97 protein-coding genes and 2 pseudogenes (1 of these 99 running past the window's edge) are annotated in these 115,343 nt (G+C 45.4%); 60 read left to right on the forward strand and 39 right to left on the reverse strand.

Features of this window, described 5'->3' with window-relative positions; genetic code table 11:
• The first annotated feature begins 272 nt into the window (after positions 1-272).
• The 4 genes from BIW15_RS18335 to BIW15_RS18350 all read left to right on the forward strand — a co-directional run bounded on the left by BIW15_RS18335 (position 273) and on the right by BIW15_RS18350 (position 5,173).
• Positions 273-1,904 (forward strand): methyl-accepting chemotaxis protein, encoded by a 1,632-nt coding sequence (locus BIW15_RS18335; RefSeq protein ID WP_015312995.1) that lies wholly within the window; start codon positions 273-275, stop codon positions 1,902-1,904.
• A 293-nt stretch (positions 1,905-2,197) separates the two neighbouring features.
• On the forward strand, positions 2,198-3,145 hold the full coding sequence (locus tag BIW15_RS18340) for an HlyD family secretion protein (protein WP_077281413.1): 948 nt from the start codon (positions 2,198-2,200) through the stop codon (positions 3,143-3,145).
• Between the two features lie 4 nt (positions 3,146-3,149).
• Positions 3,150-4,076 carry an ABC transporter ATP-binding protein gene (locus BIW15_RS18345; protein ID WP_005487744.1) on the forward strand — a complete coding sequence of 309 codons (927 nt, stop codon included), beginning with the start codon at positions 3,150-3,152 and terminating at the stop codon, positions 4,074-4,076.
• Entirely contained in the window at positions 4,076-5,173 is a 1,098-nt protein-coding gene (locus BIW15_RS18350) for an ABC transporter permease (protein WP_005498311.1), read from the forward strand. The genes BIW15_RS18345 and BIW15_RS18350 overlap by 1 nt, the downstream gene beginning before the upstream one ends.
• A gap of 109 nt (positions 5,174-5,282) precedes the next feature.
• Here the strand turns inward: BIW15_RS18350 and BIW15_RS18355 are convergent, their stop codons facing one another.
• From BIW15_RS18355 to fdhF, 3 genes are all read right to left on the reverse strand, one after another.
• Entirely contained in the window at positions 5,283-5,654 is a 372-nt protein-coding gene (locus BIW15_RS18355) for a hypothetical protein (protein ID WP_005487881.1), read from the reverse strand.
• A 176-nt stretch (positions 5,655-5,830) separates the two neighbouring features.
• The gene (locus BIW15_RS18360) at positions 5,831-6,778 is read right to left on the reverse strand and encodes an endonuclease/exonuclease/phosphatase family protein (RefSeq protein WP_077281414.1); all 948 of its coding nucleotides are present in this window, start codon (positions 6,776-6,778) and stop codon (positions 5,831-5,833) included.
• Positions 6,779-6,850: 72 nt separating this feature from the next.
• Positions 6,851-11,119, reverse strand: a complete 4,269-nt coding sequence (gene fdhF, locus BIW15_RS18365) for a formate dehydrogenase subunit alpha (protein WP_077281415.1) — start codon at positions 11,117-11,119, stop codon at positions 6,851-6,853.
• A 242-nt stretch (positions 11,120-11,361) separates the two neighbouring features.
• Between fdhF and BIW15_RS18370 the strand changes: the two genes are divergently transcribed.
• The 5 genes from BIW15_RS18370 to BIW15_RS18395 all read left to right on the forward strand — a co-directional run bounded on the left by BIW15_RS18370 (position 11,362) and on the right by BIW15_RS18395 (position 19,023).
• Positions 11,362-11,775: a hypothetical protein gene (locus BIW15_RS18370; RefSeq protein ID WP_077281416.1), complete on the forward strand. Its 414-nt coding sequence runs from the start codon at positions 11,362-11,364 to the stop codon at positions 11,773-11,775.
• Between the two features lie 218 nt (positions 11,776-11,993).
• On the forward strand, positions 11,994-13,415 hold the full coding sequence (locus BIW15_RS18380; RefSeq protein WP_179115304.1) for a TolC family protein: 1,422 nt from the start codon (positions 11,994-11,996) through the stop codon (positions 13,413-13,415).
• 103 nt (positions 13,416-13,518) lie between these two features.
• A complete protein-coding gene (locus tag BIW15_RS18385) occupies positions 13,519-15,234 on the forward strand; it encodes an efflux RND transporter periplasmic adaptor subunit (RefSeq protein WP_031856070.1) in 1,716 nt (571 codons plus the stop codon).
• 2 nt (positions 15,235-15,236) lie between these two features.
• The gene (locus tag BIW15_RS18390) at positions 15,237-18,377 is read left to right on the forward strand and encodes an efflux RND transporter permease subunit (RefSeq protein WP_077281418.1); all 3,141 of its coding nucleotides are present in this window, start codon (positions 15,237-15,239) and stop codon (positions 18,375-18,377) included.
• 64 nt (positions 18,378-18,441) lie between these two features.
• Entirely contained in the window at positions 18,442-19,023 is a 582-nt protein-coding gene (locus BIW15_RS18395; RefSeq protein WP_023584633.1) for a cupredoxin family protein, read from the forward strand.
• Between the two features lie 119 nt (positions 19,024-19,142).
• On the opposite strand, the gene BIW15_RS18400 is transcribed toward BIW15_RS18395, so the two are convergent.
• Positions 19,143-20,492 (reverse strand): ferric reductase-like transmembrane domain-containing protein, encoded by a 1,350-nt coding sequence (locus BIW15_RS18400; RefSeq protein WP_179115305.1) that lies wholly within the window; start codon positions 20,490-20,492, stop codon positions 19,143-19,145.
• A 242-nt stretch (positions 20,493-20,734) separates the two neighbouring features.
• On the opposite strand from BIW15_RS18400, the gene BIW15_RS18405 reads away from it, so the two are divergent.
• Both BIW15_RS18405 and BIW15_RS18410 read left to right on the forward strand, forming a co-directional pair.
• A complete protein-coding gene (locus BIW15_RS18405) occupies positions 20,735-21,586 on the forward strand; it encodes a carbenicillin-hydrolyzing class A beta-lactamase CARB-18 (RefSeq protein WP_005459715.1) in 852 nt (283 codons plus the stop codon).
• Positions 21,587-21,888: 302 nt separating this feature from the next.
• Positions 21,889-22,956, forward strand: a complete 1,068-nt coding sequence (locus BIW15_RS18410; RefSeq protein ID WP_077281420.1) for a sensor domain-containing diguanylate cyclase — start codon at positions 21,889-21,891, stop codon at positions 22,954-22,956.
• A gap of 127 nt (positions 22,957-23,083) precedes the next feature.
• Here the strand turns inward: BIW15_RS18410 and BIW15_RS18415 are convergent, their stop codons facing one another.
• Complete coding sequence (locus BIW15_RS18415; RefSeq protein WP_005459713.1) at positions 23,084-23,236, reverse strand: hypothetical protein; 153 nt, start codon at positions 23,234-23,236, stop codon at positions 23,084-23,086.
• Between the two features lie 273 nt (positions 23,237-23,509).
• On the opposite strand from BIW15_RS18415, the gene speG reads away from it, so the two are divergent.
• A complete protein-coding gene (gene speG / locus BIW15_RS18420; RefSeq protein WP_005459711.1) occupies positions 23,510-24,040 on the forward strand; it encodes a spermidine N1-acetyltransferase in 531 nt (176 codons plus the stop codon).
• Between the two features lie 181 nt (positions 24,041-24,221).
• Here the strand turns inward: speG and BIW15_RS18425 are convergent, their stop codons facing one another.
• The 7 genes from BIW15_RS18425 to BIW15_RS18455 form a co-directional block, all read right to left on the reverse strand.
• Entirely contained in the window at positions 24,222-25,019 is a 798-nt protein-coding gene (locus BIW15_RS18425; RefSeq protein ID WP_005459709.1) for a hypothetical protein, read from the reverse strand.
• 176 nt (positions 25,020-25,195) lie between these two features.
• On the reverse strand, positions 25,196-26,299 hold the full coding sequence (locus BIW15_RS18430) for an OmpP1/FadL family transporter (RefSeq protein ID WP_025591626.1): 1,104 nt from the start codon (positions 26,297-26,299) through the stop codon (positions 25,196-25,198).
• 120 nt (positions 26,300-26,419) lie between these two features.
• The gene (gene vmeQ / locus BIW15_RS18435; protein ID WP_005459706.1) at positions 26,420-29,560 is read right to left on the reverse strand and encodes an efflux RND transporter permease subunit VmeQ; all 3,141 of its coding nucleotides are present in this window, start codon (positions 29,558-29,560) and stop codon (positions 26,420-26,422) included.
• 10 nt (positions 29,561-29,570) lie between these two features.
• Positions 29,571-30,713, reverse strand: a complete 1,143-nt coding sequence (gene vmeP / locus BIW15_RS18440; protein ID WP_005391278.1) for an efflux RND transporter periplasmic adaptor subunit VmeP — start codon at positions 30,711-30,713, stop codon at positions 29,571-29,573.
• A gap of 90 nt (positions 30,714-30,803) precedes the next feature.
• On the reverse strand, positions 30,804-31,595 hold the full coding sequence (locus BIW15_RS18445; RefSeq protein WP_005479226.1) for a hypothetical protein: 792 nt from the start codon (positions 31,593-31,595) through the stop codon (positions 30,804-30,806).
• A 530-nt stretch (positions 31,596-32,125) separates the two neighbouring features.
• A complete protein-coding gene (locus tag BIW15_RS18450; RefSeq protein WP_077281421.1) occupies positions 32,126-34,285 on the reverse strand; it encodes a prolyl oligopeptidase family protein in 2,160 nt (719 codons plus the stop codon).
• Between the two features lie 206 nt (positions 34,286-34,491).
• Positions 34,492-36,063: an ATP-binding cassette domain-containing protein gene (locus tag BIW15_RS18455; protein WP_077281422.1), complete on the reverse strand. Its 1,572-nt coding sequence runs from the start codon at positions 36,061-36,063 to the stop codon at positions 34,492-34,494.
• 445 nt (positions 36,064-36,508) lie between these two features.
• Between BIW15_RS18455 and BIW15_RS18460 the strand changes: the two genes are divergently transcribed.
• From BIW15_RS18460 to BIW15_RS18470, 3 genes are all read left to right on the forward strand, one after another.
• Positions 36,509-36,934: a universal stress protein gene (locus BIW15_RS18460; RefSeq protein WP_005459700.1), complete on the forward strand. Its 426-nt coding sequence runs from the start codon at positions 36,509-36,511 to the stop codon at positions 36,932-36,934.
• A gap of 235 nt (positions 36,935-37,169) precedes the next feature.
• Positions 37,170-37,787: an NAD(P)H-dependent oxidoreductase gene (locus tag BIW15_RS18465; protein WP_005459699.1), complete on the forward strand. Its 618-nt coding sequence runs from the start codon at positions 37,170-37,172 to the stop codon at positions 37,785-37,787.
• A complete protein-coding gene (locus BIW15_RS18470) occupies positions 37,784-39,742 on the forward strand; it encodes a monovalent cation:proton antiporter-2 (CPA2) family protein (protein ID WP_005479240.1) in 1,959 nt (652 codons plus the stop codon). Before BIW15_RS18465 ends, BIW15_RS18470 begins: the two co-directional genes overlap by 4 nt.
• A 108-nt stretch (positions 39,743-39,850) precedes the next feature.
• Here the strand turns inward: BIW15_RS18470 and BIW15_RS18475 are convergent, their stop codons facing one another.
• A complete protein-coding gene (locus BIW15_RS18475) occupies positions 39,851-40,144 on the reverse strand; it encodes a hypothetical protein (protein WP_005459692.1) in 294 nt (97 codons plus the stop codon).
• A 244-nt stretch (positions 40,145-40,388) separates the two neighbouring features.
• On the opposite strand from BIW15_RS18475, the gene BIW15_RS25160 reads away from it, so the two are divergent.
• Positions 40,389-40,682, forward strand: a complete 294-nt coding sequence (locus BIW15_RS25160) for a helix-turn-helix transcriptional regulator (RefSeq protein WP_005459687.1) — start codon at positions 40,389-40,391, stop codon at positions 40,680-40,682.
• Between the two features lie 68 nt (positions 40,683-40,750).
• On the opposite strand, the gene BIW15_RS18485 is transcribed toward BIW15_RS25160, so the two are convergent.
• The 3 genes from BIW15_RS18485 to BIW15_RS18495 form a co-directional block, all read right to left on the reverse strand.
• Positions 40,751-42,100 carry an alpha-amylase family protein gene (locus BIW15_RS18485; RefSeq protein ID WP_025508852.1) on the reverse strand — a complete coding sequence of 450 codons (1,350 nt, stop codon included), beginning with the start codon at positions 42,098-42,100 and terminating at the stop codon, positions 40,751-40,753.
• Between the two features lie 476 nt (positions 42,101-42,576).
• Complete coding sequence (locus tag BIW15_RS18490; RefSeq protein ID WP_005479230.1) at positions 42,577-42,807, reverse strand: PAS factor family protein; 231 nt, start codon at positions 42,805-42,807, stop codon at positions 42,577-42,579.
• Positions 42,808-43,093: 286 nt separating this feature from the next.
• Entirely contained in the window at positions 43,094-45,544 is a 2,451-nt protein-coding gene (locus tag BIW15_RS18495; RefSeq protein ID WP_077281423.1) for a M9 family metallopeptidase, read from the reverse strand.
• A gap of 533 nt (positions 45,545-46,077) precedes the next feature.
• Between BIW15_RS18495 and BIW15_RS18500 the strand changes: the two genes are divergently transcribed.
• The 5 genes from BIW15_RS18500 (at position 46,078) to katG (ending at position 52,188) form a co-directional block, all read left to right on the forward strand.
• A complete protein-coding gene (locus BIW15_RS18500; RefSeq protein ID WP_025788046.1) occupies positions 46,078-47,058 on the forward strand; it encodes a hypothetical protein in 981 nt (326 codons plus the stop codon).
• A gap of 256 nt (positions 47,059-47,314) precedes the next feature.
• Positions 47,315-48,190, forward strand: a complete 876-nt coding sequence (locus tag BIW15_RS18505) for a hypothetical protein (RefSeq protein ID WP_179115306.1) — start codon at positions 47,315-47,317, stop codon at positions 48,188-48,190.
• Positions 48,191-48,304: 114 nt separating this feature from the next.
• Entirely contained in the window at positions 48,305-49,195 is an 891-nt protein-coding gene (locus BIW15_RS18510; RefSeq protein ID WP_017447896.1) for a hydrogen peroxide-inducible genes activator, read from the forward strand.
• Positions 49,196-49,425: 230 nt separating this feature from the next.
• Positions 49,426-49,896 (forward strand): Dps family protein, encoded by a 471-nt coding sequence (locus tag BIW15_RS18520; RefSeq protein WP_069527160.1) that lies wholly within the window; start codon positions 49,426-49,428, stop codon positions 49,894-49,896.
• A 126-nt stretch (positions 49,897-50,022) separates the two neighbouring features.
• Complete coding sequence (gene katG / locus BIW15_RS18525; RefSeq protein WP_077281425.1) at positions 50,023-52,188, forward strand: catalase/peroxidase HPI; 2,166 nt, start codon at positions 50,023-50,025, stop codon at positions 52,186-52,188.
• 126 nt (positions 52,189-52,314) lie between these two features.
• Here the strand turns inward: katG and BIW15_RS18530 are convergent, their stop codons facing one another.
• Positions 52,315-52,845 (reverse strand): cytochrome b, encoded by a 531-nt coding sequence (locus tag BIW15_RS18530; RefSeq protein WP_005479211.1) that lies wholly within the window; start codon positions 52,843-52,845, stop codon positions 52,315-52,317.
• Between the two features lie 246 nt (positions 52,846-53,091).
• Here BIW15_RS18530 and ati1 point away from each other — a divergent pair, with 246 nt between their 5' ends.
• Entirely contained in the window at positions 53,092-53,541 is a 450-nt protein-coding gene (gene ati1, locus BIW15_RS18535) for an Ati1 family type III secretion system chaperone (RefSeq protein ID WP_077281426.1), read from the forward strand.
• A 40-nt stretch (positions 53,542-53,581) separates the two neighbouring features.
• The gene (locus BIW15_RS18540; protein WP_025500416.1) at positions 53,582-55,075 is read left to right on the forward strand and encodes a VPA0450 family T3SS effector inositol phosphatase; all 1,494 of its coding nucleotides are present in this window, start codon (positions 53,582-53,584) and stop codon (positions 55,073-55,075) included.
• Positions 55,076-55,166: 91 nt separating this feature from the next.
• On the opposite strand, the gene BIW15_RS18545 is transcribed toward BIW15_RS18540, so the two are convergent.
• Both BIW15_RS18545 and melR read right to left on the reverse strand, forming a co-directional pair.
• Positions 55,167-57,071: a S8 family serine peptidase gene (locus BIW15_RS18545; protein WP_077281427.1), complete on the reverse strand. Its 1,905-nt coding sequence runs from the start codon at positions 57,069-57,071 to the stop codon at positions 55,167-55,169.
• A 656-nt stretch (positions 57,072-57,727) separates the two neighbouring features.
• Positions 57,728-58,729: a transcriptional regulator MelR gene (melR, locus tag BIW15_RS18550; RefSeq protein ID WP_025503956.1), complete on the reverse strand. Its 1,002-nt coding sequence runs from the start codon at positions 58,727-58,729 to the stop codon at positions 57,728-57,730.
• A gap of 310 nt (positions 58,730-59,039) precedes the next feature.
• On the opposite strand from melR, the gene BIW15_RS18555 reads away from it, so the two are divergent.
• From BIW15_RS18555 to BIW15_RS18565, 3 genes are all read left to right on the forward strand, one after another.
• Positions 59,040-60,392: an alpha-glucosidase/alpha-galactosidase gene (locus BIW15_RS18555; RefSeq protein WP_025542823.1), complete on the forward strand. Its 1,353-nt coding sequence runs from the start codon at positions 59,040-59,042 to the stop codon at positions 60,390-60,392.
• Between the two features lie 67 nt (positions 60,393-60,459).
• A complete protein-coding gene (melB, locus tag BIW15_RS18560) occupies positions 60,460-61,887 on the forward strand; it encodes a melibiose:sodium transporter MelB (protein WP_069533485.1) in 1,428 nt (475 codons plus the stop codon).
• A gap of 168 nt (positions 61,888-62,055) precedes the next feature.
• A complete protein-coding gene (locus BIW15_RS18565; protein WP_025503959.1) occupies positions 62,056-64,158 on the forward strand; it encodes an alpha-galactosidase in 2,103 nt (700 codons plus the stop codon).
• A 180-nt stretch (positions 64,159-64,338) separates the two neighbouring features.
• On the opposite strand, the pseudogene BIW15_RS25355 reads toward BIW15_RS18565, so the two are convergent.
• Positions 64,339-64,556 (reverse strand): annotated as a pseudogene (locus tag BIW15_RS25355) (hypothetical protein); the annotation flags it as partial.
• Positions 64,557-64,866: 310 nt separating this feature from the next.
• Here BIW15_RS25355 and BIW15_RS18570 point away from each other — a divergent pair.
• A complete protein-coding gene (locus BIW15_RS18570; protein WP_025635744.1) occupies positions 64,867-65,766 on the forward strand; it encodes a cyclase family protein in 900 nt (299 codons plus the stop codon).
• A gap of 79 nt (positions 65,767-65,845) precedes the next feature.
• Here the strand turns inward: BIW15_RS18570 and BIW15_RS18575 are convergent.
• Together BIW15_RS18575 and BIW15_RS18580 are read right to left on the reverse strand one after the other, a co-directional pair.
• Positions 65,846-66,547: pseudogene (locus tag BIW15_RS18575) on the reverse strand (HAD family hydrolase).
• A 69-nt stretch (positions 66,548-66,616) separates the two neighbouring features.
• On the reverse strand, positions 66,617-67,507 hold the full coding sequence (locus tag BIW15_RS18580; protein ID WP_077281428.1) for a LysR family transcriptional regulator: 891 nt from the start codon (positions 67,505-67,507) through the stop codon (positions 66,617-66,619).
• A gap of 126 nt (positions 67,508-67,633) precedes the next feature.
• Here BIW15_RS18580 and BIW15_RS18585 point away from each other — a divergent pair, with 126 nt between their 5' ends.
• The 3 genes from BIW15_RS18585 to BIW15_RS18595 are packed head-to-tail and all read left to right on the forward strand — an operon-like array spanning position 67,634 to position 68,923.
• On the forward strand, positions 67,634-67,939 hold the full coding sequence (locus BIW15_RS18585; protein WP_077281429.1) for a monooxygenase: 306 nt from the start codon (positions 67,634-67,636) through the stop codon (positions 67,937-67,939).
• A 9-nt stretch (positions 67,940-67,948) separates the two neighbouring features.
• Positions 67,949-68,335, forward strand: a complete 387-nt coding sequence (locus tag BIW15_RS18590) for a hypothetical protein (protein WP_025635737.1) — start codon at positions 67,949-67,951, stop codon at positions 68,333-68,335.
• A 48-nt stretch (positions 68,336-68,383) separates the two neighbouring features.
• Positions 68,384-68,923, forward strand: coding sequence for a carboxymuconolactone decarboxylase family protein (locus BIW15_RS18595; protein ID WP_077281430.1), 540 nt, complete (start codon positions 68,384-68,386; stop codon positions 68,921-68,923).
• 975 nt (positions 68,924-69,898) lie between these two features.
• Here the strand turns inward: BIW15_RS18595 and BIW15_RS18600 are convergent.
• Positions 69,899-71,356, reverse strand: a complete 1,458-nt coding sequence (locus BIW15_RS18600; RefSeq protein ID WP_005498234.1) for a DUF3360 domain-containing protein — start codon at positions 71,354-71,356, stop codon at positions 69,899-69,901.
• 538 nt (positions 71,357-71,894) lie between these two features.
• The gene (ppiC, locus tag BIW15_RS18605; protein WP_005375342.1) at positions 71,895-72,173 is read right to left on the reverse strand and encodes a peptidylprolyl isomerase PpiC; all 279 of its coding nucleotides are present in this window, start codon (positions 72,171-72,173) and stop codon (positions 71,895-71,897) included.
• 265 nt (positions 72,174-72,438) lie between these two features.
• On the opposite strand from ppiC, the gene BIW15_RS18615 reads away from it, so the two are divergent.
• A complete protein-coding gene (locus tag BIW15_RS18615; RefSeq protein ID WP_005457535.1) occupies positions 72,439-73,353 on the forward strand; it encodes a chemotaxis protein in 915 nt (304 codons plus the stop codon).
• A gap of 145 nt (positions 73,354-73,498) precedes the next feature.
• Here BIW15_RS18615 and BIW15_RS18620 read toward each other — a convergent pair whose 3' ends face one another.
• From BIW15_RS18620 to hutW, 4 genes are all read right to left on the reverse strand, one after another.
• Positions 73,499-74,035, reverse strand: a complete 537-nt coding sequence (locus BIW15_RS18620) for an ATP:cob(I)alamin adenosyltransferase (RefSeq protein ID WP_005488170.1) — start codon at positions 74,033-74,035, stop codon at positions 73,499-73,501.
• Between the two features lie 75 nt (positions 74,036-74,110).
• Positions 74,111-74,641 carry a heme utilization protein HutZ gene (gene hutZ / locus BIW15_RS18625; protein ID WP_005488117.1) on the reverse strand — a complete coding sequence of 177 codons (531 nt, stop codon included), beginning with the start codon at positions 74,639-74,641 and terminating at the stop codon, positions 74,111-74,113.
• Positions 74,642-74,759: 118 nt separating this feature from the next.
• Positions 74,760-75,263 (reverse strand): heme utilization cystosolic carrier protein HutX, encoded by a 504-nt coding sequence (gene hutX, locus BIW15_RS18630; RefSeq protein ID WP_043043411.1) that lies wholly within the window; start codon positions 75,261-75,263, stop codon positions 74,760-74,762.
• A gap of 33 nt (positions 75,264-75,296) precedes the next feature.
• Positions 75,297-76,667, reverse strand: a complete 1,371-nt coding sequence (hutW, locus tag BIW15_RS18635) for a heme anaerobic degradation radical SAM methyltransferase ChuW/HutW (RefSeq protein WP_077281432.1) — start codon at positions 76,665-76,667, stop codon at positions 75,297-75,299.
• A gap of 162 nt (positions 76,668-76,829) precedes the next feature.
• Here hutW and BIW15_RS18640 point away from each other — a divergent pair, with 162 nt between their 5' ends.
• From BIW15_RS18640 to BIW15_RS18665, 6 genes are read left to right on the forward strand one after another with little or no spacing between them, the layout of a single operon-like run.
• Positions 76,830-77,573 (forward strand): energy transducer TonB, encoded by a 744-nt coding sequence (locus BIW15_RS18640; RefSeq protein ID WP_077281433.1) that lies wholly within the window; start codon positions 76,830-76,832, stop codon positions 77,571-77,573.
• Complete coding sequence (locus BIW15_RS18645) at positions 77,573-78,271, forward strand: MotA/TolQ/ExbB proton channel family protein (protein ID WP_005488176.1); 699 nt, start codon at positions 77,573-77,575, stop codon at positions 78,269-78,271. Before BIW15_RS18640 ends, BIW15_RS18645 begins: the two co-directional genes overlap by 1 nt.
• Positions 78,268-78,681 carry a biopolymer transporter ExbD gene (locus BIW15_RS18650; RefSeq protein WP_005454456.1) on the forward strand — a complete coding sequence of 138 codons (414 nt, stop codon included), beginning with the start codon at positions 78,268-78,270 and terminating at the stop codon, positions 78,679-78,681. The genes BIW15_RS18645 and BIW15_RS18650 overlap by 4 nt, the downstream gene beginning before the upstream one ends.
• Before the next feature lie 27 nt (positions 78,682-78,708).
• On the forward strand, positions 78,709-79,578 hold the full coding sequence (locus BIW15_RS18655) for a hemin ABC transporter substrate-binding protein (RefSeq protein ID WP_077281434.1): 870 nt from the start codon (positions 78,709-78,711) through the stop codon (positions 79,576-79,578).
• Positions 79,579-79,587: 9 nt separating this feature from the next.
• Positions 79,588-80,625 (forward strand): iron ABC transporter permease, encoded by a 1,038-nt coding sequence (locus BIW15_RS18660; protein WP_005488163.1) that lies wholly within the window; start codon positions 79,588-79,590, stop codon positions 80,623-80,625.
• Positions 80,625-81,404, forward strand: coding sequence for a heme ABC transporter ATP-binding protein (locus tag BIW15_RS18665; RefSeq protein WP_077281435.1), 780 nt, complete (start codon positions 80,625-80,627; stop codon positions 81,402-81,404). The genes BIW15_RS18660 and BIW15_RS18665 overlap by 1 nt, the downstream gene beginning before the upstream one ends.
• 131 nt (positions 81,405-81,535) lie before the next feature.
• Here BIW15_RS18665 and BIW15_RS18670 read toward each other — a convergent pair whose 3' ends face one another.
• Positions 81,536-81,997 (reverse strand): TetR/AcrR family transcriptional regulator, encoded by a 462-nt coding sequence (locus BIW15_RS18670; RefSeq protein ID WP_005481342.1) that lies wholly within the window; start codon positions 81,995-81,997, stop codon positions 81,536-81,538.
• A 524-nt stretch (positions 81,998-82,521) separates the two neighbouring features.
• Here BIW15_RS18670 and BIW15_RS18675 point away from each other — a divergent pair.
• Complete coding sequence (locus tag BIW15_RS18675; RefSeq protein ID WP_005488152.1) at positions 82,522-82,821, forward strand: YfcZ/YiiS family protein; 300 nt, start codon at positions 82,522-82,524, stop codon at positions 82,819-82,821.
• Positions 82,822-82,865: 44 nt separating this feature from the next.
• Here the strand turns inward: BIW15_RS18675 and BIW15_RS18680 are convergent, their stop codons facing one another.
• On the reverse strand, positions 82,866-83,138 hold the full coding sequence (locus tag BIW15_RS18680) for a YnjH family protein (RefSeq protein WP_005498191.1): 273 nt from the start codon (positions 83,136-83,138) through the stop codon (positions 82,866-82,868).
• Between the two features lie 208 nt (positions 83,139-83,346).
• On the opposite strand from BIW15_RS18680, the gene BIW15_RS18685 reads away from it, so the two are divergent.
• Entirely contained in the window at positions 83,347-83,946 is a 600-nt protein-coding gene (locus BIW15_RS18685) for a hypothetical protein (protein WP_077281436.1), read from the forward strand.
• Between the two features lie 112 nt (positions 83,947-84,058).
• Here BIW15_RS18685 and BIW15_RS18690 read toward each other — a convergent pair whose 3' ends face one another.
• On the reverse strand, positions 84,059-85,168 hold the full coding sequence (locus BIW15_RS18690; protein WP_005480805.1) for a 1-acyl-sn-glycerol-3-phosphate acyltransferase: 1,110 nt from the start codon (positions 85,166-85,168) through the stop codon (positions 84,059-84,061).
• 192 nt (positions 85,169-85,360) lie between these two features.
• On the opposite strand from BIW15_RS18690, the gene BIW15_RS18700 reads away from it, so the two are divergent.
• Positions 85,361-85,969, forward strand: a complete 609-nt coding sequence (locus BIW15_RS18700) for an AraC family transcriptional regulator (protein ID WP_005480809.1) — start codon at positions 85,361-85,363, stop codon at positions 85,967-85,969.
• A 163-nt stretch (positions 85,970-86,132) separates the two neighbouring features.
• On the opposite strand, the gene BIW15_RS18705 is transcribed toward BIW15_RS18700, so the two are convergent.
• Positions 86,133-86,615 carry a hypothetical protein gene (locus BIW15_RS18705; RefSeq protein WP_005480810.1) on the reverse strand — a complete coding sequence of 161 codons (483 nt, stop codon included), beginning with the start codon at positions 86,613-86,615 and terminating at the stop codon, positions 86,133-86,135.
• Between the two features lie 13 nt (positions 86,616-86,628).
• On the reverse strand, positions 86,629-87,162 hold the full coding sequence (locus tag BIW15_RS18710) for a nicotinate-nicotinamide nucleotide adenylyltransferase (protein WP_005480803.1): 534 nt from the start codon (positions 87,160-87,162) through the stop codon (positions 86,629-86,631).
• A gap of 222 nt (positions 87,163-87,384) precedes the next feature.
• On the opposite strand from BIW15_RS18710, the gene nadE reads away from it, so the two are divergent.
• A complete protein-coding gene (gene nadE / locus BIW15_RS18715) occupies positions 87,385-88,215 on the forward strand; it encodes an ammonia-dependent NAD(+) synthetase (RefSeq protein ID WP_030000442.1) in 831 nt (276 codons plus the stop codon).
• Positions 88,216-88,300: 85 nt separating this feature from the next.
• Here the strand turns inward: nadE and BIW15_RS18720 are convergent, their stop codons facing one another.
• Positions 88,301-90,118, reverse strand: a complete 1,818-nt coding sequence (locus BIW15_RS18720; protein WP_077281437.1) for a hybrid-cluster NAD(P)-dependent oxidoreductase — start codon at positions 90,116-90,118, stop codon at positions 88,301-88,303.
• A 266-nt stretch (positions 90,119-90,384) separates the two neighbouring features.
• On the opposite strand from BIW15_RS18720, the gene BIW15_RS18730 reads away from it, so the two are divergent.
• Positions 90,385-90,549 carry a YqaE/Pmp3 family membrane protein gene (locus BIW15_RS18730; protein WP_005480188.1) on the forward strand — a complete coding sequence of 55 codons (165 nt, stop codon included), beginning with the start codon at positions 90,385-90,387 and terminating at the stop codon, positions 90,547-90,549.
• Between the two features lie 157 nt (positions 90,550-90,706).
• A complete protein-coding gene (gene pyrC, locus BIW15_RS18740) occupies positions 90,707-91,735 on the forward strand; it encodes a dihydroorotase (protein WP_005480191.1) in 1,029 nt (342 codons plus the stop codon).
• Between the two features lie 88 nt (positions 91,736-91,823).
• Here the strand turns inward: pyrC and BIW15_RS18745 are convergent, their stop codons facing one another.
• Positions 91,824-92,729, reverse strand: coding sequence for a DUF808 domain-containing protein (locus tag BIW15_RS18745; protein ID WP_020834983.1), 906 nt, complete (start codon positions 92,727-92,729; stop codon positions 91,824-91,826).
• Positions 92,730-92,901: 172 nt separating this feature from the next.
• Between BIW15_RS18745 and BIW15_RS18750 the strand changes: the two genes are divergently transcribed.
• Positions 92,902-93,819, forward strand: a complete 918-nt coding sequence (locus BIW15_RS18750; RefSeq protein WP_065771434.1) for a M14 family metallocarboxypeptidase — start codon at positions 92,902-92,904, stop codon at positions 93,817-93,819.
• On the opposite strand, the gene BIW15_RS18755 is transcribed toward BIW15_RS18750, so the two are convergent.
• Positions 93,814-94,602, reverse strand: coding sequence for a helix-turn-helix domain-containing protein (locus BIW15_RS18755; RefSeq protein ID WP_017447919.1), 789 nt, complete (start codon positions 94,600-94,602; stop codon positions 93,814-93,816). The two genes, BIW15_RS18750 and BIW15_RS18755, sit on opposite strands and share 6 nt — an antisense overlap.
• 98 nt (positions 94,603-94,700) lie before the next feature.
• Between BIW15_RS18755 and BIW15_RS18760 the strand changes: the two genes are divergently transcribed.
• The 3 genes from BIW15_RS18760 to BIW15_RS18770 all read left to right on the forward strand — a co-directional run bounded on the left by BIW15_RS18760 (position 94,701) and on the right by BIW15_RS18770 (position 96,649).
• Positions 94,701-95,606, forward strand: a complete 906-nt coding sequence (locus tag BIW15_RS18760; RefSeq protein WP_077281439.1) for a DMT family transporter — start codon at positions 94,701-94,703, stop codon at positions 95,604-95,606.
• 146 nt (positions 95,607-95,752) lie between these two features.
• Positions 95,753-96,238: an acyl-CoA thioesterase gene (locus BIW15_RS18765; protein WP_005499665.1), complete on the forward strand. Its 486-nt coding sequence runs from the start codon at positions 95,753-95,755 to the stop codon at positions 96,236-96,238.
• Positions 96,239-96,403: 165 nt separating this feature from the next.
• Entirely contained in the window at positions 96,404-96,649 is a 246-nt protein-coding gene (locus tag BIW15_RS18770; RefSeq protein WP_017447309.1) for a hypothetical protein, read from the forward strand.
• A 419-nt stretch (positions 96,650-97,068) separates the two neighbouring features.
• Here the strand turns inward: BIW15_RS18770 and malG are convergent, their stop codons facing one another.
• From malG to malE, 3 genes are all read right to left on the reverse strand, one after another.
• Positions 97,069-97,959, reverse strand: coding sequence for a maltose ABC transporter permease MalG (gene malG, locus BIW15_RS18775; protein ID WP_005463109.1), 891 nt, complete (start codon positions 97,957-97,959; stop codon positions 97,069-97,071).
• Between the two features lie 12 nt (positions 97,960-97,971).
• Positions 97,972-99,546: a maltose ABC transporter permease MalF gene (gene malF, locus BIW15_RS18780; RefSeq protein ID WP_005499668.1), complete on the reverse strand. Its 1,575-nt coding sequence runs from the start codon at positions 99,544-99,546 to the stop codon at positions 97,972-97,974.
• A gap of 79 nt (positions 99,547-99,625) precedes the next feature.
• Positions 99,626-100,804, reverse strand: a complete 1,179-nt coding sequence (gene malE, locus BIW15_RS18785; protein ID WP_005463104.1) for a maltose/maltodextrin ABC transporter substrate-binding protein MalE — start codon at positions 100,802-100,804, stop codon at positions 99,626-99,628.
• Positions 100,805-101,478: 674 nt separating this feature from the next.
• On the opposite strand from malE, the gene malK reads away from it, so the two are divergent.
• The 13 genes from malK to yqfB form a co-directional block, all read left to right on the forward strand.
• A complete protein-coding gene (gene malK, locus BIW15_RS18795; protein ID WP_005463102.1) occupies positions 101,479-102,597 on the forward strand; it encodes a maltose/maltodextrin ABC transporter ATP-binding protein MalK in 1,119 nt (372 codons plus the stop codon).
• Positions 102,598-103,058: 461 nt separating this feature from the next.
• Positions 103,059-104,459: an undecaprenyl-phosphate glucose phosphotransferase gene (locus tag BIW15_RS18800; RefSeq protein WP_023584596.1), complete on the forward strand. Its 1,401-nt coding sequence runs from the start codon at positions 103,059-103,061 to the stop codon at positions 104,457-104,459.
• Positions 104,449-105,675, forward strand: coding sequence for an outer membrane beta-barrel protein (locus BIW15_RS18805; RefSeq protein WP_031791557.1), 1,227 nt, complete (start codon positions 104,449-104,451; stop codon positions 105,673-105,675). Before BIW15_RS18800 ends, BIW15_RS18805 begins: the two co-directional genes overlap by 11 nt.
• A gap of 12 nt (positions 105,676-105,687) precedes the next feature.
• Positions 105,688-106,221: a polysaccharide biosynthesis/export family protein gene (locus BIW15_RS18810; protein WP_005463089.1), complete on the forward strand. Its 534-nt coding sequence runs from the start codon at positions 105,688-105,690 to the stop codon at positions 106,219-106,221.
• A 14-nt stretch (positions 106,222-106,235) separates the two neighbouring features.
• Positions 106,236-108,416, forward strand: coding sequence for a polysaccharide biosynthesis tyrosine autokinase (locus BIW15_RS18815; RefSeq protein ID WP_005478105.1), 2,181 nt, complete (start codon positions 106,236-106,238; stop codon positions 108,414-108,416).
• The gene (locus BIW15_RS18820) at positions 108,394-109,206 is read left to right on the forward strand and encodes a putative capsular polysaccharide synthesis family protein (protein ID WP_031856333.1); all 813 of its coding nucleotides are present in this window, start codon (positions 108,394-108,396) and stop codon (positions 109,204-109,206) included. Before BIW15_RS18815 ends, BIW15_RS18820 begins: the two co-directional genes overlap by 23 nt.
• Entirely contained in the window at positions 109,206-110,258 is a 1,053-nt protein-coding gene (locus tag BIW15_RS18825) for a glycosyltransferase (RefSeq protein WP_179115307.1), read from the forward strand. Before BIW15_RS18820 ends, BIW15_RS18825 begins: the two co-directional genes overlap by 1 nt.
• A complete protein-coding gene (locus BIW15_RS18830) occupies positions 110,224-111,456 on the forward strand; it encodes an O-antigen ligase (RefSeq protein WP_021450110.1) in 1,233 nt (410 codons plus the stop codon). Before BIW15_RS18825 ends, BIW15_RS18830 begins: the two co-directional genes overlap by 35 nt.
• 18 nt (positions 111,457-111,474) lie before the next feature.
• A complete protein-coding gene (locus BIW15_RS18835; RefSeq protein WP_025504835.1) occupies positions 111,475-112,308 on the forward strand; it encodes a putative capsular polysaccharide synthesis family protein in 834 nt (277 codons plus the stop codon).
• Complete coding sequence (locus BIW15_RS18840) at positions 112,305-113,336, forward strand: glycosyltransferase (RefSeq protein ID WP_021484093.1); 1,032 nt, start codon at positions 112,305-112,307, stop codon at positions 113,334-113,336. Before BIW15_RS18835 ends, BIW15_RS18840 begins: the two co-directional genes overlap by 4 nt.
• 9 nt (positions 113,337-113,345) lie before the next feature.
• Entirely contained in the window at positions 113,346-114,653 is a 1,308-nt protein-coding gene (locus BIW15_RS18845) for an oligosaccharide flippase family protein (protein WP_077281444.1), read from the forward strand.
• A gap of 2 nt (positions 114,654-114,655) precedes the next feature.
• The gene (locus tag BIW15_RS18850; RefSeq protein ID WP_020838118.1) at positions 114,656-115,057 is read left to right on the forward strand and encodes a VanZ family protein; all 402 of its coding nucleotides are present in this window, start codon (positions 114,656-114,658) and stop codon (positions 115,055-115,057) included.
• Positions 115,058-115,152: 95 nt separating this feature from the next.
• On the forward strand, positions 115,153-115,343 hold the 5' portion of the coding sequence (yqfB, locus tag BIW15_RS18855; protein ID WP_005485079.1) for a N(4)-acetylcytidine aminohydrolase. The gene runs 133 nt beyond the window's last position; the window shows 191 of its 324 coding nt (coding positions 1-191); the start codon lies at positions 115,153-115,155; its stop codon lies beyond the right edge, outside the window.

Raw genomic sequence — 115,343 nt, forward strand, 5'->3', positions numbered from 1 at the left:
CTATAATAAGAAACAAAAATCGGGATAAAATAAATAATAATCATGTAACAGTTAATTTTCCTATAAACACCAAATTGAAACACATTATTAATTTCCATTTATTTATAAATTATAATTAATTTTATAAATAACAAGGATTTATTTTAATTATGAACATTTAGATTACGACTTAATTTTATTCACGATAAATTTATTTGAGACATTAATCACACTATATTTCAAATCTCAGTAATAGACTCCGAGCCTTTCAAACCCCCATTATCAGTGAGTCTATGAAACTTTCTAATTTAAGTATCAAGTATAAAATCAGTGCGCTGATTTTGATCATTTCGTTATCTGTTATCGCTCTCTCCGTTTTCTTTACATCTGAAATCAAGATGATAGAAGGAAAGCTTACCGTATTTTCTGAAACCACCGTACCTAGCGTATTGCTCGTAAAAAATACCGAAATTGAACTCGGAATTTTAAGAAAGGATGAATTCTCTTTATTAACTAATGTGAATCACCCTCAATTCATGGAATGGGTAGCCGGATTAGAAAAATCTGAACAGAAAATTGATAAATATCTAGACCAATATGAGAAAGGACTGTGGGATCAACGCGACCGAGACGCTTTCAATAAAGTAAAAAGTGCCTGGGTTAAATACAGTGCGTTTAACAATGAATACGCGAAGTTGCTATTGAATAATAAAATCGACGAAGCAAATGAAACATTGTTAAACGGATTTTCTACATTCACACAATTATCCGATGCGATTCGTGATTTAGTGGAACTAAACCAAACCTACGTACAAGAAGATATTGCTAGCGCTCATGAAGCAGTGCGCAGCGCAATCACCTACAGCATTATTGCTATCGTCGCGCTATTGGCACTGAGTTTTACGCTAGGCCTATTCCTAACCAAACAGATCTGCACACCACTAAATTACGTGGTAAACATGGCGTCGAAAATCGCGTCGGGCGACCTAACTTACCAGCTTCCACGTAACAAAATTGGTCATGATGAGCTAGGCACCTTGGCAGATGCCTGCGTTGATATGCAAGCGAAGTTGCTTACTTTGGTCGACAGTATCTCGTCAACCACAGCTCAAGTAGGCACCGCCATTGAAGAAGTGAGCGCGATTTCCGAACAAACTTCAACAGGCATGGATGAACAACAAGTTCAGCTAAACCTTATCGCAACAGCAATGAACGAGATGCAAGCGACAGTAAATGAAGTCGCCAGCAACACCGAAGCGGCGTCAGAAACGGCAAACAGTGCTTCTCACGATGCGAAAGAAGGCCGCGGCGTCGTTCAAGAATGTATTAACCAAATCCACGAAGCGTCATTGGCGATTCAATCGGTTGGCAACATGGTGACAGAACTGGAACAAGATGCGTCTAACATTAGCGTTGTGGTTGACGTTATCCAAGACATCGCGGAACAAACCAACTTGCTTGCGCTTAACGCTGCCATTGAAGCTGCGCGCGCTGGTGAACAAGGCCGTGGTTTTGCCGTCGTAGCGGATGAAGTGAGAACGCTAGCAAGCCGTACTCAAGCTTCAACCGAAGAGATCATCACGATCATCTCTAAACTGCAAAATTGTTCGAAGAGTGCCGTTTCAGCAACAAATAACAGCAGCGATTTGATTCAAGAGTGCGTTGAGCAAGCACAAAAAGCCGGTGCAACCATCGACCAAATCGAAAAAGGCGCAGATAACATTGCTGAAATGAGCATTCAAATTGCGAGTGCTTGCAGCGAGCAAAGCTCGGTAACAGAAGAGCTGCATCGCAACGTGGAACACATCAACCAGTTCTCTAGCGAAGTGGCGACAGGTTCACGCCAAACAGCAATTGCATGTCGCGATTTAAGTGAGCTGGCGGTAGGTCTACAAGAGATCGTCGGCCAATTCAAAACTGCATAGTCACTCACGTCATTCTTATCTATTCAAGCCCAGCGATGATCGCTGGGCTTTTTTAATGTCATTTGCCGATAAAAACCGGAGCTTGGTCAAGGTTCTTTAAATTGAGGCCTTCATTGCCCTCTCCCAACGCTAAGCCTCTCTATTTAAAAAGAATCGCTTGTAGATAAAATGCTAAGCTCTAAAAAGAAATCGTTATGGATGGCGGTTAGCGACGGGTTGGCAGGCTCAATCAACACGCTCCCGTTCGCAAGTTATCTATTCATGCATTACTTCTTCAAAGGAAGCACCGCACTATGAAGCGAATCATTTTTGGCACATTGATTATTGCCCTTTTAAGCGCCTGTTCAAAAGATAACACGCACCAAGCGCTTGGCACTTTAGAGCGTGACCGCGTAACATTTACTGCCACATCTAATGAGATAATTAGAGCCCTTCCTGTCAAAGAAGGCAGCTTGGTCAGTGAAGGGGAAGTGTTGGTTCAGCTCGATACCAAGAATCAACAAGCAGTTCTTGCACACGCCGTTGCCGAGCAAGCCAAAGCGGGAGCGTATTTGCTTAAATTGACCAATGGTGAACGCCCAGAAGACATTGCTGCTGCATCGGCTCGCGTAGCCCGAGCGGAAGCGCAGCTCACCGAAGCGCAGAAAAACTATCAACGCAAAGCAGAACTGGTGCGTAAAAAGCTCATCAGTCAATCCGAAAAAGATTCCGCTCTTGCGGCAAGGGACTCGGCGAGAGCCGAATTAGACTCAGCAAAAGAAGAGTTCAGTAAGCTCACCGCAGGTTCTCGCCTCGAAGACATCGAACAAGCTAAAGCCGCTTTAATGGCGGCAAAAGCAGAAGTAGCGTTGCAAGAGCAAAAACTGGCAGAACTCACCATCACGGCCACGCGTGACGGTACGCTCGATAATTTGCCTTACAATCTTGGCGAACGCGTACCAGTGAACGGTGTGGTTGCCGTGATTCAAGCCAACCGCGTGCCGTATGCGCGAGTGTATGTTCCTGCCGATTATCGAATCGGGTTTATTCCTGGGAAAACCGTGACGGTAAATGTCGATGGCCTTGAGAGTCCATTACAAGGCACCGTACGTTGGGTGGCTAGTGAGCCTTCATTCACGCCCTACTTCGCACTAACCGAAGAAGAACGTTCACGGTTGATGTATCTAGCAGAAGTTGATTTACCTGACTCTGCAAAAACGTTGCCGTCAGGTGTGCCTGCCCAAGTAGATTTGGTGGAATAAGCCAATGACCGAGTATGCAATTCAAGCTCAAAATGTGGTCAAAAAGTTCGGCGACTTTACTGCTATCAATAACATCACACTCAACGTGCCCAAAGGCAGTATTTACGGATTTTTGGGGCCAAATGGTTGTGGTAAGTCGACCACCATTCGTGTGCTCACCGGCCTTCTCAGCCCAAGCGAAGGCAGTGTGGATGTGCTTGGATTAGAAATCCCAAAACAATCCGAACAACTGCGACTCAAAATTGGTTACATGACACAAAAGTTCTCGTTGTACGATGACCTATCCGTTCAAGAAAACCTCGAATTTATTGGGCAAATTTTTGGTTTAAGCAGCAAGTCGCTGAAAGAGCGGATCGAAGAGCAGCTCACCACTTACGGGTTGGATCAATTGCGAAAACAGCGCGTAAGCGGTATGAGTGGCGGTCAAAAGCAGCGCCTTTCACTCGCCGCCGCGACCATGCACAAACCCGAACTGCTATTTTTGGATGAGCCGACATCCGCCGTTGACCCCGAAAATCGCCGCGATTTTTGGGAGCAGTTGTTCGACTTGTGCGATCAAGGTACGACGATTTTGGTCACCACGCATTACATGGACGAAGCGGAACGCTGCCACCGTCTGGCGATCATGGAATCGGGCGAAATTCGTGCCGATGGCGAACCCGAACAGTTAATGGAACAGATGGGCGTTAATATCATTGAGGTGAAAGCCGACAAACTTCGTGAACTCAAAGAAAAGCTGATTCAACGTGACGAAGTTCGCTCTGCGGCGCAGTTGGGGATTCGTTTACGCATCCTTATCCACCAGCATGTCGAGCAGCCGATTGAATGGTTAAAGCAGACGTTTCCCGAACTTCAAAACGCTGAAATGAACCACGCTCGCCCAAGCTTAGAAGATGTTTTTGTCAGCGTGACAGGGAAAGGCCGCCAATGATGAAACCTATCGCTCGCATGAAAGCCGTCATGATCAAAGAGATTCGCCAACTTTCCCGTGACCGAATCACATTTGGCATGGTGGTGATGATCCCACTTATCCAGCTTTTGCTGTTCGGTTTCGCAATCAATACGGACATTCGCAACATTCCGGTAGGTGTTGTCGACCAAAGTGGCAGTACCGCCGGGCGGATCATTACCCAGTCCGTCAAAGTCACTCAAGTGGTGGATATCAAAGAAACCTATGCCACCGCGCAAGAGGCTGAACAAGCGATTCAAGATGGTATTGTGCGCGCCGTGCTGATTTTGCCAAGCGATCTCACACAACGCATGATGCAAGGTCGAGAGCTTGGCCAATGGATTGTGGATGGGTCAGATACCATGATCAGCTCGGCAATATTGTCGTTGCAAACCATGCCATTGACCGATTTTGATTTCGAGATTCGCCCAGCGCCAAGCAAAACATTCGAAGTCGCACTCTACTACAACCCAAGTCGGCGTTCTGCGGTCAATATCGTACCCGGCTTACTCGGTGTGATTCTCACCATGACGATGATTTTGTTCACCAGTGCCGCGATTGTACGAGAACGTGAACGGGGAAATTTGGAGCTATTGATCACCACGCCCATCCACTCAATAGAGCTAATGGTGGCGAAAATCGTGCCGTATATCTTTGTCGGCTTAATTCAGGTTTTCATCATTCTAGGGTTGGGACATTGGATTTTCGGCGTACCAATTAACGGTGCAATCAGCCAAATTCTGTTTGGAACCTTGTTGTTTATCGCCGCCAGCTTAACTTTAGGATTGGTCATATCCACCATCGCCACAACACAGCTTCAAGCGATGCAAATGACGGTGTTCATTCTTCTGCCTTCGATTCTGCTGTCTGGATTTATGTTCCCTTACGAGGGCATGCCAGTCGCTGCACAGTGGATTTCAGAAGCCCTGCCCGCCACTCACTTTATGCGCATGATTCGAGGCATAGTGTTGCGAGGAGCGGATCTGATGGACTTATGGCGAGATACCCTTTGGTTGCTCGGGTTTACCGTATTTGGATTGGTCGTCGCGTCACTAAGGTTTAAGAAATCGCTCGATTAAAGTTGCCCATTTTTATCTTCCGTAGAAACAAAAATAGCCTCGACAATGAGGCTATTTTTGTTTGGAAATTTGAATGTCTAACAGGCAATGCTCAATGGCACGATTCGGTTTAGTAATATTCTCCAAAAGAACAATCGCGTAAGTCAGAAATGCTGTAGTTCTTCAACGAGTTAATTTTGAAGTTAAAAACCACTTCTTTACATACCATCCCGTCTCGGTCGGTATAGGTGATGAACCCTTCACTGTAAGCACGCTTGCCATCAGAGGATTTAACATGCGCAGCAAGCTCTAAATGCCCTTTGTGAGCTTCTACGCGGTTCATCATTTCAAACACATCCATCCACTCTTCGCGATTTGCCATTTGTATCAACATGGATTTGGCCTGTGTTTCCAACTGCTGCGGATACACGTAATAACGGTTGTAACCAAAGTATGCGCACATCAGTAATAGAACGAGTGCAAATGAGGTTGTTCTTGTCATGCAAGCTGCCTCTTGTTGTTATAAAAACTCTGCTTCGTTAATTCAGTATAGGAAGCGAGCAAAGTTTAGGTTATAGAACTTGCTCAAATAACAGAGGATCGTCAGAGACAGTCAATTCTATGACAAGCTCAGCACAGGTTTTACTTATGAAACACAACAAATTCTAAGAGCTTGAACTATGGAATATGCACACCGATCTGGGTTGTCACCATGCGGTGATCTGAGCCTTGTGGAAAAGCAGAGGATTCACGAGAGCAAATGATTCGCTGTCCTTGCTCAGATTTTAGCCACAAATGATCAATGCCTATCATCATCGGCTCTGGCACGTTGATGCCTTTGATGTTAGTTGGCCAGCTCGTCACTGGCGCGGTTTGAAAACTCGGGAACAGCGTAGAAAAACGAGGGCTAACCGAGGAGAGATTGAAATCCCCCACAACCAACACCTCTGGCTCGGGATAAAGCGCGGTCAGCGTTTCTATGGTTCGCACCAACGCATTTCTTTGATGCCAAAGCTCGCTGGTTCTTGGTGACGGTGGATGAGCCGCAAACAAAGTGATCGGTGCTTGACCTTTAGGCAGCCAAACCGCTCTGATGACTTCTTGTCCATTTGGCGCACGATAAACCGAAACTTCCGTGATGGGGTGTCGGCTAAGAATCATCAAATTTGAAGGGTACCCTACGTCACGTTGGCCACCATAATAATGCGGATAGACATCATCCAACATGTGCAAAAGGCTGCCAGCACGCGGCGTCAGCTCTTGCATCACCACCAAATCAGCAGGATGCCTCAACAGATAGTTGATGAACTGATTGATGTCTGAGTTTTCGTAAAAAAGATTGAATTGAATGACGCTCAAAGACTGCGAGCAAGACGCCACATGGCTGCGCTGCGGCGGAACAAGTAACAAGACAAACAAAATAGCGATAAAGGCAGAAAATGCACTTTGCAACCATCGGCGAACGATAAAAAACGCCGAGGCTAAAACAACGTAAGTGAACACAATGAAGGCGGGAATCGAGGTAAGATTCTCCGCCCACCAAATATGTTCAATTTGCCTGACCGCCAGCCAAATAAGAGCGGGTAGGAGCAATATGATCCACTTAAAAACGCTCGACACACGCACTGCTCGTTTCGCTATTACATATCATAAGCTTAAATGCAATTTCTCAACTCGCCAGTGCGTGAAGCGTTGATGTTAGACGTGGTGTACCGCCTCCTCGACAGGCTCTGGTTGAGCGGCCGTTTCACTGATTTCAATCTTAACCGCTGCGACTTTGAATTCAGGAATTTTCGCATGCGGGTCCGTTGCCGTAGTCGTCAAGCGGTTGACTGGCGACTCAACGAAATGGAACGGAATAAACACGACGCCTTTTTGCATTCGCTTGGTCACAAACGCATCAATTTCGATGCTGCCACGACGAGTCGACACTTTTAGGCGCTGACCATTGTGGATACCAATTGCTTCGGCATCTTCAACACTGATCATCGCTCTTGGCCCAGCAAGGTTATCCAACCCTTTCGTTTTGCGTGTCATCGTACCGGTGTGGAATTGTTCTAGCACACGCCCTGTTGTAAGCACCAAAGGATACTCTTCGTCAGGCAACTCAGCTGCATAACGGAACGGCACGCCCACCATTTGCCCTTTCCCTCGGGTAAATTGGGTTTGGTGCATAATACGAGTACCGTTTGGATTGTTCTTGTTACTTGGCCATTGAACACCGTTCGGCGTGATCGCGTCCCAACGCAACCCTGCATATTGCGGCGTTACACGCGCGATCTCGCTAGTGATTTCAGAAACACACTGGTAATGCCAATCGCTGCCCATCGCGTTTGCGATCGCTTGAATGATCCACCAATCTTCTTTCGCCTCACCCGGCGCTTTCACTGCCGCATTAACGCGCTGCACGCGTCGCTCAGTATTGGTGAAGTGACCGGATTTTTCCGCAAATGAACAAGAAGGCAATACCACATCGGCGTACTGCGCCGTCTCGGTGAGGAAGATGTCTTGCACGACCAAGAAGTCGAGTTCTTCTAACCCTTCAATCACGTGTGCTTGGTTTGGATCGCTCAGTACTGGGTTTTCGCCCATGATGTACATCCCGCGAACTTCTCGTTTGCACGCCGCATCGATGATTTCCGTTAGGGTAAGCCCTTGCTCAGAAGGTAAGTTCGGCGCATCCCACTCAATCGCGAATTTCTGACGAACAATCGGGTTATACACCTTTTGATATCCCGGATAGCAGTTCGGCAAAGCACCCATATCACACGCACCTTGTACGTTTGATTGACCGCGCAGTGGGTTAATACCACCACCCTCAATACCGATGTTGCCACACAACAATTGCAGGTTTGCAATCGAACGAACGTTGTCGTGCCCTGTTGTATGCTGGGTAATACCCATTGAGTAATACACCGCCGTGCGTTTTGCCGTACCAATCATTCGCGCCATCGCGAAAATATCGTCCGCTTTTACGCCCGTCACTAACTCAACTTTGTCGAGGTTGTACGCTGGCGACATCACCTCTTGAAGCAAGGTATCAAAGCCGTCGACGCGCTCTTCGATGTATTCTTGATCGTACCAACCATTTTTGATGATTTGCTGCATCACGCCGTTGAGCAACATAACATCCGTACCCGGTCGATGCGCTAAGTACAGCTCTGCATGTTCGGCCATGTCTACTCGTTTCGGGTCTGCCACAATCAAGCGTGCCCCGTGATGACGAATCGCCTGTTTGATGTGCGAAGCGATGATCGGATGCGCAGATGTGGTGTCAGAACCGATAATAAAGATCACATCGGAATGCTTAATGCTTGGAATGTCGTTGGTCATCGCACCACTCCCCAACGATGCTTCAAGCCCTGTCACACTTGATGCGTGACACAAACGTGCGCAGTGATCAACGTTGTTCGTACCCAGTTCACGACGGATGAATTTTTGAAACGCGTAGTTATCTTCGTTAGTGGTTTTCGCTGAAGAGAATCCGGCCAGTGCGTTGCTACCAAAATCTTGCTTGATGGTCGAAAGCTTCGAAGCCACTAGCTGAATCGCTTCGTCCCAAGTTGCTGGCTGCAACCAACCATCTTTACGAATCAGTGGTGTCGTTAAACGCTCTTCGCTGCTAATGAAGTCAAAACCAAAACGGCCTTTCACGCACAGCATACCTTGGTTAACCGGCGAATCCGCCCCTTTTACATAGCGGATTTTGTTATGTCGCTCATCGACAAACATGGTCAACTTACAACCCACACCACAATAGGTACAAATGGTATCGACGGCTTTTAGCTGTTCGGTTCTGCCTTGAGAGCGGTCACGGCTGTCCACCATCGCGCCCGTAGGACATGCCTGAACACACGCCCCACATTGCACGCATTTTGAATCACCCATGAGCGTCAAACCGCTGCAACTTGCGCCTTTTTCATCGGAGCGGAATCGTGGACGATCATCTGGTCGTAAAGCTGGTCGGCCATTTTTATCCGACACAAAACTCAACACACCATGTACCGCTTGCTCGCGGCATGCTTGAATACACTGACCACAACTGATGCAGCGGTTAGCATCAAATTCAATGAACTCAGAACTGCGGTCTACTTCGTATTTATGACGAAGATCTTTCGCTCGCAAATCGAGCCAATCTTGATGACCAATCACGCTAGCAGAGGAAACGTCCACGGAAACATCGAAATGTTGCTCGGCATGATATTCCGTTGAGTAATCTCGCAAGGCACAGTCGGTATTCGCTTGACAACCACACTCTAAGCAGCGCGCCGCTTCTTTCATGGCCTCTTCGTTATCAAAGCCCAGTTCCACTTCAGCAAAACTCTGCTCACGCTGCGCTGGGGTCAACTCTGGCATGATTGAACGAGCAACTTTTTGGATATTTTCGAAATGAAGTGGGTCTACCTGCGCCAGTTTTTTCTCTTTACGAGAGTTGAACGCAGGTTTCGGCATATCCGCCATATCGCCATTGAGGAACAGATCAATCGCTTTTGCCGCAACTCGCCCATCACCCACTGCTTCAACCGCTGTCGCAGGACCACGACGAAAATCACCGATACTGAAGATATTGCCCGTACCCGTGTGCATGGTTTGCGCATCGGATTCAGATGTGTTCCAACGCGTTAGTGGAATAGACAAGTCATCGTTTTCTAAGAAGCTGAGATCCGGCTTTTGCGATACTGCTGCAATCACGGTATCAAATGCTTCAGTAAAGAACTCACCCGTTGGTTTCGGGCTACGACGACCAGACACATCTGGCTCACCTAACGCCATTCGTTCTAATCGAATTGCCTTCACGCGGCCGTTTTCATCCGCGATGTTTTCCGCCGGATTCGTCAAGAAATGGAACGTCACGCCCTCATATTCAGCTTCGACGATTTCGTAGTCTTCAGCTGGCATTTCGTCGCGAGTTCGACGATAGATCAAAGTGGTATCGGCACCCGCACGACGCGCCGTACGCACACAGTCGATCGCAGTGTTACCACCACCAATCACGGCAACTTTTTTGCCCGTAACATAGTTTTGTTTTGTAACGTAATCTTTCAGGTAATCAACACCGAGATAACAGCCGTCCAAGTCGCTACCAGGATAATTCATTTCTACCGCTTGAGACGCCCCCACTGCCAAACAGACAGCATCGTAGTCTTCACTCAATTGAGACAGCGTGAAATCAACACCAAGCTTTTTGTTGGTTTCAACTTGCATGCCGTTGCGGCACATCAGTTCGATTTCTTTGTCTAGAATGTCTTTGGGTAGGCGATATTCAGGAATGCCGTAGCGTAGCCAACCACCTGCTTTTGGCATGGACTCAAATACGGTGACGTCATAACCTTCATTCGACAAGTAATAACCTGCCGTTAAGCCACCGGGGCCACTACCAACAACGGCGATCTTGCGATGCTTCGCTGGTTTTTTCTCTGGGACATACGCTTCATGCGCCGCTAAATCTGCGTCTGCGGCATGGCGTTTGAGTTGGCGAATGGCAATCGGCTCATCCACCAAAGAACGGCGACACTCACTTTCGCAGAATGCCGGACACACGCGCCCAATCGACAACGGCATTGGCAGTGTGCGTTTAATAACTTCAATCGCTTTTTGATGATCGTTTTGCGAGATATGGTAGAGATAAGATTGGATGTCTACTCCAGCAGGACACGCCGTTTTGCATGGCGCTTCACAGTCGGCGTAGTGGTCCGTCATGATTCGGTTGAGCGCTTTTCTGCGGTGCTCGCTCAGTTGTTCTGATTGTGTGACGACATTGAGACCGCGGTACACTTTGAGGTCACAGGCGCGCTTAGTTCCGTCACTTTCCACTTCGACAACACACAAATCACACGGAATTTTCTCGTTACTTTTGTTCATTCCGCACAGTGAAGGGATTTCGACCCCACACACTTTGGCTGCTTCCAGAAGGGTTAGCCCCTCTTCTACAATTCTATATTTTCCATCGATGACAATTTCTATCATACAACCCCCGAAGCAGGCACGTTAAACCTTACATTCTATAAGGATAACCCCTACCATGGAAAGTTCGTGTGACAAAAAACTCAATAAAGAGATATTTATTGGCGATTAATATGTCTAACCTCTCCCAAGATGCACCAAATATCTCACGTTTACTTGGGGGTGAATGCTTGACTTTCCCCCTAGGGTAACCTTTATTATTAAGCGGTTACTCGTTATTTACACTCATTTTGACAGGACTCCGTATGCGCCTTAAATCACTGCATACAATTTGGCTAACGTTATGTACAACGCTGATACTGCTGGTATCTAGCGTGGTTAACAGCGCGCCTTTAATGAGTATCAAAATGATGTCGAGTGGCGCTATGATGCCTGAACACATGACAGAAATGGCAAGCACGAACGATCACTGCGGCTCCCCGAGCATGGAGATGGCCTCATCGTTGAGCTCCGACTCTACAGAAATGACCATGAGCTGTGTTGATGGCTCCGGCATGATCCACAATTGCTGCACAGCATCTTGTTCATTCGTTTTCGTCCCGTTACCAGCCCCTGTCAGCCAGCTATCCCCACTGGCTTATCGCGCATCCATTGCCTCAGAAATCACCGCACCAGTGGTACAAGTCACCCATGATTTGTATCGGCCTCCGATAGTTTAATCCATACAAAGCATTCGACCCTGCATCCTTTTGCAGGCAGTTTCTTTGCGCCCAACTGATAGCGTGCTCACCTCAGCTATACGCTCGTAACTTCATTTGTTACCTGCTATTTAGCGATAAAAAAGTGCGTCATCCGTTTGGCAAATACCAACGCTCTCCCGCTCAGTTCAATCGTTCCCGAAACGCAAAAGAGCTTGGTATCAATTTGGATGTAAATTATGGAATTCAACCCAAATCGCTTAGTGGCACCAGTATGCTCACTGGCTCTGGTTGCCCTACCAGCTTTCAATGTGGTGGCACAATCGCCAGCCAATACGAAAGCACAACAAGAAGCGCAAGCTCAGTCAATCCAAGCCCAATCAACCAATGAGCTAGCAAACCTCATTAGCATCGCGTTGAGCAACGATGGCAACCGCAAGCAATTCTATGCTCAATCGGAAGCGATGCGTGAAACAGGCGTAGCCAGCGCAACCTTGATGGACCCGAAACTGAAAGTCGGTTTTAGTGGTTTGCCTGTCGATAGCTTCAAATTTGACGAAGATCCGATGACCAATATCTCCGTCGGTTTGATGCAACAGTTCGAACGTGGCTCGACGCTCAACCTTCAACAAAAGAAAGCCAATCAACAAGCCGATGGTTTGTCTCTGCAAGTTCACGCACGGGAGCTTGAAGTGGCAAACAGCATGACTCAGCTTTGGTTGGAGCTAGGCTATCAGCAGAAGGCAGAGCAAATTTTGCTAGAAAACCGTCGGCTCATGACGGAGATGGAAAACTTCATTCAAACCAATTACTCAATCGGCAAAAGCGAAGCGCAAGATTTACTGAATGCACAGCTTCAAGTGAGTAAGTTGGATGAAAAGCTGCAAGCCAACGCACAAATGCAGCGCCGTTTGGTCTCGCAACTCTCAGAATGGTTGGGCTCTGACTGGCTCAATACCTATACCCAAAACGGACGCTCAACACTTCAAGCCAGCAACACACTGACTTGGGCGTCATTGAACCAAAAGTTGTCTGCAAATAGCGAAACGACCAAGCACTACCAACAGTTGAGTGATCACCCGATGGTGAAAATGGCAGACGTAAGTATTTCTGCCAATGAAACTCAAGTGGACATTGCAGAGCAAGCCTACACGCCTCAATTCGGTGTGGAAGTGATGTACGCCTATCGTCAAGCCAACAATATGAAAGGCGAACCTGCATCGGATTTGGTGAGCGCGTATTTAACAATGGACATTCCCCTGTTCACTGGCAATCGCCAAGACCGCAACTTAGCTGCCGCCCAGTATCAAGTGGGTGCCGCTCGCTCACAAAAAGATACGTTACTGACTCAGATGAACGCGAAGGTCAACACATTGCTGGTTGATCGCGCCAACTTGAGTCAGCGTTTAGAGCGTTATCAATCCACCTTACTTCCCCAAGTTCAAGCTCGAATTCACGCGGTAGAAAGGGGTTATCAAAACAACACCGCACAGTTTAACGACGTGATCATGGCAAGCACAGACGAGCTGGCGCTAAAGCTCGAACAGCAACGTCTTATTACCGATTTAAACATCGTAAACAGCAACTTAGCGGCTTTATTGGGTGGTTTCGAATATCAAGTATCCACACCCAACATCACGCCTGAAGCAAGCGCGAACTAAAACAAAAACATGAAAGAACCCAAGTTTGGGGACGATGGCGAATGCACACCAATAAACAATCAACATCGCTGTCATGCCTCATGGGGAAAATAAGGAATTAGGAATGAATTCAAATTCAATCAAGATAGCAACCATCGCTCTGCTTGTTGGCGGGGCACTAGGGTTTGGCGTTAATCAGTATCTATCTGGTGCAAACCACGACATGAGCGGCACAAGCGGTAGCGCTGCGAGCAGCTTAAACGAGCCACTCTATTGGGTTGCGCCAATGGATCCAAATTATAAGCGCGACAAACCGGGCAAATCGCCAATGGGCATGGACTTGATCCCAGTGTACGCCGAAGATCTCGCAGGTGAACAAGACAAACCCGGCACGGTAAAAATTGCCCCATCAGTTGAAAACAACTTAGGTGTAAAAACCGCTCAAGTCTCTTTAGAGCAACTTTCACCTCGAATTGAAACTGTCGGATATATCGCATTTGACGAAAGTCATTTGTGGCAAACCAACGTTCGCGTGGCGGGCTGGGTCGAAAAGCTTTACATCAATGCCGTGGGTGAAAAGGTCAACAAAGGCGATGTGCTGTTCACGCTGTATTCGCCTGAGCTAGTCAAAGCACAAGAAGAGCTGCTGAACGCCTACCGAACTGGGCGCAGTGGCCTAGTGAAAGGCGCGACAGAACGTTTGGTGACACTGGGTGTTGATCGTTCTCAAATCAGAGCCATCACTCAACGTGGGAAAGCATCACAAACTATTGAAATTAAAGCTCCGGAAGATGGCGTCATCGCGAGCTTGAACGTTCGTGAAGGTGGTTACCTATCCCCTGCTCAAGCGGTGATCAGCGCGGGCCCACTTGAAAACGTATGGGTGGATGCCGAAGTGTTTGAGCGCCAAGCTCACTGGATGAAAGCAGGCAGCGACGCCACTATGACGTTGGATGCGATTCCGGGTAAAGAGTGGCAAGGCAGCGTCGATTATGTGTATCCAATTTTGGATCCTAAAACGCGCACGCTTCGTGTTCGTCTTAAATTCTCTAATCCCAATGGCGAGCTGAAACCGAACATGTTCGCCAATATTGCCTTGCAACCTGTCAGCGACAACGCGGTGTTAACCATTCCAAAGTCGTCCGTTATCCGCTCGGGGGGTATGACTCGCGTCGTGCTGTCTGAAGGAGACGGCAAATACCGCTCAACGCGCATCGAAGTCGGGCGTGAAGCTGACGACAAAATCGAGGTACTACAAGGCCTGACTCAAGACGATCGCATCGTAACCTCAGCTCACTTTATGTTGGATTCAGAATCGAGCCAAACGGCTGATCTATCGCGCATTTCATCACCGACCGAAGCCACTGCACAAACGGCTTGGACGAAGGGCGAGATCACTGATGTGATGAAAGACCATCGCATGTTGACCATCAACCACCAGCCCGTACCAGAGTGGGATTGGCCGGGGATGGTTATGAACTTTACCCTCGCTGACGGCGTCGATATGGGCTCGCTGAAAAAGGGCCAAGCTATTGAGTTCGAAATTCAAAAAGCCGCATCGGGTCAATACGAAATCGTTGATTACAAAGCCGATGACACCGTTCTCGCGACTGACGTTTGGGTAACGGGAGACATCAGCATGCTAATGGCGGATTTTGGCATGATCACGCTCAATCACCTTCCGGTTTCAGAATGGAGCTGGGATGCCGGTGAAATGAACTTCTCTGTGGGTGATGAAGTGGATTTATCCGGTTTCAAGGAAGGTCAGAAAGTCCGATTTCTAGTTGAAAAACAAGGTTCTGACTACGTTTTAAAACAAATTGAAGCGATCGAGGGCTAACTATGATTGGAGCAATTATCCGCTGGTCACTCAATAACCGCTTTATGGTTTTGATCGCGACCTTAATGCTTGTTTTAGCAGGACTTTACAGTGTAAAGAATACGCCTGTTGACGCAATTCCGGATCTTTCTGATGTTCAGGTGATCATCAAAACCAGCTACCCGGGTCAAGCACCGCAAGTGGTGGAAGATCAAGTGACTTATCCACTAACCACCGCGATGCTCGCCGTACCGGGTGCAGAAACCGTTCGTGGGTATTCGTTCTTTGGGGATTCGTACGTTTACATCATTTTCAACGACGATACCGACATGTACTGGGCACGTTCACGTGTTTTGGAATACCTAAGCCAAGTTGCACCTAAATTACCACCAAGTGCAAAACCAACCTTAGGCCCAGATGCAACGGGTGTGGGCTGGGTCTACAGCTATGTATTGCAAGACAAAACGGGTCAACATGACCTTGCCGAGCTGCGCAGTTTGCAAGATTGGTTCTTAAAGTACGAACTGCAAACCGTCGATGGCGTTTCTGAAGTCGCAACCGTAGGCGGTATGGTTAAGCAGTATCAAGTCCAGATTGATCCGGCGAAGCTGCGTGCTTACAACTTAACGCTGCAACAAGTAAACATGGCGATTCAAAACGGCAACCAAGAAACGGGGGCATCCGTAGTGGAAGTTGCTGAAGCTGAGCACATGGTTCGCACCACCGGTTACTTGACCAGCATCGAAGACATTAAATCGCTGCCGCTTACAGTGACCGACAAAGGCACACCGCTCTTATTGGGCGACATTGCTGACATCAACTTAGGTCCGCAAATGCGTCGCGGCATCTCTGAGCTTAACGGCGAAGGTGAAGCGGTGGGTGGCGTGATCGTGATGCGCTATGGCGAAAACGCAAGTGAAGTGATCAGCAAAGTTAAAGACAAGTTGGAAGATTTACAGCGTAGCTTGCCGGATGGAGTTGAAATCGTCACCACTTACGACCGTTCTACGCTGATCAATGCAGCTGTCGACAACCTTTGGAAGAAATTAGCGGAAGAGTTCATCGTCGTAGCCATCGTCTGTGCACTGTTCTTGTTCCATATTCGCTCTTCATTGGTTATCGCCCTGAGCTTGCCTGTAGGCATCCTTGCAGCGTTCATCGTGATGCATTCTCAAGGCATTAATGCCAACATCATGTCGCTCGGAGGAATTGCCATCGCCATCGGTGCAATGGTGGATGGTGCCATCGTGATGATAGAAAACGTTCACAAGCACATTGAGCGAACGCCACTCACGGATAAGAACCGCTGGCAAGTGATTGGCAAAGCCGCTGAAGAAGTGGGCGCTCCCCTATTCTTCTCGCTGCTTATCATCACGTTAAGCTTTGTTCCAGTGTTTGCACTGGAAGGTCAAGAAGGCAAGATGTTCTCTCCTCTCGCCTTTACCAAGACGTATGCCATGGCATCAGCGGCAGCACTTGCGATCACGCTCGTGCCAGTTCTAATGGGTTACTTTATTCGCGGTAAAATACTGCCAGAACATAAGAACCCTGTGAACCGTGGTCTGGTTGCGCTGTATCGTCCATTGCTTAATCTGAGCTTGAAATATCCGAAAGCGATGATCGTACTGGCGCTCGGCCTATTAGCATCGGCGTACTACCCAACTAGCCAACTAGGCAGCGAATTCATCCCACCATTGGATGAAGGCGATTTGATGTACATGCCGACCACCTACCCGGGCATTTCCATTGGTAAAGCACGTGAGTTGGTTCAGCAAACCAACAAGCTGATCAAAACCGTACCGGAAGTCAAAACGGTTTGGGGCAAGATTGGCCGTGCAGAAACCGCCACCGACCCTGCACCACTCACCATGATTGAAACGGTAATTCAGCTCAAACCTCATGACCAATGGCGTGAAGGCGTGACCACAGAGTCATTGCGCAAAGAATTCGACAATCTCGTGCAGTTCCCGGGGCTAACCAACGCATGGGTAATGCCGATCAAAACGCGTATCGACATGCTTGCGACGGGCATTAAGACGCCAATCGGGATCAAAATCGCAGGCCCAGACCTGAAAGAGATCGAAAAGATTGGTGCGCAGTTAGAACCTATCTTGAACAACGTTCGCGGCACTTCATCGGTTTATGCCGAGCGTGTAGCCGGTGGCCGCTACGTAACAATCGACATTAAACGCCGCGCTGCTGCGAGATATGGATTGAGCATCAAAGACGTTCAGCAAGTCATCTCAACCGCTGTCGGTGGTATGAATGTAGGAGAAACCATTGAAGGCTTGGAACGCTACCCGATTAACGTTCGCTACCCGCAAGACTACCGTGACTCTGTGGTTAAGCTGCAAAACTTACCGCTAGTGACACCAAATGGAGCGCGTATTGCACTCGCTGATGTCGCCGACATTCGTTACGAAGACGGTCCGCCGATGATCAAAACTGAAAACGCTCGTCCTAACGGCTGGGTGTTTGTGGATATCGATGGTCGCGACCTTGGTTCTTACGTGGTGGAAGCGCAGCAAGCAGTGGCTGACCAACTGGTGCTCCCTGCTGGATATTCGCTCGCTTGGTCTGGTCAATACGAATACATGGAACGCGCGAAAGATCGCTTGAGTGTGGTCGTTCCGATAACCTTGGTGATCATCATGATGTTGCTTTACTTCAGCTTCCGCCGTGTGGGTGAAGTGCTGATCATCATGCTGACTCTGCCTTTAGCGATGGTTGGTGGCTTGTGGTTGATGCACTACCTCAACTACAACTTCTCCATCGCTGTGGGGGTCGGATTTATCGCCCTCGCCGGCGTTGCGGTGGAAATAGGCGTCATCATGCTGGTGTATCTCAACCAAGCGTGGCACCACAAAAAACTTCACGCAGAAGAAAACCAACAAGCTCTGCAAATTGGTGATTTAACCGATGCCATTCGAGAAGGCGCGGGGCTGCGTGTGCGTCCGGTCATGATGACGGTTCTCACGGTCATCATTGGCCTTATCCCTATCATGTATGGCTCAGGTACTGGCTCTCAAGTCATGCAGCGCATTGCTGCACCAATGATTGGCGGCATGGCCTCTGCCCTACTACTGACTCTGCTGGTGTTACCAGCAATCTTCAAACTGTGGAAGCAGCGAGAAGTCAACAAAACTCAAAACCCAGAGAAATAAACAACAAGCGCCATTGTACAAACCGCAATGGCGCACTACCTCATTGATAGTAAAGGAAATCAACATGAAAAAGACACTTATCACTCTTGCTCTAACTATGGTATCAGCCGGCGCATTCGCGCAAATGGATAGCTCGAACATGAACCACGACAACATGGATCACGGCAAAATGGACCATGGTTCGATGTCGATGGATAACATGAACATGGACGAGATGCCGATGGATCATTCAAAAATGGATCACTCCAACATGCAAGGCATGGCAGGAATGTCAGCCGTGGGTATGCCAGCGAATGGGGCGAAACCGGATAAAGTCGTCCATGTGATTTTGAGCGATGACATGAAAATCACCTTCAAGAAAGACGTAAAAATCGAACCGAACGACGTCGTGCAATTCGTGGTGATGAACACGGGCAAAATCGATCATGAGTTCACCATCGGTTCTGCAGCAGAGCAACTTGAGCACCGTGAGATGATGAAAAACATGTCAGGTAATCACATGCACGACTCAGGCAATGCTGTCACCGTAGAACCAGGTAAAGCAAAACAGATTTTGTGGCACTTCCACGGAGACAACAACGTAGAGTTTGCTTGTAACATTCCAGGCCACGCAGAAGCTGGCATGGTCAAAAAAGTGAAGTTGTAAGGTTATAAGTAGGCTTCGGCTTAAACAAGATAATCTAACGATGACAATACGTTAGACATAAATACAACAAGACAAAAGGAGCTGCACTCAGCTCCTTTTTGTTTCGTTCATCCCTGCCACTATCGCATGACGAACAGCTCTTCATGGTAATGAAGTTCGGTATCGACGCGATAAGCATTCAACTCTTTTTTCAGTGTTTGCGAAAAAGCCTCAGGCCCGCAGAAATAGAACTCATAACGCGCTAAATCGCCACATTCGCTCGCGATACGTTCTACGTTAAGTCGAGGAGACACCGCCGTATCAATCACGTTCAGCTTCACTTGCGCAAGACGTGCCATTTTCCACAACTCGTCCACTAAGTGACTGTCCAAACCTCGCGTGCAGTAAAACAAATGCACAGGAGGATGCGTTTTTAGCGATTTGAGTGATGCTAAGATGGCAAAGAACGATGCGACCCCAACACCACCCGCAATCCAAATCTGCGGCTTATTGACGTCAAATGCCAAGCGTCCGTAAGGGCCTTCAACCATCACGTCTTCACCAATTTTAACCCTGTGGTACAAATCCGTAGTGAAATCACCCAACTCTTTGATCAAAAAGCGTACCTCTGGTTCATGCTCACCTGAAACAATCGTAAACGGATGCGGATCTTCATTACCAAAACGAACATAAGCAAACTGCCCAGCTTTGTGTCCTTGCCAAGTTTTTCCTTGGCCGTTATTGCTTGGCGCCAAAGTCAGCTCCATCACTCGCGCTTGAGGGAAGTAGCGAGTCGACACCACTTTGGCGGGATGGCGATTTGCTCGTCCGACAAAACCAAGCAAGCTATAAACGGCAGCTGCAGAGCCCATCAAGGCAAAGCACAAAGCAACGAAATGAATTGGCTCACCCCAGTACGCATGTTTGATCAGCAAAACGGAGTGAACAGCAATCATCAAATACACAGCAGCCATTAAACGATGCGACAACTTAAATGGCTTGTATTTAACAACCGTCCACAATGACACCACGAGCAATGCTAAGAGCAGGTAAAAACCCCACTCCCCCAAACCAAGCCCCACATCGCGCAGCTCTTTGACCCAGAGTTCTAAACCGACAAAGTTGTTCCCAGAAGGCCCACCCCCGGTGTGTTTGATTGGTTTTTCGAGCACTCCTGCCGACACTAGCCATTTTGGCACTTTATACGTCAACCAATGCACGACTCCGAGGCTAACCCCCGTAATGCCGAGCCATTTATGCACACGATAGGCCTTATCCATCCCGTGAACCCATTGCTCGATCACAGGTAAGCGCAGCGCCAACACCATCGCAATAGACATCAAAGCCAACGACAAAACACCAGAATATTGAATAAGCGCGGAACGCCATTGGAAGAATTGGGTCGAGGACAGCAGTTGCGGTTCACTCATCCACCACAACACAGACACGGCGGCAATTATCATCCATACAAAATTTCGTACAGTTTTCATGAACATCACTCTCAAATTGACGACAACTCTAGCTTAGTTTTTCTAGCGTAATGCAACGTCAATATTCGTAAAGTTGAGTAAACCCACAATATACCTAAGGTCAATAACAAACTTGGAGGTATTGCGCAGAATCCTACAGAAAATCGACAGGGATTTAACAGTGGTTAGAGTATTCACTCGTTATAGTTTGCTTAACATCGCCAAAGTGCGAATCAAAACCAAAAGAACGAAGAACACCACGCATGAAAAAGTTATTCCTGTTGGTTGGGCTGATGGTTTGCTCAACTGTTAGTTACGCCTCCAAATTAAACGAAGACATCTCCCTCATCGAGAAACAAACATCTGGGCGAATTGGAGTGTCAGTCTGGGATACACAAACGGACGAGCGTTGGGATTATCGCGGAGACGAACGTTTCCCATTAATGAGCACATTCAAAACGTTAGCGTGTGCCACCATGCTAAGCGACATGGATAGCGGCAAACTCAACAAAAATGCCACAGCGAAAATCGATGAACGCAATATTGTGGTTTGGTCTCCGGTGATGGATAAACTGGCTGGACAAAGCACACGCATCGAACACGCTTGTGAAGCCGCCATGTTGATGAGCGACAACACCGCCGCGAACTTAGTGCTAAATGAAATTGGTGGTCCTAAAGCGGTCACGTTGTTTTTGCGATCTATTGGCGACAAAGCAACGCGACTTGACCGATTGGAACCCCGTTTGAATGAAGCAAAACCGGGCGACAAGCGAGACACCACAACGCCTAACGCCATGGTAAACACCCTACATACCTTGATGGAAGATAACGCCCTATCTTACGAGTCACGCACACAGCTGAAAATCTGGATGCAAGACAACAAAGTATCGGATTCGCTCATGCGCTCTGTTCTGCCAAAAGGCTGGTCGATTGCAGACCGCTCTGGCGCAGGTAACTACGGTTCACGCGGCATTAGCGCGATGATTTGGAAAGACAACTACAAGCCGGTTTACATCAGTATTTACGTCACAGACACCGACCTTTCGCTTCAAGCTCGCGATCAACTGATCGCGCAAATCAGCCAACTGATTTTAGAGCACTACAAAGAAAGTTAAGCTCGAACTCGAGCAACCAAGCCCTTCTCATTCAGCGGGGCTTTTTCTTACCTGCGCTCTCAAATGTTTAACAAATCTCTCTTATTCTTGCTGTCTTCGCAACGCTTTACCGAATGGTCACCTCTTGCTAATTAGGCATAAAAATTATCGGTTTAGACATGAGTTCAAGCTCACATTAAGCAACCTGACACTCACAAGTGGCGAGAAATAAACCATACTCTGTTAAAGGAACGTATTTTTCTTGAAAATAGCTGCGTGTTACTTATTGTTTACATTTAGAGGAATGTCTAGGGAGATGGCTATTGAGACTTGAAAGAACTTTTGACCCAAATGACTTGTCGACGCAAAACATGGAAAGCCCAATATGTTTACCGATCGGCTTTGTTCACTTTTTGGCTCAATCACAGACGTTACAGCAGGTGCTCGATACTGTCGCAGAATGGATCAATCGGATTTTTGAATCTGACCGCACCAGCATTACGCTGTACGAAAACAGTGACTACCTCAAGGTCTACTCTTTTTCCGGCAATAAAGCGATTCCTGCCGATTTTCTCGTGCCGATTGATCAAGCCTTCGTCGGGCGTGTGTTCAAAAACCAACAACTGATCATTTGTGACGACGTTTCTCAATCCGACGAGCTAGATTGCGTCATGTTGACCTCCAGCGGTATGGGCACGTGTATGGATGCGCCGCTGATGCATGGTCAAATGTGCTTGGGCACGCTTAACGTCGCGCATCATCAAACCCATTTTTATACCAAGGAACAAGCAGCACAGTTGCAATGCATTGCCAACTGGATAGCGTTGAACATTGCACTGCATATTCAGATCATGAAAATGGAGCACCTCGCCACCACAGACGATCTTACTGGCATTCCAAACCGCAGAGAGTTCATGCGTCAAATTGAGCATCGCCTTTCTGAATTTCGCACGCAAGGGATCAAATTCCACGTCGCGATTTTGGATTTAGATAACTTTAAAAAACTGAATGACAAGTTCGGGCACGACGCTGGCGACAAATCTCTCATCCATGCTGCCAATACCATTAAAGGGCATTTACGAGAATGCGACCTGCTTGCTCGTGTCGGTGGTGAAGAGTTTGCTATCGTCCTGAGAAGCCGCTCTTCTCAAGAAGCAGTGGATACGTTAGAAACCATCCGAAATGCCTTAGAAACCACGACGATTCGATATTCAGGGCGTGATATGACATTCACCGCCAGTATTGGGGTAACTCAAGTGTGTGGCTTGGATGATTCTTTTGAGCCGTTAGTGAAACGTGCTGATTTAGCGTTATACAAAGCGAAAGAAACCGGGAGAAATCGCGTAGAAATCAACCACAGCGAGCATCAAGGCGTATCGAATGAGCAATGAGTGAGATGATGAATCAACAATAAAAAAGGTAGCGACTGATGCGCTACCTTTGCGATTCCCAAGTAAATTCAAGATGAGGAGTGAATCACCTTGCGCTGACTTGGGATTAAGAAGTCAGCAAATTGAATTATGCTTTCTTAAGATCTTTAGCAGGGTAAGTTAGCGTCTTTTCGCCAGCTTTAACGTGAGCGTAAAAACCGCCGCTGCTTAAACCTGTAACAACCATTTCGCCTTGCTCGACACCTTTAGTCGCTACTACTACGTCACCGATTGAAAACATATTGAATACCTTGTTTGTTTAGATTAAGACACGAAGTCGTTGCGCGGTATTTAATATGAAATCAGCCTCCCTTACTAATCAGCTTTTTTATCGTCTGGATTAACGAGTATTATTAATGATTTTAGCAACTTACAAAGTTTGACGCAGGTCAAATATCCGTTGATACAAATGACAAAGTTGATGAAAATATGCGAGGTGTTTTCCCTAAGATACGTTAAGATTTTCTAGCATCAACCGGGGAGGATTTCCCCTCCCACTCATTGGAGAAGCAGGATGAAAAAAGGCCTAAAAATGCGTGCGTTAGAACGCTCTGATTTGCGTTTTATCCACGAACTCAACAACAATCGCAATATCATGGCCTACTGGTTTGAAGAACCTTATGAGTCCTATGACGAACTCGAAGAACTTTACCGCAAACACATTCACGATGACGCAGAACGACGCTTTGTCGTTGAAGACGCTGACGGCATTTTGATTGGTTTGGTGGAGCTGATTGAAATCAACTACATCCACCGCAGTGCGGAATTTCAAATCATCATCGCGCCAGACCATCAAGGCCGTGGTTATGCGATGGAAATGATTCATCGCGCATTGGATTACTCTTTCTCCATCCTTAACTTACGCAAAATCTACCTATTGGTTGCGGTTGAGAACGAAGTTGCCATCCATCTGTATAAAAAGTGCGGCTTTATTGAGGAAGGCCATCTTATCGAAGAGTACTTCATTAATGGCAGCTATCGTGACGTGAAGCGCATGTACGTTTTGAAACATCAATACCAGAAGAGTATTGAAGAACAAGCGTAAACCGATTGAACGTTATCACTGGCGTTATTCATGCTGTGCTATCTCTCGCATTGCTGCTAGAGAATTTCCTCAGTATTCATCGCTGAGCAAGGGCTGAAATAATGTCAGTGACACGCTCGAATCACAGGCTAGATTGTGTTGACGGACTGGACGTCACAAACGCATTAGCGCTGTGTTTCCATTATTCAAATTGATATTGGTACGATACCGCAACACGCTTGTCTGCTTCATCCAGATAGGTGTTGTTGTCCATGACAAACGTCATTACGTTAAACGAGTGGCGTTTGTTCACAAGGTAACCAAGGCCGATACCACCAAAGAAGCCTTTGTAGTTCTCTCCTTCACTGTTTTCTGAGCCGTAAGTGCCCGCGGCGAAGCTGATTAACGTCAGTTCTTTGGTAAACGATTTCAGCGCAAATGCACCAACGTAACCGCTACTGCCTGAAGAGCTCATCATATTGAAGCCATTCTCTGCACTTGGAGTGCCCGTAAAGTTAGGCTCGCTACAGTGGCTACTTTCTGCACCGTCACAAACAGGAACATCACCAGTGTTGTACGTATAGCCTGCCATTGGGAAAATTTGGAAGCCTGCTGGCTCAATCCCGAAATAACTTAGCGGCATAAAGGTACCAACGCTGTAGTTGGTTTGATCCGCGCCGTTTACGTATTCATTTTTACCGAAGTTGAAGTTCACGATACCGACCGGAAACAACCACGAGCCACCAATACGCCACTCGCTCGCATCATCATTGATACGCAAGTTGATTTTGCGCGCTTGGTCAAGCGCAAGTGAGCCCGAGAATGAGATGTTTTGATCATCAAAATCGTAGTTGTTTGCGTACGACGCGCCAAATTTCGTGATGACTTTTGTTGGGTCATCTGCCAACTTGTTTTTATTGTCTTTTACTCGATGCTCGGCACCATGAGCCAGCGTACTGACCAACAAAGTCGTACACACTAACGCTAGTTTATTTTTCATTTTTTAGTCCTTTGAGATGTTGAATACCCGCACTTAGCTGCGCAGATACTTTTTGAATCATCACTCACTGGATGTGACAGAAGCGCCCTAACTACCTTAGATGGCGTGACAGCATCCAGTGCAGGTAGTTAGGGTAGAATGGCCTGTAAGGAAGGCGTTTTAGCGATTAGGAATGATTAGTTTTTCCAGTTGTAGCTCATGCTCATGAAGTACAGAGCAGGCTCATCAAAACCAGCTTGTAAGCGTGGCGTTTCTGACGATTCCATCAAGACCGCTTCAAACGCGAAACCAATTGAGTTTTCTGAATCCAATTTGTAATCAATGCCTGTGCCAATGCGGTACGCCTTGCCAGTAGGAACGGTAATGTCACCGTTTGATTGGCTTTCATACATGCTGGTATCGAATGCAAAACCTGCATTCCACATCATTTTTTCATTCAGTTTGTACTGAGTACCCAATGCGATTTGGTAAGTGTCTTGTGTCTCTACATCGACCAAATCTGCAGCCTTAAGCGTGGTTGTGTATTCGCTCCAGTCTTGCCAGTTCACGTTCCACATCACCGCTAGGTCATCATTCACTTCATGGTAAGCACTGAAGATCAGTTGTTGCGGAGCAATGGAGTTGCTATTGTCGAATTCAAATTCGGTTTCAGAAGAGTAAGACAGACCAAGACGCGTGCCTGGTGTTGCCTCATAAAGCACACCTACTCGGCCGTTGAGCTGAGTATCTTGGTCTTCGTCATTGAAGTTCAAGGATCCCTTCGTTTCCACTTCATACATACCATACTGAATGCCAAGCGCCGCACCCACAGACCAGTGATCATTGATGCGGTAAGAAGCGGAAGGTTGAATGGTCAAGGCTTGCGTCGTTGCTGTAGGAATATCTAAATGATCACCCAAAAGACCTTCGTACTCGAGGCCAAGACCGTAGTTGCCATACAGACCAATACCCAGCGTCCATTTGTCGTTTACTTGTTGGCTGTAAAATGCCGACGCCATAGGAACAAAACCAATCACGTTGCCCGCATCGCCAGTCATCGTGTCTAGTTGCGCGTCACCGTAAAGGCCAATCAGGTTACCAGAGAAAGATTTACCAGAAACATTCGCCAGACCAGCCGGGTTTGCTGCCATTACTGAAGCATCTTGCGCACGAGCCGCCATACCAGCGGATGCCAAACCAATATCCGATGCTGTTGTTTCGTAAAGGTATAACCCACCCGCTTGCGCAGCAGCACACGTCAGTAGAGAGCTCGCTACGACGATTTTTGAAAGATTTTTCATGTTAAAACCTATTATTGTTAGGGGAACCCACGCTGCGACGGTGGTTGTATATCAATGAAAGGCATTGGCCAATCGCACACAGCGTGGGGGTGTTGTGGAGTCAGTCGGTTGAAATCAGCGTTATTGCTCGCTCACCTCAAGTTCAGTGGGTTTCTTTCGCTTAAACTTCTCGCGCAGAGATTGCATCATCACGAAGAACACCGGCGTCAGCAACGTGCCTACAAACGTAGAGAGAATCATGCCGCCGAATACCGCAAAGCCCAGTGAGTGACGAGATGCCGCACCAGCACCAGATGCAATCACCAACGGGAATACCCCCCAGATGAAGGCGAATGCGGTCATCTGTACTGCACGGAAACGGATTCGAGCAGCTTCTTTGGCAGCATCAATGATGGATAAGCCCTTTTCTTCTCGCAGAACTTTGGCAAATTCCACGATAAGAATCGCCACTTTGGCGGACATACCGATCAAGATGACCACACCAATCTGCACGTACAAATCGAACGGTTGCCCCACCAGCAGTAGCGTGCCCATTGCGCCGAGAATAGCGACTGGAACCGCCATCATTACCGCAGCAGGAATAGTCCAACTTTCGTACTGAGCCACCAAGAACAAGTAGGTGAACAGCAAAGACAATGCGAACGCGATTGGCGCCATGTTGCCTGCTTTCATCTCTTGGTAAGTCATGCCTGACCACTCGTACGAGTAACCACTTGGCAAAGATTCCGCAGCCAGTTTTTCAATGGCTTTTACAACATCACCCGAGCTGTAACCTGGCGCTGGCGCACCGTTCACGGTTGCAGAACTGAACATGTTGTAGTTCGACAAGGTATCTGGGCCGAAGATCGGCTTCACTTTCACTAGCGTTGCCAGTGACACCATTTTTCCAGAGCTTGAGCGAACAAACAGATGGTCGATGTCGTCGATGTTGTCACGGTATTGCTCTTCTGCTTGCACTTTCACTTGGTACGAACGACCAAACAAGTTGAAGTCAGAAATGTAGGCACCGCCCAACTGCGCTTGCAGTGTGCTGAAGATTTCATTCAACGGTACGCCCATCGAAATCGCTTTATCGCGGTCAATATCGATGTAACGTTGCGGAATGTTCGCACGGAAAATCGAGAACGCACGCGCCACTTCAGGCAGTTGATTGATTTGGGCAACAAAATCAGCGGTTGTTTTTGCCAACTCTTGTGGAGAACGGCCCAAGTTGTCTTGCAGCACAAGGTTGAAACCATCCACCGCACCCATGCCTTTGATTGCCGGCGTCGCGAAAACGAACGAAGCGGCATCTGGCGTTGAGTTCAGCATTTGGTTAACTTTATTCATCAATGCGCGTTGGTGTAACTCAGGGTCTTTACGTTTGCTCCAGTTATCCAGTTTGATGATCAACATGCCCGAGTTTGGAATCGACGCCATGTTAATTACCGAGAAGCCTGCAACCGAAACCACGTTCTCCACACCTTCCATCTGTTTTAGCTCATCAACGTACTTTTTCATTAATGGTGCAGTACGCTGCAATGCTGCTGCGTCTGGCAAACGCATTTCGACCATGAACACGCCTTTATCTTCGTTTGGTACGAAAGAAGAAGGTACGGTCATGAACGCAAATGCCAGCACCGCAATAAGCGCGCCATACACACCGATACTCAGCACAATGCGGCGGCTCAAGAAGCCAACTAAACCTTGGTATTTGCGCGTTATTGCTTCAAAACCTCGGTTAAACGCACGCAAAGGCGCAATAGGTTGCGAGTGAGTAGATTTCAACATCAACGCACAAAGCGCTGGCGTTAACGTTAATGCGTTGATCGCAGAGATCAGCACCGACACACAGATGGTGACCGCGAACTGGTTGAACATTCGACCAGAAATACCCGGCAATAGCGCAACCGGTACGAATACCGCCAACAAAATAAGCGTTGTTGCCAATACTGGCCCCGTCACTTCTTTCATAGCTTGGATCGTGGCCGGAATCGGGTCTAAATGCTCTTCATGGATAACCCGCTCCACGTTCTCTACCACGATGATCGCATCGTCCACCACGATACCGATGGCGAGGATCAAGCCAAACAACGAAATGGTGTTGATGGTCATGCCCATCACGCCCATGATTGCGAACGTCGCAATGATGGAAACCGGAATCGCTAAGGTTGGAATGATGGTCGCTCGCCAGTTCTGCAAGAAAACGTACACAACGAAGGTTACAAGAAGTACCGCAATCACCAGCGTCTCGTACACTTCATCAATCGATGTCTCTACGTATTCGGTAGAGTCATAAGCGATGTCGTAGACCAAATCATCTGGGAACGATTTCTCGTACTCTTTCATTGCCTCTTTCACGCGTTCCATCACGTCTAGCGCGTTCGCTGTCGGCAACTGGTACAAGGCCAGAACGGCGGCTGGTTCGTTATTCATACGACCATCAGCTTCGTAACCTTGTGCGCCAACTTCGACACGAGCCACATCTTTCAAGCGAATCAAAGAACCTTTCTTGCTCGCACGGATGATGATGTTCTCGAACTCTTCCGCAGAAGTAAGGCGGCCTTTGGTTTGCAAAACATATTGATATTGCTGGTCACCCGGAGCTGGCATACCACCGATCTTACCCGCCGCCACTTGGATGTTTTGCGTTTTAATTGCGCCGATAACATCGCTAGCAGAAAGCTTCAAGGTGGCCAATTTATTTGGGTTCAACCAAATACGCATTGAGTAGTCTTTCTTACCCAGCAGCGTAATGTCACTCATACCTTCGATACGTTTTAGACGCTCAACGATATTGAGATCCGCGTAATTAGAAAGGTAGATACTGTCGTAAGACTGTTTCGGAGAACGCAGTGTGATAACGCCCAGCATGTCGGAAGATTTCTTCTTAACCGTCACACCGATTTGGTTTACTTCTTGTGGTAGAGACGACGTCGCCTGTGCCACCAAGTTGTTCACACGAACCTGTGCCATATCGCCATCTGCGCCCACTCGGAAGTAAATACGCAATGTGTATGAGCCATCGTTACCAATCACAGAAGACATGTAAATCATGTCTTCAACGCCGTTGACTTTGGCTTCTATCGGTTGTGCTACCGTCTTTTTAACCACGTCCGCGTTTGCACCCGGATACATGGTGCTCACCGTAATTACCGTTGGAGAGATTTGAGGATACTCAGAAATTGGCAAGACTTTCAGGGCGATCATACCCATCAATGTCATCGCCAGTGAGATCACCAAAGCAAACTTCGGCCGGTGAATGAAAAATTTACTTAACATCAGTACTCACTCAGCCTTGTTCACTCTGTAGTTCAACGTCTTTCACCGTTGCACCCGGACGCACTTTTTGAAGACCATTGACGATGACTTTTTCGTTAGCCGCCAAACCAGTCAGCACAGCACGTTTCACACCGTAGGTCTGACCGAGTTCAACGTTACGACGAGACACCACGTGATCATCACCAACCACCATGACGTAGTCACCCGCTTGGTCTTGTTGAACAGCCGCCGATGGGATAAGCAAACCATCAATGGTTTTGTTGCGCAGCTTGATGGTCAAGTTGCCATATTCACCCGGCATAAGCGCGTAAGTTGGATTATCGAATTGTGCTTCTGCTCGAATTGAGCCTGTTTCTAAATCGATCTTATTGCCAACGGCGTAGATCTTGCCATCAAGCGGATACAATGAACCGTCTGAAAGCGTCAGTGTTAAATCAACATCCAGTTTGTCATCGTTACGATGAGCCACATCAATCGCACTTCTTACGCGGCGGTAGAGCTTCTCATCCACATCAAAGCCAAAGCGAATTGGGTCGATTTGAGTGATCGAAACAAGAGGAACGAGTTGAATTTTCGAAATACGGTCACCCACTCGGAAGTTGCTGAAACCCACGCGGCCAGAGAAAGGAGCACGCACAGAGCTAAATTCAAGATCGAGCCTTGCTGAAACCAGCGTCGCTTTCGCCTCTTCTACCGAAGCAATCGCTGCGGCGTGCGCAGCAATGGCGTCATCGTATTGCTGCTCACTGATGCTTTTATCTTTGATGAGTTTCTTCACACGTTCTGCATCACGCGTAGTTTGAACGAGTTGTGCTTTTGCTTTTTGCAACGACGCTTTTGCATACGCCAGTGCCGCTTTGTAAGGACGGTCGTCGATTTCAAACAGCAATTGGCCTTTTTCGACCATATCGCCATCTTTAAAATGAATCGCGGTTAATTCGCCACCGACTCGAGGCATAATATCAACGTCATTTACCGCTTCAGTTCGACCGATAAAAGTATGATAAGGAGTGATTTTTGTTTCGGTTAGAGTAACGGTTTCAACAGAGGGTGCTTGGGCAGTTTTCGTTGCGATATCGCCAGTTTTGCATCCTGATAGTAATGCAGAAGATATAGCAATAGATACCAACGCAAATTTATATTTGGCTTTCATGATAAACCTACTTTATGTAGAAAGTGCCCTATCCTAAATATTTAAATATATGGATAAACACACTTTCTATTCTGGAAATAAACGAGGGAGTTAGAATTGGTAGTTAAATTCGATACGGTGATCACCATCACCGAAATTAACGTGCTCATTCCAGTTTGCAAAGTAGCGAATATTTGCGCGAGGATTAATTTGATAAGACAACGCAAACTCATGAGTTAAGATATTATCTTCACCCGCGTAATAAGTATCTTTATATTGACTAGACCCTGACAATGTATGCATATACATTGGGTTGTAGTTAATCCAGATTTTGTCGGTTAATTCAATTTTTGAGTACATACCGACAACGGTGAAAGTACCTGGAATTTCATAACCTTTGTCATCACCACTAAAATCATTAGCAATAGTGACACCCGCACCAGCCAAAGGAAATAACTGCAACATACCAAACTTAGGTAGGCCTTGAATAAAGCTGTAAGATGCATCTAATTTATCGTTATCAACATCGTAGTTTACATCCAATTGACGGCCTAGACCTTTTGCGACTTCTACTTGGAAATTACGTAGTCGGAAAGAGTCAATGCTATCATCAACATTGGCATACATTGGATCGTCATTGTCGCGAATGCCAAATAGCTCACCACCAATGCCTTTCATTTCGATGATGTTCATCGCCATGGTGCCAGGCTGGCTAGATTGGTAAGTTTGACCGATTTTGATGTTCGCGCCTTTGTCAGTAATACCAAAGCCCGCTTGGGTGTAAACCGCAAGTGGGTCAGACATATCTTGTAGTTCTTCGTCATTATTTGTCTGAGCATAAGCAGAAGACGCGAGTTGAAGGGCTGCTGCCATGATAACAACAGACGGTTTCACTAAATTCATAAAACTGTATCCATTTTAATGATTATAAAATTATTCACGTCATGAGGTCATCATAAATAGCAAGCAACACAACTCGCTTTGGATAATATAAATTATCAAAGCAAATTTAATAATGACGAAACATTAGACGTTTTAATTAAAATAAAATAAAGCGTCGTAAAAGTTCAATCACTGCTACTTATATCTTATATAACTTGAAATTTGGTAAGCTTTACGAAGAAGGGAATATTAAAACTTATGAAAATTCAATTATCATTAGAACAAATGATTAATTAAATTTACCATATAAATAAGGAGTGCAATGGTGTTAGGTGATCGCGATCAAGTTTTATTTGTATCGTATATTACTCTTCAGGTAAAGAAGAGAGTTGTAATAAATTGCAAATACCTTAATTTAATTAGCCTTGCGGTCAATTTAGAATAGTTACTCCACAATAAATTGAAAGGAAATCACACTCTGTGATCTCCTTTTATTTTCGAGTGCAAAAGCACCAATGCATTTCGTTAACTAAAAACGCAAACGATTCGCACTATTGCAGTTTCTCTATCCCCATATTGAACAGTGCAAAGCTATAAATATCTGCATTTGTCTCAATTATTTTACGCGTTGGTGTGCCAGCACCATGTCCTGCATTGGTTTCGATGCGAATCAAGGTCGGATTTGAACCCGCCTGTTTTGACTGCAACTCAGCAGCAAATTTGTAAGAGTGAGCAGGAACAACACGATCATCATGATCACCCGTTGTAATCAATGTTGCTGGGTATTCCACCCCCGCTTTTACATTGTGCACTGGCGAATAACCTTTCAGATATTGGAACATCTCTTTACTTTGCTCTGCCGTACCGTAGTCATACGCCCAACCAGCACCTGCGGTAAAAGTATGATAACGCAGCATGTCCAGTACGCCGACTGCTGGCAGCGCCACTTTAAACAGCTCTGGACGTTGCGTCATAACTGCCCCCACTAACAAGCCACCATTCGATCCACCGTTAATGGCTAACTTGTTTGATGACGTTACCTTTTCATCAATTAGAAATTCAGCCGCCGCAATAAAGTCATCAAACACATTTTGCTTTTGCATTTGAATGCCAGCGTTGTGCCACTCTTTACCATACTCCCCACCGCCACGAATGTTCGCTACCGCGTAAACACCACCAAGCTCCAACCAAGCCGCACGTGTCGGGTTAAAAGATGGTGTGAGGCTGATGTTGAAACCACCATAACCATATAGGATGGTTGGTGCACTGCCGTCCATCGGTGTCCCTTTTTTATAGGTGATGATCATAGGCACTTTTGTTCCGTCTTTTGAGGTGTAAAACACTTGGCGAGATTCATACAAAGCTGGATCAAATGGCGCTTTAGATTTGTAGTACACCTCGCTATCACCATCTTTGATGTTCAGACGATACGTAGTGCTGGGCATCTTGTAGTTGGTGAAAGAATAGTAGACTTCGGTTTCATCTTTTTTACCCGAGAAACCGTATGCGCTGCCAATATCAGGCAATTTGATTTCTCGAATGAGTTTACCGTTCATGTCGTATTGCTTCACCATCGAGATCGCATCAACAATATAACTCGCAAACAAGTTGCCACCCGCGGTAGAAACACGTAACACGTTCTTTGTTTCAGGGACCAAATCTTTCCAGTTTTTGGGCTGCGGCTGACTCGCATCCACCGTCACGACGCGTTTGTTCGGCGCATTAAGGTTCGTAACCAAGTACAGCTTCGTGCCTTGGTTGTCTATTACCCAAGTATCAGAACTGGTGTTATCTAAAATGGTTTTTAGCGGGCTGTTTGGCTTACTCAGATCTTTAAAGAACAGTTTGTTACCCGATGTCGATACGCTGGCTGAGATAAACAAGTAGCGTTCATCATCCGACGTATAGCCGCCAACATAACGGTATTTCTCTTCCTCAAAGCCGCCGAAAATCAGCTGGTCTTCACTTTGCTTCGTTCCAAGTTTATGAAAGTAGAGTTTGTGTTGATCTGTCTTCGCGGAGAGTTCACTCCCCTGTGGCTTGTCATAACTTGAGTAATAGAAACCTTGATTGCCGAGCCAACTGATGCCGCTGAACTTAATATCCACCAGCGTTTCACCGACTGGCTTTTTGGTTTCTGTGTCTAACACAATGACTTTGCGCCAATCGCTACCGCCTTCCGAAATGCTGTATGCGACCAAAGAACCGTCTCGTGAAAAGCTCACTCCCGCTAACGACGTGGTGCCATCCTCACTAAAAGTATTTGGATCGAGAAAAATTTCTGCTTCACCACCACCTAACTGCCGATAAAGCACATCTTGGTTTTGTAACCCGTCATTTTTGTAGAAATAAGTGAACTTACCCTCTTTGAACGGTTGGCTTTGCTTTTCGTAATCCATGAGCTTAGTAATACGCTCTTCAATCTGCTCGCGGTAAGGGATTTTCGACAGATAATCAAACGTCACTGCATTTTGTGCCTTCACCCATTCTGCGGTTTCTGGGCTGAGATCGTCTTCCAACCAGCGATAAGGATCACTCACTTTTGTACCAAAGTAGTCATCGACAACATCCACTTTTTGTGTGGTTGGATACGTGATGGCTTTCGGGGTTACCTGTTCAACCGACGATTGCGCCGCTTCATTTGCATGCGCCACAGACAACACACTTCCGAGTGCGAGAGCCGTTGCGAGTGCTAGGGTGTTCTTTTTCATGAAATTCCTTTTTATTTTTCTGTTGTCTTTTTGTGCAATACATCAGAACTCTACTATATATCGACAAAATGAATCTAATTTCATTAAACGAGTTGTGAAAGCCATCCTAACTCCCTCATTTCCTGCCAGTTCTACAAACCAGTAAGTGGAAGTGTAGAACTTGGGAACAACACTTAAGAGCTACGATGGCGTTTACTCTCTTTCGTCTAAGTCAGCTCGATTTGGCGCAAAACCCCAGACTCAGAAGCGAAATCTTGGTCGTGACTAATCAGAACAAATCCACCTTTGTATACATTTAACGCCTGACTAAGCATTACTTTTGACTCGAGATCGAGATGGTTATCTGGTTCATCGAGCAGCAGCAAAGGCTGGGAGTGTTGATGGCTGACGATCAGCATTGCGAGCTTCATCTTCTCGCCACCGCTTAGTACGCATCCCAACCGAAACACAGCGTCTCGACGAAAACCGATCCCCGCCAATAAGGTTCTCGCTTCACTTTCCGTCATCTCTTGGCAGGTCTCCATTACGTTCTCAAGTAACGAAAGATTTGGATTCACTGCGCCAAAGTGTTGGTCGAGATAATACAAGGGGGTATTCACTTGCAGCTCACCACTCAGCAACGACAACTCGCCAAGCAACGTCTTTAACAAGGTTGACTTTCCGCAGCCATTTTTCCCTTTGAGATGGACTTTATCGTTCGCAAAAATCTGCAAAGTGATAGGAGTAGAATCTCCAAAAGGCAATATACCTTCTTGTATCGACAACACTTTTCGCGAACGGTTCGGATTATCGGCAAGATAAAGCTTTTGCGCTTTGAGCTGCTCATGTCGCGATTGCAACGCCCGCTCTTTGGCTTGTAAATGCACTTGTCTGAGTTGCTCATTCTTATTGCGATTTGAGGCGCTGGCGGTCGCGCTATCCTTTTTGCCATCAAGCAAAATTTTGGGCTGACTGCCGTCTTTGCGCAGTTTGTTCCCTTGCGCGGCGCGTTGGTCTGCTTTTTCGCGATTTTTCTGGGCTTGCTCAGCTAACCGTTTTTTGTGTTTATCGACCTGCGCTAACTGCCTTTCGACCGCTTGTAGCTCAGTGCGTTTTTGCTCGGTATACACATCGTAATTTCCACCAAAAACCTGTAAGCCTAGGCCCGAGAGTTCCCAAATTTCCTCCATCTCTCGCAGCAGCTCGCGATCGTGACTGATGAGTAAAATCGCGCCACCGAAATGCTTCATAGACTCTATCAACCATTGTTTCGCCTCGGTATCGAGGTGATTGGATGGCTCATCGAGAATCAAAAGCTCCGCTTCGTTTTCAAACAATTGCCATAACTGCAAACGCGCCAACTGCCCCCCACTGAGCCGAGCACAAGAGAAATCAGGGTCTTGCGGCAAGCCCATCGCAGCAAGCCGCTGTTTGAGTTTCTGTTCAATATCCCACTGTTCGCCAACCAGTTCGAACCAATGCTCAGAAACATCACCTTGTTCAATCTGCTTTAAAGCATGCAAGACCGAGTCTGTTCCCAGAAACTGGGCGATCGATTGCTGACCTGAAAGCAAATCAGACGGCTGCTGGCGATACATCATGAAAGAAGAGGGATAAGTCACAACACCGCTGGCAGGCTGAGTTTCGCCCGACAAAATGGAAGCCAAAAGCGACTTACCGATGCCATTGCGCCCAACCAAACCAACACGTCGTTTAGTCATGGAACAAGAAATAGACTGGAATAGCGTCTCGCCATTATCAAACTGATGGCTAACATTAAAAGCTTGTAAAACTGGCATAATTTGCCTCCTGTATGACAGGGACAACAGCCGTAGCTATGATTTGAGATTGCAACAAAACGCGTGCACAAACGCATTAAGCTTTATGTAAAGCTCGACGATAAACGTCAAATAAAAAATTTGTCTTGTTGCAAAGAAATATCGGAAAGTGAGCTACGCCTACTAACCCTGCTGATCCAAAAAATAAGTAAAAATATGGATGACAGGTTTAGTTCTTCATGTTGGCGTAATCTCCTAGAGAAATGATGCGCAGAGTGTAGCGGCTTTTTTGTTCAAAAAGCAAGCTTTCTAACCAAATGAGTACAAAGAGAAAGTTTCACAGCAAGTTGTTATATCGTATTAACTTTTTAACAAAACTTTGAACAATTTCGAGATCTTATCAACACAATTTTTGCCCAAGCCATACTATGCTTAGGGTAAAGATAATCCACATAAGGGCGTGGTTATGAAATACAAACATATCCTTGTTGCACTCGAACTGTCAGATGAAAGCACCGTGCTTATCGACAGAGCGGTATCAATGGCAAACTATCTCGACTCCGATATCTCCTTTATCCATATTGATGGTACGCACGGAGAAATCTATCGCGAGCTTGTAGACATTAAAGAGAACCCGGATCAAAGGCCGTTGAATGAGCATTCAATGGAATGTTTAAGAACATTCAGTGATTATATGGACTACCCACTTAAACATTTCTTTGTAGGCACGGGTGATTTGGCTGATAAATTGGAAGTCACCATTAAAGAACAAGAAGTGGATCTGTTGATTTGTGGTCACCACCAAGATTTCTGGAGCAAAATCATTTCTTACTCAAGACACCTAATCAACAAATCACCCGTTGATATTTTAGTGGTGCCTATTCACGAATAAATTGGCGTGATCATGAAATAGCCTCAAGGGCTCAGAGATATTGTCTCATTTTATAAAACCACCAACCTGTTTGGTGGTTTTTTATTAATACTTCATCAGTTTATCTATTCCTACATGGTAGATAGGTTAACGTTTATGCGTTACATTTTGTAACTGACCGAGACGGACATAGCGCGTCAGTCTCTTCACCCACCTTCTCCATTCGGATAAGGCCATGCTGAAAGCAAGGATCCCTATGACAAATAAAAAAGTACTGATTCTCTTTGCTCATCCTTCCCAGCATCGTTCAGAAGTGAATACTCCACTTTTCAAAGAAGCTCAAAAAATCGAAGGCGTGACATGCGTTGACTTGTACGGTGAGTACCCTCGTTTCAACATCAATATCGACCGAGAACAACAACGCCTTCGTGAACATGATGTGGTGATTTTCCAATTTCCGCTTTACTGGTACTCAACACCAGCGATTTTGAAAGAATGGCAAGATTTGGTGTTGGAATACGGCTTTGCATACGGCACCGAAGGAACCGAACTGCAAGGCAAAACCATGCTGTGCGTGCTTTCTGCCGGCGGCAAAGAAGAAGCCTACAAAGCCGAAGGCTACAACCATTTTACGATTCGGGAACTGCTCGCTCCTATCGAGCAAATGTCCGCACTCACGGGCATGCACTATATTGCGCCTCTTGCTTTGTTTGGTTCGCGTACCGCAGCCGAAGAAGGTCGTATCCCGCGTCATATTGAACGCTATAAAAAGCTCTTAACGGCGCTGGTCGAAGACCGATTGGATGTCGAGGCCGCCGCTTCGCTCATTAAACTTAACAGTGCATTGCCGGAGCTCATCAAGGAGGCGTCATGACAGGAATATTCTTACAAGCCTTTGTGTACCTTGTAGCCGCCGTTATCGCGGTTCCGCTAGCAAAACGCTTAGGTTTAGGCTCTGTGCTGGGCTACCTAATTGCCGGCGTGGTGATTGGCCCAATCATCGGCCTAGTAGGCGAAGAGACCACAACCATCCAACATTTTGCGGAATTTGGCGTTGTAATGATGCTGTTCCTTGTTGGTTTAGAACTCGAACCTAAAATGCTGTGGGCGATGCGTAATCGCTTGATGGGGTTAGGTGGCTTGCAAGTTGGCGGCACTGTCGCCGCGATTATGGGTATCGCCTTGTACTTTGAGCAGCCTTGGACGATTGCTCTGGCGATTGGCCTGATTTTTGCACTATCATCAACCGCCATTGTGCTGCAAACCTTTAGCGAAAAAGGGCTAACCAAAACAGAAGGTGGTAAAAACGCATTTTCTGTTCTGCTCTTTCAAGATATCGCTGTTATCCCGATGTTGGCCTTTATTCCATTGTTGGCCCTGCCGGAGTTAGTCGAACAAGCACAAAATGCCGTTCAAACTGCTGCGCAGCATCATGACGATTTAAACCTCGTGGCCGATTTGCCGGGCTGGGCGTACGGTATTGTCATCACTGCATCGATTGCAATTGTTGTGGTTGGCGGACACTTTTTAAGCCGCCCGTTACTTAAGTACGTGGCGAGCTCTGGTTTGCGCGAAATCTTTACGGCGACCGCGCTCATGCTGGTGATTGGCATCGCTGCGCTGATGAGTTTAGTGGGCTTGTCTCCTGCGCTTGGAACCTTCTTGGCTGGCGTTGTATTGGCGAACAGTGAATTCCGCCACGAGTTAGAGTCCAACATCGAACCATTTAAAGGTTTATTGCTGGGTCTGTTCTTTATTACCGTTGGCGCGGGAATCAACTTCTCGGTTCTATTTGGTGATTTCTGGCTGATCATGGCGCTGACCATTGGCGTGATGGTATTGAAAGCCTTGGTGCTGTTTATTCTCGCGCTGATATTTAGAGTGAAAGGTAGCAACCGCTGGCTGTTTACCCTAAGCTTGGCTCAAGCGGGTGAATTTGGTTTTGTGTTGCTAAGCTTCTCTGTGCAAAACCACGTCATTCCGTTTGAACTTTCGCAAACTCTTGCACTGGTGGTTGCGATTTCAATGTTCCTGACCCCGGGCTTGTTCATTCTGTTTGATCGGGTGATTTTGCCTCGCTTTGAAACCCAATCGAATGAACGCGAAAGTGATACGATTGAAGAAACAGGCACAGTCATCATTGCTGGTATTGGCCGCTTTGGTCAGATTGTGAATCGCCTATTAGTATCGAACGGCGTAACAACTGTAGTGCTTGACCATCAAGCCAACCAAGTCGATAACATGCGCCAGATTGGCACTCGTGCCTATTTTGGTGACGCAACCCGACCAGATATGCTGCACACGGCAGGTATCGAGCATGCGGCTGCGTTGGTCGTCGCGATTGATAACCAAGAATCGAGTGTGGAACTGGTGAAATACGTGAAGCACACGTACCCGAAAGTGAAAATCATCGCACGTGCTTTCGACCGCGGTCATGGTTACTTGTTACGTCAAGCTGGCGCAGATGTGATTGAATCGGAAACTTATCACTCGGCACTGGAAATGGGTGGACATGCCATGAAAGCGTTGGGCATTCACCCATTCTTTGTTGAACAGCAAAAAGACACTTACAAGCGCGTAGAAGCTCGTAAATCTGAAATGTTATATCAAGCGTGGGAAGACGATTCGGAAGGTGAGCGCTTCGATAACAACTTCCGCGAGCTATTCATCCAGCTCGAAGAGAAAATGGCGGAAGAGATGCGCAAAGATCGTCACGATAAGTTATCGCGTTCTGAACGTGGCTGGACGCCACCGCCAAAAGGTTACGCTGAAAACTTTGACGGTGAAAACGTGCAAGATATTACGCCACCAAAAGAAGAAGCGATTTAACGCCAAAACAGAAATACAAAAACCTCCCACCATTGGGAGGTTTTTTTGTCGGTTGTACGTCAGCACGCCGCCCTAAATCACCACAGTGACTTTCATCCATAATGAAAGTTACATGAGGTCATTCATCAAAATCTCATACTCTTCATTCGCTTCTTCAACTAAATGAGAAAGCTCTAACGCGTCGGTAACTGCAAGATTGAACTGCCACGGGGTTGCGTCTTCTTTGCCACAAATTCGAGTTTCACATCCACGACTTTCAAAAGATAAATCATCAAACTCGGTCGTATGACGCTCTTCAAGTTCGATAATTTCAACTTCCAATCTTCCAACAGGGTTTACTTTAACATGCGCGTGTAACTCTGAACTGCTAGACAAACAATAATCTCGATGAACTGCAATCATGGCCGCCTCCTTGTTCTGCCAACTAACAACTCATCAAAGAGTGTAGGAGAGGAAGTTTGAACGTGGGGTGAAATAATAATGAAGATTGATCTGTCTCATTGGAGGAGACAATTTTTGTCATCACAGTATGAGTAGGTATGAAACTCGCCTGAAATCACACAGAGTCAAACCAGAAAAGTTGGCATTCAAGGCGAGTTTCCCTATTATCGAAACACATTTAACGTTGGTCAGTTTAGAGGTCAGTATGGAGCTAGAAGCCGTCGCTAAAGCATTAAAAGAATTAGGGCACCCTACCCGTCTATGCATTTATAAAGAAGTCGTTAAAGCGGGCTACAAAGGCATTGCGGTAGGCGGTGTGCAAGAAAAACTCGGTATTCCTGCATCCACACTTTCTCATCATATTTCCAGTTTAGCCTCTGCAGGACTCATTACTCAGCGCCGTGAAGGCCGTATTCTTTTTTGTGTTGCTGAATACGAATGTTTGGACGATGTCATCGACTTTCTTCGTGCCGAATGTTGCGTGAATGAATGCCAATAACGGCTTTGACGATCCAAATAAAAACGAGCTCCTATTGAGCTCATTTTTATTGTCTTCTGTCGCCGCTTTTATTTTTGCACCAATAACATGAACGACTTTGCCGGAACCTTCAGTTCTATCCCGGCTTTAACGCTTTGATCTGACATCAAATCGAACCAATCACACTCTGTCTTTAGCGATAGCGATTGTGCGCGCGTGGATTTGTTTAGCACGACAATGCCTTTCTCTCCGCGTTTTAGCACTAGCATATCGTCATTCCCTTCCAGTACCGTCATTGACTCACCATGAGTCACATTGTGGAACGCGATCATCTTCGCCATACGAGGATCATTCCAAGCGTCTTTCCATCTTGGCTTTCCGTTTTTGTTCTTAATGCCGCTGGTATCCAGATCGGTATAAACCAAAGGCACGCCGCCATCGCGACCAAGAATGTAGGCATAAGCGATCCACTCATCCTCTTCATCCATTATCAAGTCGAGAAAGACGTCGTTGTTGGGAATATCATGCGTCACCACAAAAGTGATGGCTCGACCGTTTGAAAGCGCTTGACCAAAACAGTAAGGGTCAATCAGAGACTTGAAACTGCCTTTTTTTGAAAATGCTTTAAAGATGGTCGAAAACAACGGGAAATCATACGCACCTAAACGGGTTTCTTGTAAATACGGCTCAAGAAACAGTTGATACTCTTCTTCTGTTGCACCGCCATCGGTAATGATTTCCCCAAAAATATGCACATCTTGGGTTATGTCGTCTGTCCATACGCGTTTTAGGTGTTCAAGCGTCATGTGCTTCGCGGCATCAATACGGAAGCCTTTCACACCTATCGCTTTCAATGCTTTTAAGTAAGCTCGCTGCTGCTCGACAACATGTTCACAAACGCGAAGGGTTGGTAAACCAGGATCGGTTGGCCCACCTGTAATTCGGCCATTTTGGACCTGCCATTTATCTTTCCAGTCTTTGATACCAAACGCTTCAACAAAATCTTCTTCACTAAATAGCGGTTTGGATAAATCGCCGAAAAGCTTCAGAGACTGGTATTTCTGTTCGTCTTGTCGGTATTGATCTAACACGTCCTGACGAGGATATTGCAGATCACGGCGTAAATGTGCTTCGTTAGCCATGTGGTTAAACACCACATCGGCGTATACCAAAACGCCTACGCGTTCGAGCTCACGAACCATATAGATGAAGTCTTGGGTGTCACCGAGCGCGTTGTCGATAACACGGTAATCTTGTGGTTGATAGCGCTGCCACCAACGTTCATCGTGGGCGCTTTTCATTGGTGGCGAAACCAGCACCGAGCCATAACCTAGCTGGTGGATTTCATTTGCTCGTTGGGCAATGTCAGCGTACTTCCAATCAAAGGCGTGCAAAATCACGTTTGCACCTGCTGATTGCGTTTCCTGTAAGCCACTCATGTTGTTCTCCTACTCGTTTCCACTCACGATTACTTGTTTGGTTGTTTTGTGTGAATGAACTCAATAGTCGAAATTATAAAAGCTATTCGCGATACGCCCTCACCCTTTTGCGCTTAACTCAAGGCTGAAAATCGAGGCGTAGATACGCCCTGCCTAGCACAATGAGAGTCTGTGAATCACCTCCAGTCGATGACAGCTCTTGCCATCCGCAAACCAAATGCAACTAAGTCATTGTTTTTATTTACATAAAATCCAAAAACAAATTCCAAGCAACAAATCCTTATGTACGCCCTAACCCACTCGCTGTAAATGAGTAGGTTATAAAATGCGTTGACGTAACAAATAGTTAAGAAAAGCAAACTGGCAACTAGATCACGTTTGGTGAGAAGGAATTAGCGTCGAAAAGTGTGTTGAGGAAACGAAAAAACAAAAACGGCCCTTGGGGTATTGGGCCGTGATAAAGACAACGAAGTAGATTAGCGTTCTGGTGTTTCCAGAAGTTTAACGGCGCAATCCACAGCGTTGTTGATACCTTGACTGCTCTCAAGCTTACCTGAACTCGCAGGCCCAAGGGCACAAGAGTACAAAGCCAGTTGCTTATCGAACGGCAGATCCAACTGTTCATATAGGTTTTGTCGGATACGTGCATGTTGTTCTGGTTCTTGGCTTGCAAGGCTAATCAACGTGTCATAAATAAGCGTTTTCATGTCATTCCCTTTAATTTTATTGCACGGGGTGCATATATATTGTATCCGTTTAGAAACCACAAATCAGAAGCTAGGTCACAGAACGCGGCGCTAAAAAAGATTATGTGAGAAGGATATGCCAACACAAAATTGAGACGCTTTCGACAAAAATTGACAGATACATCTCGAAATCATGCAAATGTTTGGCATTTAACACTGTTTGAATACAACCAAAAGCAGGAAAAACGAACACGCCGCCAAAAATGGCGGCGTGTTTTTTTGTGTTACGAAACTAACTTAACGTCGATTAGAAGAAATAAACCAACATCTCTACATCATCACCTTGTTGAGGGGCTTGAAGAGAAAAGTGCACATAGCCCGCTTCAGTCACTGGGATAGCAAGATATTCGTTGCTGCCCGCATAGTTTGATGCGTACTCGTGTTGCTCTGCTGTCGGCCAGTGTTTGCGGCTTGCGTACAAGTCCACATTACCTGCGCCGTAAGGGTCGTTCGCATTTGATTGGCTCGACATCCAAACGCGTACTTCTTTCACGCCTTCAGGCACATAAACAGCGGCATAACGCTGCTGATGAACCGTTAGCACTTTCGCTTCTCCTGATTCCAAAACCACAGGAGCTAAATCGTCTTGCACTTGTGTTGGTGGTGTTTGAGCTTCAACTTCTAAAGCTGCCACAAGGTTTACGGAGTCGTAGCTATCACGCCCTGTTAAACTGATGTAGTAACGGCCAGCTTTAACGTAACCATTTTGCTCTGGCGCAAATTGAATCTCTTCATTGCTACCGTCCGCGTACTGGCTCATTTCGAAGTCGTAGTAATGCGCCACTTTGTTGTAGCTCATGTAAAGGTCGGCATCACCCGCTCCTTCAATAGAGACATTAAAGCGAACGGTGTTAGCAGGCACGTCAACGTAGAACAGTTTTTCGCTATATGCTTCGCCACTCAGTTGAAGGCTTTGGTTCGCCGCCAGCTCCGTCACTTGCACTTCAGGATCGGTTGGTTCGCTTGGCTCTTCTGGATCCGTTCCTGGTTGCTCCGGTTCAACTACCGCTTCTAACGTATCCAACCAACGCTCAAATTCCGCATCGTATTGTTGACCAAGCACAGTAACCTGCTGCGCCCATTGTGCAAACTGACCTGAACGAGACAACGCCAACAAGCTCTCTACATCTTGAGGGTGGTTTTCTAGCATGAAGCGAACCGCCAAGTAGCCCCAACGGTAAATGCGGTTGCTATCGTGCGAGTATGTGGTGTCAAACACGGTTGAAAGGCTCAGTTTGCCACTTGGGATCAGATCGATCGCGGCCTTGTAACCTTGTTTGTAATGCATGTATTCCGCAAAGCCTTCCAGCCACCAAACGATATGACCATGAGCTAAGTTGTCGCTGAATGAACCGTATTGGTTGAAACGTGCATCCAAGTAGTGAGTGTACTCGTGCTCAAGGTTCAAAATAGATAGATCTTCGCCATTCGCGTAGCGATAAGCCACGAAACGCGCCGTATTATCGGCTCTTGACGGAGTCCCCTCTAAGTACTGACCACCGTTATCCGTTGTATTGCCAAACAGGAATGAAGAGTAATCAACGTAACTGTCGTTGCTTGCAAACACCGCGACTTCAACACGATCGTTCAAGTCATCCGCCACTGGTTGATTGCCAGTATTCGCAACTTGATGAAAGTCTGCTTCTTTCGCAGCAAGCACTTCACACGCTTTCGCAGCTTGAGCATCGGTGAGATCTTCAGAGCGAATGATGGCAGGTCCCTGACATTCGAAACGATTTGGCATCACGCGTGCTGCTAGATCTTGCTTCGCTTGCTCTAGGTTTAGACCATTCAAACCCTCAGGTGCGTAGTAACTCATCATCTCAACGGCGGCAAGCCACAGTTTGTCGTGCTCACTGCCCAATGGGTAACGCTGCATCACTTGTTGCATGACAGCCAATGCTTTGCGTTTGGTTTCTTGATCTGGGCTCGCAAGTAGACGACCAGTTTCACGTAATGCATTGAAAACGATAAAGTTTGCATCTGTATCTAACGCCCATGCATTGTCAGAAGCGAATCGCGCTAACGTATCAATATGGTGAGTGTTGTTTGCCATGTAGCGGTAGAACGCATCGTTCGCCGCGTGACCTGCCATAGAGCGGAACAAGTTGTTCAGGCCATCAACCCATTGGGTATCTTTCGCGGTGTCACGGTTAAAGTGCATCAACGCGGCCATCATGCTATCCATGGTCAGCGGCAACTGCTTCACGTTATCAACCATCAAAGTCAGGCTCTTCATTGCGCCAACTTGCTCACGGCCTTGATCCAAAGCATGAGGGTTGTTAAGGAACAGGTTCGTTGACTGGGCAAAACGCTGACTCAATGCTTCTGAAAACTCAGGTGTGCCAGTGCCAGCGTTGTAACGAACGTAATACGCCGCACGAACAAATTCGCCTAGATTTTCTAGAACGCGAGCTTGTTCTGCTTCACCACGATAGCGTGCAATTTCTTGATCCAACGCGACTTGAATGCGGCTTAAACTTGCTTCGCTATAAATATCATTCAGCGTTGCTGAAGGCGCAGAGAACCAAGCGTGGTAGCAATCATATTCAGCGCCAGAAACGGCAGAGGCCAAATCACGCGATTGTTGTAAATCAGCAACAGCACACTGATTTTGGGCAAAAGAGAAGCTAGAAACACTCGCTAGCATGCAAGCAAGCGCCAAACGATGACGCGGGAAAAAACGGATATGAGACATAACAACACTCATTGATTATAAAAATAAATTGAGTGGGGTTTATATTCCTTACAGCTCAAACAGTGAAATCAGTATCATAAAATTTATGAAACCGATCCCAAAAATAGACTTATTACTCTAATTTAATGGGACCAATCCCACACAGAAAAACTCAATAATTATTAATAAAAACATTAATTTACCTTTTCCTAAATAAGACAATATGAGTCAAAAGTGACTCAAAAAATGAAATTTATCGCACCAGACCAAAAAGTTAGTTATTAGCTCAACTGAGAACCATTGAAAACGAGTTTTCATTATGAGACATGAACCAAATAAGCATCAAAACACATATCTGAAAGCAATGGATGATGGTAAATTCTCGCCACACGTCGTGCCTAATACTCTATTGCATAATGACATCATCCTTTTTTGTCGAAACGTAATATCAATGAGAGTAAAACCTGCATCGAGCAAATCACGGCACTGAACTAGGACTACATATCCCCTTCCATCACTCCAGAAAGAAGTGGGACTTAAAAGGATCAGAAACCATGTCACTTTGGGGATTTTTAGGAGCGGGGCTTGCTTACTTATTAATGACGTTTGCCTTTATTTTTGGCGGCATTTTTTGGTTATGTGCGGAAGGTAATACATTAAGAGAAACAAAACGCCAATCATCGATAATGTCAGGGATTATTGTTTGCACTATGGGAACTTGGGTGATTGCATTTAGTATTTATATTTACGGTTACTTTTGGGATAACTCTTCTCACTATTATTTTTACTTGCTCGCTCCATGGCCTCTTGCCATTGTAGGCATAACACTTCGTAACCATTGGGTTAGCCAATACGCAAGTGTAAAACAAGAAAAAAATGAAAAGTGGCAAAGGCACTGGAGAGAAATATTAGGCGAAGATACTGAAGTTCTTCCACCGTATCGATATGACTACGGGCTCTACTCAGGCATTTGGCAAGCCAATGAAACACTCAGAGAGCAGTGCTTTGCAGCGCTTACTCACGGGAATTCAGTCTATGAGAGAGTAAAGGCTTTTCAAAAAATGACTACTCACGAGCACAACACCGATGATCAAATTTTGCTGAGTAAACTCGCCCAATTAGAGAATGAAATTATCCAAGCACTGGAACAACACTCGCAAAAAAACGTAAGTATTGAAACAGGCTCTGGTACTTTATGCAAAGAGTCAAAACGCAATGTTTATCGCCATGAGAATGGCCCAACAGAAGAGCAACTGTACGACTCAATCAATCTCCAACATGATTTGGATCGAGAGCTGCGTAACATTATCTATGACAGGCTTGGTGACGATGGCTTGGATGAATACTTTTTCCTCCGAACGCCACTCGAAGAGCTTACCGAGAATGAAACCGCAATCAACTGGATGCTCTGGGGTTTAGTAAGCGACCATTTTGACGTTGACCCATACCAAACGGCGTTGGAGCTCAACTTAATGAATGCGGAACCAAGATGGGGACAAGATGAGCGGTTTGTGGTGGTAACAACGGCAGCTTGAACGACTTTACGCGTTGATTACTAGACGCCCTCAAGCTGAAAATATTGCCCTGCCCGATAAACAACCAACTTATTGACTACAAGCTCATTTATCATAATCGAGATAAGCATAACGTTGCTCATCAAGCACTTAGTAGGCGCATTCGTCACGATCTTATCCAGAGCTTTTATCGGCTTCATGAGACATCGTAAAGAACTGTGCTTCCCATTTCTGCGTATATACTTTCTATCAACAGATGCCTTTTCAGAGAGTAGTTATGTTAGAAGAACGACTTTATGAACGTTATCTGCCTGGGTACTTAGAAAGTAATAGTGAAGAAGAAAAGCAGCGCCTATGGCAGCAAGCTGACCCTAACACGATTTATCAGCTCAATAGCGAATTACAAAAACTGCACGGCGAGGGCAACGACCTCATATCGTTTAGTGACCCCAATCGTTCGCACCTCCCGATCACCGCTTGGCCGGACATGCTATCGGCCGACATTGCCTTTTGGCGCAAGCACCAACACTGGTTGTTGCAAAGTAATGACCCGGTCACTGCAACTAATGAAGACGACTTGAGCGTGAATTATAAAATTCCGCTCAATTACATCAATCAATACAATGGTGAACATTTACGCCTGTTCTACGGGTCTCGCCTCGTTTATGCGAGATTGTTCAGCGCCCTGCACTACATTTTGAATCACGTTAAATCGGTGATCGAAGATTGGAGCCACGATCGCTACCCCTATCAATTACCCATAGAACTGTACATACCAACGACAAGTGAGCCGCAATCGGCAGTACGAAGTACATATCACCATTTCAATAGTGCTAACTATCAATCACTTAAAAACTATTTCCAGCAGCACTATTCAAGTTGGATTGAAGAGCAATATCTCAATTGGATGTTCGAGCTCAACACACAACTTAATCACCAAACCGCCGCCACTTACATCGTTGAATATGAAGACGAGTTTGGCATTCCGCGTGTCGACTTTATTTGCAAAAACGAAAACACTTTGCGGATGATTCGCCCCGCTCATTTTGTTGAAGACATGCGACAAATGGTGAGCTCGACCGATTATCTTGATCACCAAGTACAGCAAGTCGCGCTCAGAATCGAACGGCAATGCCGAGCGAAAGGATGGTAAATAAAGGCAGGTACAACGTTAGGGAAATTCGAACAACAAATAGCCATCTTCTAAGCTTGATCATTAGAACGAAAAGCTTGAACGGTGAGAAGACTCAACGGACGGATAAACGCTATGCTATCGATAAAACAATTATCTTATGCCTTGGCTGTCTCAAAAACGCTGCATTTTCGTAAAGCAGCAGATTTGTGTCATGTTCGCCAATCAACGTTGAGTACAGGCGTCAGTGAACTGGAGCGTCAGCTAGGCATTAAGATTTTTGAACGGGACAATAAAAAAGTGCTCGTCACGCCACTTGGTCGTGAAGTTTTAGACAAAGCCAGCAACATTATGCTTCAACTGGAAGACATGGCACACCTCGACCACAGTTGCGGCGAACCTTTTTGCTTTCCGTTGTCCATTGGCATGATCCCGACCATTGCACCTTATCTTCTGCCAAAGTTGTTACTCACCTTAAAAGAGCAGTACCCGAACGCGAAAATAGACATCGTCGAAGAACAGTCGCATGTCCTTGTCGACATGGTTCACAGCGGTGAAATTGACGCGGCCGTGCTGGCCATCCCCTACCCTTGTGACGGCTTGTTAACGTTAGAGTTTTGGCAAGAAGACTTTTACTGGGTCGCGCTCGATGGGCAAATGCACACAGACAAAAGCAGCATTACGTCCGAAGAACTCCAAGAAACCAACCTCATGCTGCTTAAAGAAGGCCACTGCCTCAAAGATCATATTTTGGATGCCTGCCGCCTCTCTGAACAAACCTCCAATCAGGAATACCGTGCCACCAGCCTAAACACGTTAATTCAAATGGTAATGAGTGGAATGGGCACAACCTTGATCCCGGAAATGGCACTGGAACAGCTCGTCACGCACTACCCAGTATTATCGGCAGTGCATTTAAATGAGCCCGGCCCTCACCGCAGAATAGCCCTCGCGTTTCGCCCAAACTATGTGGACGTTTCCAGTCTCGAAGCGCTTTCCCGTATCGCGAAGCAATCTCTCAAATAATCTCGAAATCAAAATCGTTTAAACCCAGAAGCGAGCCGTTACCTCGGTGTGCTTTGTGGGCGTTGGTATTTTCTATAGACAACGCCTTCCATTCAGTAATCAAAATTTCCGAACGTTACATTCATTTTTATCATTTTTACAAATCAGAACATCTATCCAATACTTTTTTTAGTTGTTTGCTGACGGCTTACAAAAAGTCGTGAAACCAGATGGAATGAGAGGAAGCTAGCATGACGCACATCGATATCGGCATTGATAGAGAGCACCGATTAAGCACCGCAGAGGGCTTGAAGCAGCTCTTGGCAGATTCTTACACGCTCTATCTGCAAACGCACAACTTCCACTGGAATGTGGAAGGCCAGAACTTCAGAGAACTGCATCTCATGTTCGAAGAACACTATACCGAACTTGCGACGGCTGTAGACGAGATTGCCGAGCGCATACGCACACTGGACGTTCCCGCACCCGGCACGTTTAAAGAGTTCGCCAAACTCAGTGTGATTGAAGAGGTTGAAGGCGTTCCGAGCGCGACGGAAATGGTCGACATACTCACGCACAATCACGAACAAGTCGTAAAAACCGCACGTAAAGTGTTAAAGCTAGCCCAACAAGCGGATGACGAATCTAGCGTGGCGTTGGTATCGGACAGAATGCGCATCCATGAAAAAACAGCATGGATGTTACGATCGCTGCAGAAATAACGCCGAGCGAAACGACCTAAGGATAATGCTCTGTATTAAAACATCAGTAATTAATAACGGATGCCCGTGTTTGTTCACCAGCTGTAACGACTAGCACTCGCAAAACGCAAGAATGGGAGAATTAACATGACACAACAAAATGCGCATTCCGCAGGCAAATGCCCCGTAATGCATGGCTCCATGACCACCAATGACAGAACAGAAAAGAACTGGTGGCCGAAGTCGCTCAACCTCGACATTTTGCATCAACACGACGCTAAAACAAATCCAATGTCGAGTGATTTTGATTACCAAGAAGAAGTCAAAAAACTCGATTTCGCTGCACTCAAACAAGACCTCATCGCACTAATGACCGATAGCCAAGAATGGTGGCCTGCTGACTGGGGACATTATGGCGGCTTGATGATTCGTATGTCATGGCATGCGGCAGGGACTTATCGAATCGCAGATGGTCGCGGCGGTGCGGGCACCGGTAATTTACGTTTCGCCCCGCTAAATTCATGGCCAGATAACGCTAATCTCGACAAAGCAAGACGTATCCTTTGGCCGATTAAGAAAAAATATGGCAACCAACTGAGCTGGGCCGATCTCATTGCGTATGCCGGTACGATGGCTTATGAATCCATGGGGTTGAAAACGTTCGGCTTCGGATTCGGGCGCGAAGACATCTGGCACCCAGAAAAGGACATTTATTGGGGCTCAGAAAAAGAATGGCTGGCACCTACCAACAACCCTAACAGCCGCTATTCAGGTGAACGGGATTTAGAGAATCCACTCGCCGCTGTGATGATGGGCTTAATTTATGTCAACCCAGAAGGCGTCGATGGACAGCCGGATCCACTCAAAACCGCGCACGACGTACGAGTTACGTTCGCTCGAATGGCAATGAATGATGAAGAAACCGTTGCCCTAACCGCTGGTGGCCACACCGTAGGTAAAGCGCATGGTAACGGTGATGCAGCCAATTTAGGCCCAGAGCCAGAAGGTGCCGACATTCACGACCAAGGATTAGGTTGGTTAAACAAGACAACCCGCGGCGTAGGCAACAACGCGGTCACCAGTGGGATTGAAGGCGCATGGACAAGCCAGCCAACGCAATGGGATAACGGCTATTTTCATCTGCTGTTAAATTACGATTGGGAACTGAAAAAAAGCCCAGCCGGCGCATGGCAATGGGAACCTATCGACATTAAAGAGGAAGACAAACCGGTCGATCCTGAAAACCCTAACGTTCGGCATAACCCAATCATGACAGACGCCGATATGGCGATGAAGATGGATCCGGAGTATCGCAAAATCTCAGAACGCTTCCATAGCGACCCGGCCTATTTCGCCGACACCTTTGCTCGGGCTTGGTTTAAATTAACGCACAGAGACATGGGGCCTAAGGCTCGCTACATCGGCCCTGATGTTCCGCAAGAAGACCTCATCTGGCAAGATCCGGTTCCTCACGGCAATGCAAACTACGATGTAGACGCGGTAAAAGCCAAAATCGCAGCCAGTGGGTTATCGGTTAGTGACATGGTCACAACCGCTTGGGACAGTGCACGCACGTTCCGTCAGTCTGACAAACGTGGTGGCGCAAACGGCGCTCGTATTCGCTTAGCACCACAAAAAGACTGGCAAGGTAACGAGCCAGAGCGGCTAGCCCGAGTATTACCGGTGTTGGAAAGCATCGCGAAAGATACGGGAGCCAGCGTCGCTGATGTGATCGTATTAGCAGGTAACGTCGGTATTGAGCAAGCCGCCAGCGCTGCGGGTGTTAACGTCACTGTGCCGTTCCTTCCAGGACGTGGCGACGCAACACAGGATATGACGGATGTTGAGTCCTTCGAGGTGTTAGAACCGTTGCACGATGGATATCGAAACTGGCTCAAACAAAACTACGTTGTATCACCAGAAGAAATGCTGTTGGATCGCACCCAATTGATGGGGTTAACTGCCGCTGAAATGACGGTGCTCGTCGGAGGGATGCGCGTTCTTGGCACGAATCACAGCGGTAGTAAACACGGAGTGTTCACCGACCGAGTCGGCCAACTTACCAACGATTTTTTCGTTAACCTAACCGACATGAACTACACGTGGGAACCCGTTGGCGAAAACCTTTACGAAATCCGCAACCGTCGCTCCAAAGATGTAAAATGGACAGCGACCCGCGTCGATCTTGTCTTCGGTTCAAACTCAATACTCAGAGCCTATGCCGAGCTGTATGCACAAGATGACAACGCAGGAAAATTCGTTGATGACTTTGTCGCCGCGTGGACCAAAGTGATGAACGCCGACCGATTTTGATGTCATCCAAAGCGAAGCCCAATCTAACAATTAGGCATCCTTTCGCTTATATAAAAAATGGCAGGTATCACTTACCTGCCATTTTGTTGCTCAGAAACCTTCGAAGCACATTCTTGTTTTGTCTTATCAAGCTTTGCCCAACATTCTCAGCAACGTTCCGTCCTGCTTAATAAAATGATGCATAAAGCTGGCACCAAGGTGCAAAACCAATAGGAATGGCAACAACGCTTCACCACTAAACTCGTGGATCCCCTCACCCAGCTCTTTCAGCATGTGTATTTCTCTGCCAGAACTCACTAATTCAAAACCAAACAGGCTCAGGCCGTACCCTTCTCCTACAGAAACCGCGATGCCAGACAAAGGCAACACCACAGTTAAGGCCAGAAGAGAATACATAACCACAGCCGCCGCGATAGACTCAAATTTACTTCTTTCAGTCATAGGTTTTGGCATACCTCCAATGAGTCTCCCAACTAACCTAGGCACGCTCAAGGCTAAGACTAAAAGTCCGAACGACATGTGCGCATTAAAAAGTAAATTGTTTGATTCATCATCCATGACTAGACCAGAAATGAGTACCGCAATCATTCCAAGCCCAATAACCCAATGGAAAAACATCATTGATTTTGAGATTGCATTGTTCGTTTTCGCGTCCATCTTCTTTCTCCATGTAAAAGACATGGTTATTCTTCACATGAGCCATGAATAAAAGATGAATACTTTATTCAGACAAACCACTCTCAGACGAAATAAACAGGTCGCCGCCCTCTAGTTGTGGTCCGTGTTGATACGATAAAAATAAAAACTTACGCCCATACTCAATATCCTTCCACACCCTCACTCTTATACCCTTTCCCAAAATGAGTAATAACCATAATAAATTTTTAGATTGAGGGGAAAACAATGGATATCTACCAAGAAAGCATCAGTTTTTTAGGTAACGACGCGAACTTCGATGCAAACGGATTATTTCAATGCGAACTGTCATCGAATACAAATGACCATGATGAAGCGCTTTTCTTAACCATATTTAAGAACGAAACCACCATCAATTTGCACATGTCGTTGACCAGCCCTGTTGAGTTGCCAACACCTCTGCCAGAAGCCATCGCAATTGCTATCGGTGAACACGCGCTAGAACCATTTCGAGGTGGTTTCGGCGTTGGTTTAATGCCGGATAGCCGCAGACTGACCGTTTATAAGGTTATTCCTTTAGCTAATAAGCCTCAAAGTTATGTTCAAAACACATTCCAACAACTGCTAGAAAAAATTGAGCAGTGGCACCTCTTCATTGAACAAACCGATAACGAAGCAGCAATTCCAGAACAATTACCTGCTGGGATTTTCATTTAATCCCGCTAAAAACGACCATGTTTAGAAATGAGTTTATTTTATGTCGACAATTCAAATTAATAGTCAACATCGAGGTAATTTAGACCTCGCAGATATTCAAAATATCAAAACCAATGCGAAAGAAGGCGATACCGTTAAATTTGGCTCTGTATTTGGTAAAGAATACAGCGTTACCAAAAGCAATGATGGTGAAATTAGCCTCAAACAAAAAGAAAATCGCAGCTTTTTTAATCGCTTTTTTAGCAAAACAGATTCATCGAAAAACAGCGACTTAAAGCTGAACTTGATGAACCAACAACTGCACAAAAAAGAGAACAACGGCAACGTTAAGGTCCTGACATTAACGTACAACCAAGCCAACCAAAAGATGCCTGCAGAGACGAAGAACTACTTCCAAAACCTTATCCAAAAGGGTGACTATGATGTGGTCTTATTTGCCGAACAAGAATCGAAATTGCTTGCTAACGACCTAGAACTCGATGGCATGAACCTGCTTAGCCAAAACAAAATGAAAGTCATGACTAAAGGGCTTGGTGAAGGTATCAGCTACACTTCGATGTCTGTTTTTGCGAAAGATGGCGTCGATATTAACGTGAAAAATGAGTCTGAATATCGTCACGGCATCGGTGGACGAAACATGGAATTCTTCATGGGCATCACGGGTAATAAAGGCGGCGTGAAAACGGCTTTGGAGATCAATGGACAACCTTTAAACGTCATTTCTGCACACCTGGATTCCAACAAAGAAGTCAAACGTGAGTTCGAAGGCAACAAGTTGATGGAAGGCATTAATCCAAATGAGGAAGTTCTGATCACTGGCGATCTCAATGAACGTGAGAAGCGCGTTGCTGAAGGCTCTGATGTGCTGTACGACCCAATTGCCCACGATGATACGCACTTAGCGAAACATGGCTTTAAGTTCAAACCACTCGATAGCCATACTTACATGCAGCTAGATAAGCACACTGGCAATATTAAGCAGAAAGAAGGCCGAGATCGCCCTGACTTCGGTGAGCTGGATAACACTGGTTTAACCAACAAAACGGGCAACTTACAGAACCACCAAACCAGTGTTATCACTGATGGTTTTGAGAATGTCAGCGACCATAAGCCAGTGCAGTCAACGTTCGAAGTCAGAAGCTTTTCTCAAAAGTTGATTGAAAACGCATTTACTCAAAATGCCAATGACTTTAAAAATGATGCCGCCTATCTGAAGCCAGGCACAAACCCAGCTAACGCAACGTTTGATGATGTAACCTCTGCTAACCAAGCACGTCTGGGTTTAGAAAACTTAAACCCGAATGAACAAGCATTCGTGAAAGAGAATTTTGCGAGCTTTATTATCGGTAAAGACGCGATCTTCAGCCAGCTAACTAGCGGCTTTATGGAGGAGATGGGCCAACTTCATGCCTCTGATCTTGCTAAGAACCCAACTCATCTACAAGCGCAGCAAATTGCGTTGAGCGAAAAATACGAACAGCTAAGCGATAAAGTAAACGCTGAGTTTAATAAACAATTCGTGGCAAATCTTTAGCCACAGAGCCGTATTTATCTCTGTTCGATATTGAAAACATAGAAAGTTAAAAACACAAAAAGGCCCTCTTCTCGGGCCTTTTTCATGGCGATCATTTGTTCGGCTTGCCTCCACCTTTTCCGCCGCCCTTACCACCACCAGAACCAGCAACCGTGATGTTATCGCTCCATCCACTCCAGAACAAAGAACCATCGCTTTTCTGAATGGTGCCAACACGATAATGCACTTCGCCATTGACACTGGAATCTTCAAACGTCGTGGCCGTAGGGTCGAGAACATCCCAACTGCTTAGGCTTTGCCATCGATTACGTTTTGCATTCCAACTCTCGCGTTCGACTCTAAAGCCTGCAATGGCACCCTGATCCCCCAAGTAGTTCCAATTGAGAAAGACAATACTATTGGTGATCGAGATGGAAAGAGCTTCTGGTGCCTTAACGACTAGAGGAGGTGGTGGTGGCGGTTCCGAAGGTGTTGCAGTCAGAGCTCCCACCAAATTAAGTCGTCCGTATTGAGAGATGCTCTGTAAATCTTGTCCATCAGCACCTATTGGATCCGCTCCTTGTTCCAACATCATACGAATCATCTGGTTACAAGGTACGCCAGAAGCATCTTGGCAAGTTGCAGGATCGGATAACTGATCTGCATATTTGTATGCCCAAAGTAACGCAGCTGCGCCAGCAACATGAGGACTGGCCATGGATGTACCCGACTGCCAATGCAGACAGGCGTCATTATCGTAATCGAAGGTACCACACTGCTCATTTGGCATCGTCGAGAGAATACTGTCACCAGGTGCCATTAGCGACACCCAATCGCTACTGAAAGTAGAGAAGCTGGCACGATTGTCATCGTCATCCGTCGCACCTACGGCAATCACGTTGTCATAAGCTGCGGGGTAGTTCTTTATCGGATCTCCGGCGTTCCCTGCTGCGCTCACTAACAACACGCCTTTCCCCCAAGCGTAGTTAACGGCATCATTTTCCGCTTGGCTATAACCGACTAAGCTAATCGGGTTGCCCTCTTCATCGATTTCATCAGAGCCATAACTCATGTTAATCACGTGGTAGCCGTTATCGGCAGCATAGGTGATCGCATCAATGGAGGAAGATAGCGGGCATACCCCCGTCGCAGCGATAAGGAAGCAGCCAAAAAATGGGTCGCAGCTATAAATCAGATATTCGTAGCACGTCTTCAGGTTGCCAACAGAACTGTTAAAACCGACCCCAGCAATACCAATACCGTTATCTGTCTGAGCCGCCGCAATACCTGCGACATGGGTGCCGTGTCCAACCACGTCCTCTAACGTATCACTTTGATAATCGGTGACGAACTTCTGCTGCTCAATACATTTTCCGTTCCCAAACTCAATGCTACTCACGCTATCCCCTGCCATACGACAATCAATACCGGAATCGAGAATTGCTATCTTGACGGCAGAACTACCTTTCGTCATATCCCAAGCTTCGGGAGCATTGATATCTGCACCAGGCAAGCCAGAGGCTTCATCCAGATACGGACCAAATAGTGGGTCATTCACCACGGTAGAATGTACTTGCCCAGTATTATTGAGCGCCCACTGCTCAGAAAAGTAGTCACTAGCATAGATACTTCCACCGAGACCTTCATTGGGAACATACTGAACGATGTGGTTGATATCAGGTTCTGCATACAACACATTCGGGTTCTGGTTAAAACGGGCTAACTGCGCTTCCACTGTTCCAACGGGCACTTGCAAGACATGCACATCAATGCCGGAAATGACTTTGAGCGATTTGGCTCTGCTCTGACGCATCAACTCCCCTACGTCAGACGCCGCTGCACCGGGACGAAATTTAACGAGAATACGATCCACGGCATAAGCCGGAGGTGGATCTGTATGAACGGGATGAGGATGACTATCGAGGTAAGCCTGCGGTATAGCAAGGCTTTCTGGAACCGCCGCCTGCACAATGGCAGACGACAACAATAAAATCGGCAAGGATAATGAATGATGCATGGCACTATACTCCGTGTTGGATAAGTCCCTTCCTTGACTGAGGAACTCCATTTGCCAGATGAAACGGCAGCGGGTACGGCTCAGCCCCCATCAAAACCTTTTAACTTAGAATAGAAGTCTAATGATAAATTTACCAATAAGGAAAATATCTAAGGCATGCAATAGACCGATAGCAACGGTGAGGAAATGGGCGGGAGCTAACTATTTTCTTTGAAAAACCAGAAAAATGTTTCTGGTCGGTAAAACCATTTTGCTGCTTATAAAGCATATGGTGTAATGCGCTTACTTGTTAAACTTCCAGAAACAAGTAAATAGCTTCATCATTGAACTAAACAGACCTTGACGATCCCCGAGATCTGTTGTTATCTGATACTGGTGAATCCGCGACTCCATATATGCCCAATCGATTTGAAACCATTGAGTCTGGAACCTCTAGCGCTGTCGCACACAACAAAGAGGGATACCACAGAACTATGATGACTCTGATCAGGGATGGTCCTCTAACAAAGTCGACATCCACGTAATCGGTCAGTTAGTTGTCAAAAGCTCGATGGCTCTAACAAATATGAGCCACCTAACTAGTGAACTACGTGATGTGGGTCCAGATTGCACAATTAGAGCAAGCATGGTTTGAATCGCTTTCTTCGCCTACTTTTCTATTTTCTAATTGTTAAAGGCTTTTTACCATCGCAGGCACCCTTTTCTAAATCGTAAAGCGGATTGCTCCCATGATTGCTCCATCGATAATCTTCTCGTGCTCGATTTCGATATTGAGTCGGAGTTAAGCCGATTTGTGCCTGAAAGGTATCGTAAAAACGGCTGATTGAATTAAAACCAACGGTGAGTGAAATATCGAGAATGGTCCTATCTGTATCGCTTAACAAAGCTCGTGCATGATTAATTCTCATCGCAGTAATGTACTGTTTTATGGTCATTTGCATCGTTCTTTGAAACAAGTTCATCGCATAGTTGCTATGCAAGCCGACATGCTCCGCGATATCTTTGTTTGTCAGTGGCTGATTATGATGCGCCGCTATAAACTCCAGCATTTGACTAACATAAAATTGGGAGTGTTTGGATACCCCTTTCTTTGTCGATTTTTCTTGTTTATTGCTACTCAATAACTCCCAACCATCTAGGCACATTCGTTTGAGCATAAGCGCGATTTCTTCCGCAGCTAATTGTTGACGGCTTTCAGAAGCGTGCTTGATCTCTTGAGCCCAGCGCGCAATTTCAAACTCACTGACTAATGAACACGATGTGGATTCGAGTACGCAGCCGTGAGTTATCTGGTTGACAAAATCACGTTCCAGCGTCCACGACATAAAGTGATGAATAGGAATATTGATGATCCCCATATTGTGACTCTTGCCCGGGTCGGTTAAACGATGAGGCACCGCAGCCCAAAAAAGTCCAATCGCCCCACTTTTTACCACAACCGGACTGCCATTAAACATGTACTCGACATCATCGCCAAAAGGAATATTGATTTCTATCTGCCCGTGCCAATGATAGCCAGGCATCGCATACGGGGCTCTTAACTCAATATCAATGTTCTCACCAGAAGAATAGAGAGACAGAGGGCTGACTAATACAGTATCGGATGAGTGCTTCTCTTGGGACACTACCTTCAGAGCTTCAGCATCGAGTTGCTTCATTACATTATCCTTAGAAAACCGTATAAAGAATTATAGTTCAAAAGTATAAGTCACACTATTAAAACCTTTTACCTTCAATTAACATAAAAAATAAACCATTAAATATCAATTATATACATTGATATTTATCATTATTTATCACCTATTCCTAGAAATACTCAAACTTATCCCATTTCCTAAGATATGTGAAATCGAGATATTAAATATTAGAAAATAGGAGTTTAAAGAATAAAACTGAGAAGAATATCCCTGTGGCAGAGGTGTAAATTTCGAGTGTGAAACAGAGGTATTAGATATAAAGGATATAACAATGAAAGGCCCTAAAATTACCTTTATCGGCGCTGGTTCCACCATTTTTGTAAAAAACATTCTTGGTGATGTGTTCCATAAACCCGCCCTAAAAGAGGCGCAAATTGCGCTGATGGATATTGATGAAGTTCGCTTAGAAGAATCACATCTTGTCGTAAAAAAATTGATGGAGTCGGCAGGCGCGACAGGCACGATTACCAGTTACTTGAACCAAAAAGAAGCGTTGAGAGATGCAGACTTTGTTGTGATTGCATTTCAGATTGGCGGCTACGATCCTTGCACCATAACAGACTTCGAAGTCTGTAAACGCCACGGTTTAGAACAAACGATTGCTGACACTTTAGGCCCCGGCGGTATCATGCGTTCGCTACGCACTGTCCCACATCTATGGCGCGTTTGTGAAGACATGACGGAAGTGTGTCCAAACGCAACCATGCTCAATTATGTGAATCCAATGGCGATGAACACTTGGGCCATGTACGAGATGTATCCTCACATCAAGCAAGTCGGTTTATGCCACTCTGTACAAGGTACCGCTGAGGAGTTAGCACGAGATTTAAACATTGATGTCGCTGATCTTCGCTATACCTGTGCTGGTATCAACCATATGGCGTACTACCTAACACTGGAGAAGAAAATTGGCCAAGGTGAATATGTAGACATCTATCCAGATCTACTTCAAGCCTTTGCAGATGGTCGCGCACCTAAGCCAGGGATCCACAACAACGGACGCTGTGAAAACCTCGTTCGCTATGAAATGTTTAAAAAACTCGGCTATTTTGTCACCGAATCTTCTGAGCATTTCGCTGAGTACACCCCCTATTTTATCAAACCCAATCGCCCTGATTTGATTGAGCGTTACAAAGTACCACTTGATGAGTATCCAAAGCGCTGCGTAGAACAAATAAGCCAGTGGAAAACCGAGCTTGAGGCGTTCAAAAATGCAGACCAAATCAGTGTCAAACAATCGAACGAATACGCCAGTACCATCATTAACTCAATCTGGACAGGCACACCGAGCGTTATCTACGGAAACGTCAAAAACGAAGATCTGATCGACAACCTTCCTACAGGCTGCTGTGTTGAAGTCGCTTGTCTGGTGGATGCAAACGGTATTCAGCCGACCAAAGTTGGCCGTATTCCTAACCACTTAGCGGCGTTGATGCAAACCAACATCAATGTTCAGACTTTGCTAACTGAAGCGATTGTCACACAAAATCGCGAGCGTATTTACCATGCCGCCATGTTGGATCCTCACACCTCTGCGACGCTTGGACTAGAAGAAATTTATGCACTGGTGGACGACCTTATCGACGCGCATGGCAGTTGGCTGCCAGATTGGGTGCATCAATAAAAATTTAATATAAAACCATAACGTGTAACTACACTGCCCTCTATTTAGAGGACGAAAGGAGTAACAAATGAGTATCTCGATGAAAACAAAGCTAAGTTACGGCTTTGGGGCATTTGGTAAGGACTTTGCAATTACCATCGTCTATATGTATCTAATGTTTTACTACACCGATGTCGCTGGCATTTCCGCGGCAGCGGTCGGCACCATTTTCTTAATCGCTAGAGTATGGGACGCCGTAAATGACCCGATTATGGGCTGGATTGTGAACAATACCCGCTCTCGCTGGGGAAAATTCAAGCCTTGGATTTTAGTTGGCACTATTACTAACTCTGTCGTGCTTTTTAGTTTGTTCTTCGCGCACCACTTAGATGGAATTTGGCTTATCGCTTATGCAGCAATCACTTACATCTTGTGGGGCATGACTTACACATTAATGGACATCCCTTTTTGGTCATTGGTTCCAACCCTTACTCTCGATAAACGAGAAAGAGAAGAACTCGTTCCTTATCCTCGTTTCTTTGCAAGTCTTGCTTGGATTGTTACCGCAGCGATTGCAATGCCGTTCATTGACGCCGTAGGTGAAGACGACAAAGGTTTCGGATTCCAAGTTTTTGCAGTCATGCTTATCCTTTGCTTCGTAGTGTCAACCTACATTACCTTACGTAATGTTAAAGAACGCTACTCAACGGCGCACCTTGAAGACACTCAACCAGAACAAAAAGTATCACTGAAAAAGCTTGTCTCATTAATCTATAAAAATGATCAATTGACCAGCGTGTTGTGTATGGCTCTGTCTTACAACCTAGCCACCAACATCATCATGGCGTTTGCGGTCTATTACTTCACATACGTTGTTGGAAACGATGATCTGTTCCCTTACTACATGTCATACGCGGGTATTGCTAACCTGATTACTTTAGTGCTGTTCCCTAAATTGGCAAGAAAGTTCTCTCGTCGAGTTCTATGGGCATGCGCTTCAAGCTTCCCTATTCTTGGCAGCGCTGTACTTATCTATGTCGGCATGTACGACAAACAAAGCATCTTACTCATTTCTACCGCTGGGGTTCTACTGCAAATCGGTACGGCACTGTTCTGGGTACTCAACGTGATTATGGTGGCGGACACCGTCGATTATGGCGAATACAAACTGGGTTCTCGCTGTGAGAGTGTGGCCTATTCGGTACAGACACTGGTCGTAAAAGCAGGTTCAGCATTTGCCGCATTCTTTATTGGTATTGCGCTTGCGGCAGTCAATTATGTACCCAATGTAGAACAAAGCGCTGAAACGATATTTGGTATGCAGTGCATCATGGTCGGCCTACCTGCGTTTTTCTTTGCGATTGCTTTGGTTGTTTACTTCCGCTTCTATAAATTAAACGGCGACAACCTGCAAAAAATCCAAGATAGCCTGACTGAAAAATACGATCACATCAGTGCTTCTACTGCTGATAAAAACGGCACGAATGAAAGTGATGAGCCAGTAAAGGCCTACTAAACCATCAAAACCTCATGGATAAAACGCCTGCTGTTGACAACTAGGCGTTTTATTCCACAACGGCAACGACTTTGTCGGGTTCAGGCTTTGCGTGAACCGCAAATAAAGCGCCAACAGTATCTTCAATTGAAATTTATTTAAGTTTGAAACCAAAAGGTTGAATCGGTTATGAGCGAATTTATCCACCTAAAAAGCGATAATCACAGTCTGATTATAAAAGTAGATCGAGTACCAGAAATCCTGCATTGGGGCGCAAAGATTGCACAAATTGATGAAGATCTCGTGCTGTCTACGGAACGTCCTATTTCGCAAGCTCGATTAGATGTCGATGTGCCATTGTCTCTATGCCCTGAGTTAGGTAGCGGTCATTTCAATGCTCCAGGGATTGAAGGCCACCGTGATGGCCATGATTGGGCACCCGTTTTCACACTGACTTCCACGCAATTAAACGGCAATCACCTGACGTTTTTTATGTCAGATGATGTGGCGAAACTTGAACTTGTTGTCGAGTTGAATTTGGACTTCGACACCGACGTGATTCAAAAACGCATTACCGTTAAAAACATCGGCGACAAAAATTACTATTTGGGCAAATTGTCTTCAACGCTACCCCTGCCAAATCACGCCAATGAATTAATGACTTTCCACGGCCGTTGGTGCCACGAGTTCCAGACTCAGCGTCAACGCTTTGAACACGGTGGCTTTATGCAGGAAAACCGCCGAGGTCGTACATCGCACGAAAACTTCCCTGGACTGTTTGTTGGCACAAATGGATTTAGTGAGCAAATTGGTCAAGTGTGGGGATTCCATCTTGGTTGGAGTGGTAACCACCAAATGCGAGCGGATGTACGCAGCGATGGTCGCCGATTTGTCCAAGCTGGCGAACTTCTGCTTGCGGGTGAAATGATTCTTCAAGCTGGTGATGAGTACCAAACACCTTGGCTATACGGTTGCTATAGCAACACGGGTTTGAACGGCATTTCACAACGTTTCCAGCAGTTTGTTCGCGAGAATATTGTCAAGTTTCCAACCAACAAACCTCGCCCAGTCCATCTGAATACGTGGGAAGGCATCTACTTCGACCATAACCCTGAATACATCATGCAAATGGCCACTGAAGCAGCCGAAATGGGTGTTGAACGATTCATCATTGATGATGGTTGGTTTATTGGTCGTGATGATGATCGTGCAGGGTTGGGCGACTGGTTCTTGGACGAACGCAAGTACCCAAATGGTCTAGAGCCGGTTATCGAGCATGTCAATCAAAAAGGCATGGAATTTGGTCTTTGGGTTGAGCCGGAAATGGTGAGTGAAGATTCTAATCTCTACCGTAAGCATCCTGAATGGGTGCTAGCCTTACAAGGCTATCATCAACCTTCTGGTCGATGGCAGTATGTTCTCGATCTGCAAAACGAAGAATGTTTCAGCTACGTCTATGATCGTCTTAATGATCTGCTTACTCGATACAATATTGCCTATTTCAAATGGGATATGAACCGAGAACTGGTTCAGCCAGGTCACCTTGGTCGACCTGCGGTACATGGACAAACCCAAGCGCTGTATCGGTTAGTTGATGAGTTAAACAAAGCTCACCCTAATGTAGAAATTGAATCTTGTTCTTCTGGTGGTGGCCGCGCTGATTTTGAAATCTTAAAGCGCACACAGCGTTTCTGGGCTTCGGATTGTAATGATGCGTTAGAGCGCCAAGCGATTCAGAGAGGCATGAGTTACTTTTTCCCACCAGAAGTGATGGGAGCACACATAGGGACCGAAGAGTGCCACTCAACGAATCGCCGCCAAGGGATCAATATGCGCGGTGTAACGGCATTGGGTGGTCATATGGGCGTCGAATTGGACCCAGTAAAAGAGTCGGAACAAGAAAAAGCTGCGTTCTCTCGCTACATCGCTCTGCATAAACAATACCGTGACTTGCTGCACTCTGGACGAGGCTTTCGCATTGACCCAGCAGATAGAAATCAAAACATCTATGGTGTCGAGAGTGAAGACGAAATGTTGATCACCGTGTGTCAATTAGCGATGCCAGATCACGCCCTTCCCTCTCCTCTTCGCATTAGCTGCGCAGATGTCAACGCCAGATACCATGTGAAGTTGGTTGAGATGCCTCAAACCTGCCTCCAATTAATGAAGCAGCAACCTAAATGGTTGGATAAAACCCTAACGTTAAGCGGAGACAATTTAAAGGAAATTGGCTTGAATCTGCCCATTCTAGACCCTGAATCGGCGCTGATTGTCCATCTACAAAAACTCTAAGAGTAAATAAAACAACCAAAAAATAGGACAAAGCTGCTGTACTGCTTAAAGCAGCAGCTTAACCTCTAAGCATCTGAATTTAAATCACTTTAGGCATTTTTTTGGCATCCAATCTGATTTTGAGGTCTCACAATCAAAACGAATCCTAAATTTTGCCCAATAGACGAAGTTTCTTCCTATATACCCACTGAGTAAAGCAAATACTAACACAAGAATAGGAAAAGGAGCTGTTATGCTCAAAGGGAGCTTAATAAGAAGTAAATTCCATACTAATAACCAAATAATGTTGTTGGATAAACCTGAAATAAAACAGCAACAGTAGTCTTCCAGTCCCAATAAGCCGTAGATTGACACAGAATTCGTTCACCACTAAGCATCACTGCTAATAATATCAATGGCTATTCCCCTGATAAGCCAGCTCAAAACTGAGTTGAGGAAAAAAGTTTCATGTTTATTCAGTGAATTACTAACAACTCATGGCATGTATAAACAACTCACATTTAGACGTAGGTTTACATCCAATGTAGCCATTCATAGCTGTCAATTTTTTCTACTGTTTGACTCAGTTTTATGAACTTCCATAGTTTTTCATCTTGGATGAGAATGCGAAAGTGTTAGCTTGTTCACCATTTATACATGCTAAAAGACCGTCCACTAAACTATCTCTCTTTTGTTCTTAACAAAAGTGGGACGTAGCCGAGAACAGTTATGAAATTTATACCTAAATTTAGAAAAGCAGCCGAAATAGCAATTATCCTAGCGCTAACTAACAAGAATGCCTTCGCAGATACTAAGATCAACTTAATAGAAGCTGTCAATGCTTCTCAAATCATAGAGCTAAATTATATATGGGATGCTAATTCACCATTGTTAACAATGAACCCACCTTTCAGATCAGCATTGATAGAAAACCACAAAGAGACAGATGGATTGTTGCCGGACATGTCATTTGCAGCAGACATGATGTACTTCAGTGGTCAGCATGGTGCTCCTACAATTGATGCAATTGGTCATATAGGACATAAAGGCAAACTATATGGGGGCTTAGATGCAACAGGAAGCGATGGCGCAACAGGCTTGAAGTATCGTGGTATAGAAGAGTACCCAACACAAAAGTTAATCAATAAAGCGATCTTACTTGATATAGCTCGCTATAAGTCCGTTGATCATTTAGAAGCCGGATATGAAATCACCATCGAAGACATACAGGGTGCAGCAAAAAAACAAAACATCTTACTGGAACCTGGGATTTCCGTTTTACTGAGAACAGGTTTTGGCCAATTTTTTGATAGTGATAAAGACAAATACATGGGCGCAAGGCCTGGCATAGGAGTGAATGCTGCCCACTGGTTAGCTAACAAAAAGATATTTCTAGGTGGTTCTGATCAATTGAGCTTTGAGGTAGTTCCCGAGAGTGGTTCTACCTTCCCAGTGCATAGAATCTTTTTGGCTGAGAACGGGATCTATATTGTTGAAAATATTAATTTAGAAGAGCTAGGAGAAGCACTTTCTGAATCGGGCCAATATGAATTCCTACTTGTTCTTAACCCTCCAAGAATTCGCGGCGCATCTGGTATGGCTTTGAATTCATTCGCGATCATACCATAATGATACTAAACCAAGAGGTGCTCGCTGAGTGCCTCTCGGCTCATGATCCAAACGACGATAAACTTGAATAGAGGTTGACCTATTCATACATCGCGATTATCGATGTTAAATCGGATACATTTTTAGCAAAGTGATCTGGCTGAACAGACCAATTTTCAGGTTGTGAATGACTGTAACCAACCGCTATAGAAATAACCTTGCTGCCATCATTAAGAGAGGCTTCTAAGTTTCTGGCAAACTCCACATCTGCCTCATGATCCCCAATGTAAATAAGGCGTTTGCTCCCTTTATTCTCAACAATGCTTTCCACACACTTTAAACCACCAAATGGATGAGGCTTTTGGTAACTGTTTGAAACATCGTCATAACCAACTATAGCTAGAAAGTATTCATTTTGCTCAAGTACGTTGCGAATGTTCAATTGAGAATTCTGAGAGCAAATACCATGAGGGATTTGGCTGTATTTAGATAACACACTATTAATCCCCTCAAATACTTCAACAGGGGTCTGATTTCTTTCTTGATGTTCAGACCAAAGGCTACCAGCTAGAGTCATCTCAGAATGAGACATTCCATAATACTCTAGGTACAGCTCTTGCCAGTTTCGAGCTTCGTGGTTAGCCACATGATATGACTATTCGCTCCATAAGTATTTTGGAAGATTATCCCCGGTTAAATGTGGAGCCACGATAGATAGAATGTTTTTGGTGATATCAATATTCTTAGGTACAGAATTAACCAATGTTCCATCGTAATCCCATAGAATGGCATCTAGCTTCAAGAAATCTCTCCTTATTTATAATTTTTACTTTTTTATAAGACACAAAGTTTTTTTGAAAATCGTAATTTACTACTCAATCATCTCCAACAGCAAGTCGTAAAAGCATTTTGCTGCTGGCCCCGTCTTTGCACCTTTGGGTAATGTAATATGCAAAGGGACTCGATAGCTTCCGTTTTGTTCTACTTCTAATATTTTTAACTGTCCTCGATTTCTTTTAGCAACGATATGTGTAGGTAAACGGCAAAAGCCTACGCCTAACTCTACCGCTCGAAACGCATGATCAAAGTTATCTACTGTGATTCTCTGTTTCGACTTTAGCCATCCAACATCTTGATTATTTGGTCCTGCTTGATTAGACGAACCGAGATCGCGTACGACTATTTGACAATGAGTTGCAAAATCTGACATACACAGTTGTTCTTCTGAAGCTAAAGGATGTTCAGTTGAAACAACCGGAACCATTGTTGTTAGAGAAAATGACTGAGCAGGATAATTTGTAATGGGTAAGTTGATGATTGCAATGTCGGCTTGCTCATTGGTGACGACGTCATGAGTCTTTGACAAAGATGTTTCAAGGACCCGAATTGAAGTTAGCTTATTGCGTTTTAGGTATTCAGCCATAGGCCTATATAAAAGAGTTGGATCGCAAAGATGATCGATTGAAACCGTTATCTCCGACTCAACTCCCGCGGATATTTGTTGACTCAAATCCTCCAGCTCTACAGCTTGCTCTAGCATGCTGCTAGCCCTTCTCAATAAAGATTTACCTAGTTCGGTTAGTGTTGCACGTCGACCTTTAATCTCAAGTAACTTTACGTCTAATTGCTCTTCTAGCTTTCTAATCGAGTAGATAAGTGTCGTATGACTTTTGTTTAATGATTCAGCAGCAGCTTGGATACTTCCTGCTTTATCAATTTCTTGGAGCGTAACCCATTGCTCTAAAGTACTTTTTAGTCTCAAAGCGTCAACCTGTTAATTTTTTACACAGAAATTCGCAATATTATGAACTTTTCTGTCTTATTTTTATAGGTAAAAATGACTCTATCGATAACAAGATGAGCTTGCATCATAAACGGAGAATGTACTATGAAACTGCTACAAGTAGACTTTGAATACCTTGGTCCTATGGGCGTGGAAATGTCAGAAGCACTGAAAGAGCTTGCTGTATCAATAAATGAAGAACCTGGACTGATCTGGAAAATTTGGACAGAAAGTGAGTCAGAAAAACTAGGCGGCGGAATCTATCTTTTTGAAGATGAAACTAGCGCTCAAGAATACCTCACAATGCACAGCAAACGCTTAAAAAAGATGGGGGTTGCTGATGTTCGAGGTATTATCTTTGACATTAACAAGCCGTTAACTGCTATAAATAATGGCCCAGTTAGAAGGTAGGAAGGGATAATGAGTAATAAAACTTTTCTGACAATCCATGGCAGTGTTTACGCTGCCTTTGCCATCGCTTTATTCGTTGTACCAAGCATTATGTGGCCAATGTATGGAGTAGAAATCAATGACAAATATGCTTATTTTCTATCACAGCATACAAGTATATTTCTAGGCGGAATTTCAGCCGTCAGCTTACTTTTAAGAAATATTGAACACAGAGAAACGATTCAACAATTGATTAAAGCACTGGTCGTTACCAATTTTTTAGGAGTAATTATCACCGGATACGCTGGTATAACAGGTATATTTGTAGGGTTTGGATGGAGCGACCCAGCATTCTTTGCTCTACTTACCGTGCTAAGTTTATTACAGTTAAAGAAACAATCTCAAAAACATTACTAGCAAAACCATAAATGTGGCTGCTTTAGCAAAATAATTAAGGTTATTAAGATGAAAAAATTCACTCTTAAAACGATTCAAACAGCTGATGAAATAGCAGCTCCAATTCTAATTGAGTTTAATGAAAAATACGGAATGATTCCGAATTTCTTTGCTGCATTAGGCATAGATGGAGCGAGCTTGAATGGCTATCTGAAATTTGAGGAGTCGATCAAAGAATTCGGAAGTCTCAGTGAGCGACAGAGAGAACTAATCTCACTTAACGTGGCAAATTATAATCAGTGTCATTACTGCGTTAGCGGTCATACTTTCTCTGCAAAGAGAATTGGTCTGACATTGGAGGAATGCTCTGATGCTCAGCGAGGCATAGCTGAGGACTCGGGTGAGCAAGCTATGTTATTTCTGTCTAGGACAATTCTTGAAAGGAAGGGAAATATCAGTCAAGACGATATTGAACTAGCCTTTTATAATGGGCTAACTGAGAATCAGATCATTCAGGTTTGCGCATGGACGGCACTAAACACGTTTAGTAATTGGGTAAATAATATCACGAAACCAAAGATCGACTTTCCAAAAATTGATATTATTTAGACAAAAATATGGTCAGAGAGCACATAACAGATAGTTTATCTTTGACCTCACTATAGACATTTCTTTTCAATGAGCTTTATGAAAATCGACATCACGTCAAAAGGAAATTATAATATTTTATTTTCTGATCTCATATCCCTTTCCTCCGCTATGGCCTAATTTAATGGCTATTGTTAGATAAAAAAACATCATTCAGTTGATTAAATAGCAAACTAGATCTTTAACAATTAACCCAAAAATTTATAGACCTATTAAACTAACGATTTTTCATTTAGGGAATAACTCCATAGCAACTAAACTACCGAGAATTTCTTGGCAGTTCGTTGAAAGTGATTCGCATTTGTGTAAAGTGCTACTAAGAAATTCATATGAGTTGGTAAAGTAACTGGAACGGGGACTTCCTAGCTGCTACTGCTAGCTCGGTTTGGGCAGTAATGACTGCTGAATAATACTTGACCTACTGCTCATTGATTCAACCATCCTCAAGCACTACACCTGCTATATAAAAACCTTTGTTTCGCCTTAGGTTTAATATTTGCCCTGCTCTATTCTTGTCAGTCAAAGACTGATTATAAGTACACGATTGAATTCAAAAACACTAGCGAGCCGCTGGGAAAAGCCCCATTTTTAACCAAATCATTAATGTTTTCATTAAAGGAAGCTGTGGGGCAACGTCTTTAATTATGCTGGCCATTAATTTTTCTACCTGAACATTATCAGATCACATAATGTGTTACGTCTAGACGTAACACATAAAGGGGCATAAACAAATTACATCAACATCAAGTCACCATTTCCAAATGACTAGGGCGCTGAAGTGAAAATTGGCTTCCCCCCTCTTTATCGAGTTTAACTCAGCACTAAAGAAATGAACCAATAGTCTTATCTAATATCCGATGGACTTTGGACAAGAGTAGAGTGGGAACGAGAGAAGGCATAGATAGTTACCATCTATGCCTTTAGAACGAGCGTCTATTAGCTAATTAGAGCGGGAATACCCGGAAGCTGACCAACGACAGCAAGGGAACCTGCGCAAATGATAAAGGCTACGCCAGGGATCAGGTATTTATCTTTACCCGATAGTTCGTTAGCGCGCTCATGGTCACCGATAAGTCCGAGGTTATCCAACAGCATAGTTATTGCCCAGCCGAACACAGGGTTAACGAATGCACAAGCAAAAATACAGATACCCGCACTGAGTGAATCTTTATGCTTATGAATCATCTGCATACCCGCTTCAAGAAGTGGTAAGAACACACCGACAATCAACGCAACGCGCAAAACAGGCTCCCACATCGCGAGATCCATTGGGTAACCAATTACCGCTGCGGCAATACACATTAAGCCAGTTAATAGCGCGCCGCCAGGAATTGGACGTTTGGCAATTGCGGCTGGAATCATGTACGTACCCCAAGAAGAAGCTAGGTTGCCGCCACCTAATAGTGAACCAACCCCCTGACGAATAGACGCGCCGACCATCGTATCGTCGACATCCATTAGTACGCCTTTCGCTTCTTTTGGGTAGTTAAGTTCTTGAAAAACTCGATGACCGAGGTAGTCAGGAGACCACATAGCGACGGCTAACAGAGCAAATGGCGTAACAGCAATAAAGTGCTCTAACGTTGGCCAACCTAGTTGCCAGCCGGTATTTTCACCCCACCAGTAGAATGGACTGAAATTAGGCAGGCCCGGCTCCGTGGTAAAAGCAAACTCAGCGCCCATCGCGTAAGCGACAATACCCGCTAGCGCAGAACACAGTGGGATAGCCAACCAACGTTTGTTGATCTTGGCTAAGTAGGCATAAACCATAACCGTTAGACCAATGACCACAAACGAGATGTAACCTTGGTCGGTACTTGCAGCCCACGCTTCTGTCTTATTGATTTGTCCGATCAATCCCACTGCGCCAAGGTAGATCAGCAACCCACCTCTAACCCCAATGCCAGTCAGGGTCATGAGTTTTGAACCACCTTTAGTAAAAGCGAGAATTAAACCAAAAGCACAGACCATCAAACCGAGAGCCAGTGGATGTCCCCCTGCGGCGGCAATCATGGGAATCAGCGGTATCATTGGGCCATGAGTACCGGCTAAGTTTGCGTTCGGGTTTAGGATGGCGGAAAACAGGATAACGAACAGAGCACCTGCAATAAGCAGTTCGTAACGCACGTTTTCTGCAACGAACTCCGGAGATAAACCAAACTGAGCGGCAAAGGCCGCAACCATGGCGGTCACCATAACCACTTTGCCTATGGTGGCGGCTAACGCTGGTACCCAATCTTCGATTTCAATACTGTAATCACGCGATGGCAAATGAATACCCCAGCGACGAAAGCTCATAACGGTTAAATCATGGTTTAGAAAGTCTTCTCTGCTTTCAAATTCATGCGGTTTCTTGCGCACATCTCTGTAAAAAGTCTTACTTGAGTCAGACATTGAGTTATCCTTTTTTACGTTTCAAAGCTGAACCATCTCAACTAGAGTTTCGCGAGGTACACAAACCTTCGACCAATACGAGACCACACCCTAGCTGCTATCGAGCACCTTTATTGATTTGCACTTATTAAGCATGTGTTGCTACCGGTAGGAATATTAGACATTAGTAAAAGAGCAACAAAACTCTCACTTATTAAACATTAATTTAACAATGCGTTAGTGTGCGTTGATCTTGTATGAGTTGTTTTCTCAAGGTAAGTCAAAGGGAGAACGGTCGTCGCTCCAACTTATATTTGTTAAAGACTAAGTTTTTGGGGAACGTAAGGGTTGCTATTGAGGTACGTTGTCTATTTTGCAGTCAGCTTGAAGCCATTAGAACTAATAGTGTGAAAGGAATTAAATAGAGTTTCTGACTCTGAATGATTTTGGGCAAGAATAAATGAATCATGGCAAGCCAATTCGTGCTTACCATGATTTCTGCTCGTATGTACTGGCGTTCGAGAAACTCGAAAGTCAGCTCATGAGCTCTGGGTAGAGGCTATGTTCTGTAGAGAACCTTGACCACATGCCAGCCAAATTTTGTTTTGACTAAGTGCGGAGTTAACACTTCACCAGAAAAACAAACTTTGTCGAATTGAGGCACCATTTGACCGCGACGGAACTCTCCGAGGTCACCACCACGTTTGCCAGACGGGCAAGTTGAATATTTTTTCGCTAGTGTTTGGAATTTAGCGCCTTTTTTCAGTTGCTTGATGATGTCTTCAGCTTGTTCTTTGTGCTTAACAAGAATGTGCAATGCGGCTGCTGTGTTTGCCATGTGTTTATCTCTCACTATTCTGGTGGCGCAAGTTTACCGAATACACCGGTTTGCGCCAAACATTTCTCCACCTTACCCATTTTAGGCCATGGCTTGCCCCCAAAACACTTGGCTAGATGATGAAAACCTGTGCAACGCGGGTAATATTGACCTCGATTTATAAAGAGATTGCTTAAAAAGCTCACATTTACTTCCTATACGGTTGAAGCTGTCGCTTTATAAGATATGATTAGACACAAATCGGTGGCATTTATAAGGTTATTTCATGGCAAAAGTCGTTAGTAAGGCGAATCAATCTCAGGGTATGTTGATGTTTAAGCTCACCCTGCAACAAAACTTCGCAATAGGGACACTTAAAGTTCGTGAAATTGTACCCTACATGCCAACCACAAAAATCCCGTACTCCCATCACCATGTGATTGGTACGGTGACCATTCGTGATCTCACCGTTCCTGTTATCGACATGTCCGCTGCGGTTGGCTTTCGTCCAATTACCCAAGAAGAATACAAAAACTGCTACCTCATCGTGACCGACTGTTTACGCACTGTGGTTGCGTTTATGGTTCGTAGCATAGAGAAGATCATCGAATGTGATTGGAAAGCCATTGAAACGCCACCAGCAAGTGCTGGAAAAAACATCTTCGTAACGGGTATCACTCGTTATGGCGATCAAACAGTTCAAATGCTCGATGTCGAGCTGCTGCTTTCTAAAATTTATCCGCAGTATGAAAACGCGAATATCCCGATGTTGACGGACGTAGAGCGTGAACGCCTCAAAGCACTGAATATCTTGTTGGTGGATGACTCATCAATTGCGCGTAAGCAATTAAGTGACGCGCTAGATAGCATCAATATCTCCTATCAAATTTGTAAAAATGGCTCAGATGCACTGCAGTTGATGAAAAATGAGGCAGAAGCAAACCGCCCAATAGATATTCTGGTCAGTGATATTGAAATGCCGGGGTTGGATGGTTACGAGTTAGCGTTTGAAGTGCAAAATGACTCAGCTCTTAATCACTCGTACCGCATTCTGCATACTTCACTGTCGAGTGAGATTTGTGTCGATAGAGCGCATCAAGTTGGCGCTCACGAAGCGTTAGAAAAGTTTAATGCTGGTGAGCTCATCGAAGCTATGCTCCGCGGGGCAAAAGAGCTAGAAGCCAATGCCATGGCTTCTTAACTGCACGTTTAACTGAACATAATATGTGGCTTTGTGTTCACTCGAATTCGTTATCACTTTGTCGTCATTTCAACGATTTATTGCTGACCATTGATGACACTGCGACGCTTAAGGCACGTGTACTAAAGCGACTTGTTTACAGCGTTTACTTCTTTGGCATAGCGTAGCTGCGAGACACAAACTCAGTTTCTTCCACTTGGTAAACATGATTAATGTAGGAAGCCAAGCTGTAAATGACATTGGCCATTAAGTTGGCGTAACGAAACAGAATCGGCGCTGGTTGCTTTTTCCCAGCATGCTCTATCGCGACGAGTGCTCGAACGGTTTTCTTTGCTTGGCAGCGACACAAATGCAATTGACTAGACGTAGCATGGCCACCGGGCAGCACAAAACCTTTAAAACCACCGTCTATGCGCGCTTTTACGGCCTCATAGTCTGCTTTAAGCTCTTCAACTTCCGATTCTGTAATCGCTAACTTGCCACGCACCGAACCATTGAGATGGTAAACATTAGGCTGAAGGCGCGTGAGAATATCTCGACTGAAGTCGTCCAATTCCATCGACAGCACCAACCCAATCCGGCTGCACAACTCATCTGCGGTGATCTCGAAATCGCACACAGGGCTGTCTTCGTAAATAAAGGGATAACAGATCTCGCTCAGTTCCTTGCTTACAGGTCTCATGCTGTTGTTCCAATGTAAAAAAGGGAGTCAGTATAACCTAACTCCCTCTTAGTAATCATAAAAACGACGTCCGCATTAGGCGTTTTCGATTTTCTTGTGGCCTTCTTGTAGATGCACAAAATCAACCAAGTCATCGCCTGAGACTTGATACGCTTGACCGAACCCTTTTACGAACAAACCTTTCTCAGCTTTAAGGTTGAACAGTACAAAGTCTTCAAGCTGACTTAGACCGTCGATGATGTCACCGAAACGCGCTTTCATCTGACCAACGACCAATTGCCACATTTCAGTATCACGCTCAACAACCGTTGCTACCGCATCAAACGTCAAACGCTTACGTGCGAAAAGCTGTTTGGATGAATCTTCATCTTCGATCATCATCAATGAAACGTTTGGATTTTCTAGCAGATTTCGAGCATGGCGAGCAATCTGAGAGATCAAAACGAAGTAACCTTCCTGATTCTGAACATAAGGCGCGTAACTTACGTTCGGACGGCCTTCGCTGTCTACCGTTGCAAGCTGTAAAGTACGGCGCTCCTGACGAAATTCCTTAATCTCTGGCCCTAGACGGCCTTGCAAACGCTCTTGTTTAACTTGTTGATCCATATTGATACCTGACTTTATTTCTATTTATTTGTCCCGAATTCTAGTTCGGTTATGTATGTTCGTGGTCGCGACTTCTCACGTTCTTGAACGTAAAAGCCGCGACGACTGGCTATCTTTGTTAATGATTTAGCTCAGCTTGCATGGCGCGAAACGCCGTTACCTGCTCAGCAATAAGTTCGCGTTTTTCGTCACGCCCTAAGTACACTTTGAAGATATTGCTGCCGCATTCAGAGAAAAAGCCAAAGTAGTGACTTTCACGTCCCATAAACGGTTTACTGACCAGCGCGATATTTTTCACGTTATCCAATTTGAGGTGACCATGCAGCTCACCTTCTCGCCCCATTAGATTGTAATAACCACGCGCAACTTTGCCTTTCGGAAAAGGCGCTTTCACTTCGAAAATGGAGCCGAAGGAGTGTACGATCGTCGTCACTGGGCCAAAGCCAACTAGGCTTTCAAGGATTGTTTGCGCTTGTTCACCCGGAGCAATCGCAACCATCTCTTGCGGCAGTGCTGCGACAACATCAAATTCTGTCACACCTAAACGCTCTGCCATTGCGGCAGGCAGAAGTTGAGGTTCTTGTTCCAATAGAGCTTCTACCTGTTGCTTGATTGATTCCATTTTGTTTTCCATCTTTTCTTCAATTTGTCTTCATTAATTATTGGATACTTTTGGCACGCTTTCGTTCATCTCTGATGTCAGTACCTGAATACAGGCTTGCGCTAACGAAACGGCCCAAAAACTGCCCGCTAAAGTAAGCACTAAGCTTCGCTCTTGAAGCTCAACTAAACCTTTGTCTTGCCATACTTTAAACAGCGGCATGAGAAAATCGAACGTATCGCTACCCATAAACATCGGCAGTTTACTTGCCTGAACAATGCCTCGGTCAAACCCGGATTTTAGCGCTGCAAATAATGGCTCTAATGGGCTGTGCTTCATCATCATCGCAATCGTACTTTGCCCTTCATTCACCGCTTTGATGTAGGTGTCTAAAGTGCGGTGCAGCATCATCCCGTAGCCGCCAATGTTGCCACCAGCACCGCATCCAATCGGCAACACTTCTGCGTACGTCTTGGCTAAGCTGTTGTATAGGCTACGCTCACGGTTATCGACGGCCCAGTGGTTAACACTCAACTGCTTCATATGGTGCTTCGCCATAAAGTTCACACCTAGCTCATACATGCCCGCTTTCTCTGGCGTCGTCGCTGGTGGTGGGATCTTGCCTTTTTCAACGAGATTGAGCATTGGCGCAGTTCCACCCACGACCAACTGATACAAATCCAAGCCATGCGCGCCTGTCGACATAAAATCGTTAAGATCTTGTTCAAGTATTTCTTTGGTTTGATAAGGCAAGCCGTACAACAAGTCGATGATGACTGGGATTTTGTCTTCCTTCGCCAGTTCCGAAACGCGTTTAAGTACGTCTTCTCTATCATCAAGACGCTTTGCACTGCGACGAACTTGAGTGTTGAAGCTCTGCACACCAAAAGAGAAGCGATTAAAGCCGCCATCTAACGCACCTTGATACAACTCATCGGAAAAACGATTGATGCGCCCTTCTAAAGTAATTTCGCAATCAGACGCGAGAGGGAAATAATCATGAATGGCCTGCCCCAGCACGCGAACTTGTTCGGGAGAAAGATCGGTCGGCGTTCCACCACCAATGTAAACCGCATGGAAGATGCCGCTTTGCGTCCAAGGAAGTGCTGCTTTATCCTTCAAATCCTGCATTAAAGCAGCGAAGTACTCATCGACAAGTTTGCGACTGGCCGCATTCTGAAAGAAGTTACAAAAAGTGCAGCGAACACGGCAAAATGGTACGTGAATGTACAAACAGCGTTTGTTGTTTCTCACGTTTTGGTCAGAAGTAATGCTCGACAAAACCCCTGCTTGTTGAGGTGGCGGTACTGGCACGCTCGCTCCGCCAGCATGAGCCGAGTGCTTCTTCACAAAAGCAAATCTCAGGGGGTCAGGGCTATCGCTGCCCAGAACTGATTCGTCAAATTTATCAATATCGACGCTCATATATACTCACTTAAACCCCACCACATAAGGGATAGAGGCTAATCTCAAAAAAACTGCAAGGATCATAATTTGACAGTAATGATAATGCAATTGATAATTGATCTTATTTCGATTGTAAGTAATAATCGCCTCAAGTTTTCATAGTACTACCGAGAATAACCCGTGAACGTACAAAGATATGTCATTGCAGGAGGCGCCTCTCTCGTCATTCATGCCGCACTTCTTTTTGTCTCGCAAGAGAACAAAGTGTTCGCAATGCCTGCTGGAAACCCAGCAAGCTCGGTAAGCCTCAACCTTGTATCTGCACCACCGCCAACGATCGAAAAGCCCACACCAGAGAATGTGGAACCACCAAAAGAGCCACAGCCTCAAAAACAGCCTGAGCCTGAAAAGAAGATCGTTAAGAAGCAGGTTGTCAAAAAAGAGGCGGTGAAGAAAAAGGTGGTCGAGAAAAAGCCAGAGCCAATTAAGCAACCTAAGAAAGTGGAACCAACCAAAACGGTTGCCAAGCAAGAAACTCAGCCCAAAGCCGAACCGAAGAAAAAAATAGAACCGGTGAAGAAAGATACGGTTACTCAGCAAACTGCATCAGCGAGCCAATCCAAAGGGGCAACATCTCAGCCTATTTTGGTCGACAAACCAACGTTTGTGAGTCAACCAACGCAGCCCCGCTATCCAAGATCTGCACAAAGACGCGGTATCGAAGGCGCAGCCTTGTATGAGGTATGGCTCGATGAAAATGGCAACCAAATCAAACATGTTTTGCTTGAATCATCTGGCACCGAGTCGCTGGATGCCTCAGCACTGCGAGCCATTAAACAATGGCAATTTACACCACATATTTTAGGCGGGCTAAAAGTGGCTCACCGAGTACAAATACCAGTTCGTTTTAAGTTGGAAGGATAATGGAACAGCTACAAGAATTACAAACTCAGTTCGGTCTTATGACATGGCCTTTGATCATTTGCTCAGCACTCACCGTCATGATCATTGCAGAACGACTCTTCCAAGTATTCATCAGTCTTGGCGTTGGCAAAAGTGCCATTCGTCAACATTTGGCTAGTCTAGACCCAACCAACAGCCGAGATATTGAAGCGCTGGCCGATGAGTTGTCGGGCAAGCGTCCCTTGCTTTATCGCGGTGTAGCAATGCTATTGGCTCACCACTCATTCGCTAAATCGCTGCGTGAAGACGCGGCGGGCATGTGGCTGCAAGAAAAGCGTCATCAACTGCATTCTGGTCTTCGCCTTCTGACGTTGATCGGCGTAATCAGCCCGCTAATTGGTCTTCTCGGCACAGTATTGGGATTGATTGAGATGTTTAAAGGCATCGCGGTTTCAACTGGGAACATCACACCTAACGATTTGGCTGACGGCTTGGGTTTAGCCATGCGGACAACGGCCGCAGGCTTGATCATCGCCCTACCTGCTATTTCTGGCGCACAAATCATCGGTTTGTGGGCTGACCGCGTACTCGCCAAACTTGAGCATACTCTCAACTACGTGAATTTGTGGCTTGAAGGCATTTCCCTGCAGCACGTGTCTCCAGAAAAAACAAAAACAACGGTAAGTGTCACCAAAACGGCTGAGGCAAAAGCTTCATGATCAAAGTACCACAAGACAATAACCGCAACGGCTTAACACCAGATTTAACACCGCTGTTAGACATCATTTTTATTGTGATGGTTTTCTTGATGCTTACCGCCGCAGTCAAACTCGATTCATTAGATGTCGCGCTGCCAAGCACCGACTCCCAGGCCGTTGCAGAGGTCGATAAGCAGTCGATTACCGTTAATATCCTCAAGGATGAGCCTTATTGGGCGATCAACGGACAAACGTACATCGATTGGGAAAACTTCACTCTCGCGCTGCTAGAAGAGAGTAAATCGACCGATAAACCTATTGTGATTGGTGCAGAAAAAACAGCCAATATTCAATCACTTGTTCAGCTTCTTGGCTTTTTGCAAGAAAACGGAATTCAGGCGACTCAATTGCTCACTGAAGAGTCGCCATAACAAGAACATAAAACTGAGAACATTTTCATGAAGAACACATTATCACCAGTGCGCACTGCGTTGACTGCTGCCGCTCTGTTACTTGCAAGCACGAACCTTTTTGCCGACAACGCCCCAAACTCAGAACGCGTCGTCAGTGCGGGCAGCGCCGTTACCGAACTACTACTTGCGCTCGATGCGAAAGACAGCTTGGTCGCCGTTGATGTAACCAGTACTTTGCCTCAAGGCATGGAGTTACCCGACGTTGGGTATCATCGCCGACTTTCAGCTGAGGGGTTATTGGCACTGAGCCCAACCAAGTTAATTGGCTCTGATGAGATGGGCCCAACAACCACCTTAAATCAACTAAAGTCGGTAGGTGTGGATGTCGAGATAGTCAATACAGAAGCCAACGTTGACGGGCTTTTGCATCGTATCGACCAGATTGCAACGATCATGAACCGTGAGTCTCAAGCAACAAACTTGAAGCAAGAGGTAAAAACGCAAGTCGAATCTTTGCAAGCGAATCAGCCTGCACCTTCTGCTAAAAAGAAAGTGCTGTTTTTGCTTATTCACGAAGGTCGCCCAGCCAATGTTGCAGGCTTGGATACCACGCCAGACGCCATCATCGCGTTAGCAGGCGGTGATAATCCTGCGGCGAAAAAACTAACCTCTTACAAACCACTGTCCACCGAAGCGATGGTAGAAATGCAACCCGATGTCATTTTAGTTAGTGGCCGCAGCTATGAGACCATGGGCGGTGCAGACGCCATTTTAAAGGCGATGCCGTTACTTGCAGCAACACCAGCAGGCCAGACAAAGAACATCATCACCATTGATGGACACGCTTTGGTTGGCGGTTTGGGACTAAAAAGCTTGTCAGAGGCTAAACGTCTCAATGCCTTGCTTTACCCATAGAGATTTTCGATGCTGTTACGACGTATTCCTTTATCAACCACGCTGATTACGCTGTCTGGATTTTTAGCGTTTATCGCCATCGCTTCTATAACCGTCGGCCCGATGAACATTAGTTTCACAGACAGTCTGCGCGGCTTAATTGGCGCGCATTCAGAGCTGGCACCGCACATTCAACTCGTTATCAATGAGATTCGCCTGCCTCGTACGATTTTGTGTATGTTCATCGGCGCAATCCTCGCAATTTGTGGGGTGGTCATGCAAGGGCTTTTCCGAAACCCATTGGCAGAACCCGGCATTATTGGGGTCTCTGCCGGTGCGGCGTTGGGCGGAGCTTTTGCCATCGTCGTTTTTGCTGAGTTTAGCCAAAACCATCCTCAACTCATGAACTTAGCAGCGTTGCCATTATTTGCTTTTCTGGGCGGTGCTCTGACAACGGTGCTGGTGTACTGGCTCGGTACGAATAAGTTTGGTACGTCCGTCACGATCATGCTGCTCGCTGGCGTGGCGATCAGTGCACTTTCAGGTGCCGCGATCGGCTTTCTCAACTTTTCTGCGGATGACCAAATGCTGCGCGATTTAACGTTGTGGTCGATGGGTTCGCTTGCGGGCGCAAACTGGGCAGGCATTGGCTTAGCTTCTGTGACTCTCGTGGTGCTACTTTTCTGGTTTCACAAAAAAGCCATGTCTTTAAACGCATTATTGCTTGGTGAATCAGAAGCTCGCCACTTGGGCGTTCCGGTACAAAAATTGAAGCGTCAGCTCATTCTGCTTTCCGCCGTAGGCGTTGGTGTCACAGTAAGTATCTGCGGGGCAATCGGCTTTATCGGTTTGGTTATCCCACATCTCGGACGCATGCTAGCAGGCCCAGATCATCGCACACTGTTACCTATTTCGGCGTTATTAGGGGCTTTACTGCTGACCTGTGCAGACATGATCGCGCGAGTGTTATTAGCACCAGCCGAATTACCTGTCGGAATCGTAACAGCGCTCATTGGTGCGCCATTTTTCATCTACTTACTGTTCCAGCAAAGAGGGAAGATTCTGTAATGAATAACGTGGTTTTATCTGGCCGTATTTCAATGAAATACGGCCATCGAGTAGTACTTGATAACATCAGCATCGATATTCGAGCCGGCGAAGTGACGGCGTTATTGGGGCCAAACGGCGCGGGGAAAAGTACACTACTTAAACTTCTGTGTGGTGAGATTCCATCACACAACGAGATTGACTATTTTGGCGAGCCTAAAGAAGCCTGGAAACCTGAAGAGATAGCAAAGCACCTCGCCATGCTGCCACAGCACAGCACGCTCACTTTTCCATTTTTGGCACGAGAGGTGGTCGAACTCGGTGCGATCCCTTTGTCACTTTCAAACAAAGAAACGACTGAACTTGCCCTACACTACATGCAAAAAACCGATGTTCTGCACTTAGCGGAAAGCTTGTACCCTGCCCTCTCAGGCGGAGAGAAGCAACGTTTGCACTTGGCTCGAGTGCTAACGCAACTGCATCAATCTGGTGACAAAAAGATTCTGATGTTGGACGAACCGACGTCGGCACTGGATCTCGCCCACCAGCACAACACGCTTAAAATTGCTCGTGAGGCGGCAAAAGCGCAGAACGCTGCGGTGGTTGTCGTATTGCATGACTTGAACTTAGCCTCACAATACGCAGACCGACTTGTGTTGCTCCATAACGGCAAACTTGTATGCGATGACAACCCTTGGCAAGCCCTAACGCCCGAACGTATTGAACAAGTTTATGGGTATCGATCTATCGTGACAAAACACCCGACTCTGAACTTTCCTCAAGTCCACGCTGCGGCATAGCTTAAAGAGGCGCAGAGCCTCTTTAAGAAGCGCTTTCGAGCACTAGCCAGTCTGCCACTCACTTGTTTAAATTTCCCCTCAGAAACGCAAAAGCCCCGCTAATAATTAGCGGGGCTTTTTGTAATTTTTGATTATTTGCTCATTTGAATCAGCGAGCGTCCAATCAACCATTCCAGTTCTTTATCTCCACCTGAGCCAAACTGGCTTTCTACCATCTTGTACAGACGATCAATGCCATTTGCTGCAAATTCGTGAGCGCTTTCAGACGTAACAATGTGATGGAATAGTAGTCGTAAAATCGCTAAGAATTCAGAGTCTTCTAAAGCTTTAATCCAGCTCTGTGAAAACGCATCTAAACCTTTTTCGAACTCTAGATGTTCGATAAACATTTTAAAGATACGACCATCTAGTGCTGCGGTGAAGTCCGTTTTCTTAGGAAAATGGTGGCTAATACCTGTACGCGATACACCTGTCTGCTGACTCAACGTCGTATACGACATTTTGTCGTAACCAAGTCTTAGCAATTGATCAACAACGGCATCCATGATCTTCTGGATAGTGATTTCGGTATCTTCTTTACTACGCTTTGGCATACTTAAGCTCTTCTCTTTGTAAATCCATCTAACTCACAATTAAATGAGGCCAGAATGAAATCATCCTCAGCATTATGTACTGTGCTTTCCTAACGTAACGTTAGGCCCTCAATCATAACGAAATTGCACTGCGTAACGTGCAATTTACGGTGATATTTGTGTCAATACACGTCGCTTAAAATCAGGCGAAAAGTGAATTGCATCAAAACCTTGCGCCAAATTATTCATTGAAACTATTCAAAGACCAAGAATGATAATTATGTAGAAATAATCAATCAAGAAATAGTCTTATAAATTTACCCCTAGTTCAACTGGCCTGACCCAAATCTCGTTAGTATGTTGGTTAATTGCTCTTAAATGTTGATACATATCACATTAACGTTATTGTTGACTTACTCACCCAATCGTTAACCGGCAATTAACAAAACAACATACTGTTGTATTTTTATACGAAACTGCTCATTTTTGTAGATACAGATCAAATACCTGCTAGAATACCCTTAGTTTTTACAAGAGGATTCGTTATGAGTGTCGAATTAGAAGAAAGCCAAGTATGTGAAGCTTGTGGCTGTGCTGGTGAGATTGGTTTCATCATCAAAGAAGGCGACGAGGTTGCTGACGTAACGATTTTCGCAGAGACTAAAGATGCATTAGAGTCTGAGTTAGCGAAATACATCGAACTAGCTAAATCAGTCTGCGCTGGCGTTGAATACAATGTGTCAGAGCTGACAGAAGAATCTAAAGAGCTAACCGCTCGATTCAAGTTTGAAGTAAGTGCAGAAAAGCTTATTTTTGAACTGAAAACTCGCTCTCTAGCGCGTTAATTCAATTTAAAGCGAGCAACGAGCTCGCTTTATTCTTATCTAAATCACTTCTTTTGCTTCAACACGACCCACTTTAACGACCCATTGGTTTCGTAGTCGTTTTCATCAGAGCACACCAAAAGCACATCATCGACTTTGATTACCGCACCAGCGGTATAGGCTTTATCTTCGTAGTAACAAATTCGCTGGCCTATTTTACCATCAGCAACCACCAAAGCCTTTGACTCCGGCGTGCTGTAAGATTTGGCAAAAACTGAACCAGACAATAGCGCGACCATGGCGCTCAGAGTAAAAATAGAAACTCTTTTAAACTTCATGAATATCCCCTTATGCCCGAACAATACTAGCAAGGAAGTATTTCAGGTTCTTGGCAGAATCTCATATTCTAGCAATTTGTTCTTACTTCTAATTCTCAGATATTCCTCCACGTCGTTACGAACAACGGCGAGTTAAGTTCAGGCCGATATAGCCGTCACTGACTCTTTAGGTTATGCTTTTATCGTTTTTTATTGGAAAGTAATCGTTATGCGTTTCATCCCTTTCGCCCTCGCGTTAATTGCATTTAGCTCGTCTCCTAGTGCTTACGAGCTCGATTACTATTCCAAATTTGGCCATATCGACAACTATGGCAATCTAGATCTTCGAAACAAGCCATACACTGAACTCCCATCTGGCTTGGTCATAAAAGGGAATGTGGACATTTCCCAAACGCCAATGACTCAGCTGCCTAAGGGCTTAGACGTTGGTGGCAGCTTAGACGCGAAAAATAGCGCCCTGAAAACAATCAAGTCGGGCGTAAAAATCAAAGGTTACGCTAACTTACTTGGTAGTAAGATTGAAAGCTGGCCCAAAGGGGTAAAGCTGGGTGGGTATTTGAACCTGACCGATACTCCGTTAAAGACACTTCCGGCAAAACTTCGAGTAAAAGGTGATTTGAGTGTGATCCGAACGCCACTGAAAGCGCTGCCAGAAGGGTTGGTGGTCGATGGCAACCTCTACATTGGTGGATCGGCCCTGACCGAGTTTCCCGACACAATGACGGTAAAAGGCAACATCTTTTTGGGTGGCAATAAGATAACCAAGTGGCCAAAGAATCTGACCTTAGGTGGCGCAGTCGCGCGCTAATTGGATAGACAAAAAGAGATACGCAGAGACAAAAACACCTCGTTCAATACGAGGTGTTTTGCATTGGAGTAGTTGGAATGCGCCCAACTCATTTGGGCAGTATACGCAGCGACTAATCTTGGTTATTTACTGGGTTAGCGTAGCTCGCAACAAGATACGGTCTTGCGCCTTCTGGTAGCTGTTCTAGCTTATCAGCAAGCTGACGTTTCACCGCTTCTGTGATAATGCTTGAATCTTCACGACCTGCAGCGAGCAAGTTGATCGGATACAACTTATAGTTCTCGTGTATCTGACGGTCGATTTCATTCGCTAGCGATTCTGGCGTTTCAAACTCTTGCTCAATCACGTCACCAAATGCCACATGAACACGGCCTTTGTAGCCAACAATGCCTTGGATGATGCTTTCGATGTCTTCAAACTCGCCTTTTTCATAACGGCCGTTTTCTGCTTTCTCAAATAGCTCTTTTGCCTTAGCGATGTCACATGGATCGTTCTCGTAAGCAATCGAGACCGGCACAATTTTTAACGAGCGCATGTACTCGCCAAACGCGACCTTTTGCTTGCGACCTTCAACGTGGAACATTTTTAAGATCGCAGGATCTGTAAAGTCGTTACCGTCTTTCGCACGCCCTTCTTTTTGAGCAATCCAAATAGAGTTGCCCGTATCCAACGAGTGCTTGATGTAGCCAGACAACTGTCCAAGCGCTTTCATCATCTCTCGTGGAGCTTTTGCAGAACGCTTAACAATAAAGCTCTTGTTCAAACGCATCAGCTCTGTCGCACACGGTTTTTTCAGCAAATTATCGCCGATTGCAATACGCACAGTGCGGTGACCACTTTGGTACAAACCGTAGTTAACTAAAGCGGGATCCATTGCGATATCGCGATGGTTAGACACGAATAAGTAGGAGGTGTTTTTATCCAGTTTGTCTAAACCAGAGAACGTGACGCCATCCGTTGTCTTATTCAACGTATCTTGAAGGTATTTTTTCACCTCGATTTGGATCGCTTCTACGGAGTCAAGTTTGCTCCACTTCGCTTTTAGGTAAATGCGAAGGAACGGACTCATGAGCGTTTTGAACCATTTCGCTTTGTTTTCAAAACGGTGATCGAGAATCGCAGTGATAAATTCATCATCTTGGATTAGACGATCCAGCGCTGCTGGAATTTCTTCGTCATTGTAAGGACGAATTTCAATATAAGGATCGGTATTGGCAGTCATTATTCATTACATATCAAAAAAAGCTGGCACATTTTACGCATAGTTTTGCTGTCTCGCAGCATTTCAACCCATACTTTTAACATGGTCATACCAGTTAGGCTACAATTTCTCATGCTAAAAATTACGGTTAGCTGGTTGGAATCGTTTAGGTTTAGCGTTACCCTTAGCGCCCCAAAAACACTGGTGATCATAATGAACTACGCTATTGAATTTCACGACGCTAATTACCCTTTTCTGAACGTTGCCGCGCGTAAAAAATCGCTAAAGCACAGTTTACTGTCTGTCGTAAGCGGATTAGCGATCATCAAATTGGGTAAGCAAGAGTATGCCATTGAACCCGGCCAGTATTTTTGGATTCCTCAAGGATGTTTGAGCTCACTCACTTTTTTACCTAACACTCATGTCCATCGTTGTGATTTTTCTGTGCGTTTGAATGATGCATTTGCTCAACAGGCCGGTTTTATCAAACCATCGATTTTGCTGAAAGCCTTAATTGAAAAGCTGGCGAAGACGGAAACGCGTTCTGATATCCAGTTAGATTTGCTCGCTGTGGTTAAACACGAAGTACTGGCGATTTCACCAAATCTATCAAACTCGGCACTCAGCCAAGCAATCAATCAGTGGAAGCCAGGATGCGAAGCTCGCATTTCGAGAGAGCTTTGTTTGGTGCTTACGCTGCGCGAAGCAAGAAAAATGAAGTTGTCTGGGAAAAAGGAATCTCAAATTGTTGAGCACTTGTTTGCTGGCAACACAGAAGAATACGAACAGCTTTGCTTTTTAGTGTTTGGTGAAGCGCTGTAAGTCAGCGGTGTATAGAGTTTTCTCACACGAGACTCACACAAGATCAAAAAGGGCGTACTTTGCGGTACGCCCTTTTCTGATTCTTTGCCTCATGTAGGGTCACATATTTCCCCAAGTAAACCCAAGCACGACACACATCGAACGATTGGTGAAAAACGATGAACTAAAATGGCACTTCAATTTGCATCATCCAGTCGGCGTCGTAATACTCGTGCCAACGATAGTCGAAGCGCATTCTTGGCTCACCATCAGCTTTATTACCAAAACCGATGCTGAACATGAGACCATGGCTGCGAAGCCACTCTTCTGTGGTCATTTTGTTTTCTTCTTCACGTAGCTCTTCTGGCATCCAAATACCAAGACCAAAATAGTTTTTGTCTACGTTTTGAGTAAGAAACGGAATGTCTTGCGATTTGATTGCCCACTCTTCCCAGTAGTTTTCTGTTGGTCCTTCTGCTGTCGCTTCAGCAGCATACCAGTCTAAGGTATCGGTACTAAGCACACCAACAGTATCAAAAATTTCTTCACAGATGGGCATGGTGTTGTCTTCAAACACCACGGAGCGATCAGAAAGATAGTTACATGCGGAGTTAGCTTGCGTCACCACAAGCAGCGCGCATGCACTAAATACGGCTACTCTGACCATGAAAACCGACCTCTTATTTACCAGATAATGTTTCTCTATATAAGCCTTCGTTGAGCAACAGTTCACTGACAGTTGGTGTCGTATAGGTGCTGATATCTTTGCCTTCTATGAGCGCATTGCGGATATCCGTGCTTCTAATTTTAACTTTTTCTGGGCACGCCATGACAGTCCAACGTTCCGTAATTTCTTCCGCCTTATAAAATTTAGCAAATTTGAAGAAATTATCCGGACCAATGACAAAAGTTATATCGGCAGTTGGGTAGATTTCTTGAATTTTTTCTAATAACGCATAGGTCGTCACACTTTGTCCCGGTTGGTACAAAGCTTGCTCTAGGTCTGAGCGCTGAACATTAGAAAGCCCCATGTCCTTGATAAAGGCATCAACCAGTTTGCACCGAATTGGGTAATCCAACATATTCTTGCCCCATGCATGTGCAATGCTAGGCTCGAGTAGCACGAGATCAAAGTGGCTCAGAGACTCGATAACACTCTTGTGACCTAAACTAGGAGGGTTAAATGCGCTACCAAAAATGGCGATTTTTTTCATATCCGGTGATTACCTGGTTGAAGAGAGTTTTCTAATCTGATGAATTCGGTATGATACTACTAATCTTTAGAGCTTTTGACACTAAAGCGACGTTTACGAGCCTTAATTGAATGGTTTATCACCATTTTAGCTCGATAACGACGTCACACTGTTTGATCTTTGGTGAATGACCACTCGAAGCAGTTTTTGTGTCTAAGATATTTGCAGGAAAAGGAACCCTAAATGGAACAATCCATCCGTGACGAAATGCGTGTATTGCCGTCAATTGACCCGCATTTCGAAATTGAACGCCGTATTGCTTTTATTAAGCGTAAGCTACAAGAAGCAGGTTGTAAGTCACTTGTGCTTGGCATCAGTGGCGGTGTTGACTCAACCACGTTAGGTCGCCTTGCCCAACTTGCTGTAGACCAACTTAACGAAGAAACTGGCAGCAACGATTACCAGTTTATCGCAGTACGTCTGCCTTACGGTGAGCAAAAAGACGAAGATGAAGCGCAATTAGCGTTGTCATTCATTAAACCTACGCATTCTATCTCTGTGAACATCAAACAAGGTGTTGATGGTATGCATGCCGCTTCTAATATTGCACTAGAAGGCACAGGGCTAATGCCAGAAGACGCGGCAAAAGTAGACTTTGTAAAAGGTAACGTAAAAGCACGCGCTCGCATGATCGCTCAATACGAGATCGCTGGTTACGTCGGTGGCTTGGTGTTAGGTACTGACCACTCTGCAGAAAACGTCACTGGTTTCTACACTAAATTTGGTGATGGCGCGTGTGACCTTGCCCCTCTATTTGGTTTGAACAAACGTCAAGTGCGCGAAGTAGCCGCAACGTTGGGCGCGCCAGAGGTGTTAGTGAAGAAAGTGCCAACCGCAGACCTAGAAGAACTGGCACCGCAGAAAGCAGATGAAGATGCACTAAACCTAACTTATGAGCAGATTGACGACTTCTTAGAAGGTAAGCCAGTTTCTCAACAAGTTGTCGATCGTTTGGTTTCGATTTACAAGGCAACTCAGCACAAGCGTCAGCCAATCCCAACGATTTACGACTAAGTGATCTTTTTTGCTCGCTTTTAAAACTCAAAACGCTGCTAAAATTAGCAGCGTTTTTTGTTGGTTAGTGGCCGCACCTTCTCGGTTATTCCGTTACCGTGACATCCGTTTCTGGAATCGCGCAACACGCCAATACCGTTCCCATTGTGCGTTCTTCATCCGTCAAGGCTGGTACATCTGGGTGATGAACTTGTCCTGATGTGAGCTGTACCTTACACGCACCGCACAAGCCAGCACGACAGCTATTGCTCACTACTTGCCCTGCATCTTCAATCTGATCCAAAAGCGTTTTTTGATTGTTGCCTTGGATCTTCAAGCCATTGAATTCAATCTCAACCTCTTTTTCTGGTCTTGCTTCCACAGCAGAAACACCAAAGGCTTCTTGATGATAATGTGCCTCTGGCAAACCTTTCTTCAACAATAAGTTTTTGGCTTTTTGCATGAAACCATCGGGCCCACAAACAAACACTTGTCGTTGTTCAACGTCTTTGATTTGCTTGATATGAGACAGACTTAAACGCCCTTTAAGACCAAACCAATCCACCGCTGGTTGCGTTAAACAGATTTTCACTTCCAGCCCTGAATGTTCGCGTTTTAATTGCTCTAACTCTGAGCGACATGGAATATCGTGCTCAGTACGGCATTGATGGTAAAACACCACGTCATTCAGTTGATTGTGGTCTGCAAGATAGCGCACCATCGACAGCATTGGAGTAACACCACTGCCCGCCGACAGCAATAGTAGCGGCTGCGCATCATGCGTTTTAAGGTGGAACTGACCATCTGGGTTTTCTGCCTCTAATACATCACCGACTTGTAGGTTGTCTAACAAGACATTCGACACGCGGCCACCCGCAATACGCTTAACGGAGATAGCATAGCGGCCAGGGCGTGATGGGCTAGACGATAAGGTATATCGACGACCAATTTTCTTACCATTGATGTCCACCTCAATCGGCAAATGTTGGCCCGGTAAGTAGTTTGGTAAAGAGCCTTTGCTCGGTTCTAGCCATAAGGTCACGAAATCTTGAGCAATCTCTTCACGCTCAACACACGTCAGCATCATGCGCACAGGTGAGTTGTCCGGATAAAACTCCGGCTCCTTATATTCGAGCACTTCAACTTTATCGCCTTGGCGAATAATGCCCTCATTGCGCGCCACAAGGTTTTGTCCAAAGAACACACCACCTCGTTCATTGGCGCGGAACTGTTGCAACGTTTTGAGCGGCTCTTTGCTTTCACGGAAAGTGCCACGCTGAGTATTGATCGTGGTAAGAATACAACGCTCACAAGGTTTGAGAGATTCGAACTCCACTTCCCCTATTCGGATGCGCTTCCAAGAATCTTCTTCAAATGGCTTGGTACCAGATACGACTAAGTTTGTGCGGAACTGATCCATGGAGTGTTGCTCAGAACTTCTTTTGTTCAATTCCTCTAGCGAAGCTTGGCTGATCACCAACACTGGATAGCCGTCAGCAAAACTCACATTTTGTCCCAGGCTTTCACGGACACGATTGGATTGTTCACCGCTAAAAAGCAACTCTACGCGCTGTCCCAATACCTGACTAAACCAATCATCCGCATCATCGGTAGTCGTGTAAGCGGTGAAGGTATCTTTCCAAACCGTTGCGGGTGTTTCCTGCATTTTGAAATCTTGATAACGGATTTTAAGTGGTTCCATTCCCAAGCTACTGAACACCACCCCATCGGCAAGCAACGCTGATTTCACGGTTACCATTTGAGGGTACTTTCGCGCAGTGATCATCGAACCATCGGCTTTGGCAATCATAAAACGACGGTCAAAACTCAACCCTTGTTTTTCTACCCATGCGGACGAAAGCGACACACCTCCGACTGATTTAACCGGAAAAACATTGATTTGGGATAAAACGGGTTGCGACATAGCCTTCTTCCTACGGGTGATCTTTATTTGTTGCAGTATTGTATACCTAAATGACATTAAGATGCAGATTCACGCATTAGCATTTATCCCAAAATCAAACCGTTAAGAGAGAAAACGACTTGGATTTACTGAGATGCCTTTACTACACTCAGAATTCACATTTTTTAACACTGCTCTGACCAAATACCATTTGATAAAGTGTGATACGAAACACATAATGCGCCATATTTTTGACGATATCCATTCATTGACTTGGAGCTTTACCCATGGATACAAAAAAACTGATTCTAATTTTGCTGTGTATCTTTCTTCCACCGGTAGCGGTTTACATGGAAAAAGGTCTGAATAAAGACTTCTTCATCAATTTGATCCTAACTTTCTTCTTCTTCCTGCCAGGTACGATTCACGCACTTTGGTTAACGATGAAGTAACCACTTACACTCCTACTCTGTAGAAAAGTGAAAAATGGGATGAAATGTGAGGGCAATTCCTCTATCATCCTGTCGCCTAAGCGCAAGCGTTTGCTCCAAAAGGCAAATGCAGCGTTTAGGCTCCAATCAGACAACTTTTCAATGGTGGGAGCAATTAATGACAACACTGACTATTACTCGTCCTGACGACTGGCACGTTCACTTACGCGATGGTGAAGTTCTAAAAGACACCGTTCGCGATATCAGCCGCTACAATGGCCGCGCGCTGATCATGCCAAACACCGTCCCACCTGTTACCAATACCGAAATGGCACTTGCCTACCGCGATCGAATTCTGAAAGAGCAGCACGGCGAGCAATTCGAACCTCTGATGGCGCTTTACCTAACCGATAACACCACGCCAGAAGAGATTCGCGCAGCAAAAGCAACCGGTAAAATTGTCGCAGCGAAGCTTTACCCTGCAGGTGCAACGACTAACTCAGATTCTGGTGTGACCGATGCGAAGAACATTTACCACGTTCTCGAAGCCATGGAAGAAGTCGGGATGTTGCTTTTGGTTCATGGAGAAGTCACTCATCACCACGTTGATATCTTCGACCGAGAAAAAGAATTCCTTGATACCGTCCTCGCTCCTATCGTTAATGACTTCCCTAATCTTAAAATCGTTCTAGAACATATCACCACCGCCGACGCAGCACAGTTCGTTAACAACGCGTCTGATAATGTTGCCGCTACCATTACTGCTCACCACCTGCTTTTCAACCGCAATCACATGCTTGTCGGTGGCATTAAGCCTCATTTCTACTGCTTACCGATTCTAAAACGCAACACCCACCAGCAAGCGCTAATCGAAGCCGCAACCAGTGGTAGCAAGAAGTTTTTCCTAGGTACCGACTCTGCTCCGCATGCAAAAGGCGCGAAAGAATCGGCTTGCGGTTGTGCAGGTTCTTACACTGCGCACGCGGCGCTAGAGCTTTATGCAGAAGTCTTTGAAAAAGAAGGCAAGCTGGAAAACTTGGAAGCGTTCGCAAGCTTCAACGGTCCCGATTTTTACGGTATTGCGCGCAACGCAGATACGGTGACGCTAGAAAAATCAGCTTGGGATGTTCCTGAATCCATGCCATTTGGCAACGACATCGTTGTGCCTATTCGTGCAAACGAACAAATTGAGTGGAAAGTGAAGTAATCGCTTCACGTAAATAACGTGCATAAAAAAGGGCCATGACGTTCTCCGCATTAGAGACAGCATGGCCCTTTTTCAATTTATATGTGGATTATTTACCGCGAAGCTTTTCTACCACCGTCCATACAGCAACCACAATCAAACCCGCTACAAAACCGATAATGCCGTTAAGCAAAATAGGCAGAATCGCTGTAGCAACCGAATGACCACTAAAGTTCATAATAATCGGTTCTACAAAGTGGTGAATGGCGGGCACGTTGTGCACTACAATCCCGCCACCGACTAAAAACATCGCAGCAGTTCCCACAATCGTTAACAACTTCATCAGCTTTGGTGCAAAAGCAACTAAAGCACTGCCAACTTTCGCCATCCAGCCCTTACCTTTTGAGCGAATTTCAAGGTAGAAGCCCAAGTCATCCAATTTCACGATGCCTGCTACTAAGCCATAAACACCAATGGTCATGATGACCGCAATTAAGCTCACCACTAAGATTTGCGTCACAAGACTCGCACCAGTCACGGTACCCAACGCAATCACAATAATTTCCGCTGAGAGAATAAAATCGGTTCGAATCGCACCTGCAACTTTTCGCTTTTCGTATTCTTCTAACGACTCGCCCGTATCCACAAGCTCTTCTTTTTCTTCATGGGGATGTGAGTGTGGAAACAGTTTTTCGAGTACTTTTTCAGCCCCTTCAAAACAGAGAAACAAACCGCCGATTAGCAGCAATGGCATGATCAACCAAGGAATAATTGCGCTAATCAATAAGGCAGAAGGCACCAAAATCAGTTTGTTTTTAAATGAACCTTTGGCCACCGCCCAAACGACTGGAATTTCTCGCTCAGATGCGACACCCGAGACCTGCTGAGCGTTTAACGCTAAATCATCACCCAATACACCTGCGGTTTTCTTTGCCGCCATTTTTGACATCAACGCAACATCATCCAATACCGCGGCAATATCATCCAACAGTGTGAGTAAACTTGCTCCAGCCATTTTTTATCTCTTATATGAAATTGAGTAAGTAACAAAATGTAACACCATTAAACCCCTTGGCAAAGTGATGATTTTGCAAAGAATACCGTCACAATTGGTGTTTTGTATTGCCGATAAGATAAGACAGGTCTAGTCTTGTCATACCTTTCAGCACACAAAAGAAAAAGTATAGATGAAAAGCGGATACTCTTACCCAATCGGTACCCCAGGCCAACCTTGGGGCGAAGCAGAACGTAAAGCGTGGCTCGCACAGCGCGAAGTAAAACGCAGCTACCAAGATGAAGTAGTCAGCAAAATTGATGCGCTACGCGACCGTTTCGATGTAGAACAATATGGTGCGCTTTCTTACGACCAAGCTCGCTTCCCACTGTTTTGCATCAAAACACGTAACTGGGACTCAGCAAAACCGATTGTTCTTGTAACTGGCGGTGTGCATGGATACGAGACCAGCGGCGTACACGGCGCGCTAAAATTCGTAGCAACAGAAGCAGAGCATTACGCAGAGCACTTCAATATTGTAGTGGCACCCTGCGTGAGCCCTTGGGGTTACGAAGTGATCAACCGTTGGAATCCAAACGCGATTGATCCAAACCGCTCTTTCTATGCAGATAGCCCAGCGGAAGAGTCAGCCAACTTGATCAAGCTCGTATCGACATTGGGCGACGTGTTAATGCACATTGATTTGCACGAGACGACAGATTCTGACGAAACTGAGTTTCGTCCTGCCTTAGCTGCTCGTGATGGTATTGAGTACATTGAAGGTATGATCCCAGATGGCTTTTACACCGTGGGAGATACTGAAAACCCTCAACCTGACTTCCAAAAAGCAGTCATTGAATCGGTCGCAAAAGTGACTCACATTGCACCAGCAGATGAACACGGCGAGATCATTGGTTCACCAGTCGTACAATTTGGCGTTATCAACTACCCAATGGTGAAACTGGGTCTGTGTGGCGGCGTAACAAATTGCGTTTACGGCACCACCACAGAAGTTTACCCAGACAGCCCGAAAGTAACGGACGAAGAGTGCAATGATGCACAAGTCGCTGCTGTTGTGGGTGGTCTGGATTACGTCCTCGCTCAGCTATAACAAGCGATTCTTATATTGCTCCGGTGTCATGCCGGAGTATTTCTTAAACATCGCGATAAAAGGGCTGGCTTGATTGTAACCTAATGTCAGCGCGACTTCTTTTACGGTTTGCCCTTTGCGTAGCAACTCCATCGAGTGCAAATACCGCACACGTAAACGCCACTCAGTAAAGCTCATTCCTAACTCACTCTGGCAATGTCTCGCTAACGTGCGCTCTGTGGTATGCACTTTTGCCGCCCACTCCGCCAAGCTGATTTCATCGGTTGGCGATTCTTCTACCGCTTTTAAGATTGGCTGAAGATATTTGTTGTCGGTTGTCGGTAAAAAGTGATGTTCCACTTCTTGTTTCGCCAGTTGATCCAACAACACTCGCACCAAGCGTTTGTCTTCATCGCTCTGCGCGACGTTAATGTCACGCTGACGAAAGTCCTCAATGATGGCAGAAACAATGGGTGTGACTTTAATTAAACTGGTTTTGGTTGGAAAATGTGCCGTCAGCTCTGGTGCAATATTCAATGAGCAATATTCGATTGGTTTTCGGTTGTAGCTGGTATGACGAATGCCCGCTGGCACCCAAATTGCCAAATGAGGTGGCGCTAAAAATCGTGTGTCCTCCGCATCCATTTCCAAAATCCCACCGCTGATCAGCTGCACTTGCCCCCAAGGATGGCTATGAATCCGGGTTTCCGTGTTGGAAAGAAACGCTTCAAAATTCATAAAAACATCCGATGGCGCACGATCAATTGATAATGAAGGATGAAGATTTCTCGCACTCTTTTTCAAAATTGTCTTCCTATCACTTACGATGTCTTTTAAGAGATACTTTTCATTATAAAGACCTGTCAGACTAGCGCCATCAATTATTGTGCGATGAGGTTCTCATGGTTTATTTGCTTCCGTTTTTTACTGTCATGATTTGGGGTGGAAATTCTATCGTAAACAAAATGGCGGCAAGCACGATTGAACCTAGCGCAATGAGCTTCTATCGTTGGTTTGTTGCGATGGTTCTCCTAACGCCATTTTGCTTGCCAGCCGTAATCAAACAGCGTCATGTAATTCGCCCATACCTGACTAAACTGGCATTTTTAGCCCTACTCGGCATGGTACTTAACCAGTCGTTAGGCTACTACGCAGGCTTGACTACAACGGCTTCAAACATGGCGCTGATTACGTCATTAGTGCCTTTGATCAGCGTGTTTTTAAGCGTCCCTCTATTGAGTAAATCGGTTTCTATGTTGAGCATTGTCGGTGGGGTAATTTCACTTGGTGGTTTAGCATTTATGCTTGGGCACGGTGACGTCACCTACTTCTTGCATCAAGATATGACGCAAGGCGACAGCTTAATGTTACTGGCCGCGTTAGTTTATGCCGCATATTGTGTGCTTTTAAAACGTTGGAAGATGCCATTTAACAGCCTAACATTGGTTTACATGCAAGGCTTCTTCTCTGTCATCATGCTGACTCCACTGTGGCTTTCAAGCGAACAACTGCTTCCTAGCCAAGAGGCGCTTCCACTGATCGCTTATGCTGGTATCGCAGCGTCTATTTTCGCTCCATTGATGTGGGTAAAAGCAATAGATTTGATTGGCGCAGACTCCAGCGCCATGTTCATGAACTTAATGCCTGTGGTCTCTGTCGCCTTAGCGTCAACACTGCTCGGTGAAGAAATTCATGTGTACCATATTATCGGCGGCTTGATGGTTATCTCCGGCGTGATTCTGTCGCAGATAAAAGTACGTAAGAAGCAAGATCTTGCAGGCCAAGAGCTACCGTCAACTTCTGCCTAACAACAAAGAGAAAAGCCACGGAGTAGAGCCGTGGCTTTTTGGTATCAACACCTCAAACAAAAGTTAATGTTTTGTTGCTCGCCCTATTCCCGTCACAAACGCTTGCTGCTACATTGTCAGAACAATAACTCACAAAGGAATGACAGATGAGCAGTGGTCAAAGAGATATTACCCTTCGTTTTTTAGCAGAACCTGGCGACGTTAATTTTGGCGGAAAGGTTCACGGCGGCGCTGTAATGAAATGGATCGACTTAGCCGCTTATGCATGCAGTGCCGCTTGGAGTGGAAAATACTGCATTACTGCCTATGCGGGTGGGATTCGTTTTGTTGCACCTATTCATGTTGGCAACCTTGTGGAAGTTAGCGCGAAAGTCATTTACACTGGTCGAAGCTCAATGCACATCGCCATTGATGTTCAAGCTAGCGATCCAAAACAGATGAAAAATCGTTTAACTACGCACTGTATCGTGATTATGGTAGCCGTAGATGAAAGCGGTAAACCTACCGATGTACCGAAGTGGATTCCTGAATCTGATGAAGACAAGGCTCTAGAGCAATCGGCTATTCGCTTAATGAATATGCGTAAAGAAATTGGCGAAGAGATGGAAGCGCACGTTAAATATCTTAAGTAATTTTCCTGCTTCGAAAGCCCCTCTTTACCCCACTTTCCAACTCAGAGTGTGAAGCAACATCATGCTTCGGCCATTTGCTTCACACTCGTGACACATTGTCATAATTCCGTCACCTTGTTTTGCTTAAATCCACCCTGTATTTTGGAGCTATATAGAGTTTGGATCTTGAGACTAAAGCAAACAACCTTAAGTGAAGAGACGTTGACCAATTTGAAAGCGGTCGAATATCAATGGGTAAGAACCATGTACGTCGAGGGTTATAACGAATCGGAAATTAACCATTATATTCAGACCTGTTTCGGCGGCGATACCACCTTTGCCAACCTGTTTCGTCGCGTAGCGCTACAACAAGAGAGCTTGTATACACTGCTACAATACGTTGGCTGCGCGCCATCTAGCCGCGAGTTTTAAGTACCTCGGCATTTCCCGTCTTCACCTCGTTAAAACTGACGTCCTTACTCGTAAATACGTCCACGACACCGCACATTAGTAAGACCTAAATCTCATACTTTCCCGCCATCACAGGTATTTATGTGAAGTGATTCGCAGGGCACCTCGGCGTCCCTGTGTAATCCATTGCAAAGCCGCTACTCTTTGTGTGTTTATTAAGCATAAAAAAACCTGAGTCAAGACTCAGGTTATGGTTACAAAAACTGTTAGTGATTGAATCGTAAGGAACTAAGCTAACAGCCAGCTATGCGTAACGCCAATAGAAGCAGGATATTACTGATCGGCGGCCAAACCAAAAGTGTAATATCGATGCTAAATATAAGGGCGACCATATGGTCGCCCTTTTCTAGTTATTCTTGTCAATCTCAGACCACTTGAGATTATCCTTTCACACCACCAGCGGTTAGACCACCAACCAACCAGCGTTGAGCAAGTAAGAATACTGCAGTGATTGGCACTGCTGATAGAACTGCAGCAGCAGCAAAGTCACCCCACAAGTAGTTTTGTGGATATAGGTATTGCTGCATACCTACTGCAAGTGTGTACGAGTCTACATCAGAAAGTAGTAGTGATGCTACAGGAACTTCACCAATTACCATGATGAACGACAAGATGAATACTACCGCTAGGATTGGCACTGACAGTGGCAGTAATACCAAACGGAATGCTTGCCATGGTGTTGCGCCATCAAGAGCAGCCGCTTCTTCTAAAGACGAGTCAATACTTTCGAAGTAGCCTTTAATCGTCCATACGTGCAGTGCGATACCACCTAAGTAAGCGAAGATCAGACCGCCATGCGTATTCAAACCAAGGAAAGGAATGTACTGACCAAGTTTGTCGAACAACGCGTATAGAGCAACCAATGCCAATACCGCTGGGAACATTTGGAAGATCATCATCGCTTTGAGGATGGTGTTCTTACCTTTGAACTTCATACGCGCAAACGCGTAAGCCGATGTTGTAGACAGCGCCACAATCAAGATTGCAGAGATGCCACCAACTTTTACCGAGTTCCACAACCACGTCATTACTGGGAATGGAGGTGGTGTTACGGTGCCATCTGCGTTCGTAATTGAGAAACCAAGCGCTAACTTCCAGTGGTCAAGCGTTGGGTTGTCTGGGATCAAGCTACCCGTTGCGAAGTTACCTTCACGGAACGAAATCGCGATGATCATCAATAATGGGAAAATAATCAGTGCTAAGAATGCCCACATAGCAATATGAGTAGCCCAAACACGATACTTTAATGACTTACCTTGTACCATTGCCATTGTAATCTCTCCTTAGTCTTGAGCTACTTTAGTTACACGTAGGTTGATAAGTGCCAACGCGCCAACCAATAGGAAGATAAGTGTTGCTACTGCACTTGCTAGACCGAAGTCTTGGCCACCTGCGCCTTCGAATGCGATTCGGTAGGTGTAGCTTACCAATAGGTCTGTGTAACCCGCAGGTTCTGATGTACCAATCATGTTTGGACCACCACCTGTCAACAACTGGATAAGAACGAAGTTGTTGAAGTTAAAAGCAAAGCTTGCAATCAATAGCGGAGTCAGCGGTTTCAGCATCATCGGCATTGTGATACGCGTGAAGTTGGTGATGAAATTCGCACCATCGATAGCCGATGCTTCATAAAGATCATCAGGAATCGCTTTTAGCAGACCCATACATAGAATCATCATGTAAGGGAAGCCTAGCCACGTGTTCACAATCAGGATCATGGTTTTTGCCATGAATGGGTCAGAGAACCATGCCGGGCTGATACCAAACAAACCTTCCAGAAGCATGTTGATCTCACCAAAGCTCTGGTTGAACAAACCTTTGAAGATCAGGATAGAAATAAACGCCGGTACCGCATAAGGCAGAATCAGTAGTAATCGGTAGATTGAACGACCTTTCAACGCTTCCCACTGAACAACACTTGCTAACACTAAGCCGATAACCAATGTGCAGACTACGGTTAGCGCAGAGAAAACAATAGTCCAGATAAAGATGCTGATGAATGGTTCTTTGATGCCATCATCTTTCCACACACGTTCAAAGTTGTGCGTGCCAATGTTCACCACGAAACCTGGAGACACGGTGCTGCCAACAAACTGACCATTTTCATCCACTGGTTGGTAGTAACCCACTTCCATATTTGGACGCAGTGTTTCTTGGGTACGGTTGTTGTAAAGGGTTTCGCCGTCTTCTTGCAACGTGTAGAGCGGAACCACTGCTGCGAACTTACGCAAGCCGCTCATACGGATATCATCACCGTTCGGAAGATGCAGGTCAACGCTACTTAGCGCAGTGCGGTTCTTCACGATGGTTTTGATTGGCTCTTTATCGCCTGCCGCCTCTGTAATAGGCGCAAGGTCTAAGTCTGTCTCTGAGAAGCCTTGAAGTTGGAAAACAGGAGTTGCTAGTAGCTCGCCATCTTTCTCAACCACAATTTGGTGGCCCTGCTCGGTGTTGTACAAAGTGAATGGATAGCTATCACCACTTTGGTAAGTTCTGTCTAACAGGACGCTCTGAGCACGATCAAATGAGAGTTGGTTTTTCGCGCTGTAGTTAGTAAACGCCAAACCGATGGTATATGCCAAAGGGAAAAGGATGAACAAAATCATCCCTGCAATACCAGGGTAAATGTAACGGTGTGCGTACGTCTTTTTACTACCGAAAATGAACAACGCTAAAGCGGTAAGAATGATCGTAAGTAGTGCAAACGCAATCTCACCGCGAGAATACATAAGGATTGTTGCGTAGCCATTGAGAATGCCGACTGTGCCTAAAAGTGACCATTTGATGAACACTTTTTTGCTGCTCGGAAGGCTGGCTTCTGGTGCTGTCATAGCATTTGTACCTTGAACTGACTGCATAGGGAACCTGCTAGCGAATATAGAATAAATATAGAAAAGTAAGGAGGAGTTGCCCCCTCCTTAAAAAAGTATTACTGAATTATTTAGTCATTTGTTTTTCTGCATCTGCAAGAGCTGCATCTACAGTTTGACGACCGTCAACAACGTTGATGATTGCGTTCTTAGCCGCACCCCAGAATGCGTTCATTTGAGGAATGTTTGGCATGATTTCGCCGTTCATCGCATTGTCCATTGTCGCAGCGATACGAGTATCTGAATCTAGCTCACGTTGGAACGAGTTAAGCGCTACCGCACCTAGAGGCTTGTCGTTGTTAACCATACGTAGGCCATCGTTTGTTAGTAGGTAGTTCTCTAGGAATTCAACCGCTAGATCTTTGTTTGGAGACGCAGTGCTGATACCAGCAGTTAGTACACCAACGAATGGCTTAGAAGACTGACCTTGGAACTTAGGTAGTGTTGTTACGCCGTAGTTGATGCCAGACTTCTCGATGTTGCCCCAAGACCATGGACCGTTGATAGTCATCGCCGCTTTACCTTGGTTGAACGCAGACTCAGAAACTGAGTAGTCCATATCCGCAGAGATAACGCCTTTGTCTACCAAGCCTTTCACGAAGTTCATCGCGTCTTTCACGCCTTCTTTCGCGATGCCTGCGTCTTTAACGTCGTAACCTTCAGAAGTGTATTTGAACGCGTAACCACCGTCAGCAGCCATTAGAGGCCAAGTGAAGTACGGTTCTTTTAGGTTCCACATGATTGCAGACTTGCCGTCTTTTTTAAGTTTTGCATCTAGCGCTGCAACTTCTTCCCAAGATTTTGGTGGGTTTGGAACTAGGTCTTTGTTGTAGATTAGAGATAGGGACTCAACCGCAACAGGGTAGCCAATCAGTTTGCCGTCGTAACGTACTGCATCCCATGCAAAGTCAACGATGCCTTCTTGGATTGCTTTAGAAGGCTTGATTTCTGCTAGTAGGCCAGCTTCTGCGTAGCCACCGAAACGGTCGTGAGCCCAGAATACGATATCAGGGCCATCACCTGTTGCTGCAGTTTGAGGGAACTTATCTTGAAGGCCGTCTGGGTGAGCCACTGTTACTTTGATACCAGTGTCTTCTTCGAATTTCTTACCAACTTCAGCAAGGCCGTTGTAACCTTTGTCGCCGTTGATCCAGATAGTAAGTTGTCCTTCTTCGATGGCAGCATTAGCACCAAAAGAACCCAAAGCAACAAGAGTACCTAGTGCTACAGCGCTTAACTTTTTCATGTTCGTATCCTTTTTATATTTTTGATGTAGGGCTAGTCCATTGAGGTTCAGCCGTATTTCGACATATATCATCTGAAATAATCCAATATGTCTCATCCTCCTAATCCCTACGCCCTTACAATTATGACGTATTTTCGTGATCTAAATCGCCAAGGGTAAGAGACTCAAATCACAAAATGGATACTTCCTGTGATCGGTTTCAACTTTAGGCGGTGCAATAATGTGATTTCCGCCCAACTGCTTCATTACTCCTCCTTTTTTACTCCTCCCCATCTACTCCCCCTACAATTATTTCGATTAGGAGGATGTAGCAGATAGCACAATCTTAGAAACTGCATTCATCCAAGAGTGGATGGTAAGAACCCTTTCCCAGCAGTGCCTATTAGCTAGGTAAAAAGATTTGCTGGTTTTGCATTGCCAGACGAGTGGAATGTCATTATTGGTGTTGTTTGTGGTAATTATTTCACGGGGGAGACAACACGAATAATGTGGGGGAGAGAAACTCGTACTTGGCTATGATGGGTAGCACTTCTATTTAGGACATTTCATTGAAGTGCTACCCTACTTTTCTTACCAACCGCAATAACTTACCGATTCCTACTGTTACTGCTCGCTAGATAATTCATATAATGATGAGCGGTGAATAATAAAAAAATTGATCGAGGACGAGCTACATGGCGAGTGTCACGTTAAAAAATGTTTGTAAAGCGTATGGCGACGTACTGATTTCTAAAAACGTAGACCTACAGATTGACGAAGGTGAATTCGTTGTTTTCGTAGGTCCATCTGGTTGTGGTAAATCTACCCTTCTACGTTGCATTGCCGGTCTTGAAGACATTACTTCAGGTGATTTGTATATTGGTGACCAGCGCATGAATGACGTCGAACCATCCAAACGTGGTGTTGGTATGGTTTTCCAGTCTTACGCTCTATACCCACACCTAAACCTATACGACAACATGTCATTTGGTCTAAAACTGGCTAAAGCAGACAAGGCAGAAATCGACAAACGAGTTGAACACGCAGCAGAAATCCTACAACTGGGTCACCTGCTTGAGCGTCAACCGAAAGCACTTTCAGGTGGTCAGCGTCAACGTGTGGCTATCGGCCGAACACTGGTATCGCAACCAAACGTATTCCTTCTAGATGAACCTTTGTCTAACCTAGATGCCGCGCTACGTGTAAACATGCGTGCGCAAATTACCAAACTACAACGTCAACTTGGCTGCACCATGATCTACGTTACACACGATCAGGTGGAAGCAATGACCATGGCGGATAAAATCGTCGTACTAGATGGTGGTTACGTCTCTCAAGTTGGTAAACCTCTTGAACTTTACCACTACCCACAGAACCGCTTTGTGGCTGGTTTCATCGGTTCTCCAAAAATGAACTTCATGAGCGTGTTCATCGATGAAGTAGAATCAGAACGCGTTAAAGTTCAACTATCTAACGGCGTATCATTCTGGATTCCTGTAGATGGTACAACCGTTAACCGTGGCGACCGTATGTCTTTGGGTATTCGCCCAGAGCACCTACTTTCTGCAACCGAAGCTGACGCAACCATTCACGGTGAAGTGATGATCGTAGAGAAGCTTGGTAACGAAACTCAGGTTTACCTAAACCTAGAAGGCGCAGACGCGGATGTGATCTATCGTCAACCAGACACGCTAGCTGTCGACACGGGCGATAAATTGGAAATCGGTATTCCTGCTCACCGTTGTCACCTATTCCATAGTGATGGTCGTGCTTGTAAACGTCTATTTAAAGAAAATGGCGTAGATTTCGAATAAGTTATTCACCTATAGTTGTTATAAATCCTTCTCTCCTGAGAGGGATTTTTTGTATCAAAACCACATAAATGACCGACATCACTCGCTCGCTGGACTCATCACTCATACTCCGCACCCAAGACTAAATCATTAACTTCCCTGTAAATAAGTCATCCGTTAGACCATCAAGAAATTAAACCTTAGTTTTTATCATCAAACTCGCTTCTTAATACTTTTCCTCATCCCTGCGCAGCAAGTACCAGCTTTTTCCTAAACAGCAAAACTTAGCCAAAGGTCTAAATTTCATTCTTATTTCCACTTACCTAAACAACACGAATTTTTAAACTTACCTTCGAATTTATGCGTTACAGAAATTCAGAAACATTCATAGAAATGTCTCTGCTCATCAATTAAAACGTTCGCGACACGGCTATTGGGCAATCACCCCAATGGCGGTAGCGTGCTAGAAGGGAAACTAGGTCATGAAACACAAAGGACTAATTCGTTCTTATGAGATGGAGTTCGCTTTTTTATATCGCCTCTCAGATCTTGCTGTCATTGTCACCTTTATGCTGCTCCTAGTATTGAAAGACACAAATACCTCGATGGATAAGGACTACGTCATCTTGTCCTTCGTCGGGGGTATTTCATTTTTGTTTATGGCGGAGAGCGGCAACCTATATCGCTCATGGCGGACAAGCTCATTTAGAGAGCAAATGTTCATTGTTTGCATGTCGTGGTTAATGACAAGCGCCCTACTTTTCATGGTGCTTTACTTTTCCGAAGTTTACCCTTTGTTTGACCGCAGTATCTTAGCGTTATGGGTTACTATTACGCCGGCATTACTGTTGGCGTGGCGAGTAACCTTTCGTACCGTTTTGGCCTATTTGCGAAAAATGGGCTTCAACACACGCACCGCTATCATCATCGGTCAGACCCCTCACGGCATTACCCTTGCCAACGAGATTCAAAACCACACCGAGCATGGTGTTCTATTTGACGGCTTCTATGACGAACGCTCTAGCGACAGATTGCCTAGCTCCGAATACCCAATCAAAGGCGCGGTAAACCAAGCGTTAGAACGAGCAAAACGAGGTGAGGTCGATTACGTATACATTGCAATGCCAATGCATGCTAAAGAGCGCATTGCTTCCATCCTGAACCAGTTCTCCGACACCACAGCGAACACCTATCTGATCCCGGATTTCTTTACTTACAACCTGCTCCATTCTCGCTGGGATCAAATTGGTCAAGTTCAAACTCTCAGCGTGTTCGATACGCCTTTTGCTGGTGTTTCATCCTGGATTAAACGCTTCGAAGACATTTTGTTTTCTAGCATTATCTTAGTGTTGATATCACCAATCCTGCTTGCTATCGCCATCGGTATTAAGTTGACGTCAAAAGGCCCTGTAATATTTAAGCAGCATCGTTATGGTTTGGATGGTCGAAAAATCGAAGTTTGGAAGTTCCGCTCGATGACGACGATGGATCAAGGGCCAAACATCAAACAAGCTACGAAAAACGACCCTCGTATTACTCCGTTTGGCGGTTTTCTACGTCGCACCTCATTAGACGAACTGCCGCAGTTTATCAACGTATTACAAGGCACTATGTCGATCGTTGGCCCTCGTCCTCATGCCGTTGCGCACAACGAAGAATATCGTCAGATTGTCGCCCGCTACATGTTGCGCCACAAAGTCAAACCAGGCATTACAGGTTGGGCTCAAATCAACGGCTATCGCGGCGAAACCGACACGCTCGATAAGATGGAAAAACGCGTCGAGTTTGATTTGGATTACATCCATCATTGGTCGGTTTGGATGGACATCAAAATCATCTTCCTTACCGTGTTCAAAGGCTTTACTGGCTCCAATGCGTACTAAGGCGGCGATGATGAAAACAACAACTCCAGCACTTGCGCTCGCCCTTTGTTCAACAGCTACATTAGCAGAGCCAATGGCGTATCAAACTGAATCTGGCATTGAGTTTATCCCATTGGTCAAAGCGTTCTACGAAGGTGACGACAACATAAACAAAGCGGAAAAATCTCAAGATATAGAATCCGTAAACATTTGGGGACTAGAGCCTAGCTTGTTGGCACGTATCGAACGCAATCAATATCGCGCAGACATTCAGTACAAGCTGAAAGCGGGCTTTTCTTCGGACGATAAGAATGATTACGATGACCATACCTTTCAGTTCACCAATTTTTTTGAATTCAATCATCGTCATCGTTTAGTCGTGGATTATCGTTTTCAGGCATTGCATGAAATCCGCGGTGAAGACATCACTGAAGGACAAGGTAACCTTCTCGATTCACCTATCGAGTTTTACCGTAATGATTTGAAAACCAACTACGTGTTTGGCTCTGCTGGTGCGAAAGGACGATTCGAATTTGGCTTAGGCTACAGCGATAAAACTTACCAAAATTATCGTAACGGTTTACCTGGCAAGCCCAACGCAAAAACTAAGTACAACGACTTCCGCGCCCCAAACGCCCACGTTGAGTTTTACCTTAGAGCGACTCCTAAAACCTATTGGTTAGTTGGGACAAAACAAGTCTTCACCGAGTACCTTAATAAAAACCCTCGCGCTGCATCAAAAGACAGCGACACCGGCTTTTACTACACCGGTGCTGAGTGGGAAATATCGGGGAAAACCCAAGGTATCGCAAGGCTTGGCTATCAAGTTAAAGACTTTGATAGTGAACAACGAGAAACCTTCAAAGGCTTTAGCTGGGATATCGGATTTGAATGGCTACCACAAGAGCAAACGTTGGTGACGGTCAAAACTACCCAAGCAGCCGTCAACCCTGACCAAGATGGTGACTACAACTTACAGACTCGTTATCGCCTAGATATCAAACACGATTGGAACAGCTATTTAGCCACTCGTTTAGGTGGCATTTATCAAGAAGATGATTACACCGGCATCACGAGAAACGACGAACGATATACCCTTTCCGCTGGCGTTGATTATCAAATTAGACGCTGGATTCAATTGAAAGCGGATTGGCAATATCAAGACAAAACATCCAATCGTTCAGGTTATAGCTACGACCAAAATGTCTGGACGGTAAGCGCGCAATTTTCGTTGTAACAAGGAATGTTAATGAATCCATTATTCAAGTTAATTGGCCTAGCTCTGCTACTTTTCAGTACTTTTGTTAGCGCGAATTCAAACGAACAAGATTACCTACTCGATACTGGTGACACTATTTCAGTGCAAGTTTACGGGGAGGAAGATCTTTCTATTAAAAACATCCTCATCACGTCAGATGGTTACTTTGATTACCCTTACCTTGGACGAATCAAAGCGATCAATAAAACGCCAAAACAGCTCAAATACGAAATCGAAACGGGCTTAAAAGGCGATTATCTGATCAACCCGAAAGTCATGGTGACAATCAATTACTTCCGTTTGTTTTACGTCAATGGCGAAGTTCGTAAACCCGGAGGATTTGAGTATCGACCAGGACTGACGATAGAAAAAGCCATCGCACTAGCTGGCGGGCTCACCGATAGAGCTTCACGTAAAAGCATTAACTTAACCAAACATAAAACTGGCAAAACCGTAGAAGGCGTGAGTATGCAGCGCACGGTTGAACCAGGCGACATTGTCTTTATTGATCAGAGCTTCTTCTAGTGACAGGTAATCAAATGAACGGAACTCATCCCAACAATTTCCAGATGAACAAAGTGGAACTGATTCGTTTTGGCCATCACTTTAAAACGCTGAAAAAAAACTGGCTTAGCATTGCTGCGTTCACGCTTATATTCTCATTGACGTGCACTTGGTACATCTACTCCAAAACATCCATTTACCAAGCAACAGCAACGCTATTGATTCAAGAAGAGCAAAAAAGTGCGTTATCGATTGAAGAAGTGTACGGCGTAGATACGACCAAGAAAGAGTACTTTCAAACACAAATCGCTATTCTGAAATCCAACCACATTGCCGACAAAGTCATTAATGAACTGAATTTAACTCAACACCCTGAATTTACGAGCTCCGGTGGACTAAAACAAAAAATCGACGACATCAAAGCAGTCCCGTTAGTACAAGATTTATTGAATGTCTCTCCTAGCCCAAAAGAGACATCACAATACTCTGAGTCTTACTATCAAGCACTTCAAGCCTTCAAAAGAAAGCTAGAAATTGAACCTGTTCGAAACACACAGTTAGTGCGAATTAGCTTTCGTTCTGCCGATCCAAAGTTAGCAACAAGAGTCGCGAACGCGGTTGGTCAGGCCTATATTGATGCCAACTTCGAAGCCAAGCTCGTAGTGACTCAAAATGCAGCAACATGGCTGACTAATAACTCTCAAAAACTCGAAGAGCGCTTAAAAAAATCAGAGCATGCTTTGCAAGAGTTTTTGCTCAAAGAAGGCTTGATTGATATCAACGGCATCGACGACATCTACGCCAACGAACTAGAAGAGCTTAACCGTAAGCTCAATACCGCTGTCAATAAGCGCATCGAAGCGCAAACCTTGATCCAACTACTAAAAAGAAAATCTTCTCAGAATCTTGATAGCCTGCTGTCCATTGACGAGTTTGCCAATCAAGCTCAGATTCGTGATTTAAAACTTTCCGAAGCCCAAGCTGCGAAGAACGTTTCTGAACTGGCGCAACGTTATGGACCAAAACACGATCGAATGGTCCAAGCGAAAGCGCAACTCGCCTCTATTCAAGAGCGAACTCAGCAATTGATTCGCGAAATCTCTTTTAGTAAGCAACAAGACTTACTTGCAGCGAAAGCTCAAGAAGACATGTTGCGCGAAGAACTGGACAGAAAAAAATCAGATTTCCAATCATTGGGTTCGCAAAAGGCGCGCTATGAGCAATTGAAACGAGAAGTAGAGTCAAACAAAGACCTTTACGAAGCTTTCTTAAATCGAGAAAAAGAAACCAGCGCTACTAGCGATTACAAAAATGTGACCGCTCGCTTTACTGATAAAGCGATCATTCCCCTGTTTCCTGTCGCGCCACAACGAATGAAACTGGTGCTTATCGCCACATTCTTCGGTTTTGCTATCGCTTGTGCATTGGTGATCATTTTAGAAACGTTGCGAGAAGTCATCCGCACTTCAAACGATGTTCAAGATAAGCTAGGCGTGACATGCTTGGGGGTTATCCCAATGGTGAAAAAACGTACCCTGCGAAAAAATGGGGTAAGTTATACCGCCTACTTAGATAAAGATGAAAAACTCTTTAGCGAAGCTTGTCGCTCTGTTCGAACGTCGTTGCTATTAAGGCTGACCAACACTAAGCAAAAGATCTTACCTTTTACTTCAGCGATTCCAGAGGAAGGCAAAACCTCCACCAGCATCAATATGGCGGTGTCCTTCTCGACTATGGAGAAAGTGTTGATTATCGACTGCGACTTGCGTCGTCCATCTTTAGCCAAACGATTCAATATTCCTGAGTCCCAGCCAGGTTTAACCAACATATTGACGATGGATACCGCAATAAAAGATTGTATCGTTCGCATCGATGACGCCAATTTAGATGTACTACCTGCCGGGCTGATTCCACCCAACCCACAAGAGTTGCTGGCATCCAATCGCTTCAAAAAACTACTGGACCATTTTCAAGATAAATACGATCGCATCATCATCGATACACCACCACTGCTGTCGGTCAGTGATGCGCTCATCTTAGGCCAATATGCGAACGGACTCATCACAGTGATTCGTTCCGAGTCCACCAAAGCATCACTGGTTAATGTCGCGCTATCTAAACAAATACAACACTCGATACCGTCTCTTGGCGTGCTTATCACTCAAGCAAAAGCTAAGGAAGGAGAGACTTTATATGTCCAGAAATACGCCTACTAATCAACATGCGTCTTGGTATCAGATATTAAAAAGCCAAGAACGCCCGGTGCTGATATATCAAATGGGTAAAGTCGGCTCGAGTGCGTTAGAAAAGTCGATTCCTAACTCGATTCATTTGCATGACCTTATGGCGATTGATGCTAACAAGCAGATCTCTCCAGTGAGAGCAAAGCTGCATCAACCAAACAAGCATTATGTAAAACGTCTGCTCAAGCGAAGCGTTATGAGTCACATGCTCAAACGTAAACAAGACGTGCGCATCATCTCATTGGTGAGAGAGCCGATTGGTAGAAATATCTCGATGTTCTTTCAATCTTTACCTTTCTGGATGGCAGAAAAATACCTAAATGACGACAGTGCAATTCGATCTGAGCGTCCGCAATTGTTGCAAGAAGCTTTCGAAGAGCACATGAATCACCACTACCCTTTGGAGTGGTTTGATAATGAAATCAAAATGCTAACAGGGATCGACGTGTTCAATAAACCGTTCGATCATGAAGCTGGTTGCCAAACCTACCAACAAGGCAACTTTTCTCTGCTCGTAATTCGAAGTGACAAGCTGAAGCAATCACCAGCTACCGTTGGCGATTTTCTCGGATATCCAGTTGATGTGGTCCACGACAACCAATCAAACAACAAATGGTACTCCTCGCTGCTCAATGAGTTCAAAAACAGCTATCAACCTAAACCTGAGTTTATTGAGGAAATGTTGTCATCCAAATTGACGACCCACTTTTTTACTTCAAGTGAAATTTCCGAACTCAAACAAAAGTATCAAATGGCGCACTGATGAAAACAAAAATTTTACACATCATCAACGACCTATCTCAAAATGGTGGGGCGCAAAAGTTCTTAGTGGACTTGGTGCTCGAGCATAATCCCGAGTATGAAATCAAGATCCTCGTGTTGTGTGCTGAGAACGACTATTTGGAACAACTCTCCGCACAGGGAATCCAATGTTTTAACTGGCAGACACTGTCTCTATCGGAAAAATGGTCACTACTACGCTGGCCAGATCTTGTTCACGGACACCTGTATCCGTCTATTTACCTAGCGCTGCTTGCTATTGGGAAAAAACGCATTCAAACAGAACACTGCTCTTACAACCGACGCAGAGATTACCCTCTGTTTAAGTTCATAGAATATGTCCTCTATTGGGGTCACCACTATACCGTTAGCATCAGTGAAAAAGTTCAAGAAGAATTGGTGAAGTTCATGCCTCGGTACCAACACAAGTATCGAGTTGTACATAACGGCGTCGACTTAAATCGCTTTCCGATGACGGCCAAACAAGCCCACGATCTCAGCGAGAAAGCAACCATCAACATTGGCATGGTCGGCCGACTACATGAACACAAAGATCACGAAACGTTAATTCACGCCATCGCAAAACTGCCTGAGTGTTACCACTTACACCTTGCCGGAGATGGAGAAAGAAAAGCCTCGCTTCAACGACTTGCTCAATCGTTAAACGTTTCACCTCGCGTGCATTTTCACGGAGTCGTATCCGATATCCCTCTCTTTCTCAGCGATATGGATATCTACGTGCAATCTTCCCACGTTGAAGGATTCGGGCTCGCCGCCGTAGAAGCGATGGCAGCAGGTTTGCCCGTACTCTCGTCCGATGTACCGGGATTAGATGAGGTTACTGGCAGCTCAGAATATCTGTTCGAAGTCGGTGATAGCAATCTGCTTGCGCAAAAGGTTGCAGAGCTATGCGAAGACGCGGCTCTTTACAATTCGGCAAGTCATTATTCCGTCAACCGAGCGAAACTCTACACCATCGACAAATTTCGAGAGGGCTATTATGGAATCTACCAACAGCTCTGTACCGATAAGTAATACCGTTCCACTCCTTGCAGCTATTACTCTGGCATTGTTTTTTGTCCCAGTTAAATTCGCTGTAGGTGGCGTGGCACTTGCACCTTCCGATATCGCAAGCTTGCTTTCTGTTGGCTTAATCGCCTTGATCATTTTAGAAGGAAGAGCAAAGCAACTGTTGCACCCATGTATCGGATTCTTGGTACTGTTTACTGGATATGTATTTATCAATGGTTTGTTGAACAGAGTGCCTTTGGCCCCACTATTGATCGAAACCGTTCAGTGGCTAGCCATTCTTTGTCTACTGAGCTTACTTTACGCTTACGGTGCATTTGATGATGAGCGAGTGATGGTCTATTTCACCTACCTACTTTTTATCATCTGTGGTCTAGTCGCAGCATGGCACTTCGCCCAAGGCTATCAAAGCGGATTTAAATTACTCGGGGTCAGTAAATACGGATTTGGAGTGTTGTGCTCGCTACTCTATTTGTATCGCGACAAAATTCGCCTGTTCCCTTTTTTGATGCTAGTTGCATTTTCGCTACTCGTGTTATCTCAAGAACGAAAAGCTCTGCTGGGCTTTTGTTTGCTGTTTTTTCTCGATCAGATTTTTATTAAAAACTGGATGCGAAAAACCATCAGTGAAACCTATACATGGATGCTTCTCTTGGCGTTGGCATTTGTGGTTATTGGAACAGTCTCTACCACGCTCTACGTCGGTTTTGATGCTCTTGCCGATAAACTGGAGATCACTCAAGAAGACATTTTGTTTGCCAACCAAAGTGAAGCGCGATGGGTGTCCAACTTGCATCGCAAGCTGCTACTCGCAAACGGCATGGATATCTTAACGCAGCACCCTATTTTAGGCGTGGGCGCCAAAATGCTGCCCAACTTTATGATCGATTACTTCAACTACGATGAATTAGCAATTTACACCCACAACTTTGTGCTCGATACCGCCATCGAATACGGTTTGCTCGGCATTGCGTTTCTGTTTGGAGGCTACTTTCTTTTCATCAAATTTTGTTTTCGCAGTATCGATGACAACAGAAAAAGTCTTTTACTCGCGGTTTACGCCCTCATCATGGTGTTCTTCGTTGCCGTAAATACCACCATCATTTTGATACTTTTGTTGCCAGTTATGATCAGTCGAAAACGAACACCAGAACCTCAGACAGTCATCCATTCGCTGCCAGTCAATAAAAGTCACGAATTTTAATAATCAAGGATTTGATCAATGAAATACTCTATCGCTCGACAATTTGAAAAGAACCGAGAACTTCGGGCTGATAACTTCGTCTTGGTGTATCAAATGGGGAAAGTGGGCTCATCGTCTATCGAGCATACTTTGGAAGCGCGTAACATTCCGAGCTATCACATCCACACGTTTGACGATCATGAAGAATTTCACATGTACCACAACAAAAAGGATGTGAGTAAATTCTTCGATTTTAAAAATCGCGCGATGTATCGTTTGGTTCTGAATCAACGCAAGCGCATTTTGCAAAAGCGCGAGCAAATCAAGATCGTTACATTAATCCGTGACCCGATTGCGACAGTTTTCTCCCGTTTTTTCCAAGATTTGCATCTGCAATTTATCGAAGGCAAAAAGAACGACGCCATCCACCGCGATATGGAAGTGACCTACAAGCATCTCGAGCATTGCTTTGATAACTACATCAACCTGAACTACTTCGCAGATTGGTTCGATAACGAGCTAAAACGTAACTTCAGCATCGATGTCATGCGCCAAGAGATCGATAACACTCAACCATTTTTCACGTTCAACAATGACAAAGCCAGCGTCATTCTCATTAAGTGCGAGCAACTGAGTTCCCTCGACAAAGAGATTGGAGACTTCCTAAATGTCGACAACTTTGTTCTGAAAAACAGCAATGAAGCAAAGAACAAATGGTATTCCAACATCCACCAATACTTTAAACAGCATTACGATTTTTCTAAGTTGTTTTATATGTATGACTTACCGCTTTATCGCCATATTTACTCACAGCAAGAACGAGATACCTTCAAAACCAAGTGGTTAAAAAATCCAGGGACAAAGTCAGCATGAAAAAAGTACTTCATATTACCGAAGCTTTTGGTGGCGGTGTTCAAACTGCACTGTACAGCTATGTACATTCATCTCGACATGAACCGTATGAACACTTTTTGCTTGCTAGAGCGCGTCACAATGATTTAACCAAAGACAGCAATCACGATGTTTTTGCTCAAACGAAATGGGTGGAAGGTGGGCTTCTGCAGTTTGTGCGAGACGCCAATCAAACCATCAATGACATAAAACCCGATATTGTACATTTGCACTCTAGCAAAGCCGGTTTTTTAGGTCGATTTTTGAAACTCAACCGCGCCCGCTTGGTGTATACCCCGCACTGCTATGCGTTTGAACGAGAAGACATTTCAGGCTTCGCTCGCCAACTATACAAAGCTTTAGAAAAGGTGATGCTCAACAAAATTGACGTGGTGGCAGGCTGCAGTCAGCGCGAATGTGATTTAGCCATTAGCATTGGAGCAAAACGAGCGGAACTGCTGAACAACTACGTTTCTTATCAAAGTGCGACGCGTGTCGGCCGAGACCATCAAGCTGCATTGAACATTGTTGTTTTAGGGCGTGTCGCACCACAGAAAGACCCTCAATTTTTACTTAACACACTCCGTTGCTTGAATCGATTTGCACTCAATCGCCAATTAGACATTACTTGGATTGGAGGAGGAGACAAAGAGCTAGAGCAAGCGTTAAGAGCCGAGGGCGTACAAGTAACGGGTATGCTTCCTCGCGATGAAGTGGTTAAGAAACTGCAGGCCTCCGATCTCTATTTACATACCGCTGCATGGGAAGGTATGCCTTTAACGATTCTAGAAGCCGCGAAGCTGCATCTCCCTATGGTGATTCGTTCCATTGGTGCCACAAAAGATCTCAACTATCCTTTTTTGGCGCAAACACCGGAAGACATGGCAAAGCAAATGACACATTGCATCAATCACTATGATGACATTGATTTTCGCCAATACACCACCGAGTTGAATGAGACGTTCAGTGAAGAAAAACAACGCCTCGCTCTAAACAACATTTACAGTTAGAGAAATCGAATGTTTCAAGCCATTCAACAAAAACTGCTACTTATGCCGAGTGGCAAAAAGAACTTGCTGTCACTCGGCATGAAAACGGCAATCACGCGAGTTTTCAGTGCATTATTTGCCTTTTTGCTTACGCTCATCGTGTCGCGCACAACCGATGCATCCACTTCAGGTCAGTTTTTCTTCTTATTCAATCTCGTATCGCTCACAGCCATTATTTCTCAGCGAGGCTTTGACGTTGCTTTAGTCCGATTCAACGCTATCGCGTTTAGCAACGGAGATATTCAACAGCAAAGTGACAACTATTGGACGGCTTTAACTCGCAGTATCACATTTTGTTTCATGGCTGCCGTTACTCTATTTGTCGGCTTTTACCTTTTTCCAAATCAATTGAATCAAACCAACAGTCCAATGGTGGCGATTACGCTCGCGCTGATGTGCGTACCTTTCCTCGTATTAGGACAAACCAACAGCCGTGTTTTACAAGCAAGTAAAATGGTGGTGCCATCCCTATTCGCGCTTCAACTCGGCGTCAGTGTGCTCATGGTTTTGTTCATTATTGGCCTGAGCACACTGCACTTACAAAACATCAACAGCCTAATGACGGCATTGCTGCTGGCGAGTCTGATCGTCAGTATTGCTTCAACGACTAAATGGTTTAGCTCTGGTCAATATCAAAAGCCGACCCCGACAACAAATATCGAACTGCTCTCCTCTGCGAAGCAAGTGTGGATTGGCAGCATTTTCACCAATATCCTCCAATGGGGAAGCATTGTTATTGCTGGTTTTTTCATTTCTACCACGGAGCTAGGGTTGTTAGCAGCAGCGCAACGAACATCGCTACTGATTGGCTTTGTACTGATTACCATTAACTTCGTTGTTGCCCCAATGTTCGCCTCTCTTTTTAAAGAGGGAAAGCTGGATAAACTGCGAAATTTAAGTCGATGGGCTTGTCGTGCAAACATTGGCGCAGCTTTACTTCCTGTCTTGATTTGCACCCTATTTCCTGAATTCGTCATGCAGCTTTTTGGTGATGAATTTCTTGCGGCAGCTCCGCTGTTAGTTGTCCTTTCTTTAGGGCAGCTGGTCAATATCGCCACTGGCTCGGTAGGATTTTTATTGCTAATGAGCGGCCATGAGAGAACGATGAAATACATCACGATTTGTTCAGGCACTATTTCCATCGCTCTTTTGGTTTTTCTTAGCCAAAGCTACGGCGTTCTGGGGGCTGCATGGGCAATGGCGATCGGCATGGCGATCCAAAACCTTGCCGCGCTCTATTTTGTAAAACGCTATTTAGGCTTCTTTCCTGTGGGGTAACGATGACTTCGACGATCGCACGTTTAGGTTTTATTTCTATATCTCTACTGACCATCGGCCTTTCTTTGTGGAAGAGTTCAGAGCTAAATCATGCCGTTTATCTGAATATGGAGAACTATGTTGGAGGCTCAAGCACGCTGCATTTTACGTTTAGCATGTTGATTGGTTTTCTTGCTGTGTTTACCTTCCCTCGCTTTACCCACGCAACCAAAATGGATGCGTTCGGGATTCGACTGCTGTTTTGCTTACTACTGATCATCTCGGCGGAAGAATTTAGCCAGTTGTTTATTGAAAGCCGTTCATTCAGCTTTGACGATTTGAGTACCAACTGGATTGGTATGATCCTTGGGTATTTTGGTGCCAAAGCGATTACCCTCTTTCGAGCATCTCGCTCTCGTGCATAAACTCTCCGGCAGGTGACGCACCTGTTGTTAGGCAAACACCTTTGGGTTATTTGGGTATATAATCTTGCCAAATAACCCGGAGAAAAGAGAGCCTCATGTCATCTCATCCAACAAAAATTACCTTTTTCGAATTTCTCACGCCATTGATCACTTCTGGCCAAAAGACCATCACTATTCGTGACGAATCAGAAAGTCACTATGTACCAAACACAGAAGTAGAAGTGTTCACGTTGGAAACTGACCGTAAGGTTTGTGATATCAAAATCTTGTCTGTTGAGCCATTAAA

The organism is Vibrio sp. SALL6, assembly GCF_002002385.1.
Classification (GTDB): Bacteria; Pseudomonadota; Gammaproteobacteria; order Enterobacterales; family Vibrionaceae; genus Vibrio; species Vibrio parahaemolyticus.

Coding starts and splice junctions, on each gene's coding strand:
- BIW15_RS18335 (WP_015312995.1), top strand. CDS start 273: ATGAAACTTTCTAATTTAAGTATCAAGTATAAAATCAGTGCGCTGATT.
- BIW15_RS18340 (WP_077281413.1), top strand. CDS start 2,198: ATGAAGCGAATCATTTTTGGCACATTGATTATTGCCCTTTTAAGCGCC.
- BIW15_RS18345 (WP_005487744.1), top strand. CDS start 3,150: ATGACCGAGTATGCAATTCAAGCTCAAAATGTGGTCAAAAAGTTCGGC.
- BIW15_RS18350 (WP_005498311.1), top strand. CDS start 4,076: ATGAAACCTATCGCTCGCATGAAAGCCGTCATGATCAAAGAGATTCGC.
- BIW15_RS18355 (WP_005487881.1), bottom strand. CDS start 5,654: ATGACAAGAACAACCTCATTTGCACTCGTTCTATTACTGATGTGCGCA.
- fdhF (WP_077281415.1), bottom strand. CDS start 11,119: ATGATAGAAATTGTCATCGATGGAAAATATAGAATTGTAGAAGAGGGG.
- BIW15_RS18370 (WP_077281416.1), top strand. CDS start 11,362: ATGCGCCTTAAATCACTGCATACAATTTGGCTAACGTTATGTACAACG.
- BIW15_RS18380 (WP_179115304.1), top strand. CDS start 11,994: ATGGAATTCAACCCAAATCGCTTAGTGGCACCAGTATGCTCACTGGCT.
- BIW15_RS18385 (WP_031856070.1), top strand. CDS start 13,519: ATGAATTCAAATTCAATCAAGATAGCAACCATCGCTCTGCTTGTTGGC.
- BIW15_RS18390 (WP_077281418.1), top strand. CDS start 15,237: ATGATTGGAGCAATTATCCGCTGGTCACTCAATAACCGCTTTATGGTT.
- BIW15_RS18395 (WP_023584633.1), top strand. CDS start 18,442: ATGAAAAAGACACTTATCACTCTTGCTCTAACTATGGTATCAGCCGGC.
- BIW15_RS18400 (WP_179115305.1), bottom strand. CDS start 20,492: ATGAAAACTGTACGAAATTTTGTATGGATGATAATTGCCGCCGTGTCT.
- BIW15_RS18405 (WP_005459715.1), top strand. CDS start 20,735: ATGAAAAAGTTATTCCTGTTGGTTGGGCTGATGGTTTGCTCAACTGTT.
- BIW15_RS18415 (WP_005459713.1), bottom strand. CDS start 23,236: ATGTTTTCAATCGGTGACGTAGTAGTAGCGACTAAAGGTGTCGAGCAA.
- speG (WP_005459711.1), top strand. CDS start 23,510: ATGAAAAAAGGCCTAAAAATGCGTGCGTTAGAACGCTCTGATTTGCGT.
- BIW15_RS18425 (WP_005459709.1), bottom strand. CDS start 25,019: ATGAAAAATAAACTAGCGTTAGTGTGTACGACTTTGTTGGTCAGTACG.
- BIW15_RS18430 (WP_025591626.1), bottom strand. CDS start 26,299: ATGAAAAATCTTTCAAAAATCGTCGTAGCGAGCTCTCTACTGACGTGT.
- vmeQ (WP_005459706.1), bottom strand. CDS start 29,560: ATGTTAAGTAAATTTTTCATTCACCGGCCGAAGTTTGCTTTGGTGATC.
- vmeP (WP_005391278.1), bottom strand. CDS start 30,713: ATGAAAGCCAAATATAAATTTGCGTTGGTATCTATTGCTATATCTTCT.
- BIW15_RS18445 (WP_005479226.1), bottom strand. CDS start 31,595: ATGAATTTAGTGAAACCGTCTGTTGTTATCATGGCAGCAGCCCTTCAA.
- BIW15_RS18450 (WP_077281421.1), bottom strand. CDS start 34,285: ATGAAAAAGAACACCCTAGCACTCGCAACGGCTCTCGCACTCGGAAGT.
- BIW15_RS18455 (WP_077281422.1), bottom strand. CDS start 36,063: ATGCCAGTTTTACAAGCTTTTAATGTTAGCCATCAGTTTGATAATGGC.
- BIW15_RS18460 (WP_005459700.1), top strand. CDS start 36,509: ATGAAATACAAACATATCCTTGTTGCACTCGAACTGTCAGATGAAAGC.
- BIW15_RS18465 (WP_005459699.1), top strand. CDS start 37,170: ATGACAAATAAAAAAGTACTGATTCTCTTTGCTCATCCTTCCCAGCAT.
- BIW15_RS18470 (WP_005479240.1), top strand. CDS start 37,784: ATGACAGGAATATTCTTACAAGCCTTTGTGTACCTTGTAGCCGCCGTT.
- BIW15_RS18475 (WP_005459692.1), bottom strand. CDS start 40,144: ATGATTGCAGTTCATCGAGATTATTGTTTGTCTAGCAGTTCAGAGTTA.
- BIW15_RS25160 (WP_005459687.1), top strand. CDS start 40,389: ATGGAGCTAGAAGCCGTCGCTAAAGCATTAAAAGAATTAGGGCACCCT.
- BIW15_RS18485 (WP_025508852.1), bottom strand. CDS start 42,100: ATGAGTGGCTTACAGGAAACGCAATCAGCAGGTGCAAACGTGATTTTG.
- BIW15_RS18490 (WP_005479230.1), bottom strand. CDS start 42,807: ATGAAAACGCTTATTTATGACACGTTGATTAGCCTTGCAAGCCAAGAA.
- BIW15_RS18495 (WP_077281423.1), bottom strand. CDS start 45,544: ATGTCTCATATCCGTTTTTTCCCGCGTCATCGTTTGGCGCTTGCTTGC.
- BIW15_RS18500 (WP_025788046.1), top strand. CDS start 46,078: ATGTCACTTTGGGGATTTTTAGGAGCGGGGCTTGCTTACTTATTAATG.
- BIW15_RS18505 (WP_179115306.1), top strand. CDS start 47,315: ATGTTAGAAGAACGACTTTATGAACGTTATCTGCCTGGGTACTTAGAA.
- BIW15_RS18510 (WP_017447896.1), top strand. CDS start 48,305: ATGCTATCGATAAAACAATTATCTTATGCCTTGGCTGTCTCAAAAACG.
- BIW15_RS18520 (WP_069527160.1), top strand. CDS start 49,426: ATGACGCACATCGATATCGGCATTGATAGAGAGCACCGATTAAGCACC.
- katG (WP_077281425.1), top strand. CDS start 50,023: ATGACACAACAAAATGCGCATTCCGCAGGCAAATGCCCCGTAATGCAT.
- BIW15_RS18530 (WP_005479211.1), bottom strand. CDS start 52,845: ATGGACGCGAAAACGAACAATGCAATCTCAAAATCAATGATGTTTTTC.
- ati1 (WP_077281426.1), top strand. CDS start 53,092: ATGGATATCTACCAAGAAAGCATCAGTTTTTTAGGTAACGACGCGAAC.
- BIW15_RS18540 (WP_025500416.1), top strand. CDS start 53,582: ATGTCGACAATTCAAATTAATAGTCAACATCGAGGTAATTTAGACCTC.
- BIW15_RS18545 (WP_077281427.1), bottom strand. CDS start 57,071: ATGCATCATTCATTATCCTTGCCGATTTTATTGTTGTCGTCTGCCATT.
- melR (WP_025503956.1), bottom strand. CDS start 58,729: ATGAAGCAACTCGATGCTGAAGCTCTGAAGGTAGTGTCCCAAGAGAAG.
- BIW15_RS18555 (WP_025542823.1), top strand. CDS start 59,040: ATGAAAGGCCCTAAAATTACCTTTATCGGCGCTGGTTCCACCATTTTT.
- melB (WP_069533485.1), top strand. CDS start 60,460: ATGAGTATCTCGATGAAAACAAAGCTAAGTTACGGCTTTGGGGCATTT.
- BIW15_RS18565 (WP_025503959.1), top strand. CDS start 62,056: ATGAGCGAATTTATCCACCTAAAAAGCGATAATCACAGTCTGATTATA.
- BIW15_RS18570 (WP_025635744.1), top strand. CDS start 64,867: ATGAAATTTATACCTAAATTTAGAAAAGCAGCCGAAATAGCAATTATC.
- BIW15_RS18585 (WP_077281429.1), top strand. CDS start 67,634: ATGAAACTGCTACAAGTAGACTTTGAATACCTTGGTCCTATGGGCGTG.
- BIW15_RS18590 (WP_025635737.1), top strand. CDS start 67,949: ATGAGTAATAAAACTTTTCTGACAATCCATGGCAGTGTTTACGCTGCC.
- BIW15_RS18595 (WP_077281430.1), top strand. CDS start 68,384: ATGAAAAAATTCACTCTTAAAACGATTCAAACAGCTGATGAAATAGCA.
- BIW15_RS18600 (WP_005498234.1), bottom strand. CDS start 71,356: ATGTCTGACTCAAGTAAGACTTTTTACAGAGATGTGCGCAAGAAACCG.
- ppiC (WP_005375342.1), bottom strand. CDS start 72,173: ATGGCAAACACAGCAGCCGCATTGCACATTCTTGTTAAGCACAAAGAA.
- BIW15_RS18615 (WP_005457535.1), top strand. CDS start 72,439: ATGGCAAAAGTCGTTAGTAAGGCGAATCAATCTCAGGGTATGTTGATG.
- BIW15_RS18620 (WP_005488170.1), bottom strand. CDS start 74,035: ATGAGACCTGTAAGCAAGGAACTGAGCGAGATCTGTTATCCCTTTATT.
- hutZ (WP_005488117.1), bottom strand. CDS start 74,641: ATGGATCAACAAGTTAAACAAGAGCGTTTGCAAGGCCGTCTAGGGCCA.
- hutX (WP_043043411.1), bottom strand. CDS start 75,263: ATGGAATCAATCAAGCAACAGGTAGAAGCTCTATTGGAACAAGAACCT.
- hutW (WP_077281432.1), bottom strand. CDS start 76,667: ATGAGCGTCGATATTGATAAATTTGACGAATCAGTTCTGGGCAGCGAT.
- BIW15_RS18645 (WP_005488176.1), top strand. CDS start 77,573: ATGGAACAGCTACAAGAATTACAAACTCAGTTCGGTCTTATGACATGG.
- BIW15_RS18650 (WP_005454456.1), top strand. CDS start 78,268: ATGATCAAAGTACCACAAGACAATAACCGCAACGGCTTAACACCAGAT.
- BIW15_RS18655 (WP_077281434.1), top strand. CDS start 78,709: ATGAAGAACACATTATCACCAGTGCGCACTGCGTTGACTGCTGCCGCT.
- BIW15_RS18660 (WP_005488163.1), top strand. CDS start 79,588: ATGCTGTTACGACGTATTCCTTTATCAACCACGCTGATTACGCTGTCT.
- BIW15_RS18665 (WP_077281435.1), top strand. CDS start 80,625: ATGAATAACGTGGTTTTATCTGGCCGTATTTCAATGAAATACGGCCAT.
- BIW15_RS18670 (WP_005481342.1), bottom strand. CDS start 81,997: ATGCCAAAGCGTAGTAAAGAAGATACCGAAATCACTATCCAGAAGATC.
- BIW15_RS18675 (WP_005488152.1), top strand. CDS start 82,522: ATGAGTGTCGAATTAGAAGAAAGCCAAGTATGTGAAGCTTGTGGCTGT.
- BIW15_RS18680 (WP_005498191.1), bottom strand. CDS start 83,138: ATGAAGTTTAAAAGAGTTTCTATTTTTACTCTGAGCGCCATGGTCGCG.
- BIW15_RS18685 (WP_077281436.1), top strand. CDS start 83,347: ATGCGTTTCATCCCTTTCGCCCTCGCGTTAATTGCATTTAGCTCGTCT.
- BIW15_RS18690 (WP_005480805.1), bottom strand. CDS start 85,168: ATGACTGCCAATACCGATCCTTATATTGAAATTCGTCCTTACAATGAC.
- BIW15_RS18700 (WP_005480809.1), top strand. CDS start 85,361: ATGAACTACGCTATTGAATTTCACGACGCTAATTACCCTTTTCTGAAC.
- BIW15_RS18705 (WP_005480810.1), bottom strand. CDS start 86,615: ATGGTCAGAGTAGCCGTATTTAGTGCATGCGCGCTGCTTGTGGTGACG.
- BIW15_RS18710 (WP_005480803.1), bottom strand. CDS start 87,162: ATGAAAAAAATCGCCATTTTTGGTAGCGCATTTAACCCTCCTAGTTTA.
- nadE (WP_030000442.1), top strand. CDS start 87,385: ATGGAACAATCCATCCGTGACGAAATGCGTGTATTGCCGTCAATTGAC.
- BIW15_RS18720 (WP_077281437.1), bottom strand. CDS start 90,118: ATGTCGCAACCCGTTTTATCCCAAATCAATGTTTTTCCGGTTAAATCA.
- BIW15_RS18730 (WP_005480188.1), top strand. CDS start 90,385: ATGGATACAAAAAAACTGATTCTAATTTTGCTGTGTATCTTTCTTCCA.
- pyrC (WP_005480191.1), top strand. CDS start 90,707: ATGACAACACTGACTATTACTCGTCCTGACGACTGGCACGTTCACTTA.
- BIW15_RS18745 (WP_020834983.1), bottom strand. CDS start 92,729: ATGGCTGGAGCAAGTTTACTCACACTGTTGGATGATATTGCCGCGGTA.
- BIW15_RS18750 (WP_065771434.1), top strand. CDS start 92,902: ATGAAAAGCGGATACTCTTACCCAATCGGTACCCCAGGCCAACCTTGG.
- BIW15_RS18760 (WP_077281439.1), top strand. CDS start 94,701: ATGGTTTATTTGCTTCCGTTTTTTACTGTCATGATTTGGGGTGGAAAT.
- BIW15_RS18765 (WP_005499665.1), top strand. CDS start 95,753: ATGAGCAGTGGTCAAAGAGATATTACCCTTCGTTTTTTAGCAGAACCT.
- malG (WP_005463109.1), bottom strand. CDS start 97,959: ATGGCAATGGTACAAGGTAAGTCATTAAAGTATCGTGTTTGGGCTACT.
- malF (WP_005499668.1), bottom strand. CDS start 99,546: ATGCAGTCAGTTCAAGGTACAAATGCTATGACAGCACCAGAAGCCAGC.
- malE (WP_005463104.1), bottom strand. CDS start 100,804: ATGAAAAAGTTAAGCGCTGTAGCACTAGGTACTCTTGTTGCTTTGGGT.
- malK (WP_005463102.1), top strand. CDS start 101,479: ATGGCGAGTGTCACGTTAAAAAATGTTTGTAAAGCGTATGGCGACGTA.
- BIW15_RS18800 (WP_023584596.1), top strand. CDS start 103,059: ATGAAACACAAAGGACTAATTCGTTCTTATGAGATGGAGTTCGCTTTT.
- BIW15_RS18805 (WP_031791557.1), top strand. CDS start 104,449: ATGCGTACTAAGGCGGCGATGATGAAAACAACAACTCCAGCACTTGCG.
- BIW15_RS18810 (WP_005463089.1), top strand. CDS start 105,688: ATGAATCCATTATTCAAGTTAATTGGCCTAGCTCTGCTACTTTTCAGT.
- BIW15_RS18815 (WP_005478105.1), top strand. CDS start 106,236: ATGAACGGAACTCATCCCAACAATTTCCAGATGAACAAAGTGGAACTG.
- BIW15_RS18820 (WP_031856333.1), top strand. CDS start 108,394: ATGTCCAGAAATACGCCTACTAATCAACATGCGTCTTGGTATCAGATA.
- BIW15_RS18825 (WP_179115307.1), top strand. CDS start 109,206: ATGAAAACAAAAATTTTACACATCATCAACGACCTATCTCAAAATGGT.
- BIW15_RS18830 (WP_021450110.1), top strand. CDS start 110,224: ATGGAATCTACCAACAGCTCTGTACCGATAAGTAATACCGTTCCACTC.
- BIW15_RS18835 (WP_025504835.1), top strand. CDS start 111,475: ATGAAATACTCTATCGCTCGACAATTTGAAAAGAACCGAGAACTTCGG.
- BIW15_RS18840 (WP_021484093.1), top strand. CDS start 112,305: ATGAAAAAAGTACTTCATATTACCGAAGCTTTTGGTGGCGGTGTTCAA.
- BIW15_RS18845 (WP_077281444.1), top strand. CDS start 113,346: ATGTTTCAAGCCATTCAACAAAAACTGCTACTTATGCCGAGTGGCAAA.
- BIW15_RS18850 (WP_020838118.1), top strand. CDS start 114,656: ATGACTTCGACGATCGCACGTTTAGGTTTTATTTCTATATCTCTACTG.